This window comes from Variovorax sp. GW821-FHT09B05, assembly GCF_059418265.1.
This window is the reverse complement of record NZ_JBWKPN010000010.1, coordinates 113,831-226,756: the sequence shown is the minus strand read 5'-3', so window position 1 is coordinate 226,756 and position 112,926 is coordinate 113,831. Positions and strand designations below refer to the sequence as shown.

At 65.4% G+C, this 112,926-nt stretch carries 107 protein-coding genes and 2 pseudogenes (2 of these 109 only partly in view); 91 read left to right on the top strand and 18 right to left on the bottom strand.

Annotated features, from left to right (window positions below; translation table 11 throughout):
- The 3 genes in view from AC07RM_RS25445 to arsH are tightly spaced (at most 33 nt apart) and all read left to right on the top strand, a layout consistent with a single transcriptional unit that may run on beyond the window.
- Positions 1 to 937 carry the 3' portion of an arsenic transporter gene (locus tag AC07RM_RS25445; RefSeq protein ID WP_495336336.1) on the top strand. It extends 350 nt beyond the left edge of the window, so the window shows 937 of its 1,287 coding nt (coding positions 351–1,287); its start codon lies beyond the left edge, outside the window; the stop codon is at positions 935 to 937.
- A gap of 33 nt (positions 938 to 970) precedes the next feature.
- Positions 971 to 1,402: an arsenate reductase (glutaredoxin) gene (gene arsC / locus AC07RM_RS25440; RefSeq protein WP_495336335.1), complete on the top strand. Its 432-nt coding sequence runs from the start codon at positions 971 to 973 to the stop codon at positions 1,400 to 1,402.
- Entirely contained in the window at positions 1,371 to 2,105 is a 735-nt protein-coding gene (gene arsH / locus AC07RM_RS25435; RefSeq protein WP_495336334.1) for an arsenical resistance protein ArsH, read from the top strand. Before arsC ends, arsH begins: the two co-directional genes overlap by 32 nt.
- Here the strand turns inward: arsH and AC07RM_RS25430 are convergent.
- On the bottom strand, positions 2,102 to 3,064 hold the full coding sequence (locus AC07RM_RS25430; RefSeq protein WP_495336333.1) for a LysR family transcriptional regulator: 963 nt from the start codon (positions 3,062 to 3,064) through the stop codon (positions 2,102 to 2,104). The two genes, arsH and AC07RM_RS25430, sit on opposite strands and share 4 nt — an antisense overlap.
- A gap of 105 nt (positions 3,065 to 3,169) precedes the next feature.
- Between AC07RM_RS25430 and AC07RM_RS25425 the strand changes: the two genes are divergently transcribed.
- From AC07RM_RS25425 to AC07RM_RS25415, 3 genes are read left to right on the top strand one after another with little or no spacing between them, the layout of a single operon-like run.
- A complete protein-coding gene (locus AC07RM_RS25425; RefSeq protein WP_495336332.1) occupies positions 3,170 to 4,141 on the top strand; it encodes a Bug family tripartite tricarboxylate transporter substrate binding protein in 972 nt (323 codons plus the stop codon).
- Between the two features lie 11 nt (positions 4,142 to 4,152).
- A complete protein-coding gene (locus AC07RM_RS25420) occupies positions 4,153 to 4,539 on the top strand; it encodes a 5-carboxymethyl-2-hydroxymuconate Delta-isomerase (protein ID WP_495336331.1) in 387 nt (128 codons plus the stop codon).
- Positions 4,536 to 5,546, top strand: coding sequence for a polysaccharide deacetylase family protein (locus AC07RM_RS25415; RefSeq protein WP_495336330.1), 1,011 nt, complete (start codon positions 4,536 to 4,538; stop codon positions 5,544 to 5,546). Before AC07RM_RS25420 ends, AC07RM_RS25415 begins: the two co-directional genes overlap by 4 nt.
- A gap of 14 nt (positions 5,547 to 5,560) precedes the next feature.
- Here AC07RM_RS25415 and AC07RM_RS25410 read toward each other — a convergent pair whose 3' ends face one another.
- Positions 5,561 to 6,730 (bottom strand): calcium:cation antiporter, encoded by a 1,170-nt coding sequence (locus tag AC07RM_RS25410; RefSeq protein ID WP_495336329.1) that lies wholly within the window; start codon positions 6,728 to 6,730, stop codon positions 5,561 to 5,563.
- 148 nt (positions 6,731 to 6,878) lie between these two features.
- Positions 6,879 to 7,514, bottom strand: a complete 636-nt coding sequence (locus AC07RM_RS25405) for a TetR/AcrR family transcriptional regulator (RefSeq protein ID WP_495336328.1) — start codon at positions 7,512 to 7,514, stop codon at positions 6,879 to 6,881.
- A 383-nt stretch (positions 7,515 to 7,897) separates the two neighbouring features.
- Here AC07RM_RS25405 and AC07RM_RS25400 point away from each other — a divergent pair, with 383 nt between their 5' ends.
- The 11 genes from AC07RM_RS25400 to AC07RM_RS25350 all read left to right on the top strand — a co-directional run bounded on the left by AC07RM_RS25400 (position 7,898) and on the right by AC07RM_RS25350 (position 21,276).
- Positions 7,898 to 8,524 (top strand): TetR/AcrR family transcriptional regulator, encoded by a 627-nt coding sequence (locus tag AC07RM_RS25400; RefSeq protein ID WP_495336327.1) that lies wholly within the window; start codon positions 7,898 to 7,900, stop codon positions 8,522 to 8,524.
- A complete protein-coding gene (locus AC07RM_RS25395) occupies positions 8,521 to 9,285 on the top strand; it encodes a winged helix-turn-helix transcriptional regulator (RefSeq protein ID WP_398498006.1) in 765 nt (254 codons plus the stop codon). The genes AC07RM_RS25400 and AC07RM_RS25395 overlap by 4 nt, the downstream gene beginning before the upstream one ends.
- A 33-nt stretch (positions 9,286 to 9,318) precedes the next feature.
- Entirely contained in the window at positions 9,319 to 10,209 is an 891-nt protein-coding gene (locus AC07RM_RS25390; RefSeq protein ID WP_495336326.1) for a response regulator transcription factor, read from the top strand.
- Between the two features lie 119 nt (positions 10,210 to 10,328).
- Positions 10,329 to 10,862: a fimbrial protein gene (locus AC07RM_RS25385; RefSeq protein WP_495336324.1), complete on the top strand. Its 534-nt coding sequence runs from the start codon at positions 10,329 to 10,331 to the stop codon at positions 10,860 to 10,862.
- A gap of 171 nt (positions 10,863 to 11,033) precedes the next feature.
- Positions 11,034 to 11,816 (top strand): fimbrial biogenesis chaperone, encoded by a 783-nt coding sequence (locus tag AC07RM_RS25380; RefSeq protein WP_495336323.1) that lies wholly within the window; start codon positions 11,034 to 11,036, stop codon positions 11,814 to 11,816.
- Between the two features lie 10 nt (positions 11,817 to 11,826).
- A complete protein-coding gene (locus AC07RM_RS25375) occupies positions 11,827 to 14,388 on the top strand; it encodes a fimbria/pilus outer membrane usher protein (RefSeq protein ID WP_495336322.1) in 2,562 nt (853 codons plus the stop codon).
- Positions 14,385 to 15,395, top strand: a complete 1,011-nt coding sequence (locus tag AC07RM_RS25370) for a fimbrial protein (RefSeq protein ID WP_495336321.1) — start codon at positions 14,385 to 14,387, stop codon at positions 15,393 to 15,395. Before AC07RM_RS25375 ends, AC07RM_RS25370 begins: the two co-directional genes overlap by 4 nt.
- Before the next feature lie 518 nt (positions 15,396 to 15,913).
- On the top strand, positions 15,914 to 16,477 hold the full coding sequence (locus AC07RM_RS25365; protein WP_495336320.1) for a fimbrial protein: 564 nt from the start codon (positions 15,914 to 15,916) through the stop codon (positions 16,475 to 16,477).
- A gap of 233 nt (positions 16,478 to 16,710) precedes the next feature.
- Positions 16,711 to 17,487 carry a fimbrial biogenesis chaperone gene (locus tag AC07RM_RS25360; RefSeq protein WP_495336400.1) on the top strand — a complete coding sequence of 259 codons (777 nt, stop codon included), beginning with the start codon at positions 16,711 to 16,713 and terminating at the stop codon, positions 17,485 to 17,487.
- Positions 17,488 to 17,491: 4 nt separating this feature from the next.
- On the top strand, positions 17,492 to 20,152 hold the full coding sequence (locus tag AC07RM_RS25355) for a fimbria/pilus outer membrane usher protein (RefSeq protein ID WP_495336319.1): 2,661 nt from the start codon (positions 17,492 to 17,494) through the stop codon (positions 20,150 to 20,152).
- Between the two features lie 56 nt (positions 20,153 to 20,208).
- Positions 20,209 to 21,276 (top strand): fimbrial protein, encoded by a 1,068-nt coding sequence (locus AC07RM_RS25350; RefSeq protein WP_495336318.1) that lies wholly within the window; start codon positions 20,209 to 20,211, stop codon positions 21,274 to 21,276.
- Between the two features lie 9 nt (positions 21,277 to 21,285).
- Here AC07RM_RS25350 and AC07RM_RS25345 read toward each other — a convergent pair whose 3' ends face one another.
- Positions 21,286 to 22,887 carry a phospholipase D family protein gene (locus tag AC07RM_RS25345; protein WP_495336317.1) on the bottom strand — a complete coding sequence of 534 codons (1,602 nt, stop codon included), beginning with the start codon at positions 22,885 to 22,887 and terminating at the stop codon, positions 21,286 to 21,288.
- A 212-nt stretch (positions 22,888 to 23,099) separates the two neighbouring features.
- On the opposite strand from AC07RM_RS25345, the gene AC07RM_RS25340 reads away from it, so the two are divergent.
- The 4 genes from AC07RM_RS25340 (at position 23,100) to AC07RM_RS25325 (ending at position 28,889) form a co-directional block, all read left to right on the top strand.
- Positions 23,100 to 25,211: a TonB-dependent siderophore receptor gene (locus AC07RM_RS25340; RefSeq protein WP_495336316.1), complete on the top strand. Its 2,112-nt coding sequence runs from the start codon at positions 23,100 to 23,102 to the stop codon at positions 25,209 to 25,211.
- A 52-nt stretch (positions 25,212 to 25,263) separates the two neighbouring features.
- Entirely contained in the window at positions 25,264 to 26,454 is a 1,191-nt protein-coding gene (locus AC07RM_RS25335; protein ID WP_495336399.1) for a PepSY-associated TM helix domain-containing protein, read from the top strand.
- A 4-nt stretch (positions 26,455 to 26,458) separates the two neighbouring features.
- Positions 26,459 to 26,665 (top strand): hypothetical protein, encoded by a 207-nt coding sequence (locus AC07RM_RS25330; RefSeq protein WP_495336315.1) that lies wholly within the window; start codon positions 26,459 to 26,461, stop codon positions 26,663 to 26,665.
- A gap of 85 nt (positions 26,666 to 26,750) precedes the next feature.
- Positions 26,751 to 28,889 (top strand): TonB-dependent receptor domain-containing protein, encoded by a 2,139-nt coding sequence (locus AC07RM_RS25325; RefSeq protein ID WP_495336314.1) that lies wholly within the window; start codon positions 26,751 to 26,753, stop codon positions 28,887 to 28,889.
- A 63-nt stretch (positions 28,890 to 28,952) separates the two neighbouring features.
- Here AC07RM_RS25325 and AC07RM_RS25320 read toward each other — a convergent pair whose 3' ends face one another.
- From AC07RM_RS25320 to AC07RM_RS25310, 3 genes are read right to left on the bottom strand one after another with little or no spacing between them, the layout of a single operon-like run.
- Entirely contained in the window at positions 28,953 to 29,831 is an 879-nt protein-coding gene (locus tag AC07RM_RS25320; protein WP_203204593.1) for an ABC transporter permease, read from the bottom strand.
- A 29-nt stretch (positions 29,832 to 29,860) separates the two neighbouring features.
- Positions 29,861 to 30,679, bottom strand: coding sequence for an ABC transporter ATP-binding protein (locus AC07RM_RS25315; protein WP_495336398.1), 819 nt, complete (start codon positions 30,677 to 30,679; stop codon positions 29,861 to 29,863).
- A 2-nt stretch (positions 30,680 to 30,681) separates the two neighbouring features.
- The gene (locus AC07RM_RS25310) at positions 30,682 to 31,692 is read right to left on the bottom strand and encodes an ABC transporter substrate-binding protein (RefSeq protein ID WP_208509930.1); all 1,011 of its coding nucleotides are present in this window, start codon (positions 31,690 to 31,692) and stop codon (positions 30,682 to 30,684) included.
- 161 nt (positions 31,693 to 31,853) lie between these two features.
- On the opposite strand from AC07RM_RS25310, the gene AC07RM_RS25305 reads away from it, so the two are divergent.
- Both AC07RM_RS25305 and AC07RM_RS25300 read left to right on the top strand, forming a co-directional pair.
- Positions 31,854 to 32,528 carry a response regulator transcription factor gene (locus tag AC07RM_RS25305; protein ID WP_057596005.1) on the top strand — a complete coding sequence of 225 codons (675 nt, stop codon included), beginning with the start codon at positions 31,854 to 31,856 and terminating at the stop codon, positions 32,526 to 32,528.
- Complete coding sequence (locus AC07RM_RS25300; RefSeq protein ID WP_495336313.1) at positions 32,525 to 33,961, top strand: sensor histidine kinase; 1,437 nt, start codon at positions 32,525 to 32,527, stop codon at positions 33,959 to 33,961. The genes AC07RM_RS25305 and AC07RM_RS25300 overlap by 4 nt, the downstream gene beginning before the upstream one ends.
- Before the next feature lie 13 nt (positions 33,962 to 33,974).
- On the opposite strand, the gene metK is transcribed toward AC07RM_RS25300, so the two are convergent.
- Complete coding sequence (gene metK, locus AC07RM_RS25295) at positions 33,975 to 35,156, bottom strand: methionine adenosyltransferase (protein WP_093352062.1); 1,182 nt, start codon at positions 35,154 to 35,156, stop codon at positions 33,975 to 33,977.
- A gap of 221 nt (positions 35,157 to 35,377) precedes the next feature.
- On the opposite strand from metK, the gene AC07RM_RS25290 reads away from it, so the two are divergent.
- Positions 35,378 to 36,274 carry a lysophospholipid acyltransferase family protein gene (locus AC07RM_RS25290; protein ID WP_296783094.1) on the top strand — a complete coding sequence of 299 codons (897 nt, stop codon included), beginning with the start codon at positions 35,378 to 35,380 and terminating at the stop codon, positions 36,272 to 36,274.
- Positions 36,271 to 37,155 carry an LpxL/LpxP family acyltransferase gene (locus tag AC07RM_RS25285; RefSeq protein ID WP_431511759.1) on the top strand — a complete coding sequence of 295 codons (885 nt, stop codon included), beginning with the start codon at positions 36,271 to 36,273 and terminating at the stop codon, positions 37,153 to 37,155. Before AC07RM_RS25290 ends, AC07RM_RS25285 begins: the two co-directional genes overlap by 4 nt.
- On the opposite strand, the gene AC07RM_RS25280 is transcribed toward AC07RM_RS25285, so the two are convergent.
- Both AC07RM_RS25280 and yihA read right to left on the bottom strand, forming a co-directional pair.
- On the bottom strand, positions 37,145 to 38,053 hold the full coding sequence (locus tag AC07RM_RS25280) for an alpha/beta fold hydrolase (RefSeq protein WP_495336312.1): 909 nt from the start codon (positions 38,051 to 38,053) through the stop codon (positions 37,145 to 37,147). The two genes, AC07RM_RS25285 and AC07RM_RS25280, sit on opposite strands and share 11 nt — an antisense overlap.
- A 77-nt stretch (positions 38,054 to 38,130) precedes the next feature.
- Complete coding sequence (gene yihA / locus AC07RM_RS25275; RefSeq protein WP_495336311.1) at positions 38,131 to 38,889, bottom strand: ribosome biogenesis GTP-binding protein YihA/YsxC; 759 nt, start codon at positions 38,887 to 38,889, stop codon at positions 38,131 to 38,133.
- A gap of 71 nt (positions 38,890 to 38,960) precedes the next feature.
- On the opposite strand from yihA, the gene AC07RM_RS25270 reads away from it, so the two are divergent.
- From AC07RM_RS25270 to msrQ, 5 genes are all read left to right on the top strand, one after another.
- Positions 38,961 to 39,644 (top strand): c-type cytochrome, encoded by a 684-nt coding sequence (locus AC07RM_RS25270; protein ID WP_093352047.1) that lies wholly within the window; start codon positions 38,961 to 38,963, stop codon positions 39,642 to 39,644.
- Between the two features lie 132 nt (positions 39,645 to 39,776).
- A complete protein-coding gene (locus tag AC07RM_RS25265) occupies positions 39,777 to 41,954 on the top strand; it encodes a cytochrome c biogenesis protein ResB (RefSeq protein ID WP_495336310.1) in 2,178 nt (725 codons plus the stop codon).
- Positions 41,951 to 43,267 (top strand): c-type cytochrome biogenesis protein CcsB, encoded by a 1,317-nt coding sequence (ccsB, locus tag AC07RM_RS25260; RefSeq protein WP_093352042.1) that lies wholly within the window; start codon positions 41,951 to 41,953, stop codon positions 43,265 to 43,267. The genes AC07RM_RS25265 and ccsB overlap by 4 nt, the downstream gene beginning before the upstream one ends.
- A gap of 118 nt (positions 43,268 to 43,385) precedes the next feature.
- The gene (msrP, locus tag AC07RM_RS25255; protein ID WP_093352039.1) at positions 43,386 to 44,399 is read left to right on the top strand and encodes a protein-methionine-sulfoxide reductase catalytic subunit MsrP; all 1,014 of its coding nucleotides are present in this window, start codon (positions 43,386 to 43,388) and stop codon (positions 44,397 to 44,399) included.
- A gap of 46 nt (positions 44,400 to 44,445) precedes the next feature.
- Positions 44,446 to 45,096 carry a protein-methionine-sulfoxide reductase heme-binding subunit MsrQ gene (gene msrQ, locus AC07RM_RS25250; protein ID WP_495336309.1) on the top strand — a complete coding sequence of 217 codons (651 nt, stop codon included), beginning with the start codon at positions 44,446 to 44,448 and terminating at the stop codon, positions 45,094 to 45,096.
- A gap of 12 nt (positions 45,097 to 45,108) precedes the next feature.
- Here the strand turns inward: msrQ and lysA are convergent, their stop codons facing one another.
- Together lysA and lptM are read right to left on the bottom strand one after the other, a co-directional pair.
- The gene (gene lysA, locus AC07RM_RS25245; protein WP_495336308.1) at positions 45,109 to 46,392 is read right to left on the bottom strand and encodes a diaminopimelate decarboxylase; all 1,284 of its coding nucleotides are present in this window, start codon (positions 46,390 to 46,392) and stop codon (positions 45,109 to 45,111) included.
- Positions 46,389 to 46,604 (bottom strand): LPS translocon maturation chaperone LptM, encoded by a 216-nt coding sequence (gene lptM, locus AC07RM_RS25240; RefSeq protein ID WP_371268980.1) that lies wholly within the window; start codon positions 46,602 to 46,604, stop codon positions 46,389 to 46,391. Before lptM ends, lysA begins: the two co-directional genes overlap by 4 nt.
- A 63-nt stretch (positions 46,605 to 46,667) precedes the next feature.
- Here lptM and cyaY point away from each other — a divergent pair, with 63 nt between their 5' ends.
- On the top strand, positions 46,668 to 47,000 hold the full coding sequence (cyaY, locus tag AC07RM_RS25235) for an iron donor protein CyaY (protein WP_495336307.1): 333 nt from the start codon (positions 46,668 to 46,670) through the stop codon (positions 46,998 to 47,000).
- A 25-nt stretch (positions 47,001 to 47,025) separates the two neighbouring features.
- Here cyaY and AC07RM_RS25230 read toward each other — a convergent pair whose 3' ends face one another.
- Positions 47,026 to 49,449, bottom strand: coding sequence for a penicillin-binding protein 1A (locus AC07RM_RS25230; protein ID WP_495336306.1), 2,424 nt, complete (start codon positions 49,447 to 49,449; stop codon positions 47,026 to 47,028).
- 238 nt (positions 49,450 to 49,687) lie between these two features.
- Here AC07RM_RS25230 and AC07RM_RS25225 point away from each other — a divergent pair, with 238 nt between their 5' ends.
- From AC07RM_RS25225 to AC07RM_RS25175, 11 genes and pseudogenes are all read left to right on the top strand, one after another.
- Positions 49,688 to 50,767, top strand: coding sequence for a pilus assembly protein PilM (locus AC07RM_RS25225; protein WP_208509128.1), 1,080 nt, complete (start codon positions 49,688 to 49,690; stop codon positions 50,765 to 50,767).
- The gene (locus tag AC07RM_RS25220; RefSeq protein ID WP_495336305.1) at positions 50,764 to 51,387 is read left to right on the top strand and encodes a PilN domain-containing protein; all 624 of its coding nucleotides are present in this window, start codon (positions 50,764 to 50,766) and stop codon (positions 51,385 to 51,387) included. The genes AC07RM_RS25225 and AC07RM_RS25220 overlap by 4 nt, the downstream gene beginning before the upstream one ends.
- Before the next feature lie 6 nt (positions 51,388 to 51,393).
- On the top strand, positions 51,394 to 52,074 hold the full coding sequence (locus AC07RM_RS25215) for a type IV pilus inner membrane component PilO (RefSeq protein ID WP_495336304.1): 681 nt from the start codon (positions 51,394 to 51,396) through the stop codon (positions 52,072 to 52,074).
- The gene (locus AC07RM_RS25210; protein ID WP_495336303.1) at positions 52,071 to 52,613 is read left to right on the top strand and encodes a pilus assembly protein PilP; all 543 of its coding nucleotides are present in this window, start codon (positions 52,071 to 52,073) and stop codon (positions 52,611 to 52,613) included. Before AC07RM_RS25215 ends, AC07RM_RS25210 begins: the two co-directional genes overlap by 4 nt.
- A complete protein-coding gene (locus AC07RM_RS25205; protein ID WP_495336302.1) occupies positions 52,610 to 54,757 on the top strand; it encodes a type IV pilus secretin PilQ in 2,148 nt (715 codons plus the stop codon). Before AC07RM_RS25210 ends, AC07RM_RS25205 begins: the two co-directional genes overlap by 4 nt.
- Positions 54,758 to 54,780: 23 nt before the next feature.
- Complete coding sequence (locus tag AC07RM_RS25200) at positions 54,781 to 55,344, top strand: shikimate kinase (protein ID WP_208509123.1); 564 nt, start codon at positions 54,781 to 54,783, stop codon at positions 55,342 to 55,344.
- Between the two features lie 95 nt (positions 55,345 to 55,439).
- The gene (aroB, locus tag AC07RM_RS25195; protein ID WP_495336301.1) at positions 55,440 to 56,561 is read left to right on the top strand and encodes a 3-dehydroquinate synthase; all 1,122 of its coding nucleotides are present in this window, start codon (positions 55,440 to 55,442) and stop codon (positions 56,559 to 56,561) included.
- Between the two features lie 37 nt (positions 56,562 to 56,598).
- Entirely contained in the window at positions 56,599 to 57,750 is a 1,152-nt protein-coding gene (locus AC07RM_RS25190) for a deoxyguanosinetriphosphate triphosphohydrolase (protein ID WP_093352005.1), read from the top strand.
- A complete protein-coding gene (locus AC07RM_RS25185) occupies positions 57,747 to 59,012 on the top strand; it encodes an MFS transporter (RefSeq protein ID WP_495336300.1) in 1,266 nt (421 codons plus the stop codon). The genes AC07RM_RS25190 and AC07RM_RS25185 overlap by 4 nt, the downstream gene beginning before the upstream one ends.
- Positions 58,907 to 59,536, top strand: a pseudogene (locus AC07RM_RS25180) (DUF1415 domain-containing protein); the annotation flags it as partial. The gene AC07RM_RS25185 and the pseudogene AC07RM_RS25180, both read left to right, overlap by 106 nt.
- A 111-nt stretch (positions 59,537 to 59,647) precedes the next feature.
- Entirely contained in the window at positions 59,648 to 60,490 is an 843-nt protein-coding gene (locus AC07RM_RS25175) for a class I SAM-dependent methyltransferase (protein WP_495336397.1), read from the top strand.
- 18 nt (positions 60,491 to 60,508) lie between these two features.
- Here AC07RM_RS25175 and AC07RM_RS25170 read toward each other — a convergent pair whose 3' ends face one another.
- The gene (locus tag AC07RM_RS25170) at positions 60,509 to 61,216 is read right to left on the bottom strand and encodes a DUF1266 domain-containing protein (RefSeq protein WP_495336299.1); all 708 of its coding nucleotides are present in this window, start codon (positions 61,214 to 61,216) and stop codon (positions 60,509 to 60,511) included.
- A gap of 84 nt (positions 61,217 to 61,300) precedes the next feature.
- Here AC07RM_RS25170 and AC07RM_RS25165 point away from each other — a divergent pair, with 84 nt between their 5' ends.
- The 22 genes and pseudogenes from AC07RM_RS25165 to AC07RM_RS25060 all read left to right on the top strand — a co-directional run bounded on the left by AC07RM_RS25165 (position 61,301) and on the right by AC07RM_RS25060 (position 83,915).
- On the top strand, positions 61,301 to 61,996 hold the full coding sequence (locus tag AC07RM_RS25165) for a transposase (protein ID WP_296798341.1): 696 nt from the start codon (positions 61,301 to 61,303) through the stop codon (positions 61,994 to 61,996).
- A gap of 183 nt (positions 61,997 to 62,179) precedes the next feature.
- Complete coding sequence (locus tag AC07RM_RS25160) at positions 62,180 to 66,934, top strand: glutamate synthase-related protein (RefSeq protein WP_495336298.1); 4,755 nt, start codon at positions 62,180 to 62,182, stop codon at positions 66,932 to 66,934.
- A 39-nt stretch (positions 66,935 to 66,973) separates the two neighbouring features.
- Positions 66,974 to 68,452 (top strand): glutamate synthase subunit beta, encoded by a 1,479-nt coding sequence (locus AC07RM_RS25155; protein ID WP_208508697.1) that lies wholly within the window; start codon positions 66,974 to 66,976, stop codon positions 68,450 to 68,452.
- 172 nt (positions 68,453 to 68,624) lie between these two features.
- Positions 68,625 to 69,452, top strand: coding sequence for an ABC transporter ATP-binding protein (locus AC07RM_RS25150; RefSeq protein ID WP_281077295.1), 828 nt, complete (start codon positions 68,625 to 68,627; stop codon positions 69,450 to 69,452).
- Positions 69,449 to 70,231, top strand: coding sequence for a lipid asymmetry maintenance ABC transporter permease subunit MlaE (gene mlaE, locus AC07RM_RS25145; RefSeq protein ID WP_208508699.1), 783 nt, complete (start codon positions 69,449 to 69,451; stop codon positions 70,229 to 70,231). The genes AC07RM_RS25150 and mlaE overlap by 4 nt, the downstream gene beginning before the upstream one ends.
- Before the next feature lie 40 nt (positions 70,232 to 70,271).
- A complete protein-coding gene (mlaD, locus tag AC07RM_RS25140) occupies positions 70,272 to 70,760 on the top strand; it encodes an outer membrane lipid asymmetry maintenance protein MlaD (RefSeq protein ID WP_057596777.1) in 489 nt (162 codons plus the stop codon).
- Between the two features lie 26 nt (positions 70,761 to 70,786).
- Positions 70,787 to 71,536 carry an MlaA family lipoprotein gene (locus tag AC07RM_RS25135; protein WP_209544676.1) on the top strand — a complete coding sequence of 250 codons (750 nt, stop codon included), beginning with the start codon at positions 70,787 to 70,789 and terminating at the stop codon, positions 71,534 to 71,536.
- Positions 71,537 to 71,731: 195 nt separating this feature from the next.
- A complete protein-coding gene (locus AC07RM_RS25130) occupies positions 71,732 to 72,394 on the top strand; it encodes an MlaC/ttg2D family ABC transporter substrate-binding protein (RefSeq protein ID WP_093351976.1) in 663 nt (220 codons plus the stop codon).
- A 25-nt stretch (positions 72,395 to 72,419) separates the two neighbouring features.
- Positions 72,420 to 72,704, top strand: a pseudogene (locus tag AC07RM_RS25125) (STAS domain-containing protein); the annotation flags it as partial.
- A gap of 91 nt (positions 72,705 to 72,795) precedes the next feature.
- The gene (locus AC07RM_RS25120; protein WP_093351971.1) at positions 72,796 to 73,743 is read left to right on the top strand and encodes an ABC transporter ATP-binding protein; all 948 of its coding nucleotides are present in this window, start codon (positions 72,796 to 72,798) and stop codon (positions 73,741 to 73,743) included.
- Entirely contained in the window at positions 73,740 to 74,504 is a 765-nt protein-coding gene (locus AC07RM_RS25115; protein ID WP_495336297.1) for an ABC transporter permease, read from the top strand. The genes AC07RM_RS25120 and AC07RM_RS25115 overlap by 4 nt, the downstream gene beginning before the upstream one ends.
- Before the next feature lie 19 nt (positions 74,505 to 74,523).
- Complete coding sequence (locus AC07RM_RS25110) at positions 74,524 to 74,766, top strand: BolA family protein (protein WP_057596770.1); 243 nt, start codon at positions 74,524 to 74,526, stop codon at positions 74,764 to 74,766.
- 46 nt (positions 74,767 to 74,812) lie between these two features.
- Complete coding sequence (gene murA, locus AC07RM_RS25105; RefSeq protein ID WP_495336296.1) at positions 74,813 to 76,096, top strand: UDP-N-acetylglucosamine 1-carboxyvinyltransferase; 1,284 nt, start codon at positions 74,813 to 74,815, stop codon at positions 76,094 to 76,096.
- Positions 76,093 to 76,734, top strand: a complete 642-nt coding sequence (gene hisG / locus AC07RM_RS25100) for an ATP phosphoribosyltransferase (protein WP_057596768.1) — start codon at positions 76,093 to 76,095, stop codon at positions 76,732 to 76,734. Before murA ends, hisG begins: the two co-directional genes overlap by 4 nt.
- A 23-nt stretch (positions 76,735 to 76,757) precedes the next feature.
- A complete protein-coding gene (gene hisD / locus AC07RM_RS25095; RefSeq protein ID WP_495336295.1) occupies positions 76,758 to 78,128 on the top strand; it encodes a histidinol dehydrogenase in 1,371 nt (456 codons plus the stop codon).
- Between the two features lie 68 nt (positions 78,129 to 78,196).
- A complete protein-coding gene (locus AC07RM_RS25090; RefSeq protein ID WP_495336294.1) occupies positions 78,197 to 79,045 on the top strand; it encodes a hypothetical protein in 849 nt (282 codons plus the stop codon).
- An 8-nt stretch (positions 79,046 to 79,053) separates the two neighbouring features.
- Entirely contained in the window at positions 79,054 to 79,410 is a 357-nt protein-coding gene (locus AC07RM_RS25085; RefSeq protein ID WP_495336293.1) for a hypothetical protein, read from the top strand.
- A 41-nt stretch (positions 79,411 to 79,451) separates the two neighbouring features.
- Positions 79,452 to 80,555 (top strand): histidinol-phosphate transaminase, encoded by a 1,104-nt coding sequence (gene hisC, locus AC07RM_RS25080; RefSeq protein WP_495336292.1) that lies wholly within the window; start codon positions 79,452 to 79,454, stop codon positions 80,553 to 80,555.
- Positions 80,552 to 81,187 (top strand): imidazoleglycerol-phosphate dehydratase HisB, encoded by a 636-nt coding sequence (hisB, locus tag AC07RM_RS25075; RefSeq protein ID WP_495336291.1) that lies wholly within the window; start codon positions 80,552 to 80,554, stop codon positions 81,185 to 81,187. The genes hisC and hisB overlap by 4 nt, the downstream gene beginning before the upstream one ends.
- A 51-nt stretch (positions 81,188 to 81,238) precedes the next feature.
- The gene (gene hisH / locus AC07RM_RS25070; RefSeq protein ID WP_093351953.1) at positions 81,239 to 81,904 is read left to right on the top strand and encodes an imidazole glycerol phosphate synthase subunit HisH; all 666 of its coding nucleotides are present in this window, start codon (positions 81,239 to 81,241) and stop codon (positions 81,902 to 81,904) included.
- 66 nt (positions 81,905 to 81,970) lie between these two features.
- A complete protein-coding gene (hisA, locus tag AC07RM_RS25065) occupies positions 81,971 to 82,714 on the top strand; it encodes a 1-(5-phosphoribosyl)-5-[(5-phosphoribosylamino)methylideneamino]imidazole-4-carboxamide isomerase (protein ID WP_208513629.1) in 744 nt (247 codons plus the stop codon).
- Between the two features lie 16 nt (positions 82,715 to 82,730).
- The gene (locus AC07RM_RS25060) at positions 82,731 to 83,915 is read left to right on the top strand and encodes an AAA family ATPase (RefSeq protein WP_495336290.1); all 1,185 of its coding nucleotides are present in this window, start codon (positions 82,731 to 82,733) and stop codon (positions 83,913 to 83,915) included.
- Positions 83,916 to 83,927: 12 nt separating this feature from the next.
- On the opposite strand, the gene AC07RM_RS25055 is transcribed toward AC07RM_RS25060, so the two are convergent.
- Both AC07RM_RS25055 and AC07RM_RS25050 read right to left on the bottom strand, forming a co-directional pair.
- A complete protein-coding gene (locus AC07RM_RS25055; RefSeq protein WP_495336289.1) occupies positions 83,928 to 84,824 on the bottom strand; it encodes an amino acid ABC transporter substrate-binding protein in 897 nt (298 codons plus the stop codon).
- A 13-nt stretch (positions 84,825 to 84,837) separates the two neighbouring features.
- A complete protein-coding gene (locus tag AC07RM_RS25050; protein WP_495336288.1) occupies positions 84,838 to 86,145 on the bottom strand; it encodes a dicarboxylate/amino acid:cation symporter in 1,308 nt (435 codons plus the stop codon).
- Positions 86,146 to 86,325: 180 nt separating this feature from the next.
- On the opposite strand from AC07RM_RS25050, the gene AC07RM_RS25045 reads away from it, so the two are divergent.
- From AC07RM_RS25045 to tatC, 9 genes are all read left to right on the top strand, one after another.
- Positions 86,326 to 87,162, top strand: a complete 837-nt coding sequence (locus AC07RM_RS25045; protein ID WP_495336287.1) for a D-hexose-6-phosphate mutarotase — start codon at positions 86,326 to 86,328, stop codon at positions 87,160 to 87,162.
- A 45-nt stretch (positions 87,163 to 87,207) separates the two neighbouring features.
- Positions 87,208 to 87,987: an imidazole glycerol phosphate synthase subunit HisF gene (gene hisF / locus AC07RM_RS25040; protein ID WP_093351941.1), complete on the top strand. Its 780-nt coding sequence runs from the start codon at positions 87,208 to 87,210 to the stop codon at positions 87,985 to 87,987.
- 40 nt (positions 87,988 to 88,027) lie between these two features.
- Positions 88,028 to 88,426, top strand: a complete 399-nt coding sequence (gene hisI / locus AC07RM_RS25035) for a phosphoribosyl-AMP cyclohydrolase (RefSeq protein WP_208513651.1) — start codon at positions 88,028 to 88,030, stop codon at positions 88,424 to 88,426.
- Positions 88,423 to 88,803: a phosphoribosyl-ATP diphosphatase gene (locus AC07RM_RS25030; protein WP_057595256.1), complete on the top strand. Its 381-nt coding sequence runs from the start codon at positions 88,423 to 88,425 to the stop codon at positions 88,801 to 88,803. Before hisI ends, AC07RM_RS25030 begins: the two co-directional genes overlap by 4 nt.
- A 47-nt stretch (positions 88,804 to 88,850) precedes the next feature.
- Positions 88,851 to 89,240, top strand: a complete 390-nt coding sequence (locus AC07RM_RS25025; RefSeq protein WP_057595255.1) for a DUF4870 family protein — start codon at positions 88,851 to 88,853, stop codon at positions 89,238 to 89,240.
- Positions 89,230 to 89,589 carry a histidine triad nucleotide-binding protein gene (locus AC07RM_RS25020; protein WP_493208126.1) on the top strand — a complete coding sequence of 120 codons (360 nt, stop codon included), beginning with the start codon at positions 89,230 to 89,232 and terminating at the stop codon, positions 89,587 to 89,589. Before AC07RM_RS25025 ends, AC07RM_RS25020 begins: the two co-directional genes overlap by 11 nt.
- A 62-nt stretch (positions 89,590 to 89,651) precedes the next feature.
- Positions 89,652 to 89,897 (top strand): Sec-independent protein translocase subunit TatA, encoded by a 246-nt coding sequence (gene tatA, locus AC07RM_RS25015; RefSeq protein WP_093351928.1) that lies wholly within the window; start codon positions 89,652 to 89,654, stop codon positions 89,895 to 89,897.
- Positions 89,898 to 89,909: 12 nt separating this feature from the next.
- Positions 89,910 to 90,371, top strand: coding sequence for a Sec-independent protein translocase protein TatB (tatB, locus tag AC07RM_RS25010; protein ID WP_093351925.1), 462 nt, complete (start codon positions 89,910 to 89,912; stop codon positions 90,369 to 90,371).
- Positions 90,372 to 90,452: 81 nt separating this feature from the next.
- Positions 90,453 to 91,262, top strand: coding sequence for a twin-arginine translocase subunit TatC (tatC, locus tag AC07RM_RS25005; protein WP_093351923.1), 810 nt, complete (start codon positions 90,453 to 90,455; stop codon positions 91,260 to 91,262).
- Between the two features lie 94 nt (positions 91,263 to 91,356).
- On the opposite strand, the gene AC07RM_RS25000 is transcribed toward tatC, so the two are convergent.
- Positions 91,357 to 92,520, bottom strand: coding sequence for a S1C family serine protease (locus AC07RM_RS25000; protein ID WP_495336286.1), 1,164 nt, complete (start codon positions 92,518 to 92,520; stop codon positions 91,357 to 91,359).
- Between the two features lie 304 nt (positions 92,521 to 92,824).
- On the opposite strand from AC07RM_RS25000, the gene AC07RM_RS24995 reads away from it, so the two are divergent.
- From AC07RM_RS24995 to pdxA, 3 genes are read left to right on the top strand one after another with little or no spacing between them, the layout of a single operon-like run.
- Positions 92,825 to 94,177, top strand: a complete 1,353-nt coding sequence (locus AC07RM_RS24995) for an MFS transporter (RefSeq protein WP_495336285.1) — start codon at positions 92,825 to 92,827, stop codon at positions 94,175 to 94,177.
- Entirely contained in the window at positions 94,174 to 94,947 is a 774-nt protein-coding gene (locus tag AC07RM_RS24990) for a Nif3-like dinuclear metal center hexameric protein (protein WP_495336284.1), read from the top strand. The genes AC07RM_RS24995 and AC07RM_RS24990 overlap by 4 nt, the downstream gene beginning before the upstream one ends.
- Positions 94,944 to 96,008, top strand: a complete 1,065-nt coding sequence (gene pdxA, locus AC07RM_RS24985) for a 4-hydroxythreonine-4-phosphate dehydrogenase PdxA (protein ID WP_495336283.1) — start codon at positions 94,944 to 94,946, stop codon at positions 96,006 to 96,008. The genes AC07RM_RS24990 and pdxA overlap by 4 nt, the downstream gene beginning before the upstream one ends.
- 34 nt (positions 96,009 to 96,042) lie before the next feature.
- Here the strand turns inward: pdxA and mscL are convergent, their stop codons facing one another.
- Complete coding sequence (gene mscL, locus AC07RM_RS24980; RefSeq protein WP_296798539.1) at positions 96,043 to 96,474, bottom strand: large conductance mechanosensitive channel protein MscL; 432 nt, start codon at positions 96,472 to 96,474, stop codon at positions 96,043 to 96,045.
- A gap of 583 nt (positions 96,475 to 97,057) precedes the next feature.
- Here mscL and AC07RM_RS24975 point away from each other — a divergent pair.
- From AC07RM_RS24975 to AC07RM_RS24905, 15 genes are all read left to right on the top strand, one after another.
- Positions 97,058 to 98,455, top strand: a complete 1,398-nt coding sequence (locus tag AC07RM_RS24975; protein WP_495336282.1) for a polysaccharide biosynthesis/export family protein — start codon at positions 97,058 to 97,060, stop codon at positions 98,453 to 98,455.
- Positions 98,456 to 98,584: 129 nt separating this feature from the next.
- Entirely contained in the window at positions 98,585 to 99,886 is a 1,302-nt protein-coding gene (tviB, locus tag AC07RM_RS24970; protein WP_495336281.1) for a Vi polysaccharide biosynthesis UDP-N-acetylglucosamine C-6 dehydrogenase TviB, read from the top strand.
- Between the two features lie 21 nt (positions 99,887 to 99,907).
- Positions 99,908 to 100,855 (top strand): Gfo/Idh/MocA family protein, encoded by a 948-nt coding sequence (locus AC07RM_RS24965; protein WP_495336280.1) that lies wholly within the window; start codon positions 99,908 to 99,910, stop codon positions 100,853 to 100,855.
- A gap of 17 nt (positions 100,856 to 100,872) precedes the next feature.
- Positions 100,873 to 101,463, top strand: coding sequence for an acyltransferase (locus AC07RM_RS24960; RefSeq protein ID WP_495336279.1), 591 nt, complete (start codon positions 100,873 to 100,875; stop codon positions 101,461 to 101,463).
- On the top strand, positions 101,460 to 102,545 hold the full coding sequence (locus AC07RM_RS24955; RefSeq protein WP_495336278.1) for a DegT/DnrJ/EryC1/StrS family aminotransferase: 1,086 nt from the start codon (positions 101,460 to 101,462) through the stop codon (positions 102,543 to 102,545). Before AC07RM_RS24960 ends, AC07RM_RS24955 begins: the two co-directional genes overlap by 4 nt.
- 7 nt (positions 102,546 to 102,552) lie before the next feature.
- Positions 102,553 to 103,938, top strand: coding sequence for a lipopolysaccharide biosynthesis protein (locus AC07RM_RS24950; RefSeq protein WP_495336277.1), 1,386 nt, complete (start codon positions 102,553 to 102,555; stop codon positions 103,936 to 103,938).
- Positions 103,939 to 104,186: 248 nt separating this feature from the next.
- The gene (locus AC07RM_RS24945; RefSeq protein WP_495336276.1) at positions 104,187 to 104,507 is read left to right on the top strand and encodes an acyltransferase; all 321 of its coding nucleotides are present in this window, start codon (positions 104,187 to 104,189) and stop codon (positions 104,505 to 104,507) included.
- A 129-nt stretch (positions 104,508 to 104,636) separates the two neighbouring features.
- On the top strand, positions 104,637 to 105,698 hold the full coding sequence (gene wecB / locus AC07RM_RS24940) for a non-hydrolyzing UDP-N-acetylglucosamine 2-epimerase (protein WP_495336275.1): 1,062 nt from the start codon (positions 104,637 to 104,639) through the stop codon (positions 105,696 to 105,698).
- 129 nt (positions 105,699 to 105,827) lie between these two features.
- On the top strand, positions 105,828 to 106,994 hold the full coding sequence (locus AC07RM_RS24935; protein WP_495336274.1) for an oligosaccharide repeat unit polymerase: 1,167 nt from the start codon (positions 105,828 to 105,830) through the stop codon (positions 106,992 to 106,994).
- A gap of 72 nt (positions 106,995 to 107,066) precedes the next feature.
- Entirely contained in the window at positions 107,067 to 108,179 is a 1,113-nt protein-coding gene (locus tag AC07RM_RS24930; protein WP_495336273.1) for a GumK N-terminal domain-containing glycosyltransferase, read from the top strand.
- Between the two features lie 67 nt (positions 108,180 to 108,246).
- On the top strand, positions 108,247 to 109,314 hold the full coding sequence (locus AC07RM_RS24925) for a glycosyltransferase (protein WP_495336272.1): 1,068 nt from the start codon (positions 108,247 to 108,249) through the stop codon (positions 109,312 to 109,314).
- Positions 109,304 to 110,347 (top strand): polysaccharide biosynthesis protein, encoded by a 1,044-nt coding sequence (locus AC07RM_RS24920; protein ID WP_495336396.1) that lies wholly within the window; start codon positions 109,304 to 109,306, stop codon positions 110,345 to 110,347. Before AC07RM_RS24925 ends, AC07RM_RS24920 begins: the two co-directional genes overlap by 11 nt.
- Positions 110,348 to 110,351: 4 nt before the next feature.
- Complete coding sequence (gene wbjC / locus AC07RM_RS24915; protein ID WP_495336271.1) at positions 110,352 to 111,479, top strand: UDP-2-acetamido-2,6-beta-L-arabino-hexul-4-ose reductase; 1,128 nt, start codon at positions 110,352 to 110,354, stop codon at positions 111,477 to 111,479.
- A gap of 25 nt (positions 111,480 to 111,504) precedes the next feature.
- Positions 111,505 to 112,641 (top strand): non-hydrolyzing UDP-N-acetylglucosamine 2-epimerase, encoded by a 1,137-nt coding sequence (gene wecB, locus AC07RM_RS24910; protein WP_495336270.1) that lies wholly within the window; start codon positions 111,505 to 111,507, stop codon positions 112,639 to 112,641.
- A gap of 3 nt (positions 112,642 to 112,644) precedes the next feature.
- A protein-coding gene (locus AC07RM_RS24905; RefSeq protein ID WP_495336269.1) for a glycosyltransferase family 4 protein crosses the window boundary here: on the top strand, positions 112,645 to 112,926 show its start. Its footprint extends 942 nt past the window's final position; only the first 282 of its 1,224 coding nucleotides appear in the window; the start codon lies at positions 112,645 to 112,647; its stop codon lies off the right edge, out of view.

Below are 112,926 nucleotides of genomic sequence, written 5' to 3'. Positions count from 1 at the left end.
CCTCACGCCGATCGTGATGGCCATGCTGGTGGCGCTGGGCTTCACGCCGGCCACCACACTGGCTTTCGTGATGGCGGCCGGCTTCATCGCCGACACCGCGAGCCTGCCGCTGATCGTCTCGAACCTCGTCAACATCGTCTCGGCCGACTTCTTCGGGATCGGCTTCAACGCCTATGCGGCGGTGATGGTGCCGGTCAACCTTGCGGCGGTGGCAGCCAGCCTGCTGGCCTTGCTCCTTTATTTCCGTCGCGACATTCCCGCGCGCTACGACGCCAGCCGCTTGAAGCGCCCGGCCGATGCCATCCGCGACCCGGCCACCTTTCGCGCGGGCTGGGTCGTGCTGGTGCTGCTGCTCGTCGGCTTCTTCGGCCTCGAGCCATTGGGCGTGCCGGTCAGCGCCGTGGCGGCCGTTGGCGCGCTGCTGCTGCTGGCCGTGGCGGCCCGCGGGGAGGTCATCGCCACGCGCAAGGTGCTGCGCGGCGCGCCCTGGCAGATCGTCGTGTTCTCGCTGGGCATGTACCTGGTGGTCTACGGGCTGCGCAATGCCGGCCTGACCGAGCAGATCTCGACGCTGCTCGACGTGTTCGCGCAAGGCGGCATCTGGGGCGCGGCCCTGGGCACGGGCTTCCTGGCGGCCGCGCTGTCTTCCGTGATGAACAACATGCCGACGGTGCTGATCGGCGCGCTCTCCATCGATGCCTCGGGCGCCACCGGCGTGGTGAAGGAGGCGATGGTCTACGCCAACGTCATCGGCTGCGACCTGGGCCCGAAGATCACGCCGATCGGCAGCCTCGCCACCCTGCTGTGGCTGCACGTGCTCGCGAAGAAGGGCACCACCATCGGCTGGGGCTACTACTTCAAGGTGGGTGTCGTCATGACGGTGCCCGTACTCGCCCTGACCCTCGCCGCACTCGCACTGCGCCTGAGCTTCGGCTGATCTGCTTTCTCACCAGCGACATCCCTCCCTTCCATGAGCGACATCACGATCTATCACAACCCCGACTGCGGCACCTCGCGCAACGTGCTCGCGCTGATCCGCAACAGCGGCGAGGAGCCGACCGTCATCGAGTACCTCAAGCATCCGCCGAGCCGCGCAACGCTCGAGCAACTGGTCGTCGACATGGGCATCGGCGTGCGCGACCTGTTGCGCCAGAAGGGCACGCCCCACGACGAGCTCGGGCTGGCCGATGCGAAGTGGACCGATGCGGAACTGATCGGCTTCATGCTCGCGCATCCGATCCTCATCAACCGCCCGATCGTCGTCACGCCGTTGGGCACGCGCCTGTGCCGGCCATCGGAGGCCGTGCTCGACCTGCTGCCGCACGCCCAGCGCGGCGCGTTCTCGAAGGAAGACGGCGAGCCCGTCATCGATGCGAAAGGCCAGCGTGTCGCCAAGCCCTGACCTGCCGAACCTGGATGCGGAGGCCTTCCGGCTGCCGGACCCACAGCAGCTGTGGCCCGCCGAGCGCTCGACGCATGCGCCGCGCATCCTGCTGCTCTATGGCTCGGTCCGCGAGCGTTCGTACAGCCGCCTGCTGACCGAAGAGGCCGAGCGGCTGCTGCGCGCGCTGGGCGCGCAGACCCGCGTCTTCGATCCGCGCGGCCTGCCGCTGCCCGACAGCGAACCCGAGGATCATCCGAAGGTGCAGGAGCTGCGTGCGCTCGCGCAGTGGTCCGAAGGCATGGTCTGGTGCTCGCCGGAACGCCATGGCGCGATGACCGGCATCATGAAGGCGCAGCTCGACTGGATCCCGCTGTCGGTCGGTTCCGTGCGGCCGACGCAGGGCAAGACGCTGGCCGTGATGGAGGTGTCGGGCGGCTCGCAGTCCTTCAATGCGGTGAACCAGCTGCGCGTGCTCGGACGCTGGATGCGCATGATCACCATCCCGAACCAGTCCTCGGTGGCCAAGGCCTACCTCGAGTTCGACGAAGCCGGGCGCATGAAGCCCTCGCCGTACTACGAACGCGTGGTCGACGTCATGGAGGAGCTGGTCAAGTTCACGCTGCTGACGCGCGACTGTGCCGGCCATCTGGTCGATCGCTACAGCGAGCGGCGCGAGAGTGCCAAGGCCTTGTCGCGGCGCGTGAACCTGCGAAGCATCTAGCGCCGTGCCTTGCCGGGCGCGGTCCAGCCCGACGGCAGGGCCGGCGCGCCCGCGACCAGCGCATCCCAGAGATGGCGCGACGCGTTCGTGTGATGGCGCGTGCGTGAACGCACGAGGCAGGCCGTGCGCTGCAGTTCGACGCAGTCGATCGGCACCGCGTCGTGCACCGCCAGGCTCGATGCGGCCGCGGCGTTGAGGATCGCGACCATGCCGCTCTCGCGCGCGGCCGCCACCAGGTCTTCGAGTGCATCCGATTCGAGCCGGACCTGTGGCTTGAGGCCCTGCGAGGCAAAGGCCGCGTCGAGCTCGCGGCGCATCATGTATTCGCTCGGCAGCAGCGCGAGCCTGCAGGGCGCGAGCTGCGCCAGCGTGAGCCGCCGCGCGCGCCGTGGCAGGGCGCCGACGGCGACGGCCCGCTCGACGAAGCATTGCGCGATCTCGAGGTCGGCATGGGGATGCGGATCGAAGCTCACCGCGAACTCGAAGTCGCCGCGCAGCACGCCTTCCTCGAGCGCGTGCGCGGTGCGCCGCCGCAGCGCGACGGACAGCGCGGGCCAGCGCGCCTGCGCCGCGCGCATCACCGGCACCACCCAGCAGGCGCCGTAGGACTGCACGAGTCCCACGCGCACCAGGCCCGAGATGGTGTCGGCCCGCTCGGGCACCTCGCGCAAGGCCGACTGCAGCTCGAGCAGGCTGCCCGCGATGCGGCGTTCGAGTTCGTGCCCCGACAGCGTGGGGACCGCGCGGCCGCCGGTGCGGTCGAAGAGCGGCACGCCCAGCACCTGCTCGAGCAGCGCGATCTGTTCCGACAACGCGGGTTGCGAGATCGAGCATTCGCGCGCCGCCTCGTTGAAGCTGGGCGCGCGCATGGCGGCGCTGAAGTAGCGCAGCTGCCGCAGCGAAACGAGCTCGAGGGGATCGCGTGCGCGCTGGGCGCGGCTGCTGGGGCGTGCGGTCATGGCGATCGGATTATCCGATGGGGTGTGCCGAAAAATGCGATTTGCCGCGGCCGGCGCATGCTCTGAAACTGCTTCCCAAGACGAGACATCAGGAAGCACCGATTCATGCAGCGACGTAATTTCCTCCAGGCCGGCGCGGCCCTTGCGATCCCCGGCCTTGCCGGCGCATCGCACGCACAGGCCTTTCCCTCCAAGCCGATCCGCATCGTCTGCCCGTATCCCGCCGGCGCCACCACCGACGCGATCTCGCGCCTGATGGCGCATGCGCTGCAGACGGAGAGCGGCGCCACGGTGCTCGTGGACAACCGTGGCGGCGCGGGCGGCAACATCGGCACCGAAGCCGTGGCGCGCGGCGAGGCCGACGGCCACACGCTGCTGCTCGCGGCGCTCGGCCCGATGGCGGCGAATGCCGCGCTCTATCCCAAGCTCAACTACGACCCGGCCAAGGACTTCGCGCCGCTGGCCTGGGCCGCGTCGGTGCCGCTGGTGATGGTGGCGCATCCCTCGTTCCCCGCGCCGAACCTGCGCGCGGCGCTCGAGGTGCTGCGCAAGGCGCCGGGCCGCTACTCCTACGCCTCGGCGGGCAACGGCACGCCGCAGCACCTGGCGGCCGAGCTCTTCAAGCGCGAGGCGCAGGTGTCGATCCTGCATGTGCCGTACCGAGGCTCGGCGCCGGCGCTCAACGATCTGATGGGCGGCACCGTGCAACTGCTGTTCGAGGCCACACCGGCGGTGCTGCAGCACATCGTGTCGGGCCGGCTCAAGGCGCTCGCCGTGACCAGCCCCGCGCGCATTCCCGCGCTGCCCGAGGTCCCGACGCTCAAGGAGAGCGGCGTCGATGCGCAGATCGGCGGCTGGTACGGCTTCGTCGCGCCCGCGGCCACGCCGAGCGAACGCCAGGCCTGGCTGGTCGATCACATGCGCCGCGCGCTGGCGCAGAAGAACACGCGCGACAAGCTCGCGGAACTGGGATCGATCGCCGTCGACAGCTCGCCGCAGGCCTTCGCGCGGATGATGGCCGGCGAGCGCATCCGCTGGCAGCAACTGATCCGCGAGGCCGGCATCAAGCTGGATTGAGGTCGCGCGCCATGCCCCACATCGTTGTCGAGGCATCGCCTCCTCTGCTCGCGGCCATCGATTGGCCGCGGACCCTGCGGACGCTGCACCGCGCGCTCGCGGACAGCGGATCGGCCGCGCTCGGCGATCTCAAGTCGCGCGTGCAACCCATCGTGGCCGAACTCTGCGGCGACGAGCCCGGCGCGCAGCAACTGATCGCCACGCTGGTGCTCACGAATCCGCGTGCGAGCGAGGTGAGTCAGCGGATGGCCGACACCGCGTTCACGGTGCTGTCCCGCGCGGTCGAGGCGCTGTCGCCTGGCCAATGGGTGCAGTGCTGCGTGTTCCTGCGCGAACACCCCAAGGCGAACTACTGGAAGCAGCAGTGGAACCCGCCATCGAACCCCCACCATCCATGAAAGGGATCCTCCAGATGAACGCCAACCCCTCCATCGGCAGCCTCGAGCGCCGCAACATCCTGCGCGGTGGCGCGGGCACGGTGGCGGCCGCCGCGCTGTCCGGCCTCGCGGCCGGCGAAGCGCGGGCCCAGGCGCGGCCGAAGGCCGCAGCCACGGCCGGCACCGGCCGCCACTGGCCGAACGGCGCGCGGCTCGTGATCTCGGTGTCGATGCAGTTCGAGTCGGGCGCGCAGAGCGAGCACGACAACGGCTCGCCGTTTCCGCCGATGGATGCGAAGTACCCGGACCTGCCGGCGCGCACCTGGTTCGAATACGGCGTGCGCGAAGGCATCCCGCGGTTGCTCGACCTGTGGGACCGGCATGGCGTGAAGGTGACTTCGCACATGACCGGCCAGGCCGTGGAGCGCAACCCGCAGCTCGCGCGCGAGATCGTGCAGCGCGGCCACGAAGCCGCCGCGCATGGCCAGACCTGGACCCCGCACTGGGACATCTCGCCCGAGCAGGAGCGCGCCTCCTACCAGGCCAACATCGATGCGCTGGTCAAGGCCACCGGCACCCGTCCCGCGGGCTACAACGCGTTCTGGCTGCGCGGCACGCCACGCACGCTCGGCATCCTGCAGGAGCTGGGCTTCACCTACCACATCGACGACCTCTCGGCCGACGAGCCGATGACCACGCAGGTCAACGGCAAGCCCTTCGCGGTGGTGCCCTACACGCTGCGCATGAACGACATCGCCCGCTTCGGCGCGGAGGGGCCGCTCACGGCCGCGGCCTTCGGCCAGGAGCTCAAGGACGAGTTCGACCAGCTCTACGCCGAGGCGGCCGGCCGTCGGCGGATGATGTCGATCTCCACCCACGACCGCATCGGCGGCACGCCCGCGCGCGTGAAGGCGCTGGGCGAGTTCCTCGCCTATGCGAACAAGCACCCGGGCGTGGCCTTCGAGCGCAAGGACCGGATCGCGCAGTGGGCGCTGTCGCTGTCGGGCGTGCCGAGCCGCACCTATTGAGCGGGAGAACCGGCTCAGGGACTGAAGAGGAGCAGCCCGAAGATCGCGAACAGCGCGAGGTGCATCCAGCCCTGCACGGCCGAAGTCTTCTGGCCGTTGAAGCTCAGCATGCCCAGCGCCACGGTGGCGATGTAGAGCACCGTCTCCATGTTCGAGATGCCCATGATCACCTGCTTGCCGGTCACGAGGCCGATCACGAGCACGGCCGGCACCGTCAGTCCCACGGTGGAGACGAAGGCGCCCAGGCACAGGTTGATGGCGCGCTGCATCTCGTTGTTCATCGCGGCCTTCACGGCCGTGATGGACTCGGGCGTGAACACGATGATGGCGATCAGGACGCCGCCCAGGGCGGTGGGCGCGCCGGCCGCCGCGATGCCGTAGTCGGTGACCACCGCGAGATGGTGGGCGAGCAGCACGATCGGCAGGATCAGCGCGATCAGCAGGGCCGAGCGCAGCACGAGGAACTTCGTGTCCGTCCGCGCGGGCTGGGGCAGCAGGCCGACGGCATGGCGCGCCGGGTCGGCATCGATGCCCGGTGCGGGCTCCATGTAGAGCTTGCGGTGGCTCCGCATCTGCAGGCCGAGGAAGACCGCGTAGACCACGGCCGTGACCGCCGTGATGCCGATGGCCTGGACGGTTGTGAACTCGCCCGCGCCGCTCAGGTACTTCGGCAGCACCAGCGCGATGCTGGCCAGCAGCACCACCATCGACAGGTACGAGGCGGTGCCCTGCGCGTTGTAGCCCTGATGGCCGTTGCGGCCGTAGCCCGCGATCAGGCACAGGCCCATCACGAGGTTCATGATGATCATCATGACGGCGAAGATCGAGTCGCGGCCAATGGTGGGGAAGTCGCCCGGCCCCAGCAGCACGGAGGCGATCAGCACCACCTCGATCAGCACGATCGACAGCGTGAGGATCAGGGTGCCGTAGGGCTCGCCCAGCGCATGCGCGAGATGGTCGGCCTCCTTCACCACGCCGAAGGACGCGGCCAGGATCGTGACGAACAGCGCCGCGAACGCGATGCCCGCCGTGACCGGTGTCATCGAGGGGCCGAGCCAGCCGGCGCCGAAGACGGTGAACGCGCCGACGACGGCCCAGGCGGCGATCAGCAGCAGCCAGGTCGACGGCGGAACGGAGGGTTGGAGGGCAGCGCCCGGAGGCGGCAGTTTGCGAGGAGTGACCATGGTTGAACTTCAGCAGAAGCGCAGGGTCGTCCCCGAACGGTGATCGCGTCTTGGAGTCGTCCCCAAAGGCGAGCGCGGCAGGCGCGCTGGAGGCACTCTATCACAGGCAACACCGGGTGAAAGGCGCACCGTCCGCGGCCCAACGCCATCAAGTTGCGTTGCCGAGCGCAGGGTGCACCAGGGTGGCCATGAGGCCTTCCAGGCTCTTCTCGACGCGTTCCATGTCGAGCTTCGGCTCGCGCACCGCGCGAATCAACAGGCCCTCGACGAAGCATTCGAGCGTGAGAACGCGGATCCCGATCTCCTGCTCGCCCAAGGCCGCGCCGGACTTGCCGAGGAGATCGCTCAGCCAGGCCGCCAGCGATCTCCTGGCTTCTCCGTCCACCTTGGTGATCTGCTGCGCGATCGCTTCGTTGCGCGTGCTCTCGGCACTCATCTCGAGGATCAGCGTGGCGCTCGGCACGTCGGGATCGCCCGCCAGCCAGCGGCGCAGGTATTCGCAGATGCGCGTGGTCACGACCTTCGGCGGCAGGCCCACCAGGTTCACCCCGTTGCCGGTGCTGATCTGCTGATGCATGAGCGCGAGAACGATCTCTTCCTTGCTCGCGAAGTAGCGATAGATCAGCCCCGGGCTCATCTGCGCCGCTTCGCTGATGCGGGCGATGGTGCCCGCATGCAGCCCGTCCTCGATGAAGCACTCCCTGGCGGCCTTCAGGATCCTCTGTCGCTGCGACTCCGCCCGCAGTTCGCTCTTGGGGGACGAGCGCTTGGTCGTGCTATTCACTCGGGAATTCCTTGAGGGTGGTGTTGCATGAGGGGGTGGCGTCGACGTTCATGAAAGTCTTGAAAGTATAAACATTCATTCATGTTGCGAGGGGTGCCGGCCGCTGCCAAGGGGGATTGGCGCCATTCCGAGCACCGGACCGAGCCATCTTTCACGAAGAGGGACGTTGCCGACAGTTTGATGACGCAGAAGCAAAGTACCGAGAACTAGTTCCGGTTTTCGCGTGAATGTTGTTGCTTTCCCCTAGGAATCGGACGGACTGGGCCCTCCAGAAAGAGCCAGTAGGTTAACCTAAGAAAAAATGAATATTCACTCTCTTCAATGCAACAGATTCTGTCTGTTCAGCATGCGTCGAAAGGATTCAAGTGGTACAGGAAACAGGGATGAAGCAAGCAGGCGGTGCGCACGATGAAAGTTCATCGCGCAACCGCATTCTTTCGGTGGCGGCCATGTGCTTCGCGCAGCGTGGCATCCGAGCCGTATCGATGGTCTGCATCTGCGATGCGGCCGAAACGAGTCCTGACGAGATTCGTCGCCACTTCGAGACCAAGGACGACATCGTGCTGGCCTTGCTCGACCGTCTGCAGGGGCTGGGGCTCGGCAGCCTGACGGAGCTCACCCCCGAGGCCGTGGCGGCCTTCGTTTACGACCGGATGCGCTGCTGGCGCGCCACCGGCGCGGCAAACGCGGCATTCATGCTGGAAGCGGTCGCGGAGGGCGCACGCCGGGCGCGCGTGGCCGGCGCCAACGCGCAGGCCGTGATGCACGAACGCCAGGCGCTCGTCGCCCTGTTGCAGGCCCGCTTGCGCCAGGCCAACCGCTCCTTGCCCGAGGCGGAGATTCGCGGCCGGGTGTTTGCGTTGCAATGCTTCGTCGAAGGCGTGGTGCTGCGCGCGTCGCGCGAGCCTGACATGGACCTCGACGTGGTCCGCGAAAGCGTCCGGCGCTTCGTGGCCGAGCTGGTCCCGAGCTCCGAATCGGCGGCGCCGGCGCCTGGAGCGTACGCATGAGCCCGACGACGAACGCCGGGCTCTCGAACACGGGATCCATCTCCTCGCTGGCGCTGGTCTTCGGCGACGACCGCAACCGAGGTGCGTTGCGCGATGCGCTCGATTCGCAGGGGTTCGCCTCGGCGGCCTTCGATTCGGTGCAGACCTTGTGGGACTCGCTGTCCTCGGGCCGCCGCTACGACGCGCTGATCGCCTGTGCCGACAAGGCGTGGAGCCCGCGACGCTGGGTGAATCTGCGCAGCATGGTGAAGCTGCCGATCCTCGTGGTCGTCTCGCGCGATGCCCTGGAGCTCGCGTCCACCTTCGACGACGAATCGATCAACGGCGAACGGATCGAGTTCGCCACGGCGCCGGTGGACGGTGCCGAGCTGGCCATGCGCCTGCGGCTGCTGCACTCGCGCAGGAACGGCACCAACGCGCCGCCGGTCGAGGAAGACCTGATCTGGGGCAGCTTCCACTTCAAGCGGCAGGCGCGCGTGGTGCTGGTCGATGGCGTGGAAGTCCGCCTGCAGCCACGCGAGTTCGAGGTGGCGCTGATCCTGTTCCAGAACCTCGGCAAGGTCATCGGCCGCGCGGAGATCGAAGCGCAGCTCTTCGACCGGCCCGCCAGTCCCGGTTCACGGGTGCTCGACGTGCACGTGACCCGCGTGCGAAGAAAGCTTTCGCTGGGGCCGGAGAAGGGGGTGAGGCTGTTGACGATTTATGGAGTTGGCTACCGCCTGGTGGCCCTGAATCCACCCTCGGAAATCCGGTCGGGGTGACGGTGTTCGTGTTTTGCAGAAGCAGGAGACAGTATGTTTTGGCAGGGTTCCATCTCTCGTGGTTTCCACGGCGGCCATGCGCGCGCGATGTCGCGCAAAGCCGAAGTGCCCCAGAGCGATAAATGGAGTGTTTCGAGGCACCGCATCGAGATGGACTCCGAAGAAGAGCGCTGCGCCGAGCAGCCGTTGCAGATTGCGCTGCTGGGCGACGACCCCGCCCAGGCCGATGCGCTCGCCAGGTTGCTCGTGGACCTCGGCTACTCGATTCGCACCATGGCGCTCGACGTTCATTCCGTCGAGACGGACGATACGGGAAGTGCAGGCCTGTTCGTGCTCGACCTGCACCGCTTCTCCGCCGAGAAGGCCTGCCTGTTGATCGAGCGTATCCGTGCGCGGGTCGGTGTCTTGCCCCCCGTCCTGCTCCTGAGCACGGAACTCCGTGAAGACGTGGTCGCCACCCTGTATGCGGCCGGTGCCGACGATGTTCTGCCGAGGCCTGCGCATCGCTCCGTGTTCGCGGCGCGCATACAGGCCCTGGCCCGGCGCGCCTATCCGCACCTCGAACTCCCCAGCGATGTGCTGCGCGTGGGTGTCTATGCCATCGACCTGCCCGCGCGTCATCTCTGCATGTACGGCCAGCCGGTCAAGTTGTCGCGTCGGGAGTTCGATCTGGCGCTGTATCTGTTTCGCAATGTCGGAAAGCTCGTCACGCGAACCATGCTCGAAAAGGCCATCTGGGGCCGGGAACTCGGTATCGATTCCAAAACGCTCGACACGCATATCTACCGATTGCGCGTCAAGCTGAAATTGCAGCCCGAGAACGGGGCGCAATTGGCCAGCGTCTATGCGCAGGGATTCCGACTGGTGCGTGTCATGACATCGAGTGGCGATCGATCGGAGTCCGAATTGCCAGTCACACCTTAGTTGCAATATTGAACAATTGTCAAAGTTCAATTTTTGACGTGTTTTTCCTGAATAGACTTCGCTCCGCCATCTCGGCACTGGTCTCTTAATTTATCAATCTAATTCCCTAGGAAATACAAATGAATCAATTCACGGTCGCAAAGATCGTCGCTGTCGCCGCGTTGGGTGTCGCCGCCCAGAGCGCTTTCGCGATCGATGGCACTGTCAACTTCAAAGGCAAGATCATCGAGGCGCCTTGCTCCATCGCTGGCGAGAGCAAGAACCAGAACGTGGAACTGGGCACCATTTCCACCGCCTACATGGCCACCGCGGACGGCACCAAGTCCACGCCGGTGCCCTTCGTGATCAAGCTGATGAACTGCGGCGAAACGGCCACCGGCGCCACGGTGACGTTCAGCGGACCGCCCCATCCCGACAACTCCGCGTATCTGGCCGTCGGCCTGGGCGAAACCGACCCGGCGGTCGGCGTCGGCATCGAAGTGCTCGACTCCGCCGGCAGCCAGATCGCGAACAACGCGGCGTCCGCCAACTACAGCCTGGGCAAGGGCGACTTCTCGCTGCAGTTCAAGGCTGGCTACGTGACGACCAAGAAGGACACCGTCAAGAGCGGTTCGGCCAACGCCGTCGCGAACTTCACGATCGCCTACAAGTAAATCCGGAACCCGTCCGGCGGCAGCCGGATGGGATGTTCCAACCGGATACGGCCCGCTCCTTCACGGGCCATTTTTTCTCCCTCTTCTTTTTTCTTCTTCTTGGCGCCGGACCGGCTCGCCGCGCACCCGAGGTGCGTCACGCGCCGCCTGGATTGCGCATCGGGGAACTCCATGCTTTTCAAAAACGCGCTGCGCTCGGCAGGTGTCACGTTGATGGTGGTCGGCTTGCTGGGTGCGCATATCGCGCCGGCCGATGCCGCCGTCATGCTCGGTGGTACCCGCGTCATCCTCCACGAGAAAGACCGCGAAGCATCGATCTCGATGAAGAACGAAAGCGGTTCGCCGTATGTCGTGCAAGCCTGGATCGATGCCGGCGAAGGCAAGAACAAGACACCTTTCCTGGTCACGCCGCCTCTTTCGCGGCTGGACCCCGGCGTGGAAAACATTCTGCGCGTACTGCGCACATCCAAGGATCTTCCCGCCGACCGCGAATCGGCGTTCTGGCTCAACGTGAAGGAGATTCCGGAGAAGGCGCAGGAAGACAACGTGCTGCAGATCGCGGTGCGCACGCGCATCAAGCTGTTCTATCGGCCCACGGCCCTGCGGGATAGCGATCCGGCGGCCGCCCGGAACCGGTTGAAGTGGGCCATCGTGGCGGGGCAGGACGGCAAGGGCGCCGCATTGAAGATCGTCAATCCGACGCCCTATCACGTCACCTTCACCTATCTCCATGTCAATGGAAATCAGCAGGAGATCAATCCCGACATGTTGCCGCCGATGGAGGAGCGCATCTATCCGCTGAACAGCATCACGGAACCGCAAGCTGTTTCCGTGAAGTTCACCACGATCAACGACTTCGGAGGCCAGACCCCCCAGGAAAGCGTCCGCGTTCCCGCGACGAACGAGCCCGTGGAACTCCAGCCCCAAGCCGCGGCAACCGACAAGCGGCCATGACGCCACGGAGATGAACGTCGTGAGTGCTTCCGTCCCCCCTCGAAATGTTCGAAGGCATGCGCTTTCGGCCATCGCGCTCGCGCTCGTGGCACACGCCGGCCATGCGCAGAAGCCGAAGGAAAGCATCTTCAACGAGAAATTCCTGACCATCAACGGCGACCAGGCGAACGCCGATCTTTCGATGTTCTCGTTCGGCAACCAGGTGATGCCCGGCGTCTACATGGTCGAAATCATCCGCAATGGCGCCCCACTGAGCAAGGTGGAGGTCCGCTTCGATGCGGTGGAAGGAAAGCGCGATGCCGTGCCCTGCCTCACGGTGGACCTGCTGCGCAGCTCGGGCGTGAACGTGGAGGTCTTCTCCAGCCTGTCGACGCTGCCGCCCGAAAGCTGCGTCGACCTGAACGCCGCGGTGCCGGAGGCCACGGCCACCTACGACGCGGGCCAGCAGCGGCTGCTGCTGAGCATTCCCCAGGCGGCCCTGAAGCGCTCGGCCCGGGGGGCGGTCGAGCCGTCGAAATGGGACCATGGCATCAGTGCCGCCATGCTGGACTATCAGCTCAGCGTGTCGCGCAACCATGGATCGAACAGCCTCTCCTATCGAGGGCCGACCTCGACCGGCGCCTTCGGCGGCGAGAAGGTCGAGCGCAACACGTTCTACGCCTCGGTGCTGGGAGGGTTCAACCTCGGCGATTGGCGTTTTCGCCACCGCTCCAACTACGACCGCGGCTTCGATGCCAAAGGGCGCTGGCAGGCCGTCCAGACGTACGCGCAGCGCGATCTTCCTTCGATCGGCGGCCAACTGCTGATCGGCGATGGCTTCACATCGGCCGAGCTGTTCGACGGCTTCCAGTTCCGAGGCGTGCAGGTGGCCTCGGACACCGCCATGCTGCCGGACAGCCTGCAAGGCTATGCGCCCACCATCCGGGGCGTGGCGCAGACCAATGCGCGCGTCACGGTGAAGCAGAACGGCTACATCATCTACAACACCTATGTCGCGCCCGGCCCTTTCGCGCTGGACGACCTGTACCCGACTTCATCGGGGGGCGACCTGGAAGTGACGATCACCGAGGCCGATGGCCGCGAGACGCGCTACATCCAGGCCTTCGCCGCCGTGCCCACGCTGCTGCGCGAAGGCACGTGGCGCTACAGCGCCACCGCGGGCCAGTTCCGCAGCGGCGACGAGCGCTACAGAGGCAACGCCGAGCGTCCCTATTTCGTCCAGGGCACGCTGGCGCGAGGCTTGCCCAAGGATTTCTCCGTCTATGGCGGCGCCACGCTGTCGCGCGGCTATCAGGCCGGGATGGTCGGCACGGGCAAGAACATGTATGGCTTCGGCGCGGTGTCACTGGACCTCACGCATGCCCGAACCGAGGGGCAGGGCGACCAGACCCTCAGCGGCCAGTCGCTGCGGGCCCTGTATTCCAAGACGATCGATGACACGGGCACCACCTTCCGCATGGCCGGCTACCGCTATTCGACGAGCGGCTTCCGGACCTTTTCCGAATCGGTCGAGATGCGCTATGCGGCGGAGAACCAGTTGCCCTTCTTCAACCGGCGCAGCGAGGTGCGGCTGGATCTGGCGCAGCCCTTGGGAGAGTGGGGCTCGCTCTACGCGTCAGCGCGCCAGCAGAGCTACTGGGGCAGCGACCGCAAGGACAAGCTCGTGCAGGTCGGCTATTCCGGAAGTTACGGGCGGGTGGGCTACAACATCTTCTACAGCCAGGTTTCCAATCTCCGGGGACCGGCCAATCGCCAGGTCATGCTGACCCTGTCGATCCCGCTCGGATCGAACGTCAATGCGAGCTACGCCGTCTCGCGCAACAACCAGGGCCGTGTCACCCATCAGGCGGGGGTTTCCGGCAGCGCATGGGACGACTATCGCCTGACCTACGGCCTGACGGTGGACCGCTCCAACGAGGACGGATCGAATGGCAGCGCGAACCTGACCTACAAGGGACGCAGCGGCCAGGTGAACCTGAGCCACAGCCAGGGCCAGGGCTATGGCCAGACCAATATCAGCGTGGCGGGCGGCCTGGTGGCGCATGGCGAAGGCCTGACCTTGTCGCAGCCCCTGGGCGAAACCATCGCGCTCGTGCGTGTTCCCAAGGCCTCGGGCGTGGGCATCGAGTCGCAGTCCGGCGTGAGCACCGACGCCACGGGCCATGCCGTCGTCCCCAACCTCACGCCCTACAGAAACAACCGCCTTGCATTGCTGACGCAGGACCTGGACGACAAGGTCGAAGTCAAGCATGCCGCGCGCGAGGTCGTTCCGACGCGCGGCGCCGTGGTGCTGGCGCCGTACGAGACCTCGGTCGGCTATCGGCTGATGTTGACGCTGACCAATCCGCAAGGCCGGCCGCTCCCCTTCGGCGCGCGCATCGACAACGAGGCGGGACAGGAAGTGGGCGTGGTCGGACCCGAGGGCCAGGCCTATGTGACCGGCGCGGGTGAAACGGGCACCTTGAAAGTCATCTGGGGCGACCGTGCCGGCGCGCAATGCCAGGTCAGCTATCGCGTACCCGCTCAGGACGTTGCGGCGCCCATCCACGAAATGAAGGAGATCTGCCGATGAGCGCGCTGCATCGATGCTTTCTGGTGTCGGGAATTCTGGTGGGTGCGAGCATGGCTTCGGGCAGTGCGTTCGCGGACTGTGGCTACAGCAAGAACATGAACATGGGCGCCCGTATTTTCAATGCGCCCAGCACGATCATCGTGCCGCGTACGGCTGGCATCGGTAGTGTCATTGCGAGCAGCGGCAACCTCAGTTTCGGTGGCGGCTCCTTCTGGATCTGTCAGGGCAGCCCGAGCGCCAAAGGCATCTACGCCATCCTCAGTCCCCTGATGGGAGCGCGGGTCGAGGGGATGTCGCCGACGACCTATTCGACCAATATCGATGGCATCGGTTACAGGGTGCGAATCACGCCGGGCAGGGTCAATCAATTGGGCAGTCGCCATGAACAACACAAGGGCGGCACCACCGGTTCCACCTACATCGACTGGCGAGCGGTGGTGATCGACCTGGTCAAGACGGCGCCCGTCGTGGGAAATGGCGCGATCACTCCCGGCGCCTATGCCCGCTTTCACATGGAGGACAACCCTGCCCAGCAGTGGTTCACCGCGGACATCAACTCGGTGCGAATTCTCGCGCCCACCTGTCAGATCACGACGGCGACGAAGAACCAGACGGTCTCGCTGGGCGAAGTGCGCATGAATCGCTTCTCGGGGGTGAGCAGCACGGCGGCGGAAAGAACATTCAACATCGGCGTGACTTGCGATGTGTCGGCGACTCAGCAGGGCAATGCAGTGTCTCTGATCCTCGAGGGAACGGCGGATCCATCGGACAAGCCCGGCGTGCTCCAGCTCTCTTCCGATGCCGACAAGGCCGCCGTCGGCGTGGGTATCCAGATACTCGACGGCAAGACCAACACGCCGGTGAAATTCGGCGAGCCCGTCGCGATCGGCAATTCCGCGGCTGGCACGATCGACATGCCGTTCAAGGCGCGCTACTACCAGACGGCCAAGGACATCATCCCCGGCCAAGCCGACGGCATGGTCACGCTGACGCTTTCCTACAAGTAAGCAGGACGGCCGGCGCACCCCCGTGAGGGCGGTGCGGTCGTGCGGCCGTCGCGCGCTGACCGAGGCGTCGCGCGCATTTCACCGTCCCGCATCAGGGCGTGTCGAGCCGCGACATGTCCATGGCATCGACGGATGCCCGTCGCGCGTGCCATGTCGACCGGAGCGCAGCTTCAGCCGCGTATTTTTAACGGCATCCCCACCTTCACCCTCGCGCATCAGCAGGCCAGTCGCGGCGTGATGCGACCGCACCCTGGCGCTCGCTGTTTCGGCCGCTCGGTCGATCGGAGGCTCAAGCCCTCTTCAAAACCCAATTGTTTATCTATTGTTATCTTATTGAAAATGGATTTTTCAATGTTCAATTAGACACATCGCGTTCGTAAGAAATCTTAAAGATATTTAATCACAATTGCATTGAATATTGAATCGAGAGTAGCGTTTATTTGTTTTTGGTAACTACCATTGCGTTGGTCCGATTGATGTCGGACTTGCAATTCACATTACTTTTACCAAGGAAACCAATGCTTAAGAACGCATTTACCAAGATCGCAGTGATCGCCGCCGTCGGCGCCATGTCGCAAGCTGCCCTGGCCCAGGACGGTCAGGTCAACTTCGTGGGCGAGATCACCGACAGCGTCTGCTCGATCGCCCCCGAAAGCATGAACCTGACGGTGCCGCTCGGCAAAGTGAGCAAGAACGCTTTCCCGACGGTTGGCACGGGCTCCTCGCTGGCCAAGTTCACCCTCAATCTGCGCGATTGCCCCGTGACGGCCAACAAGGCCAAGGTGACCTTCTCGGGCACGGCGGACAAGATCAACGCCGAGCTGCTGGCGATCGAACTCTCGAACGGCACGGGTAACCCGACGGCCAAGGGTGTCGGTATCGAAATCAGCGACTGGGACGCGGTGAAGATTCCGCTGGGCCAAGCTTCGCGCGACTACCTGATCGCACAAGGCTCCAACGACCTGCAATTCCGCGCCCGTTACATCTCCACCCTGCCGCTGACGCCTGCCGCTGCGAACGGTCCGGCGCTCACGCCTGGCTCGGCCAATGGTTCGGCGCAATTCACGGTTGCCTACAACTAATTGAGCAATACGGCGCGAGGTCTTGGCGACCTCGCGCCGTCCGAGGCGGGAATCGGCGGTGCAAGGCCGCGCAATTTTTTCGTGCTCGCCTCCGGTCGATCGATCTTTTTCCTTCGAGGTGCCGCCATCGGCGCATCGAAGTGCGTGCGTGCGCGCGTCGTGGATGCGGCTCGCACCGAGGAATACATATGTGCAGCAACAAAAGAATTCGGTGGATCTTCGGCCTCTTCGTGATGCTCGGACTCCAGTGCCTGGCGAGCGCCAGCGTGATGCTGTCCGGCACGCGCGTGATCCTGAACGAGAAGGACCGCGAGACCTCGCTTCCGATGAAGAACTACGGCACATCGCCCTATGTGGTCCAGGCCTGGGTCGATGCCGGCGAAGGCAAGAACAAGACCCCGCTGATCGTCACGCCGCCGCTGTCGCGGCTCGATCCGGGCAAGGAAAACCTTCTGCGCGTGATGCGCGTCGCCGGCGACCTGCCGGCCGATCGCGAGTCGGTGTTCTGGCTCAACGTCAAGGAGATTCCCCAGCGCCCGGGCGAGGAGAACGTGCTGCAGGTGGCGATACGCAACCGGCTCAAGCTGTTCTACCGGCCCGCGGGCCTGCCGGGCAGTGCCGGGGATTCGCGTGCCCTGCTCAAGTGGTCGGTGAGCGCGGGTCCGCAAGGCCAGGGCGCGGTGCTCAAGGTCGGCAATGCGAGCGCCTTCCACATCACCCTGCTGAAACTCACGGTCAACAAGGGGCAGGGTCCGGACAGGAAGGACCAGGAAGAGCTCGATGCGGGCATGGTTGCGCCATTCGGCGAATTGAGCTTTCCGCTCAAGACCCTCAAGGCCCCGCAGGCCATCCAGATCAATTTCACGACCGTCAGCGACTACGGCAGCGAAACACCCGAGGAATTCGTCAAGGTGCCCGAGGGGGCCGAGCCCGTGGCCTTGAAGGCCGAGCCGGCACCCATTCCCGAAGCTCCTTCCGTTTCCGCCACCAGCAGCGGCGCGCCGCGTTAAGCCGATGCGACGCACCCATCCCCCGCGGGCGCGCGCAGGCGCGCCGTTCCGCCTCAGCCTGTGCGCCGCCGTGCTCGGCGCCCTCGGTGCGCCGGTCGTCGCGCAGCAGTTCGCCGCCTCGAGCTTCAACGAGGGCTTCCTTGGTGTCGGCGGCGACCAGCAGAACGCCGACCTGTCGCTGTTCGCCTTCGGCAATCGCGTGCTGCCCGGTTCGTACACCGTCGACGTGTCGGTCAACACGCGAAGCGCGGGCCAGGCCGTGATCCGCTTCGATGCCAAGGACGGCAAGAGCGACGCCCAGCCTTGCCTCACGCGCGGCATGCTCGACGGGTGGGGTCTCAACGTGGCGGTGTTTCCAACGCTGGCGGCGCTGGCGGACGACGCCTGCGTGGACCTGGCCGCGGCCATTCCCGATGCGTCCTTCAGCTACGACCCCGACAAGCTGCGACTGGCGGTCAGCATCCCGCAGGCGGCGATGAAGCGCTCGGCGCGCGGTGCCGTGGATTCCGACAGGTGGGACAAGGGCATCACGGCCGGCATGCTCGACTACCAGGTCAACTTCGCGCGCCATGGCGGAGACAACGTCCCTCGCGGACCCGACCCCTTCGCGATGCCGCGCAGCGCGTTCGACGGCAACCCGTTCGGCGAGCGCTACCGGGAGCCCCGGCGCGACAGCCTGTTCGCGGGCATCCGTGCCGGCTTCAATCACGGCGATTGGCGCTTTCGCCACTTCTCGACCTACAGCCGCGGCACCGATGGGCAAAGCCGCTGGCAGGCGGTCAACACCTATGCGCAGCGCGACCTGGCCTCGCTCAAGGCCCAGTTGCTGATCGGTGACGGCAACACGCCCGGCAACCTGTTCGACAGCGTGCCGTTCCGCGGCGTGCAGATCGCGACCGACGAGTCGATGCTGCCCGACAGCCAGCAGGGCTATGCGCCCACCATCCGCGGCATTGCCCGGACCAATGCGCGCGTGACCGTGCGGCAGAACGGCTACGTCATCTACAGCACCTTCGTGGCACCCGGTGCCTTCGTGATCGACGATCTGTATCCCACCTCGTCGAGCGGCGACCTGGAAGTGATCGTCACCGAGGCCGACGGACGCGAAACCAAGTTCATCCAGGCGTTCGCGGCCGTGCCGACTTTGTTGCGCGAAGGAACCTGGCGCTATTCGGCCACGATCGGCAAGTACCGTCGCGCGCCCGGCGACGAGTTCATCCAGTCCTCCTACGGCTGGGGGTATGGCGGCCTTCCGCCCTCGGCCTGGCCGCGGCGAGCGCGGGCCGAGCCGGCCTTCGTGCAGGGCACGGTGGCGCATGGCCTGAGCAACGACTACAGCGTCTATGGCGGGCTCATCGCCTCGGGACGCTACCAGTCGGTGATGGCCGGCGTGGGCAAGAACATGCAAGCGCTCGGCGCCATCTCCGCCGACCTCTCGGCCGCGCGCGCCGTGGTGTCGCAACCGCTGCTGGTCGATCGAACCTACAACGGCCAGTCGGTGCGCTTCCTGTACTCGAAGGCCTTCGACGCGGGGACCACCGTGCGCGTGGCCGGCTACCGCTATTCCACCAGCGGCTACCGCACCTTCCAGGAAGCCGCGGACATGCAGGGGCTCGATCCGCGGGACCGCCTCAACAACCGTCGCAACGAATTGCGCCTCGAGCTTTCCCAGTCGCTGGGCGACTGGGGCGCGGTGACCGCGTCGGCGCGCCAGCAGAGCTACTGGGGCACCAGCGCCAAGGACAGCCTGGTGCAGATCGGCTACTCGGGCAGCTACAAGCAGTTCGGCTACGGCATCTACTACAACCGCAGCAGCAACCTCTACAACCGGGCGCCGACCAACCAGATCATGTTCACGCTGAACATTCCGTTGGGCGCCTCCGGCGCCAGCGCCCACTACTCGGTGATGCACGAGCGCAACGGCGGCACCAGCCAGCAGGCCAGCGTGTCGGGCACCGCGCTCGAGGATTCGCGCCTCAGCTACAGCGTGTCGGCCAACCATGCCGGGGATCAGGGCTCCACCGGCGGTGCCAGCGCCAGCTACATGTCGCCCGTGGGGCGTTTCGACTTCAGCCATTCGCAGGGCTCGGGCTACCGGCAGACCAGCGTCGGCATGGCCGGCGGTTTGCTGGCGCACAGCGGCGGCGTGACGCTGTCGCAACCGCTGGGCGACACGATCGCGCTGGTGCAGGTGCCCAAGGCTTCGGGCGTGGGCATCGAAGCGCGGCCCGGCCTGGCCACCGACTGGGCCGGCAATGCCGTGGTCGCCAACGTCAGCCCCTACCGCGAGAACCGCCTGGCCGTGCGCACGCAGGACCTGGGCGACAACGTGGAGGTCAAGAACGCGGTGACCGAGGTCGTGCCCACGCGCGGCGCGGTGGTGGTGGCGAAGTTCGACACGGCCGTGGGCTACCGGCTGATGCTGACCTTGAAGGGCCGCAAGGGCGAGCCGCTGCCCTTCGGTTCCATGGTCGAGAACGAGGCGGGCCAGGAGATGGGCATCGTGGGCCCCGATGGCCAGGCCTTCGTGACCGGCGCGCCACCGAGCGGGCGCTTCACGGTGCGCTGGGGACGGCGCGACGAGGATCGCTGCACCTTTGCCTACAGCCTGTCCGAGGAGGTCGGCGCGCCGCCGATTCGCGAAGCGGCGGCGACTTGTGAATGAAGCAACGGTGAAGGGCGACTCGCTCGCCCTGCGCCGGAAATGATGAAGGATTGAATGTGAACCCCACCCAGATTCCGGACGGCCGACGCGCAAGCCGAACACAACCGTTGCGTGCCGCTCCGCGTGCGGCCCTCCCGCTTTTTCTGGCGGCGACTTTTCTTCTGATGGCGAAAGACGCCGAGGCTGCCTGCCGCCGGAATCCCGATTTCCCGATCAACGACGTGTACCTGAAGGTGGGCCAGACCATCGTGATGCGTGCGAGCGATCCGATCAACAAGGTGTATGTCGATCAAACATTCCCCATGAATATCCCGGGAGGTATTCGGCCGTTTCTTTGCCAATATACGGCGCTGCTGACGGGCACCATCGAGAAGGCAGGAATCACGCCGCTCGGAGACTCCTGGTACACGACGAACATACCTGGCGTCGCGATGCGGCTTTCACGACAGGATAGGGCAGGGGGGACCTTGAGAGATATGCCTTATCCGTATTCCTTGTCCGGGACCGATGCGACTGGCACCAGTCCGATCGTGGGTTTTTTCGATCCCAACATGACGGTGCGCGTTCAGATCAAGAAATTCCAGCCGAGGACGGGCAGCGGTCCGATCGCCCCGGGCCTCTATTCGAGATATTTCGGGGACGACCAGGTATCCCTCATCAATATCTACGTGGAGGCCAATGGGATCACGGTCGTCACACCGAGTTGTACGGTGGACGCCGGATCGCAAAATATCCCCGTGGTTTTCGGCAAGGTGCCCATGAGCAGCTTCAGCGGGCGGGGGACCACGGCCGAGGAGCGCAAGTTCACCATCAAGCTCGATTGCCAGGCTGGTGTGAGCGAGAACAAGATGGTGAGCCTGCGCATGGATGCCACCCGGGATCCGGCCGGCGGCGACGGCGTGCTCAAGATCACCCCGGGCGCCAAGGTCGCCGGTGGCGTGGGCATCCGGCTCAAGAACGAACAGCGGAACGAGCTCGTCAAGTTCGGGGAGAGCATGCAGGTCGGTCCAGCGGTCAGCACCATCTACAACGTGCCCTTCTCCGCGAGCTACATCCAGACCGCCGACAAGGTGACGCCGGGCCAGGCGAACGGCATGGCGACCTTCACGCTCACCTACCAATAGCGCCCGCGCTCACAACTGATCCGTCGGCACGAACCATGAGAACAACAGCAGCTGAAACCGCGTCAGCATGCTCGAATCGGGCTCGCTGTCGAGCACCTCGTTGTTGACGTCGCCGGTGCCGATCCACTGCACGTTCTCGCCATCGGGCTTGAGCACGACGCGGTAGACGCCCTCGATGTCGTCGAGCTGGTAGGCATAGAGCAGGGCCTGGGTCAGATCGAAGCTGCGCACGCGCACGCCGAACTCGGTGTTGAGCAGGGCCGAGCGCGGGTCGAGGTTCATCGAGCCCAGCATCACCCATTCGCGGTCGATCAGCGCGAGCTTGGCATGCAGCCGGCCGCGCGCCTTCTTCAGCAGGTCGCGGAACTGGCCGCTGCGCTTGAGCTGCTGGGTGCTGACCTCGTAGAGCTCCACGCCGAGCTTGAGCATGTCGACGCGGTAGCGGTTGTAGTTGATGTTGACCAGCGGCTCGTCGCTGTCGGCCAGCGAATTGGTGATCACGCTGACCTGCACGCCGCGCCGGCGGCCTTCGCGGATGCGTGCCATGCCTTCGTCGCCCGGGATGAAGTAGGGCGAGATCACGAGCACGCTCGAGCGCGCGGTGGCGGCCAGTTCGTGGAAGCGCTGCGCCACCGATTCGGTGGGGTGTCGCATCACGCCCAGCGCCTTGTTCGGGCTGTCGGCGCTGGCGTGCGCATCGGCGCGCATCCATTGCAGGGTGGGGATGTTCAGCAGTTGCAGGCCCAGCGGCGGATCGCCGAGCACGTCGCTGTCGCCCGGTGGATCGGGCCAGGGCGCGAAGCGCAACGAGGTGGCGGTTTCGAAGTCGGCCTTCAGCACGGCCGGCGTGCGGTGGTTGATGGCCACGGTCTCGATCGGATAGACGACGTCGCTGTTCCAGTAGGTGTCGAAGACCGCGGCCGATTCGGCCACCACCGGGCCGGCCATCAGCAGTTCGAAGTCGATGAAGTTGGCGACTTCGCTGCGCAGGAAGTATTCGTCGGCGAGGTTGCGCCCGCCCGCGATGGCGATGGCGCCGTCGGCCACGAACAGCTTGTTGTGCATGCGGTGGTTGAGCCGCCGGAAGTCGCCGAGGAATTCCATCCAGCGCGTGGCCGAGTGGTCGCGCGCATTCACGAAGGGATTGAACAGCCGCACCGAGGCATTCGACTCGGCCGCCAGGCCGAGCAGCAGCGGGTCCATGCCGGAGGTATAGAAGTCGTCGAGCAGGAGCCGCACGCGCACGCCGCGGCGCGCGGCATCGCGCAGTTCGCGCAGCAGCAGGCGGCCGGTCTTGTCGTTGCCGAGCTGGTAGGTCTGCACGTCGAGCGAGCTCTGGGCGCGGCGGATCAGCTCGAGCCGCGCATCGAGCGCGAACGAGGCCTCGATCAGCGGCCGCACGCTCGACAGCCCGTCGCGCGGCGCATCGAGATGGGCCGCGGCGCGGCCGAGCAGGGTGGCATTGGAGGCCGGAATGGCGAGCACCGGCGTGTCGGCGGCCCGCGGCGGCAGGCCGGCGCAGCCCGCGAGCACAAAGGCGGTCGCCAGCGCGAGCAGCCATGCCGCGGCCCCGCGCAGGGCGAGGAACCGGGAGGCGAGGGTGGTGTGCATGACGGCGGACGCGCGAATGTTGCAGGGGCGGCGGACGAAGCTTGACGGGACTATCCCGCGCCTGGCGCGCGCCGATGCTAGCTGTGTTGCGCCGAAACCACGAGTCGCAAGATCAGGCGGCACCCCTTGGGCCCACCCGGATTTGGCGGAAATGTGAATTATTCCGTTTTAGAATGAGAATGGTTCTTAATATCTAGAGGAGTGGAGTCGGAATGGCGGTCTTGTTGACGCAGCGCAATGCCTTGGCGCTGATGGGGTGTCTGGCGATCTACGCGAACCAGCAGGTGCTGGCGCAAACGGCCGCCACGACGGCACTGCCCGAAATCCGGGTCGAGGCCCCGGCCGAAACGGCGACCACGCCGGTGAATGGCTACCGCGCGAGGAATGCGGCGACCGCCACCAAGACCGACACGCCGCTGGCCGAAACGCCGCAGTCGGTGACGGTCGTGACCCGCGACCAGATCCTGGACCAGGGCGCCACCAACCTGCAGGATGCGCTCACTTACGCGGCCGGCGTGCGCTCCGATGCCTACGGCCTGGACTCGCGCTCCGACAGCTTCCTGGTGCGCGGCAGCGATGCCTCGGTCTACCTCGACGGGCTGCAGCTCTTCTCCGCGGGCTGGTACACGGCGACCGCGCGGCCCGACCCCTACACGCTCGAGCGCCTCGAGGTGCTGCGCGGACCGTCGGGCATGCTGTTCGGCGCCGGCACGGCGGGCGGCGTGATCAACATGGTCAGCAAGCGGCCGCAGACGCAGGCCGCGCGCGAAGTGGGCGTGCAGTTCGGCTCCTGGGGCCGCAAGCAGATCCAGGCCGACCTGACCGGCCCGCTGACGGCCGATGGCGACTGGTCGTACCGCCTGGTGGCGCTGCAGCGCAAGGCCGACACCCAGGTCGACTACGTGCCCGACGACCGCACGCTGGTCATGCCCTCGCTGACCTGGCGCCCCAGCGCCGCCACCTCGCTGACCCTGCAGGGCCTCTACCAGAAGGACAAGACCGGCAGCACCTCGCAGTTCCTGCCGTGGCAGGGCACGATCCTGCCGAACGTCAACGGCAAGCTGCCCGTGAGCCGCTTCATCGGCGAGCCCGGCGACGGCTACGACACCGAGCGCAAGACCTTCGGCTGGCTGTTCGAGCACCAGTTCAACGACCACTGGTCCTTCCGGCAGAACTTCCGGATGTCGCGCACCTACAACGACTCGCACTACCACTATGCGGACTTCTTCTCCATCCCCGGCGGCTGGGGCATGGACCCGATCGGCCAGCGCGTGATCGGCCGCATCAACGACAAGTCGCTGACCTGGACCCGCATGACGGGCATCGACAACCACGTCGAGGGCCACTTCGACACCGGCGCGCTGCGCCACACGCTGCTGGTGGGCGCCGAGTACTCGCGCCAGCGCCAGGACAAGTACGAAGGCTCGGCCTACAGCGCCATCGACGCCTACACCCCGGTCTACGGCCTGGGCTATGTGCCCGTGACCGACCTGAGCTGGAAGCCCCGCACCACGCAGCGCAATGCCGGCGTGTACCTGCAGGACCAGATGAAGCTCGACAACTGGATCTTCGTCGCGGGCCTGCGCTACGACCGCAGCACGGCCGGCACCGAAGGCAGTGCCTCGGAGACCACCACCGCCACCTCGCGCCGGCTCGGCGTGATGTACACGCTGCCCTCGGGCTGGGCGCCCTACCTGAGCTACACCGAGTCGTTCACGCCGCAGGCCGGCACCGATGTCAACGGCCGGCTGTTCAAGCCGCTGCGCGGCGAGCAGGTCGAGGCCGGCGTCAAGTACCAGCCCGCGGGTTCGCCGACCAGCTTCACGGCCTCGGTCTTCTCGCTCAAGGAAAAGAACCGCACCGTCTCCGACAGCACCAACCCGAACTACGGCCGCCAGATCGATTCGAGCAAGAACAAGGGCCTCGAGCTCGAGCTCAAGACCACGCTCGCGCGCGACCTCGACCTGATCGCCAACTACACCTACATCGAGGTCGATCCCAAGCTCACCGACACGCCGCGCAACCAGCTCTCGGTGTGGGGCAAGTACCGCTTCGCCGTCGGCGGCATCACGGGCTTCTCGGCCGGCGCCGGCGTGCGCTACATGAGCGGCTTCCGCGACATCGAAAGCACGGGCGCGGGCCCGCGCGTGCCGTCGGTCGCGCTGCTCGACCTGATGCTGGCCTACGAGTCGGACAAGTGGCGCTATGCGCTCAACATCAACAACGTGACCGACAAGATCTACTTCAGCACCTGTCTGGCCCGCGGCGACTGCTGGTACGGCACGCGCCGCAACGTGGTCGCCACCGCGACTTACAAGTTCTGAGGCTTTTCGAGCCGCCGCCACACCGAGCCTCGGGGACAATTCCGCCATGTCGATGAACAGCCGAAAGATCAAGACCTGGGCCTGGGTGCACAAGTGGAGCAGCCTCGTGTGCACGGTCTTCATGCTGCTGCTGTGCCTGACGGGCTTGCCGCTGATCTTCCACCACGAGATCGGCCACCTGCTGGGCACCGAGGTCGAGGCGCCGAAGATGCCCGCGGGCACACCGCGCGTGAGCCTCGACCGCGTGCTCGAGGTGGCGCGCGCGCAGCACCCCGACCGCGTGGTGCAGTTCGCCTCGCAGCCCGAGGACGACGACGGCCTGTGGTTCGTCACGCTCACGCCCACGCCCGCGCCCACCGACGACTTCAAGTCGGTCGCGGTCGATGCGCGCACCGGCGTCATCCTCGCGCAGCCGAAGTTCGACGAGGGCTTCATGTACGTGATGTTCAAGCTGCACGTCGACCTGTTCGCGGGCCTGCCGGGCAAGCTGTTCCTCGGCTTCATGGGCTTCCTGCTGCTGGTCGCGATCGTCTCGGGCGTGGTGCTGTATTCGCCGTTCATGCGCAAGCTCGACTTCGGCACGGTGCGCCGCGAGAAGCGGCCACGCCTCAAGTGGCTCGACCTGCACAACCTGCTGGGCATCGTCACGCTGGTGTGGCTGTTCGTGGTCGGCGCCACCGGCATGATCAACACCTGGGCCGACCTGGTGATCAAGTACTGGCAGTACGACCAGCTCACCACGCTGCTGGCGCCCTACAAGAACGAGCCGGTGGTCGCCGTGAGCGAGCGCGGCTCGGTGCAGCGCTCCTACGAGGCGGCGATGCAGCAGGCGCCGGGCAACCGGCTGTCGTTCATCGCCTTCCCGGGCACCTCGTTCTCGAGCCCGCACCACACCACCTTCTTCCTGCAGGGCAAGGAGCCCTTCACCTCGAAGCTGCTGCAGCCGGTGCTGGTCGATGCGAAGACCGCGCAGGTCACGGCGGCGCCGAAGCTGCCCTGGTACCTCACGGCGCTGCTGGTGTCGCAGCCGCTGCACTTCGGCGACTACGGCGGCATGCCGATGCAGATCCTCTGGGCGCTGCTCGACATCGCGACCATCATCGTGCTGGGCAGCGGCCTGTACCTGTGGCTCAAGCGCGGCAACACCGTGCCCGCGGCGGCTGCAAAGGCGGCCGCCGAACGTCCGCAGTGCGAGGAGGGCGGCGCACCGCAGGCCGATCCCGCGCCCGCATTGAAAGCCTGAGCCCATGACCGCAAAACATCCGCAGCACCACGGCTTCTGGCGCCTCTGGGGCTGGCCGATCGTCCTGGGCCTGCTCACGAGCTTCGGCCTGATCTCGGCGCTGTTCAGCGACGGCGGGCTCGGCGACGTCCTGGCCTGGATCACGCTCGGCATTCCGGTGGCGGTGGGTGCGTGGTACGGCTGGCGCCGTCCGCGCCCGGCCAGCGAGTAGCGCATCGCATCGATGTGCGCACGGCGCGCGCCACGGTGAGAAACCCCGAGGCCCGGCCGCCGCGCGGCACCGCAGAATCGGCGGCATGAAACCCGTTGCCGCCGCTGCCGTCGCCTGTCTCCTGCTCGATCTCTCCACGGCCTCGCGCGCGCAGTCTGCGACCGAAACCCCGTCGCCGTTCGCGGGCGCCTCGCTGCGCGAGATCACCGTCTCCACGCCGCGCGGCGAGGTCGCGCCCTTCAACGTGCCGGGCTCGGTCGATCGCGTCGACGGCGAGTCCATGCGCGACGGCCGCCTCGGCGTGAACCTGTCCGAGAGCCTGGGCGCGGTGCCCGGGCTGCAGGTGCAGAACCGGCTCAACTACGCACAGGACCTGCAGCTGTCGATCCGCGGCTTCGGCGCGCGCTCGACCTTCGGCGTGCGCGGCGTGCGGCTCTATGTCGACGGCATTCCAGCCACCCTGCCCGACGGCCAGGGCCAGACCTCGAACATCGACATCGGCTCGCTCGACCGCATCGAGATCCTGCGCGGTCCGTTCTCGGCGCTCTATGGCAACTCCTCGGGCGGCGTGCTGCAGGCCTTCACCGCTTCGGGCGAGGGCCGGCCGAAGCTGTCCTACTCGGCGGCGGGAGGCAGCAACGGCACCTGGCGCCAGTCGCTGCAGGCCAGCGGCTCGCAGGGCGCCATCGACTACCTGCTCGGCGCCAGCCGCTTCCAGACCGACGGCTGGCGCGAGCACAGCGCCGCGCGGCGCGACATCGCCAACGGCAAGCTCGGCATCGCGCTCGACAACGGCGACCGGCTCACGCTGGTCGTCAACAGCGTGCGCATCGATGCGCAGGACCCGCTGGGCCTCACGGCCGACCAGTACGCGCTGGCGCCACGGCTCGCGCCGCTGGCCGTGCAGTACGACACCCGCAAGACCGTCGAGCAGACGCAGGCCGGGCTGCTCTACGAGCGCCGCCTCAGCCAGACGCAGCAACTGCGCCTGATGGTCTACGGCGGCGAGCGCAAGACCACGCAGTACCAGTCGATCCCGCCCTCGGCGCAGCAGAACCCGCTGCATGCGGGTGGCGTGATCGACCTCACGCGCCAGTACGGCGGCCTCGACCTGCGCTGGACCGGCGCCTTCACCCTGGCGGATCGTCCGTTCGAACTGGTGGCGGGCCTGGGCTACGACAGCCTGCGCGAATGGCGCCGTGGCTACGAGAACTATCTCGGCAGCGGCGCGGCCCAGATCCTCGGCGTGCAGGGGCGGCTGCGGCGCTACGAGCGCAACGAGGTCTGGAACCTCGATCCCTATGCGCAGGCCAGCTGGCGCTTCGCCGAGCGCTGGACGCTCGAGGCCGGCCTGCGGCGCAGCAGCGTGCACTTCGATTCGGGCGACCGCTACATCGTCGGCAGCAACCGCGACGACAGCGGCAGCGCGCGCTATGCCAAGACCCTGCCCGTGGCCTCGCTGCGCTTCCAGGCCACGCGCGACATCGCGCTCTACGGCTCCATCGGCCGCGGCTTCGAGACGCCGACGCTCAACGAGCTGTCGTACCGCGCGGGCGGCGCGAGCGGGCTCAACTTCGCGCTGCGGCCCTCGGTCAATGACAGCCTCGAGCTCGGCGCCAAGGCGCGGCTCGGCGGCGGGCTGCTGACCGCGGCGCTGTTTCGCACCCGCACGCGCGACGAGATCGTGACCGACACCAACCTCGGCGGCCGCGCCACCTTCCAGAACGCGGGCCGCACGCGGCGCAACGGCTTCGAGCTGGCCTGGCAGCACGAGACCGAGAACCACTGGCGCACCCAGCTCGCCTACACCTGGCTCGATGCCACCTACCGCGATGCCTTCTGCTCGCCCTCGCCGTGCGCGGCCGCCAACACGGTGGCCGCGGGCAACCGCATTCCGGGCATCGCGCGGCAGTCGCTGTTCGCCTCATTGGGCTGGGTACCGCCCGAGGGCTGGCGCGCGGGCGTGGAGATGCGCGCGCTGGGCCGCATCCAGGCCAACGACCTCAACAGCGCGAGCGCGCCCGGCTACGCGGTCGCGGCCGCCTATGCCGGTTACCTCAAGAAGTGGGAGCGCTGGGAGTTCAACGCCTTCGCGCGCTTGGACAACCTGTTCGACCGGCGCTATGCCGGCTCGGTCATCGTCAACGAAGGCAATGCGCGCTATTTCGAGCCTGCGCCGGGCCGAAACTGGACGGTGGGCATGAGCGGTTCGTACCGCTTCTGAGCCTGCGGGCCGCCATGAAAAACGGCGGGCACTGCCCGCCGTCGCGATGGATGGTCGAGTGCCTCAGAAGGCCGCGGGCCGCCACTTCAGCAGCCGCTTCTCGAGCGAGCTCAGCAGGAAGTCGGCCGCCAGCGCGACCACCGCGAGCACGATCATCGCCGCGAACACGCCGCTGGCATTGAAGGCGCCCTGCGCGGTCGAGATCAGCAGGCCGATGCCTTCCTTGGCGCCGAGGAACTCGCCGACCACCGCGCCGACCAGCGCGAAGCCGAAGCTCACGTGCAGGCTCGCGAGGATCCAGGACATCGCCGAGGGGATCACCACCGCCATCGTGAGCTGACGCGGCGAGGCGCCGAGGATCTGCGCGTTCGCGATCATGTACTTGTCGGCTTCGCGCACGCCCTGGAAGGCATTGCCGAAGACCACGAAGAACACCATCACCACCGCGAGCGCCACCTTCGAGGCCATGCCCAGGCCGAGCGCGATCACGAAGATCGAGCCGAGCACCACGCGCGGGATCGAGTTGGCGATCTGGATGTAGAGGCTGAACACGTCCGACAGCAGCTTGTTGCGCCCGAGCACGATGCCGCAGATCACGCCGGCGATGGAGCCGATCAGGAAGCCGATCACCGTCTCCTCGAGCGTCACCGCGACCTGCATCCACAGCGACCCCTGGGCCGTGCCGTCGCGCATCCACTCCACGAGCTGGTCGTAGATCATGGTGGGCATCGAATAGAAGAAGGGGTCGATCCACTTCAGGCGCGCCGCGATCTCCCAGCCGCCGAGCGCGACCACCAGCACGACCAGCCGCAGCGCGATGATCATGCGGCGCCGGCCGCGGATGGCGGCCTGCGCGATCTCGGATTCGCGCGCGAGCGCGGCGTCGCTGAGGGCCGAGGGAAGTTGCGCGGCGGCAGGCGTGGTGGTGGTGGAAGTGCTCATGGCGGCGTGGGAGGGTGTGACAGCGTTGTTCATTGGATGACGACCTCTTCGCGCAGGTCGTTCCAGATGTGCTTGGACAGTTCGATGAACTGCGCGTCGTAGCGCACCTGCGCCATCACGCGCGGTCGCGGCAGGTCGATCTCGTAGACGCGCTTGAGCGTGGCGGGCCGCGCCGAGAGCACGAACACGCGGTCGGCCAGTGCGATCGCCTCCTCGAGGTCGTGCGTCACGAAGACCACGCTGCCGCCGTTGTTCGACCACAGCTGCAGCAGCTCGTCCTGCATCAGCGTGCGGGTCTGCATGTCGAGCGCGGAGAAGGGCTCGTCCATCAGCAGGATCTCGGGGTCGTTGATGAAGGTCTGGGCCAGCGCCACGCGCTTGCGCATGCCGCCCGAGAGCTGGTGCGGGTAGTGCTTGCCGAACTTGGCCAAGCCCACGCGGTGGATCCACTGCTGCGCCAGTTCCAGCGCTTCCTTCTTCGGCTTGCCGCGGAAGATCGGGCCGGCGGCCACGTTGTCCTCCACGCTGCGCCACGGGAACACCGCGTCGGCCTGGAACACGAAACCGATGCGCGGATCGACGCCGGTCACGGGCTGGCCCATCACGCGCACGTTGCCGACGGTGGGCTTGAGCAGCCCGGTGATCATGTTGAGCGTGGTCGACTTGCCGCAGCCCGTGGGCCCGACGATGGCGACGAACTCGCCGCGCGCCACCGACATGCTGAAGTTGCGCAGCGCGACAGTGGCGTTGCCGTCCTGCGAGATGAAGCGCAGCGACACGTCGTCGAAGTCGATCGCGGAGGTGGTCGCGACGTTGCCGCCGCCGGTGGGGGGAGTGCCGTGGCGCATGGTCATTTCGCCGCCGCGAGGTAGGCGTTGCTGTAGGTCTTCGACAGGTCGATGTTCTTGCTCTTCACGAGCGGCTTGTAGGTGGCCAGCACCTTGAGCACGGTCTCGGGGCCGCCCGCGGGCATCTTCGCGTCGGCCGTGAACATCGGCAGCGAGGCCTTGAGCGCCTGCACGTAGAGCGCCTTGTCGTTGCCGTAGTAGTCGCGCGGCACCTTCTCGGCGATCTCCTCGGCGCTGTGCGACTGGATGTACTGCATGGTGCGCGCGAAGGCACGCGCCAGCTTGCCGGCCTCGGCCTTGTGCGACTCGGCCCAGGTGTTCTGCACGTAGAGGCTGGCGGCCGGATAGAGGCCGCCGAGCGCCTTCACCGTGTCGGCCTCGGTGCGCAGGTCGACCAGCACCTGCGCATCGCCGCTCTTGACCATCTGCGACACCGTGGGCTCGGTCGTCATGCCGGCCTGGATGCGGTCCTGCTTCATCGCGGCGATGAAGGTGTTGCCCGCGCCCACGGGCAGCAGCGAGTAGTCCTTCGAGGCCACGCCCGCGCGGTCGGCGAGGTAGCGCGTGAGGAAGTCGGTCGACGAGCCCAGGCCCGTCACACCCAGGGTCTTGCCGCCCTTGGCGTCGGCCATGCTCTTGAAGCCGGCCGCGGCGGCCTTGGTGCTGACCAGCTCGACCTCGCCCGGCACCTTGCAGAAGACGGCGATCGCCTGGATCTCCTTGCCCTTGCTCTGCAGGTCGATGGTGTGGTCGTAGAAGCCGACCACGCCCTGCACGGCGCCGGCGATCAGCTGGTTCTCGGCGTCGACGCCCGCGGGCTGCGACTGCAGCTCGACGTTCAGGCCCTCGTCCTTGAAGTAGCCCAGCGCCTCGGTGAGCTTGGCCGGCAGGTAGATGATCTTGTTGATGCCGCCCACCATGATGGTGATGGGGGCGTCGGCGGCCTGGGCGAAAGGCGTGGCGAAGGCGGCGCAGAGGGCGGCGGCGAGCAGGGTGCGGCGGGTGGCGGACATGGGGTCGGGTGTCTCCGGTCGAGGTTGTTCGGTCGGGCCAGTCTAGGAATCGCCATCCTTCGGCCAGCTTTCAGCGCCGCGCGCGATTCCTCATGGTTATCCCTAGGCCCGTCCCCTGGCCGCCACCCTTCCTAGAATCCACGGCCACTCCCGCCGACCGCATGAAGCTGCTGCTGATCGAAGACAACCCGCAACTCGCGCACTGGCTCTCCAGCCTGCTGCGCGAACAGGACTTCGTGGTCGACCACGTCGCCAACGGCGAAGCCGCGGACCTGCAGCTGGCTCAGGCCGGCTACGACGTGGTGCTGCTCGACCTCAACATCCCGGGCCTGCCGGGCAAGGCCGTGCTGCGCCGGCTGCGCGAGCGCGGCGACACGGTGCCTGTGATCATCCTCACGGCCACCGCCTCGCTCGACCAGAAGGTGCTGTGCCTGGAGATCGGCGCCGACGACTACCTGGTGAAGCCCTTCGAGATCCGCGAGCTGGTGGCGCGCATCAAGGTGCTGGTGCGTCGGCAGATGCCGGGCAAGGCCAACGACATCGCCTGCGGCGACCTGCGCTACGACCTGCGCACGCGCCAGTTCGCGCTGGCCGGCGAGGAACTCGCGCTGCCGCCGCGCGAGCGCACGCTGCTCGAAACGCTGATGCTCAAGGCCGGCAGCACGGTGTCGAAGCAGGCGCTGATCGACGCCATCTTCGGCCTCGACGACGAGCCCAGCGCGGACGCGGTGGACATCTACATCCATCGCCTGCGCAAGAAGCTCGAGGCCAGCCAGGCGACGATCATCACGCTGCGCGGCGTGGGCTACCTGCTGCGCACGCGCCAGGAAGAATGAAGAAGCGCTCCAGCCTGCGCCTGCGCCTCGCGCTGTGGCTGCTGCTGCCGCTGTCGCTGTTCGTCGCGCTGTGCGGCTGGCTCAACTGGCGCAACGCCGCCGGCGTGGCCGACTACGTGCAGGACCACGACCTGCTGTCCTCGGCCAAGGTGCTGTCGGACCGGCTGATCTGGGAGGACGACGACGTGCAGGCCAGCGTGCCGCCGTCGGCGCTGAGCCTGTTCGTCTCGCCCGAGCACGACCGCGTGTTCCTCAGCGTGACGGGCGCCAACGGCGAGGTGCTGGCCGGCTCGGCCGACTTCCCGTTGCCCGCGCGGCGCAAGCCCGAGGGCGTCGACCGCGCCCAGTGGTACGACACGGAATTCGCGGGCCTGCCGCTGCGCGCGGTCGTCACCACGCGCTCGATGTACGAGGTCGGCGGCGCGCGCGACATCACCATCGCCGTCGGCAAGACCGAGCGCAGCCGCGACCACATGCTGCGCACGCTGTGGTGGCCGTCGATGGAGTACCTGCTGATCGCGCTGGCGCTGGCCATCGCGCTCGCCGTGGCGGCGTTGACGCTGGAGCTGCGGCCCATCGTGCGGCTGAGCCAGCAGCTCGCGCAGCGCGACCCGCTGCATCTGGACCTGGTGGTGGATCCCGGCGCGCTGCACTCCGAGCTGCGGCCGGTGGCCGACACCATCAACCGCTTCGTCGCGCAACTGCGCGCGCACTCGGAGGCGCAGCGGCGCTTCATCGCCGACGCGGCGCACCAGCTGCGCACGCCGCTGGCGATGCAGGCCTCGCAGATCGAGTACGCGCGCTACACGCGCCAGCACCGCGGCGAGTGGGACACGCGCCGGGCCGACATGGATGCGATGTGGCTCGCGATGCAGACCAGCAACCGGCGGCTGGTCGACGTCACCAACAAGCTGCTGCTGCTCGCGCAGGCCGAGCACGGCGATGCGCACACGCGGCTCGAGCGGGTCGACCTGGCTGCGGTGGCGCTGCGCTGCGTGGAACAGCTCGCGGCGCTGGCGGACCGGCGCCGCATCGACCTGGGATTGGAGGCGACTGGCACGGCGTTCGTGCGGGCGCAGCCGGCGCTGCTCGATGCGCTGGTCACCAACCTGCTCGACAACGCACTGCGCTACACGCAGGAGGGCGGCCGGGTGACGCTGGGCGTGGGAGTCGACGAGGCCGCGGACGCGGTCCTGCTGAGCGTGGAGGACAACGGCCCCGGCATTCCCGCCGAGGCGCGCGAGCGCGTGTTCGAGCGCTTCTACCGGGTGGCGCAGGACAGCGAGGGAACGGGGCTGGGGCTGGCGATCGTGCGCGAGATCGCGCGGGCCTTCGAAGCCGAGGTGGACCTGGCGGCCAACCCGCGCGAGGCGAGCGGGCTGCTGGTCACGGTGCGGTTTCCGCCAGCGGGGCCGGCGGAGAACGCGGGGTAGGCCGGGGTAGGCCTTAGAGGCCGGCGGCAGCGCGCAGGGCCGCGGCCTGCGTGGTCGCTTCCCAGGTGAACTCGGGCTCCTCGCGGCCGAAGTGGCCGTAGGCGGCGGTCTTCTGGTAGATCGGGCGCAGCAGGTCGAGCATCTGGATGATGCCCTTCGGACGCAGGTCGAAGTGCTCGCGCACGAGCTCGGCGATCTTCTCGTCGGGGATCACGCCGGTGCCTTCGGTGTAGACCGTGATGTTCATCGGCTGGGCCACGCCGATGGCGTAGGCCACCTGGATCTGGCACTGGCGCGCCAGGCCGGCGGCCACGATGTTCTTGGCCACGTAGCGCGCGGCATAGGCGGCCGAGCGGTCGACCTTCGACGGGTCCTTGCCCGAGAACGCGCCGCCGCCGTGCGGGCAGGCGCCGCCGTAGGTGTCGACGATGATCTTGCGGCCGGTGAGGCCGCAGTCGCCCTGCGGGCCGCCGATGACGAAGCGGCCGGTCGGGTTGATCAGGTAGCGCGTGTTCTGCAGCCATTCCTTGGGCAGCACGGGCTTGATGATCTCCTCGATGATGGCTTCGTTGAACGAGGCCTTCATCTTGGTCGGCGTCTCGCTCTGGTCGGGGCTGTGCTGGGTCGAGAGCACCACGGTGTCGATGCTGTGCGGCTTGCCGTCGACGTAGCGCATCGTCACCTGGCTCTTGGCGTCGGGACGCAGGAAGGGCAGGCGGCCGTCCTTGCGCAGTTGCGCCTGGCGCTCGACCAGGCGGTGCGCGTAGTAGATCGGCGCGGGCATCAGCTCGGGCGTTTCGTCGCAGGCGTAGCCGAACATCAGGCCCTGGTCGCCGGCGCCGGTGTTCAGGTGGTCGTCCGATGCGTGGTCGACGCCCTGGGCGATGTCGTTGGACTGCTTGTCGTAGCAGACCATGACCGCGCAGCCCTTGTAGTCGATGCCGTAGTCGGTGTTGTCGTAGCCGATGCGCTTGATGGTGTCGCGCGCGACCTGGATGTAGTCGACGTGCGCGTTGGTCGTGATTTCGCCGGCGAGCACCACGAGGCCGGTGTTGGTCAGGGTCTCGGCGGCCACGCGGCTGCGCGGGTCCTGCTCGAAGATCGCGTCCAGGATGGCGTCCGAGATCTGGTCGGCCACCTTGTCGGGGTGGCCTTCGGAGACGGATTCGGAAGTGAAGAGGAAGTCGTTCGCCATTTGTTCAAAGCTCCTTGAAGTGGTTTGGCGCGTTGCCAACTCTGCGGAGCCCTGGCGAACGCTTTAGCAGATTGCCGATGAGCCATCGGCGGGCACAATCGCCATGCGGCGCCCGTGCTTGTCGCCCTGCAAGTTGTTCCGTAACTCGGCGACAATTTCGATTCTATTCGAGCCGCGCCAAACCGTGCGCGCGCGTCCTTGACCCCATTCCCGACCTGTCCATGATCGCTCTCTTCCGATTGCTTGCCCGCGTACCGATGCCCGTGATGCATTGGTTCGGCGCCGGGCTCGGATGGCTGGTCTGGGCCCTGGCACCCGACTACCGGAGGCGCTTCCGGGCCAATGCCCACAGCGCCGGCTTCGGCCCCGATGCCTACCGCCCGGCCATCGCCGCGGCCGGCAAGATGGCCTCCGAACTGCCCTGGCTCTGGCTGCGCCCCCATGGCGAGACGGTGCTGCCGCGCGTGCTGCGCTGGGAGGGCGTGGAAGCCTTCGAGGCCGCGCTGCAGGCGAAGAAGGGCGTGATCCTGGTCGCGCCCCACCTGGGCAGCTGGGAGATGTGCGGCCAGGCGATCGGCGAGCGTTTCCATGAACGCTATGGCCCGATCACCGCGCTGTTCCGTCCCGCGCGCAAGAAGTGGATGGCCGCGCTGATCGCCGCCGGCTCGCGCGACCGGCCCGGGCTGCAGACCCTGCCGACCAGCATCACCGGCGTGCGCGGCCTGATGCGCACGCTGCGCAACGGCGGCTACACCGGCATCCTGCCCGACCAGGTGCCGCCGCTGGGGCAGGGCGTGTGGGCGCCGTTCCTGGGCCGGCCCGCCTACACCATGAGCCTGCTGCCGCGGCTCGCGCAGCAGACCGGCGCGGCCTGCTTCCTCAGCGTCTGCGAACGGCTGCCGCGCGGCGCGGGCTACGTGATCCGCTTCGAGCCGATCGTGGGCACCGCGCTGACCGATCCCAAGGCCACGCTCGAGGACGCGGCGGCCGCGATGAACGAGGCCATCGGCCGGCTGATCCGCAGCCTGCCGGGCCAGTACGTGTGGGACTACGCGCGCTACAAGGAGCCGCGCGGCGACGCGCCCGTGGTGGCCGAGGCCGGGGGGGCTGCACGATGAGTCTGGGTTCCCGTCTGGGCATCGGTTTCATGCGCGTGATCGCGCCGCTGCCGCTGCCGCTGGTGCGCGGCTTCGGCGCCTTCCTGGGCCGCGTGCTGCACACGATCGCGCTGCCGCGCCGGCGCGTGGTCGACACCAACCTCGCGGTCTGCTTCCCCGAGAAGTCCGAGGCCGAGCGGCGCGCGATTGCGAAGGAGAGCTTCGTCTACGTGGCGCAATCGTGGCTCGACCGCAGCTGGCTCTGGCATGCGCCCGAGAAGGTGGTGGCGAGCCGGCTGAAGATCGTGGGCGCGGCCGCGGAGATCCGCGAGATCGCCGAGGGCAGCGAGCCGATGATCCTGTTCGCGCCGCACTTCTACGGCCTCGACGCCGCGGCCACCGCGCTCACGATGCACACGGCGCGGCCTTCGGCCACCATCTACACGACCCAGCGCGATCCGATGGTCGATGCCTGGATCCGCGAGGGCCGCACGCGCTTCGGCGACGTGGCGGCGCTCAACCGGGTCGACGGCATCAAGCCGGTGCTCTCGGGGCTGCGCAAGGGCGGGCTGCTCTATCTGCTGCCCGACATGGACTTCGGCCGCGACCAGACCATCTTCGTGCCCTTCTACGGCGTGCAGGCGGCCACGGTGCCCTCGCTCTCGCGCTTCGCGCGGCTGGGCAAGGCGAAGGTGGTGCCGATCGTCGCGAAGCTCACGCGCGGGGGCTACGAGATCGAGGTGCTCGAGACCTGGCGCAACTTCCCGACCGACGACGTCGAGGCCGACACCGCGCTGATGAACACGCGGCTGCAGGGCTACATCGATCCGATGCCGGCCCAGTACTACTGGGTGCACCGGCGCTTCAAGACGCGCCCCGAGGGAGATCCTCCTATTTATTGAGGAAGGCCTCGATCTCGCTCGCCACGAGCCGCGGCTGCTCGTGCACGATCCAGTGGGTGGCGTTCGGCACCTTCTTGACCACGAGGTCGGGCACGTACTCGTCGAGCCCTTCGAGCAGGCCCGGCAGCAGCGCGGCGTCGTCGAGCGCCCAGAACACGAAGGTCGGCACGTTGACCACCAGCCGCTCGTGCGGCAGCACCGGGATGCCGTCGATGGTCTGGCCCGGCAGCGGCGGCTTCATCGGCGTCACGCGGTAGAGGTTGCAGGCACCCGTGAGGCCCGCGCTCCAGACCTCGCGGTACTGCTGCTTCACTTCCTCGGTGAGCCAGCCGAAGCCGTCGGGGCCGGCCTTCATCAGCAGGAAGAAGGGCCACATGCGCTTGAAGTCGTCGGCCGCGAGCAGGGCCTCGGCATCGGGCCGCGCGAGGAAGTTCATGTAGGCGCTGGCCTGCTGCTGCGCCGCGCTGTTGCGCAGCTCGCGCGTGAAGGTGCCGGGGTGCGGCGAGTTGATGATCACCAGCTTGCCGACCTGCTGCGGGAACGCGTTGGCATAGCCCCAGCCGAAGGCGCCGCCCCAGTCGTGCGCGACCAGCGCGGCCATCGTGCCGTCCTTGCTCTCGGTGGCCACCAGCTGCTGGATGTCCTGGATCAGCAGCTGCGCCTTGTACTCGGCCACCTCGGTGGGCGCGCTCGACTTCTCGAAGCCGCGCAGGTTGGGCGCCACGCAGCGGTAGCCGCCATGCGCGGGATCGGCGAAGTAGGCGAGCAGTTCGTCCCAGATGAACGCGGCCTCGGGAAAGCCGTGCAGGAACACCATCAGCGGGCGGCCGGGCTCGCCGGCGGCGCGGCAGCTCAGGGTGATGCCGTTGGGCAGGCTGCGTTGGAAGGTCTCGATCATGCGTCTTGTCTCCTCTTGGTTGCTATCTTTTCGATAGTGAGTTCGGCAGATGGGACGGCCGCTGCAGCCGGTCGTGCTCAGGATTCCTCGGGCGGCTCCGCGGCGGGCCCGCCGGTGTCCTCGTCGGGCTGGGCCGAGGCATCGTCCGTGTGGACCCAGCGCGACAGCAGTTCGGCCGCCTCGCCCACGCCCTGTTTCTTCAGTGCCGAGAACAGTTTGACCTCGCCGCCGCCGGCCTGCAGTCGCACGATGGACAGCACCTTCGCGCCCTCGGAGCGCGTGAGCTTGTCGGACTTGGTCAGCAGCACCAGGAACTTGAGGCCCTGCTCGACGCGCGGGCGGATCACCTCGAGCAGGATCTCGTCGAGCTCGGTCAGGCCGTGGCGCGGATCGCACATCAGCACCACGCCGCGCAGGTTCTCGCGCGTCATCAGGTAGTTGCCCATCACGCGCTGCCAGCGCAGCTTGGCCTCGCGCGGCACGGCCGCATAGCCGTAGCCGGGCAGGTCGGCGAGCACCGCGTCGTCGACCTTCTGCCGGCCGATGCCGAACAGGTTGATGTGCTGCGTGCGGCCCGGCGTCTTCGAGGCGAAGGCCAGCCGCGTCTGCTGCGTGAGCGTGTTGATGGCGGTGGACTTGCCGGCGTTGGAGCGGCCGACGAAGGCGATCTCGGGCAGGGCGAAGGGCGGCAGGTGCTCGAGCTGCGGAGCGCTGGTCAGGAAGTGCGCGGTGTGCAGCCAGCCCAGCGCGGCACGTTCGCGTTCGGCGGTCTCGGGGTCTTTGGCGGGGGCCGCGCGGGAAGGAAATGCGGTGCTCTTGCGCGACGGCGTGGTCATCAATGGGCTTTCGGAACGGGGCGCCATTGTAGAATCGCGGGGTTTTGCGCCAATAAATTCGAGCCCCCGATATGAAGTTGTTTGCCAATTTTCTGCTTGCGGCCCTCGTGGGGATCGCTGGTACCGCAGTCAGCACTGGTGCTTTTGCCGAGGAGACGGCAGCCGCACCGACCACACCGGTCAAGGCCAAGCCCGACCCGGCCAAGGGCGACACCATCTTCAATGCCACCCCGGCCAACAGCCAGAGCTGCGCCTCCTGCCACAACGCGGACGGCAACTCGGCGATCCCGGCCAATCCCAAGCTGGCGCAGCAGCACCCCGAATACATCCTCAAGCAGCTCGAGGACTTCAAGTCCGGCAAGCGCAAGAGCGCGATCATGAAGCCGCTGGCCTCGGCGCTGTCCGAGGAAGACATGCGCAACATCGCCTGGTTCGTCGGCTCGAAGAAGGTCAAGCCCGGCTTCTCGAAGGACAAGGACACGATCGCCCTGGGCGAGCGGATCTACCGCGGCGGCATCGCCGACCGCCAGGTCCCGGCCTGCGCCGGCTGCCACAGCCCGAACGGCGCCGGCATGCCCGCGCAGTACCCGCGCCTGGGCGGCCAGCACGCCGACTACACGGCGGCACAGCTCACGGCCTTCCGCGGCGACGGCACCACGGTGCGCGCCAACAACGCCGTGATGACCGGCGTGGCCGCCAAGCTCAACGACCGCGAAATCAAGGCCGTGGCCGACTACATCGCCGGTCTGCGTTGATCCCGCACGCGCGAGCGTGAACTAACCGCCGACAACAACCCCAAAAGAGGGCGGGCCGATCCAGAAGGATGGCCCGCCCTTTTGCGTTTCGCTTCTTCCGGACGCCTTTTCTTCTCTCTTCTCTAGCAATCGATGTCAGTCTCCACTCACGGCCTTCGCGTCCATCGCGGCCCGCAAGCGGTTCGCGCGGCGGTGGAACTGCTGTCGTCGATGCGCTTCGCGATCGCGCTGCTCACGATCATCTGCATCGCCTCGATCATCGGCACGGTGCTCAAGCAGCACGAGCCGATCAACAACTACATCAACCAGTTCGGGCCGTTCTGGGCCGAGGTGTTCCGCGCCGCGCGGCTCGACTCGATCTACAGCGCCTGGTGGTTCCTGCTGATCCTGCTGTTCCTGGTGATCAGCACCACGCTGTGCATCGTGCGCAACACGCCTCGCATCGTGGTCGAGCTGCGCACCTTCAAGGAAGACATCCGCACCCAGAGCCTCAAGGCCTTCGGCCAACGCGCGCAGACGCAGCTCGGCGAAACGCCCGACATGGCGGCCAACCGCATCGGCCAGCTGCTCGTGAGCGGTGGCTGGAAGGTCAAGCTGCAGCAGCGCGAGGCCACCGGCGACGGCAAGACGCCGGCCGGCTGGATGGTCGCCGCGCGTGCCGGCGGCGCGCACAAGCTCGGCTACATCGCGGCGCACAGCGCCATCGTGCTGGTGTGCATCGGCGGCCTGCTCGACGGCGACCTGGTGGTGCGCGCGCAGACCTGGTTCAACGGCAAGAGCGTGTTCACTGGCGGCGGCATGATCGCCGACGTGCCGCCGCAGCACCGGCTGTCGGCCAGCAATCCGACCTTCCGCGGCAACATCCTGGTGCCCGAGGGCGGGCAGGGCAGCGTGGCCATCCTCAACCAGGCCGACGGCGTGCTGCTGCAGGAGCTGCCGTTCTCGATCGAGCTCAAGAAGTTCATCGTCGACTACTACTCGACCGGCATGCCCAAGCTGTTCGCGAGCGAGGTGGTGCTGCACGACCGCGAGACCGGCGCGCAGGTGCCCGCGCGCATCGAGGTCAACCATCCGGCCAGCTACAAGGGCGTGGAGATCTACCAGTCGAGCTTCGACGATGGTGGCTCGACGGTGAAGCTCAAGGCGGTGCCGATGGCGGCCGCGGCCAAGCCCTTCGAGGTCGAGGGCGTGATCGGCGGCCCGAGCAGCGAGATCACCAACGGCAAGGAGAAGCTCACGCTGGAGTTCGCCGCGCTGCGCGTGATCAACGTCGAGAACTTCGCCGACGGCGGCGCCATGGGCAGCGGTGCCGACGTGCGCAAGGTCGACCTGCGCCACGACATCGAGTCGCGCCTGGGCGCGGCCAACAAGACCAACAAGCCCAAGGTGCTGCGCAACATCGGCCCGAGCATCGGCTACAAGCTGCGCGACGCGGCCGGCCAGGCGCGCGAGTACCAGAACTACATGGTGCCGGTCGACACCGGCGACGGCCAGCCGGTGTTCCTGCTGGGCATGCGCGAGAAGCCCGAGGAGCCGTTCCGCTACCTGCGCGTGCCGGCCGACGAGCAGGGCTCGATGGACGGTTTCGTGCGCATGCGCGCCACGCTCGAGGACCCGGCGATGCGCGCGCGGGCCATCGAGCGCTACATCGCCAAGGCCAGCGATCCGCAGCGCCCCGAGATGGCCGACCAGCTGCGAGTGTCGGCCACGCGCGCGCTGGCGCTGTTCGCGGGCAGCGAGCCCGCGCGCGCCGATGCCGCCGCCTCCGCGGGCGGCTGGCAGGCGATCGCCGAATTCATGGAGAGCAACGTGCCCGAGGCCGAACGCGAGCGCGCGGGCGCGGTGCTGGTGCGCATCCTCAACGACGTGCTGTACGAGGTGCTGAACCTCAGCCGCGAAGGCGCGGGCCTCGCGGCCCTGCCCGGCGACGAGAAGTCGCAGGCCTTCCTCACGCAGGCGGTGATCGCGCTGAGCGACGCCCACTTCTATCCGGCCCCGGTCGCGATGATGATGACCGACTTCACCCAGGTGCAGGCCAGCGTGTTCCAGGTGGCGCGCGCCCCTGGCAAGAACGTCGTCTATCTGGGCTGTCTGTTGCTGATCGTCGGGATTTTTGCCATGCTGTACGTGCGCGAGCGTCGGCTCTGGGTGTGGCTGACACCCGCCGGCGCCCCCGGAGACAACACCACCGAGACCGCCGCGACGATGGCGTTCTCGGTCAATCGCAAGACCATCGACAGCGATCGGGAGTTCGAGCATCTGAAGCACAAGCTGCTCGCCCTGAAGAAAGAAGAGCCAGCCTCACCATGAACACCACCACCCTCACGCTCAACGAAAGCTGGCTCTCGCGGCGCAACCTGTTCGACTGGGTGTTCGCGGCGCTGGTGCTCGCGGGCGGCCTGTTCGCCTTCGCGCGCCATGCGGGCTCGATGGACTCCTACGAGAAGCCGATCCTGGTGGGCGCGCTGATCTGCGTGATCGCCATGGGCTGGTTCTGGCGCCCGCTGCGGGTGCTGGCGATCGTGGTCGCGGCAGCCTCGCTGCTGGCCATCGCGTCCTACCAGGGCGACCTGGCGCGCGCCGACACCGTGTTCTGGCTCAAGTACTTCCTCTCGAGCCAGTCGGCCATCCTCTGGATGAGCGTGCTGTTCTTCATGAGCACGCTGTTCTACTGGCTGGGCTTCTTCGGCGGCAAGCAGGGCGATGCGCTCGAGGCGATCGGTTCGCGGCTGGCCTGGGCCGCCATCACCATGGCGCTGATCGGCACCATGGTGCGCTGGTACGAAAGCCACCAGCTCGGCCCCGACATCGGCCACATCCCGGTGAGCAACCTCTACGAGGTGTTCGTGCTGTTCTGCTGGCTCACGGCCGCGTTCTATCTCTATTACGAAGAGCACTACCGCACGCGCGCGCTCGGCGCCTTCGTGATGCTGGTGGTGAGCGCGGCGGTCGGCTTCCTGCTCTGGTACACGCTGGTGCGCCAGGCGCACGAGATCCAGCCGCTGGTGCCCGCGCTGCAGAGCTGGTGGATGAAGCTGCATGTGCCCGCCAACTTCATCGGCTACGGCACCTTCTCGCTCGCGGCCATGGTGGCCTTCGCCTACCTCGTGAAGGAACAGGCGAGCGAGACCCGCTGGTACAAGCTCACGCCGATCTGGCTGCTGGGCATGGCGCTGTGCTTCGTGCCGGTGGCGTTCCGCCAGCGCGTGCAGGAGGCCGGCGGCAGCTACTGGGTGGCCTATGCGGCGATCTCGGCGCTGATCGCGGCCGGCATCCTGCTGGGGCGCAAGCGCATCGCGGCGCGCCTGCCGGCCAACGAGGTCCTCGACGACGTCATGTACAAGTCGATCGCGGTCGGCTTCGCCTTCTTCACCATCGCCACCGTGCTGGGCGCGCTGTGGGCCGCCGATGCCTGGGGCGGCTACTGGAGCTGGGACCCGAAGGAGACCTGGGCGCTGATCGTCTGGCTCAACTACGCGGCCTGGCTGCACATGCGCCTGGTCAAGGGCCTGCGCGGTACCGTGGCGGCCTGGTGGGCACTCGCGGGGCTGGCGGTCACGACCTTCGCCTTCCTCGGCGTCAACATGTTCCTGAGCGGCCTGCACAGCTACGGCACGCTGTAGGCGCGCGCCGGCCGCCTTTCGCGAAGAATTGAAACCGCACGCCCCGCGTGCGCGTAACCGAATCGGGGGTAGCCACGAACTACCTTCCGAGTACAACGATTCCAGCGAAAGGCCCGTCATGTCGTTCCATTCCCGTCCGTCGCGCCGCAGCTCCAGCGGTTTCATCCATCCGCTGTCCAGCGAGATCACGCCGCGCGCCCTCTACGAAGGCCGGCGCGACCTGCTCAAGCTGATGGCCGGCGGTGCCGCCGGTGCCGCGCTGGCCTCCTTCGCGGGGCGCGAGGCGCTGGCCCAGACGGCGCGGCCGAACAAGCTGGAAGCGTTGCCGGGCGCGAAGTCCGCGGTGCCCGGCGCCCAGACGATGGAAAAGCTCACTGACTACAAGGACGCCACGAGCTACAACAACTACTACGAGTTCGGCACCGACAAGGGCGATCCGGTCAAGAACGCCGGCACGCTCAAGACCCGGCCCTGGACCGTCGAGGTCGAGGGGCTGGTGAAGAAGCCCGGCAAGTACGCGATCGAGGACCTGCTCAAGCTCAGCGCGCAGGAAGAGCGCATCTACCGGCTGCGCTGCGTCGAGGGCTGGTCGATGGTGATCCCGTGGGTCGGCTATTCGCTGGCCGAGCTCATCAAGAAGGTCGAGCCGCAGGGCAACGCCAAGTTCATCGAGTTCGTGACCCTGGCCGATCCCAAGACCATGCCCTTCGTCGGCTCGCGCGTGCTCGACTGGCCCTACACCGAGGGCCTGCGCATGGACGAGGCGATGCATCCGCTCACGCTGCTGGCCTTCGGCATGTACGGCGAGGTGCTGCCGAACCAGAACGGCGCGCCCGTGCGGCTCGTGGTGCCATGGAAGTACGGCTTCAAGTCGGCCAAGTCGATCGTGAAGATCCGCTTCGTCGAGAAGGAGCCGAGCACCGCCTGGAACAAGGCGGCGGCGCAGGAGTACGGCTTCTATTCGAACGTGAACCCGAACGTCGACCATCCGCGCTGGAGCCAGGCGACCGAGCGCCGCATCGGCGACGGCGGCGGCCTGTTCGCCAAGCGCAACAAGACGCTGCTGTTCAACGGCTACGAAGCGCAGGTCGGCCAGCTCTATGCGGGCATGGACCTGAAGAAGAACTACTGAGGCGGGCGCGCGCCCCTGCCTCCGACAGGGGCGCGACCCGAACGCCATGAACAAGCTGCTGCTGCATCCCGCCGCCAAGCCCTTCGTCTTCCTGCTGTGCCTGCTGCCGTTCGCGTGGCTGGCCTACGGCGTGGTGGTCGATCAGCTGGGGCCCAATCCCCAGGAGTACCTGATCCGCGCGACCGGCGACTGGACCTTGCGCTTCCTGTGCATCGTGCTGGCGGTCACGCCGCTGCGCGTGACGACGAAGTGGAACGGCCTGGCGCGCTTTCGGCGCATGCTGGGCCTGTATGCCTACTTCTACGTGGTGCTGCACCTGCTGTGCTACGCGTGGTTCGACATGGGGCTCGACTGGGGCGAGATCGCGAAGGACATCGCGAAACGGCCGTTCATCCTGGTCGGCTTCTCGGCCTTCGTGCTGCTGACGCCGCTGGCGCTGACCTCGTTCAACCGCGCGATCAAGGCCATGGGCGCGAAGCGCTGGCAGCTGCTGCACAAGCTGGTCTACCTGATCGCGGGGCTCGGGCTGTTGCACTTCTTCTGGATGCGCGCAGGCAAGAACAACTTCGCCGAGGTGTTCGTCTACGCGGCGATCATCGGCGCGCTGCTGGCGTGGCGGCTCTGGCGATGGATGGGCGCCCGCAAGGCGGGCGTACCGGCGGCCCGGGCCGGCACGCGGGCGCGGCCGTCGAATTAGCCGCGACCCCGTTCAACCCTTGGCGGCCTGCAGCTCGGCCTGCAGCTGGTCCTCGATGGTTTCGCGCCGGCGGATCAGCGTAGCCGCCGCGCCGCTCACGAGCACCTCGGCCGCGCGTGCGCGCGTGTTGTAGTTGCTCGCCATGCTCATGCAGTAGGCACCGGCCGAGAGCACGCCCAACAGGTCGCCGGCCACCACGTTGAGTTCTCGGTCGCGGCCGATCCAGTCGCCGCTCTCGCAGACCGGGCCCACCACGTCGTAGCTGGTGGCCGTGCCGGCGCGCTCGCGCACCGGCACGATGCGATGGAAGGCCTGGTACATCGCAGGACGCGGCAGGTCGTTCATGGCCGCATCGACGATGCAGAAGTTCTTGTCCTCGCCGGGCTTGGTGTAGAGCACCTCGGTCAGGCACACGCCGGCATTGCCGACCAGCGAGCGGCCCGGCTCGATGACCAGCTTGCGCTGGCCGAAGCCGCGCGCGTCGAGCCGCGCGAGCAGCTGCTGCCACAGCGCATCGGCCTGCGGTGGCGTCTCGCCGTTGTAGTCGATGCCCAGGCCGCCGCCGAAGTCCAGGTGATGGATGGGAATGCCCGCGGCCTCGATCGCCACCACGAGGTCGAGCACGCGCTCGAAGGCGTCGAAGTACGGCGAGGCCTCCGTGATCTGCGAGCCGATGTGGCAGTCGATGCCGACCACCTCGAGGCCCGGCAGGCTGGCCGCGTGGCGGTAGGCCTGCACCGCGCGGTCGTGCGCGATGCCGAACTTGTTGCCCTTGAGGCCGGTGGAGATGTAGGGGTGCGTCTTGGGGTCGACGTTGGGATTGATGCGGATGCTGATCGGCGCGCGCGCCTTCTCGGCCAGCGCCACCTCGTTGAGCACGTCGAGCTCGGCCTCGCTCTCGACGTTGAAGCAGGCGATGCCGGCCGCGAGCGCCTGGCGCATCTCGGCGCGGGTCTTGCCGACGCCCGAGAAGATGATCTTCTTCGGATCGGCGCCGACCGCGAGCACGCGCGCCAGTTCGCCGCCCGAGACGATGTCGAAGCCGCAACCGGCCTCGGCGAACACGCGCAGCACGCCGAGCGAGGAGTTGGCCTTCATCGCATAGCAGACCAGTGCATCGCGGCCTTCGAAGCCGCGCTGGTAGGCCGCCAGGGCGTCGAGCATCCACTGCTTCGAGTAGACGAACAGCGGCGTGCCGTGCTCGCGCGCGAGCGCGTCGAGCGACACGCCTTCGACCTGGAGCGCGCCGTCGCGCTGCGCGATATGGGGATGGCCGGGCAGGGGAAGGGTGCTCATCGGGCGGCTCCGCTGCTGGCGGTGGCGGGCTTCGGCGCGGCCTGGCCGGCGCCGGAAGAGGGGGTGGCATCGCTGTTGCCGCCGGGCATGCTGGGCGTCAGCAGATCGGGCAGCGTGGCGCGCTGCGAGGCGGCCGGATCGGTCGGCAGGTAGAGGGCGCCGCGCTGTCCGCAGGCGGCCAGGCCGAGGGTGGCGGCGGCGAGGCAGACCATGAGCGCAGTGCGGCCGCGGGCGCTCACTAGAATTTGGTGGACATTCAACATAACGAAATTGTAATGACGGACTCCGAATACATGGACCGCGCCGAAGCCGCGCTGGCGGCGATCGAGCAAAGCTGCGACCGCCTCAACGACGCCACGGACGCCGACATCGACAACCAGCGCGTGGGCGGCATGATCACGATTTCGTTTCCCAACGGCAGCCAGCTGATCGTGAACCTGCAGAAGCCGCTGCAGGAGATCTGGCTCGCTGCGCGCTCGGGCGGCTACCACTACCGCTTCGACGGCCAGGCCTGGATCGACACCAAGAGCGCGGAAGAGTTCTTCGGCAACCTGTCGCGCGAGGCCACCCTGCAGGCCGGGCAGCCGCTGAGCTTCACCGCGGGCTGAGGCCCGCGACTCGGCCGGCGCGGCATCAGTTGCGGAACAGGTCGAGGATGCGGCTGCGCTCCTCGGGCGGTGCCGGCGGGCTCACCGGCGCGCCGCTCAGCGATTCGGCCGGCGCCGCCGGCGTCGTATCGACACCCAGGCTGGCCACGCCGCGGCCCGGCGCGTAGTCGTCGTAGTACCACTCGCCGCCCACGTTCACCACGCCGGAAGGCGGCGCGGTCGAGAGGTCGGTGACCGGCGCGCCCTTGATGGCGGTTTCCATGAAGTTGATCCAGATCGGCAGGCTCAGGCCGCCGCCGGTCTCGCGGTCGCCGAGGTTGCGCGGCGTGTCGTAGCCGATCCACGAGATCGCGGTCATGGTGGGCTGGAAGCCCGCGAACCAGGCGTCGAGCGAATCGTTGGTGGTGCCGGTCTTGCCGTAGAGGTCGGGCCGCTTGAGCATCGCCTGGGCCTTGGCCGCGGTGCCGGCGCGCGCCACCGACTGCAGCAGGCTGTCCATGATGAAGGCGTTGCGCTGCGGAATGGCGCGCAGCGCCTCGTTGAGCAGCGGCGGCTGCTTGTCGACCAGCAGCTTGTCCTTGTGGTCGGTGATGCGCGTCACGAGGTAGGGGTTGACGCGGTAGCCGCCGTTGGCGAACACCGAGTAGCCCACCGCCATCTGCATCGGCGTGACCGAGCCCGCGCCGAGCGCCATCGGCAGGTAGGCCGGATGCTTCTCGCGCTCGAAGCCGAAGTTGGTGATCCAGTCCTGCGCGTAGCGCGTGCCGATCGACTGCAGGATGCGGATCGAGACCAGGTTCTTCGACTTCATCAGCGCGGTGCGCATCGACATCGGACCGTCGTAGCCGCCGCCGTAGTTCTTGGGCTCCCAGGGCTGGCCGCCGGTGGTGCCGGCATCGAAGAACAGCGGGCCGTCGTTGATCACGGTGGCGGGCGTGAAGCCTTTCTCGAGCGCGGCCGAGTAGATGAAGGGCTTGAAGCTCGAGCCCGGCTGGCGCCAGGCCTGCGTGACGTGGTTGAACTTGTTCTTGCCGAAGTCGAAGCCGCCGACCAGCGCCTTGATCGCGCCGTCGCGCGGGTCCATGGCGACGAAGGCGCCTTCGACCTCGGGCAGCTGGGTGATCTCCCAGGTGTTCTTGGGCGTCCTGACCACGCGGATCACCGCGCCGCGGCGGATCTTGATGTTGGGCGGTGCCTTGTCGGAAAGGCCCGATTGCGCGGGCTTGAGGCCTTCGCCCGTGATCTGCACCGCGTCGCCGTTGCCGCGCACCGCGTCGATCTGCTTGGCCGTGGCCTTGAGCACCACGGCGGCCATCACGTCGCCGTTGTCGGGATGGTCGCTGAGCGCGTCGTCGACGGCTTCGTCGAGATCCTTGGCGTCGTTCGGCAGCTCGACGAACTTCTCGGGGCCGCGGTAGATCTGGCGGCGTTCGTAATCCATGATGCCCTTGCGCAGCGCCTTGTAGGCAGCGGCCTGATCGGCCGCCACCAGCGAGGTGTAGACCTTGAGGCCGCGCGTGTAGGTGCTGTCGCCGTACTGCGCATACATCAGCTGACGCACGGTCTCGGCCACGTACTCAGCATGCAGCCGGTTCGGATCGGCGGCATCGCGCAGGTGCAGTTCTTCCTTCTTGGCGGCCGCGGCCTGCTCGGCGGTGATGAAGCCGGCGTCCTGCATGCGGTCGATCACGTAGAACTGCCGGCCGCGCGCGCGCTGCGGATTGTTCACCGGGTTGTTCGCGCCGGGTGCCTTGGGCAGGCCCGCGAGCATCGCGGCCTGGGCGATCGTGAGCTCGGACAGCGGCTTGCCGAAATAGGCTTCGGAGGCGGCGGCGAAGCCGTAGGCGCGGTTGCCGAGGTAGATCTGGTTCAGGTAGATCTCGAAGATCTGGTCCTTGCTCAGCAGGTGCTCGAGCTTGAAGGTCAGCAGCACCTCGTAGATCTTGCGCGTGAGGGTCTTCTCGGAGCTCAGGTAGACGTTGCGCGCCACCTGCATGGTGATGGTGGACGCCCCCTGGCTCTTCACGCGGTTCATGTTCGCGAGGCCGGCGCGGATCATGCCCTTGTAGTCGACGCCGCCGTGGTCGTAGAAGCGGGTGTCCTCGGCCGCCAGCACGGCGTCCTTCACCACCTTGGGGATGGCGGAGATCGGCGTCAGGTTGCGGCGTTCCTCGCCGAATTCACCGATCAGGATGCCTTCGGCCGAGAACACCCGCAGCGGCAGCTTGGGCCGGTAGTCGGAGAGCTCGGAGATGTCGGGCAGGTTTGGATAGGCGACCGCCAGCGCCACCGCGACCACGCAGATCACCGACAGCACGCCGGCCGCGGCGATGCCCAGGCCCCAGAACACGAAACGCAGCAGCCACTTGAGCCAGGCGGGTCGGGTGGAGGTGGGGGGAGTCTTGGCTGGGCGCTTGGGGTTTGGCGTTGGCCGTGTGTTTTCTTGCATGGAGGGCCCGAGAGTCACCGCGCATTATAAAAAGCCACCCCCTGAGCGGGCCCGGATGTTTCCTCGGGCGCCCAGTCCTAAATCGAAAGTTACAGAACGAGGCTTTAACGTCAGGTTTTGACAACGTTCGACCATTCCGCCCTGATCCCTCGCTTGGATGCCTTGGAGCGTGCTGCTAGCATGCAACCGAACGCATATTTTTCTATTGGTTACAAATGCAGGGGAAGAGGGACAGAACTTGGCTGCTCTTGGAACGTTGTTTCGTCGTCAGAACGCCCCCCTGCTCGGGCTGGATGTCAGTTCATCCAGCGTCAAGCTGGTCGAGCTCGGCCGTGAAGCCAGTGGCAAGCTGATCCTGGAACGCTGCGCCATCGAGCCCCTGGAGCGGGGCTGGATCACCGATGGCAACGTCGAGAAGTTCGACGAAGTCGCCGAGGCCGTGCGCCGCGTGGTGCGCAAGAGCGGCACGCGCACCCGCAATGTCGCGCTGGCGCTGCCGCCGTCGGCGGTGATCACCAAGAAGATCATTCTTCCGGGCGGGATGAGCGAGCAGGAGCTCGAAATCCAGGTCGAATCGGAAGCAAATCAATACATTCCTTTCTCGCTGGACGAAGTGAGCCTCGATTTCTGCGTGACCGGGCCGAGCCTGAGCTCGGCGGGCGACGTCGAAGTGCTGATCGCCGCGTCGCGCAAGGAAAAGGTGCAGGACCGCGAAGGCCTGGCCGAAGCGGCGGGCCTCAAGGCCATGATCCTGGACGTTGAGTCCTACGCCTCGCGCCTCGCCACCGCGCGCCTGATCGAGCAATTGCCGAGCAAGGGCCAGGATGCGATCGTCGCCCTGTTCGAGGTCGGTGCCTTCACCACCAGCATGCAGGTGCTGCGCAACCAGGAAGTGCTGTACGACCGCGACCAGGCCTTCGGCGGTGCCCAGCTGACCCAGATGATCGTGCGCCAGTACGGCTTCTCGGCCGAAGAGGCCGAGGCCAAGAAGCGCAGCGGCGATCTGCCCGACGACTACGGCGCGGGCGTCCTCAAGCCCTTCGTCGAGAGCATCGCCCAGGAAATCGCGCGCGCGCTGCAGTTCTTCTTCACCAGCACGCCGCACAACCGCGTCGACTACGTGATGCTGGCCGGCGGATCGGCTTCGCTGCCGGGCCTGAGCAATGCGGTGACGCGGCAGACCTCCTTCGCGTGCTCGCTCGTGAATCCCTTCGACGGCATGGAGCTGGGTTCGAACATTCGCGAGAAGAAGGTCCGGCGCGAAGCGCCTTCCTACCTGACCTCCTGCGGTCTGGCCATGCGGAGGTTCCTGCAGTGATCCTGATCAATCTGCTCCCTCATCGCGAAGCCGCGCGCAAGCGCCGGCGCGAAGCCTTCTTCGGAACTCTGGCCGCCGCCGCGCTGCTCGGCGGCCTGATCGCCTGCCTGGGCTATCTCTGGTTCGAGGCCCAGATCTCGGCCCAGCAGTCGAAGAACCGCTTCCTGCAGGGCGAGATCAAGAAGCTCGAGGTTGAGATCAAGGAGATCTCGACCCTGCAGGAGGAAATCGCGGCGCTGCGCGCACGCCAGCAGGCCGTCGAAGACCTGCAGGGCGACCGCAACCTGCCGGTGCATCTGCTCAATGAACTGGTGCGGCAACTGCCCGATGGCGTCTACCTGTCGAACATGAAGCAGGACAACCAGACCGTGACGCTGCAGGGCATGGCGCAGTCGAACGAGCGCGTGTCCGAGCTGCTGCGCAACCTTGGCAACAACAGCCCCTGGCTCGTGAAGCCGGAACTGGTCGAAATCACCTCCGCGACCGTGAGTTTGAGTGCCAGCCAGCGCGACCAGCGGCGCGTGGCCAACTTCACCATGCGCATTGGCCTCAAGCGTCCAACGGACGCCCAGAAGGCGGCTGACAAGGCGTTGGCCACCGCAGCGCAGTCCAAGGGCTAGGCGATCATGGCAAGCAAACGCTCTTCCCCCAAAGTTGATGTCGGCGCCGCAATGCACCGCTTCGGCGATCAGTTCCGTGGACTGAACCTCAACGACCCCGCGAACTGGCCGCCAGTGCCGCGCTATGCGCTGTGCCTGGGCCTGTCCGTCGTCGTGGTCGTGGCCCTGTGGTTCGTCTGGCTCACGAATTCGAACGACGAACTCGAATCGGAGCGCAGCAAGGAAATCGTGCTGCGGACCGACTATCAGAAGAAGGTGACGCAGGCCGCCAACCTCGACCTGCTGAAGAAGCAGCGCGAACAGGTGCAGCAGTACGTCACGCTGCTCGAGAAGCAGTTGCCGAGCAAGGCCGAGATGGATGCGCTGCTGTCGGACATCAACCAGGCCGGACTCGGCCGAAGCCTGCAGTTCGAGTTGTTCCGTCCGGGGCAGGTCGTCGTCAAGGACTATTACGCCGAGTTGCCGATCGCGGTACGCGTGACGGGCCGTTATCACGACATGGGCGCTTTCGCGGCCGACATCGCGAGTCTCTCGCGCATCGTCACGTTGAACAACCTGAGCGTGACGCCACAGAAAGACAAGGACATGCTGACGATGGATGCGACCGCGCGTACCTATCGCTATCTAGACGAGGAGGAGCGCCTGGCCCAGAAGCGCGTCGCGGCCCCAAAGGGCAAGAAGAAATGAAGACGGCCATTCATCTGTTGTGGCTGCTGCCCGCCGCGATCAGCCTGAGCGGCTGCGGCAACTCCGAGCAGGAAGATCTTCAGCGCTGGATGGTGGAGCAGCGCGCCCAAGTCAAGCCCAGTATCACGCCGATCGCCGAGCCGAAGCGGTTCACGCCGCAAGCCTACACGGAAGCGTCGTCGTTCGAGCCCTTCAACAAGCTGAAGCTCACGCAGGCGTTGCGCCGCGAATCGAACCAGCAGGGCAGTTCCGATCTGATCGCGCCCGAGTTGGCGCGGCGCAAGGAGGCTCTCGAAGCCTTCCCGCTCGATTCGATGGCGATGGTCGGCACGATGAACCGCAACAGCCAGCCGGTGGCTCTGGTGAAGGTCGACAAGCTGCTCTACAAGGTGCGCGTCGGCGAATACCTGGGCCTCAACTATGGCCGCATCACCCGGATCAACGAAAGCGAAGTCGCCCTGCGGGAAATCGTGCAGGACGCGGCCGGTGAATGGATCGAACGCGCAGCATCGCTGCAGTTGCAAGAGAGTGCGAAATGAACCTACAAAAATCGAAGATGGCGCAGCGGCTGCGAAGCGCCGCGCTCGGACTGCTGGCATGTGGCATGTTTGCCATGGCCCATGCGCAAAACGCCATCGAGGCCGTGACGAGTTCGATGCAGTCCGGTGCGGAGGTGATCCGGATCGACCTAGCGCAACCTTTGGCCACGGTGCCCACGGGTTTTGCGGTCCAGACGCCTGCGCGCATCGCACTTGATTTTCCGGGTGTCACGAATGCCATCGGGCGTTCAGCGATCGAGATGAATCAAGGCAACCTGCGCTCGGTCAATGTGGTGCAGGCTGGTGAACGCAGCCGCGTGGTGCTCAACCTCAAGCAGGCCACGGCATACAAGACCGAGATTCAGGGCAAGTCGTTGCTCGTGATGCTCGAGCCCGTGGCCGGCGTCGCGCTTGCGGCGTCTGCTTCAGGGACCTTCGCCGAGAACCGAAACCGCGACATGCTGCCGTTGCGTGACATCGATTTCCGCATGGGAGCTGACAATACAGGCCGCGTCATCATCGATCTGGCCAACAACCAGGTGGGTGTCGATCTGCGACAGCAAGGCAAAACCCTGGTGGCGGAGTTCACCAAGTCCACGCTGCCCGAGGGACTGCGCCGTCGCCTCGACGTCGCCGACTTCAATACGCCGGTGCAGTCGATCACGGCCCAGCAGGCCGGCGACCGCGTCCGCATGACGATCGAGTCCAAGGGCGATTGGGAGCACAGCGCTTACCAGAGCGAGAACCAGTTCGTGGTGGAGGTCCGTGCGCGCAAGGTCGATCCGACCAAGCTGACGCAGGGCGTGGGCTACACGGGCGAGAAGCTTTCGCTCAACTTCCAGAACATCGAGATCCGTTCGCTGCTGCAGGTGATCGCCGACTTCACGAACTTCAATATCGTGACCTCCGATTCGGTGACCGGTGCGCTGACCCTGCGTCTGAAGGACGTACCCTGGGACCAGGCACTCGACATCATCATGCAGGCCAAGAACCTCGGCATGCGCAAGAACGGTAGCGTGCTGTGGATCGCACCGAAGGACGAGATCAACGCCAAGGAAAAGCTCGAGTTCGAGGCCAAGGCCGCGATCGAGAATCTCGAACCGCTGCGGACGCAGTCGTTCCAGCTGAACTATACGAAGGCGATTGCCATTGCCCAAGGGTTGACGGGAACGGGCTCGTCAGCGGGTGGTGGTAGTGCCGGCACGGCCACGCGCATCTTGAGCCCGCGCGGCAGCGTGATCGCGGAAGCGCGCACCAATCAGTTGTTCGTGTCGGACATCCCCTCTCGTCTGAACCAGGTGGCCGAACTGATCCAGAAACTGGACGTGCCGGTGCGTCAGGTGCTGATCGAGGCCCGCATCGTTGAGGCCACGGATACCTTTGGAAAATCGTTGGGGGCCCGCTTGGGCGGTGGCATCGCCAATGAACGGGTTGCGTCCGCCAATGGCAACCCGGCGTTCGGCACCATCGGTGCGATGCCAGTGATCACCCAGGGCACGAACGGTGGCGCGAATACAGCCAGGACCACTTGGACCAACTCGAACTTCATCAACATGCCGGCATCGGATCCGACCGGCAATGGCGTTGCCGCAGGCACCTTCGCCATCTCGCTCTTCAACTCCAGCTTCTCCCGCATGCTGAACCTCGAGATCTCGGCACTCGAAGCCGACGGCAAGGGCAAGCTGGTGTCCAGCCCCCGCGTCATCACGGCCGACCAGACCAAGGCCCTGATCGAGCAGGGCGAGGAAATCCCCTACCAGCAGGCGACCTCGAGCGGCGCCACCTCGATCTCGTTCCGCAAGGCGGTGCTCAAGCTCGAAGTCACGCCGCAGATCACGCCCGAAGGCAACATCATCCTCACGCTCGACGTGAGCAAGGACGCGCGGGGCATCAACACCACCGCCGGCCCGGCCATCAACACCAAGCACGTCCAGACCGAGGTGCTGGTCGAAAACGGCGGCACGGTCGTCATCGGTGGTATCTTCGAGCTCAACGAATCCAATGACGAGTCGCGCGTGCCGGTGCTGGGTGAAGTGCCCTATCTGGGGGCGCTGTTCCGCACACGCACTCGCATTGCGAACAAGACCGAAATGCTCGTCTTTATCACCCCGAAGATGATTACCGACCGCAACGCCGCGCGCTGACGCGCGGGCGTAGCAGCCACGGCGTGGCCGTCGCACTCGTCGGATTGCCCGGCGCCGGAAAGTCCGCGGTGGGCCGGCGGCTGGGGCTTCGACTGGATCTTCCCTTCGTCGATACCGACCACGAGATCGAGCAGCGCATCGGCTGCTCGATCCGCGATTACTTCGAGCGCGAAGGCGAAGCCGCCTTCCGCGACCTCGAGCAGCAGGTGATCGCCGAGCTGGCGGCGGGCGCGCATGGCGTGCTGGCCACCGGGGGCGGTGCGGTGCTGCGCGAGGCCAACCGCCAGCAGCTGCGCGGCCATTTCCATGTGATCTACCTGCGGTCCTCGCCCGAGGACCTGTTTCGGCGCTTGCGCCATGACGTCAAGCGTCCGCTGCTGCAGGTGGCCGATCCGCTGGGCCGGCTGCGCGAGCTGCACGACGCGCGCGATCCCTTCTATCGCGAGACCGCTCACGACGTGGTCGACACCGGCCGTCCCACGGTCGCGACGCTCGTGAACATCATCGTGATGCAACTCGAGCTGGCCGGCATCGTGCCGCCCGGCGCGCACCCCGAGGGCCCCGAGCCGCCCGCTTCTTCGGGCTAGCCAGGCCCGGTCGGGGCACGGATCGCCCCTCGCGCGCCAAGGCGCTTGGCACCGGCGTTCCGGCCGCTGGGCGCCGCACCGCCTAAACTCCCGCCATGCCATCGCCCGCCGCCTCCGCTTCCTCGCCCCCCCTCGAACGCGTCGACATCCCGCTCGGCGACCGCAGCTATCCCATCCTCATCGGCGCCGGCCTGTTCGGCGATCCCCAGACCTACGGCATCGTGCCGCAGGCGGCCAGCGCGCTGATCGTCAGCAACACCACGGTCGCGCCGCTCTACGCCCAGGCGCTTCGCCAGGCGCTCGCCGGCCGGTTCCGGCAGGTGCATCTGCTCGAGCTGCCCGATGGCGAGGTCTACAAGAACCTCGAGACCCTGAACCTGATCTTCGACGCGCTGCTGGGCCACGGCAGCGACCGCAAGACCGTGCTGTTCGCGCTCGGCGGCGGCGTGGTCGGCGACATGACCGGCTTCGCGGCCGCCAGCTACATGCGCGGCGTGCCCTTCGTCCAGGTGCCGACCACCTTGCTGGCGCAGGTCGATTCCTCGGTTGGCGGCAAGACGGCCATCAACCATCCGCTGGGCAAGAACATGATCGGCGCGTTCTACCAGCCGCAGCTGGTGGTCTGCGACCTCGGCACCCTGCAGACCCTGCCGCCGCGCGAACTCAGTGCCGGCCTGGCCGAGGTCATCAAGTACGGGCCGATCCATGACATGGCTTTCCTCGACTGGATCGAAGCCAACATCGAAGCCCTGGTGGCACGCGATCCCGCCGCGCTCGCGCATGCGGTCAAGCGCAGTTGCGAGATCAAGGCGCTGGTGGTCGGCCAGGACGAGCGCGAGACCGGCTTGCGCGCGATCCTCAATTTCGGCCACACCTTCGGCCATGCGATCGAATCGGGCCTGGGCTATGGCGAGTGGCTGCATGGCGAGGCCGTGGGCTGCGGCATGGTGATGGCGGCGCGGCTGTCGCAGCGCCTCGGCGGCGTGGACGCGGCCTTCGTCGAGCGCCTGACCCGTCTGATCGAGCGCGCCGGCCTGCCCACGGTCGGTCCCGAGCTCGGCGCGGACCGCTACCTCGAGCTGATGCGCGTCGACAAGAAATCCGAGGGCGGCGAGATCCGCTTCGTGGTGATCGACAAGCCCGGCTCCGCCATCATGCGCGGCGCGCCCGACGTGTTGGTGCGCGAGGTGCTCGCGCAGTCCTGCGCGGCCGCCTGAGCCCCCTTCCGATGGCCGGCATCGCCCCTGCGGACTCATGAGCCTCGCACCCTACGCCTCGCATCCCGCGCGTTCGCGCGGCCGCCGCCATCCCGAGCCGCCCGCGCCCACGCGCGACGCCTTCCAGCGCGACCGCGACCGCATCGTGCATTCGACGGCGTTCCGGCGGCTGGTCTACAAGACGCAGGTGTTCCTCAACCACGAGGGCGACCTGTTCCGCACGCGGCTCACGCATTCGCTCGAGGTGGCGCAGCTCGGCCGCTCCATTGCGCGCGCGCTGCGGCTCAACGAGGACCTGGTCGAGGCGGTCGCGCTGGCCCATGACCTGGGCCACACGCCCTTCGGCCATGCGGGGCAGGACGCGCTCAATGCCTGCATGGCCGAGCACGGCGGCTTCGAGCACAACCTGCAGAGCCTGCGCGTGGTCGATGCGCTCGAGCATCGCTATCCGCAGTACGACGGCCTCAATCTCAGCTTCGAGACGCGCGAGGGCATCCTCAAGCACTGCTCGCGCGCCAACGCCGAGAAGCTCGAGGCGGCCGAGCCCGGCGGCGTGGCGCGCCGCTTCATCGACCGCACCCAGCCCGGCCTCGAGGCGCAGCTGTGCAACCTGGCCGATGCGATCGCCTACAACGCCCACGACATCGACGACGGCGTGCGCTCCGGCCTGATCGCCGTCGAGCAACTGGCCGAGGTCGAGCTGTTCGAGCGCTACCGGCGCGAGGCGCTGGCCGAATACCCGGCGCTCAGCGGCCGCCGCGTCCTCTACGAGACCATCCGCCGCATGCTCAGCGCCCAGGTCTACGACGTGATCGACGCCACTCGAGCGACGCTCGAGGCGCTTGCGCCCGGCGATGCCGACGCGGTGCGCCGCGCGCCGCCGGTGGTCGCGTTCAGCGAGGGCATGCGCGCGCAGTCGGAGACGCTGCAGCGCTTCCTGTTCCGCAACCTCTACCGCCACCCGCAGGTGGTGCAGACCACCGATCAGGCGCGCGAGGTGGTGCGCGAACTGTTCGATGCCTACCTCGAGCGCGGCGCCGAGATGCCCGAGTCCTTCGCCGAGCGCGCGGACCGCCCGCGTGCCGTGGCCGACTACATCGCGGGCATGACCGACCGCTTCGCGATGCGTGAGCACGAACGGCTGACCGGCCGGCGCGGCATTGCGCGCGCCGACGGGCCGACGGCATGACATCGGCCGGCGCGCGCCCGCGCATCCCCGCGGCCGCCTTCGCGGTCGTGGTCGCGGGCGTCAGCGCCGCGCTGCACCTGGGCAAGCTGCCGCCCGCGGTGCCGGCGCTGCAGGCCTCGCTGGGCATCGGCCTGGTCGAGGCCGGCTTCCTGCTCTCGCTGGTCCAGGTCGCGAGCATGACGCTGGGCCTGCTCGCGGGCCTGGCGGCCGACACCATCGGCCTGCGCCGCAGCATGCTCGGCGGACTGGCCGTGCTGACCCTGGCCAGCCTCGCGGGCGGCGCGGTCGGCAGCCACCTGCCCGCAGAGCAGGCCGTGCCCTGGCTGCTGGTGCTGCGCGCCATCGAGGGCATCGGCTTCCTGCTGGCGGTGATGCCGGGGCCTGGCCTGATCCGCGCCCTCACGCCCGCGGGCGCCGACAAGGCCGCGCTGGGGCTCTGGGGCGCCTACATGCCGTTCGGCGTGGCGCTGGCCCTCTTGCTCGGCCCGGTGCTGATCGGCTGGAATGGCTGGCCCGGCTGGTGGTGGGCGCTGTCGCTGGTGTCGGCGCTGGCGGCGGCTTGGCTGTTCGTCGCGGTGCCGGCCGACCGGCAACGCGCGCCGATCGCCGCCACCGTGCCCGAGAGCGGCTGGTCGCGCCTGCGCACCACCGTCGGCGCGCGCGGGCCCTGGCTCACGGCGCTGAGCTTTGCCGTCTATTCGGCGCAGTGGATGGCGGTGATCGGCTTCCTGCCCGCGATCTATGCCGGCGCGGGCGTGCCGGCCGGCTGGAACGCAGTGCTCACGGCACTGGCCGCGGCGATGAACATCGTCGGCAACATCATGGGCGGGCGCTGGCTGCAGCGCGGCATCGCGCCCGAGCGGCTGCTGCAATGGGGCTTCCTGATCATGGCGCTGGGCGGCATCGCGGCCTTCGCGGAACTGCGCGGGCCGGGCGCCGATGCCGTCGGGCTGCCCGCCTCGCTGCGCTTCGTGGCCGTCTGCGCCTTCTCGCTTGCGGGCGGCATGGTGCCGGCCACGCTGTTCCTGCTCGGCGTGCGCTTCGCGCCCGGACCGGCCACCGTGTCGACCACCGTCGGGCTGATGCAGCAGGCCTCGTCGCTGGGCCAGTTCCTGGCGCCGCCGACTGTGGCCTGGGTGGCGCACCGCGTCGGTGGATGGCACTGGACCTGGGTCGCGACGCTGGCTTGCTCGCTGACCGGCATCGCGATCGCGCGCCGGCTCGGCCGCGCGCGGCTAGCGCTGGAGGCCGCGACGCCATGAGCGGCGATGCTCTAGTCACGGCCAAGCAGGCCGTCGCCGACATGCGCCGCTGGCTCGAGCGCGCGGTGATCGGCCTCAACCTGTGCCCGTTCGCCAAGGCCGTGCACGTCAAGGGCCAGATCCACTACGCCACCTACCTGTCTGCCGAGCATGACGACCTGCTCGACGCATTGCTCGCCGAAGCCCGGCAACTCGTCGCGCTCGATGCCACCGAGCGCGACACCACCTTGCTGATCGCGCCGAACGCACTTTTGGACTTCCTCGATTTCAACGACTTCACGGCACGCGCCGAGCGCCGGCTCGCCAAGGCCGGCTTCGACGGCGTGCTGCAGCTCGCAAGCTTCCATCCGCAGTTCCAGTTCGGCGGGACCGAGCCCGACGACATCGGCAACGCGACCAACCGCGCGCCTTATCCCACGCTGCACCTGCTGCGCGAAGAGAGCGTGGACCGCGCGGTCGAAGCCTTTCCCGATGCCGAGGAGATCTTCGGCCGCAACATCGACACCCTCGAGGCCCTGGGGCCCGAAGGCTGGGCTGCGCTCGACGTCGGCTCCCGGGAGCACCCCCACATGAATGCCCACGCTTTGAACAAGACCCGCGACGACCATTCCGCCAAGGGCGGCAAGACCGCCAAGATGGCGAAGGCCGATGCCGAGCTCGCCGAGGCCTTGCGCCCGGGCCAATCGGTCGAGCTGCTCAAGGAGCTGCACATCCTCACGCGCGAGGGCCGGCTCAACCAGGACTCGCGTCGCAAGCTCAAGCAGGTCTACCATCTGTTCCAGTTCATCGAGCAGCTGCTGCGCGAGCTGCCCGAGGGCGGCGCCAACGCCACGCTGGCCGACCATGGCGCGGGCAAGTCGTACCTGGGCTTCATCGTCTACGACCTGTTCTTCCGCGCGGGGCAGGGCGGTCACGTCTACGGCATCGAGACGCGCGCCGAGCTGGTCAAGAAGTCGCGCGAACTCGCGCAGCAGCTGGGCTTCGACCGCATGTCCTTTCTGAATCTGACGGTGGCCGAGTCCGCCACCGCGGGCGAGCTGCCATCGCAGATCGACGTGGTGACTGCGCTGCATGCCTGCGACACCGCCACCGACGACGCGATCGCCTTCGGCCTCGCGAAGAAGGCCCGCTGCATGGTGCTGGTGCCGTGCTGCCAGGCGGAGGTGGCGGCCTGCCTGCGCGAGACCAAGGCGCTGGCGCTCTCGCGCACGCCGCTGGCCGAGCTCTGGCGCCATCCGCTGCACACGCGCGAGATCGGCAGCCAGCTCACCAACGTGCTGCGCTGCCTGTACCTCGAGGCCAACGGCTACAGCGTCACCGTGACCGAGCTCGTGGGCTGGGAGCACAGCATGAAGAACGAATTGATCCTCGCGCGCCATACCGGCCAGCGCAAGGCGAGCGCGGCCGCGCGGTTGCGCGAACTGCTGGCGCAGTTCGGGCTCGATGCGTTGGGCGATACGCGCTTTCGGCTCGACTGAACCGCGCGCCGCGTCAGGTCAGCGCGACGCGAGCAGCGCCGGCAGCGCGTCGCGCGCGGGCCAGTCCAGCGTCTTCCACGGGCTGCGCTCGTCTTCCAGCAGCCGTTCGGTCACCAAAGCCAGCACCTTGCGGCCCATGAAGTTGCTGCCCGCGGCGTCGCGCTCGCCCTCGAGGAAGCCGCGGCCGTAGTGCTCCCAGCCGTCGAAGCGCTCGATCGCCAGCGCCACCGCCGGCTCGAGTGCGTCCAGCGCTTCGCGCGCTTCCAGGTAGCCGACCGCCGCCGAGCCGGTCGCGAGGTGCGCGAAGCGGGCGATCCACACCGCCAGTTCGCCATCCGTGCTTCGGCCCATCGCCTCGGCCGCGTCGTGGGTGTCGGCGATGGCTTCGCGTGCCTGTGCCTCGTCGCCCGCGTCGAAGTCGCGCGCCAGCAGCTTCTTCCACGGCGCGACTTCCTCGTCGGGGATCGGCACGCACAGCAGGTGCACCGCGCTGCGGTTCGCTTCCTTGGCGGCCTTGAGCTCGGGAGCGAAGGTCTCGCGGTAGATCGCGGCCAGCGCCACGGCCACGTTCTCGTAGCGCGACGAGGCCGCGAGCCGGGCCTCGAGCGTCGTGCCGTCCTGGTGGGCCTTGGCCTCGCGCTCGGCGGCTTCCTGCGCCAGCTCGGCGCGTCCCTCCGCCATGCCTTCCTTGACCGTATCGAGCATTTCCTTGAAGAACTTGAACATCGAATGGCTCCTCCCCCGCCAGGATGGAATGGTTCGGCGGGCGGCTTAGGATACAAGCCCCGCGCGTCAACCCCTTCCTGGCCCATGGCCCGCCTTCCCCGTCTCACCCTTGCCGGCCTGCCGCACCATGCGATCCAGCGCGGCAACAACCGGCAGCCGATCTTCGTGGACCGCGCCGACCACGAGAAGCTGCTCGCCCTGCTGGCCGACAGCGCCACGCGCTTCGGCGTCGCGGTGCATGCCTACGTGCTGATGGACAACCACTTCCACCTGTTGGCCACGCCCGACAGCGCCACCGGGTTGCCGCAGCTCATGCAGTCGGTCGGGCGCAGCTACGTGCGCTACTTCAACGACCGCCATGGCCGCAGCGGCACGTTGTGGGAAGGGCGCTACAGGTCGACCCTGATCCAGACCGAGCGCTACCTGCTGACCTGCATGGCCTACATCGACCTCAACCCGGTGCGCGCGGGGCTGGTGATCGATCCGCGCGACTTCGCGTGGTCCAGCCATGCGCACTACGCGGGGCTGCGGCACGACCGGCTGCTCACGCCCCATCCGCTGTACTGGGAGCTCGGCAACACCCCGTTCGCGCGCGAGGCGGCGTATGTCGAACTGGTGCGCGCGGGCGTTCGGGCCGCCGACCAGTCGGCGCTGACCGAGGCCACGCTGCGTGGCTGGGCGGCTGGCGACGCCGACTTTCTGGATGCGTTGCAGAAGAACACCGAGCGCCGCGTGCTGCCGGCCAAGGCCGGGCGGCCGCCTTCGGGCACCAAAAGCTGAGCTAACGAGGGCGGAAACCACCGTCCAGTGGCCGTTCTTCGCTATCTAATTTGATGTGTCCCTAATTAAATTCTGACAAGAAAACTCAAGATTTAATTGGAATCTGACCCTCATTAAAGTGTTTGGCATTCTTTGTGCATCGCAATATGCTCCCAATCCCTGCGAAAACTGAAGGAGTGCGCCATGACGACGGCTGCCGAGATTCAACATCTCCAACGACACGGTCTGTATTCCGGTGCCGACGAGCACGATGCCTGCGGCGTCGGCTTCGTGGCCCACATCAAGGGCGAGAAGAGCCACGCCATCGTGCTGCAGGGCTTGAAGATTCTCGAGAACCTCGACCATCGCGGCGCCGTGGGTGCCGACAAGCTGATGGGCGACGGCGCCGGCATCCTGATCCAGCTGCCCGACCACCTGTACCGCGACGAGATGGCCAAGCAGGGCGTCACGCTGCCCCCGCCGGGCGAGTACGGCGTCGGCATGATCTTCCTGCCGAAGGAACACGCCTCGCGCCAGGCCTGCGAGCAGGAAATGGAACGCGCGATCAAGGCCGAAGGCCAGGTGCTGCTGGGCTGGCGCGACGTGCCGGTCAACCGCGACATGCCGATGTCGCCCACCGTGCGCGAAAAGGAACCGCTGCTGCGCCAGGTCTTCATCGGCCGCGGCAACGACGTGATCGTGCAGGACGCGCTCGAACGCAAGCTCTACGTGATCCGCAAGACCGCGAGCGCCAACATCCAGCGCCTGAAGCTCAAGCACAGCAAGGAATACTACGTTCCGAGCATGTCGAGCCGTACCGTGGTCTACAAGGGCCTGCTGCTCGCCGACCAGGTCGGCACCTACTACCTCGACCTGCAGGACAAGCGCTGCGTCTCGGCCCTGGGCCTGGTGCACCAGCGCTTCTCGACCAACACCTTCCCCGAGTGGCCGCTGGCCCACCCGTACCGCTACGTCGCGCACAACGGCGAGATCAACACCGTCAAGGGCAACTACAACTGGATGAAGGCGCGCGAGGGCGTGATGTCCTCGCCCGTGCTCGGCGCCGACCTGCAGAAGCTCTACCCGATCAGCTTCGCGGGCCAGTCCGACACCGCCACCTTCGACAACTGCCTCGAGCTGCTGACGATGGCCGGCTACCCGATCAGCCAGGCCGTGATGATGATGATTCCCGAGCCCTGGGAACAGCACAGCACCATGGATCCGCGCCGCCGCGCGTTCTATGAGTACCACGCCGCCATGCTCGAGCCCTGGGACGGCCCGGCCTCGATCGTGTTCACCGACGGCCGCCAGATCGGCGCCACGCTCGACCGCAACGGCCTGCGTCCCTCGCGCTACTGCGTGACCGACGACGACCTGGTCATCATGGCCTCCGAGTCGGGCGTGCTGCCCGTGCCCGAGCAGAAGATCGTGCGCAAGTGGCGCCTGCAGCCCGGCAAGATGTTCCTGATCGACCTCGAGCAGGGCCGCATGATCGACGACGAGGAGGTCAAGGCCACCCTCGCCAACAGCAAGCCCTACAAGCAGTGGATCGAGAACCTGCGCATCAAGCTCGACAGCGTGCAGGCCGAGCCGGTGACCGCGCCGATCTCGCAGGTCGCGCTGCTCGACCGCCAGCAGGCCTTCGGCTACACCCAGGAAGACATCAAGTTCCTGATGAGCCCGATGGCGCAGGCCGGCGAAGAGGGCATCGGCTCGATGGGCAACGACAGCCCGCTGGCCGTGCTCTCGAGCAAGAACAAGCCGCTGTACAACTACTTCAAGCAGCTGTTCGCCCAGGTCACGAACCCGCCGATCGACCCGATCCGCGAAGCCATCGTGATGTCGCTGGTGTCCTTCATCGGACCCAAGCCCAACCTGCTCGACATCAACCAGGTCAACCCGCCGATGCGGCTCGAGGTGAGCCAGCCGATCCTCGACTTCGCCGACATGGCGAAGCTACGCGACATCGGCAAGTACACGCAGGGCAAGTTCAAGAGCTACGTGCTCGACATCACCTACCCGCTCGCCTGGGGCGACGAAGGCGTCGAAGCCAAGCTGGCCTCGCTGTGCGCCGAAGCCGTCGATGCCATCAAGGGCGGCCACAACATCCTGATCGTCAGCGACCGCGGCGTCGGCCCGACGCAGGTCGCGATCCCCGCCGTGCTGGCGCTGTCGGCCGTGCACCAGTACCTGGTGCGCGAGGGCCTGCGCACCACGGCCGGCCTGGTGGTCGAGACCGGTTCGGCGCGCGAGGTGCACCACTTCGCCGTGCTCGCGGGCTATGGCGCCGAGGCGGTCCATCCCTACCTCGCGATGGACACCCTGGCCGGCATGCATGCCGACCTGCCGGGCGCGCTGAGCGCCGAGAAGGCGATCTACAACTATGTGAAGGCGATCGGCAAGGGTCTGTCGAAGATCATGTCGAAGATGGGTGTCAGCACCTACATGAGCTACTGCGGCGCCCAGCTGTTCGAGGCCATCGGCCTGAACAGCGAGACCGTCAGCAAGTACTTCACCGGCACCGCCAGCCGCGTGGAAGGCATCGGCGTGTTCGAGATCGCCGAGGAAGCCATCCGCATGCACAAGGCCGCCTTCGGCGACGACCCGGTGCTCGCCAGCATGCTCGACGCCGGCGGCGAATACGCCTGGCGCACGCGCGGCGAAGAGCACATGTGGACGCCCGATGCGATCGCCAAGCTGCAGCACAGCACGCGCGCCAACAACTGGAACACGTACAAGGAATACGCCCAGCTCATCAACGACCAGAACCGTCGCCACCTCACGCTGCGCGGCCTGTTCGAGTTCAAGATCGATCCGGCGAAGGCGATCCCGGTCGACGAGGTCGAGTCGGCGGCCGACATCGTCAAGCGCTTCGCCACCGGCGCGATGTCGCTGGGCTCGATCAGCACCGAGGCGCACTCGGTGCTGGCCGTGGCCATGAACCGCATCGGCGGCAAGAGCAACACCGGCGAAGGCGGCGAAGACCCCGCGCGCTACCGCAACGAGCTCAAGGGCATCCCGATCAAGCAGGGCGACACGCTGCGCAGCGTGATCGGCGCCGAGAACGTCGAGGTCGACCTGCCGTTGAAGGACGGCGACTCGCTGCGCTCGCGCATCAAGCAGGTGGCCTCGGGCCGCTTCGGCGTCACGGCCGAGTACCTGCATTCGGCCGACCAGATCCAGATCAAGATGGCCCAGGGCGCGAAGCCGGGCGAGGGCGGCCAGCTGCCGGGCGGCAAGGTCACCGAGTACATCGGCAAGCAGCGCTACGCGGTGCCGGGCGTGGGCCTGATCTCGCCGCCGCCGCACCACGACATCTACTCGATCGAGGACCTGGCCCAGCTGATCCACGACCTGAAGAACACCGCGCCGCACGCCAGCATCAGCGTGAAGCTGGTCAGCGAGATCGGCGTCGGCACCATCGCCGCGGGCGTGGCCAAGTGCAAGAGCGACCACGTCGTGATCGCCGGCCATGACGGCGGCACGGGCGCCTCGCCCTGGTCGTCGATCAAGCATGCGGGCAGCCCGTGGGAGATCGGCCTGGCCGAGACGCAGCAGACGCTGGTGCTCAACCGCCTGCGCAGCCGCATCCGCGTGCAGGCCGACGGCCAGATGAAGACCGGCCGCGACGTCGCGATCGGCGCGCTGCTGGGTGCCGACGAGTTCGGCTTCGCCACCGCGCCGCTGGTGGTCGAGGGCTGCATCATGATGCGCAAGTGCCACCTGAACACCTGCCCGGTGGGCGTGGCCACGCAGGACCCGGTGCTGCGCAAGAAGTTCTCGGGCAAGCCCGAGCACGTCGTCAACTACTTCTTCTTCGTCGCGGAAGAAGTGCGCCAGATCATGGCCCAGCTCGGCATCCGCAAGTTCGACGACATGATCGGCCGCGCCGACCTGCTCGACATGCGCAAGGGCATCGAGCACTGGAAGGCCTCGGGCCTCGACTTCAGCCGCCTGTTCGCGCTGCCGAACGTGCCTGCCGATGTCTCGCGCTTCCACGTCGAGAACCAGGACCATGGCCTCGACAAGGCGCTCGACGTCCGGCTGATCGAGAAGTCGCGTCCCGCCATCGACAAGGGCGAGAAGGTGCAATTCATCGAGGTGGCGCGCAACGTCAACCGTTCGGTGGGCGCGATGCTCTCGGGCGCGCTGACCAAGGTGCATCCGCAGGGCCTGCCCGACGACTCGATCCGCATCCAGCTCGAGGGCACGGGCGGCCAGTCGTTCGGCGCCTTCCTGGCACGCGGCATCACGCTGTACCTGATCGGCGACGCCAACGACTACACCGGCAAGGGCCTGTCGGGCGGCCGCGTGGTGGTGCGCCCCAGCCTCGACTTCCGCGGCGAGGCCGTGCGCAACACCATCGTCGGCAACACCGCGCTGTACGGCGCGACCACCGGCGAGGCTTACCTGTGCGGCGTGGCCGGCGAGCGCTTCGCGGTCCGCCTGTCGGGCGCCACGGCGGTCATCGAAGGCACGGGCGACCACGGCTGCGAATACATGACCGGCGGCACGGTGGCCGTGCTCGGCAAGACCGGACGCAACTTCGCGGCCGGCATGAGCGGCGGCGTGGCCTTCGTCTACGACGAGGACGGCCAGTTCGCCTCGCGCTGCAACATGTCGATGGTCTCGCTCGAGAAGGTGCTGACCTCGGCCGAGCAGACCGCCAGCGTGCACCGCAAGATCTGGCACGGTGGCGAGACCGACGAGGCCCAGCTGAAGAAGCTGCTCGAGGAACACCACCGCTGGACCGGCAGCAAGCGCGCGCGCGAGCTGCTCGACACCTGGGCCGTGTCGCGCACCAAGTTCGTCAAGGTCTTCCCCAACGAGTACAAGCGCGCCCTCGGCGAGCTGCACGACCGCAAGGTCGAGCTCGCCAGCACCGGCAACAACGCGCACGTCGGCCTCGAGCCGCATGCGATCGCCGCCGCGCCCAAGACGGCGCCGGCCGCCGCCTGAAGGCGCCGGTGAACGAAGACACAACGAAGGAACAGCACGATGGGAAAGATCACCGGTTTTCTGGAGCATGAGCGCATCGAGGAGGGCTATCGCCCGGTCGAGGAACGGCTCAAGCACTACAAGGAATTCGTCGTCGGCCTGAACACCGACCAGGCGAAGGTGCAGGGCGCGCGCTGCATGGACTGCGGCACGCCGTTCTGCAACAGCGGCTGCCCGGTCAACAACATCATTCCGGACTTCAACGACCTGGTGTACCGAAACGATTGGCAGAACGCCTTCGCGGTGCTCGACTCGACCAACAACTTCCCGGAGTTCACCGGCCGCATCTGCCCCGCGCCCTGCGAGGCGGCCTGCGTGCTCAACGTGAACGACGACGCGGTTGGCATCAAGTCGCTCGAGCACGCGATCATCGATCGCGCCTGGGACGAGGGCTGGGTCGCGCCGCGCGTGGCCAAGCACAAGACCGGCAAGAAGGTCGCGGTGGTGGGCGCGGGCCCGGCCGGCATGGCCGCCGCGCAGCAGCTCGCGCGCGCCGGCCACGACGTGACGCTGTTCGAGAAGAACGACCGCATCGGCGGCCTGCTGCGCTACGGCATCCCCGACTTCAAGATGGAGAAGTCGCACATCGACCGCCGCGTCGAGCAGATGAAGGCCGAGGGCGTGGTGTTCCGCACCGGCGTGGTCGTCGGCGCCGCCAAGGATCCGCTGGGCAAGGGCTCCAAGGTCACCAACCTGGCCAAGGAGACCGTCACGCCCGAGCAGCTGCAGAAGGACTTCGACGCCGTGCTGCTGACCGGCGGCGCCGAGCAGTCGCGCGACCTGCCGGTGCCCGGCCGCGACCTCGACGGCATTCATTTCGCGATGGAGTTCCTGCCGCAGCAGAACCGCGTCAACGCGGGCGACAAGGTCAAGGGCCAGCTGCGCGCCGACGGCAAGCACGTGATCGTGATCGGCGGTGGCGACACCGGCTCCGACTGCGTGGGCACCAGCAACCGCCATGGCGCCGTGAGCGTCACGCAGTTCGAGTTGATGCCGCAGCCGCCCGAGGAAGAGAACCGCCCGCTGACCTGGCCCTACTGGCCGATCAAGCTGCGCACCAGCTCCAGCCACGACGAAGGCTGCGAGCGCGAGTTCGCGATCTCGACCAAGGAATTCATCGGCGAGAAGGGCAAGATCACCGGCCTGAAGACCGTTCGCGTCGAGTGGAAGGACGGCAAGATGCAGGAAGTGGCCGGCAGCGAGCAGGTGCTCAAGGCCGACCTCGTGCTGCTCGCGATGGGCTTCGTGAGTCCCGTGGCGACCGTGCTCGATGCCTTCGGCGTCGAGAAGGACGCGCGCGGCAATGCGAAGGCCAGCGTCGACTTCATCGGCGGCTATGCCACCAACGTGCCGAAGGTCTTTGCCGCCGGCGACATCCGCCGCGGCCAGTCGCTGGTGGTGTGGGCGATTCGCGAGGGCCGCCAGGCCGCGCGCTCGGTCGACGAGTTCCTGATGGGTTTCAGCGACCTGCCGCGATAAGTCCAGGTGCCGCGCCCGCCCTCCCTCGGGAGGGCGGGCGTCTCCTCCAAACGGAGCAGGCCGGCCCGGCGGAAATTTGTTTCAATTCGGCGGGGCTTCTCGTGGCTCCTTTATCATCCGCGGAAACCGCATGCCGGGATGCCTCCTCAGGGCGCCCGGCTTTTTTATTGAGATGGACCCAGCCGCACAGCCACAGCCCTTCGTAGAGTTTCGCGACGTTCGCTTCGGCTATGGCGCGCGCGCGATTCTCGATGGCGTCTCGTTCTCGCTGCCGCGCGGCAAGGTCACGGCGCTCATGGGCGCGTCGGGCGGCGGCAAGACCACCGTGCTGCGCCTCATCGGCGGCCAGCAGCGCGCCCAGCGCGGCGAGGTGCTGTTCGACGGCCAGGACGTCGGCCGCATGGACTCCGCCGCGCTCTATGCCGCGCGGCGCCGCATGGGCATGCTGTTCCAGTTCGGCGCGTTGTTCACCGACATGAGCGTGCTCGACAACGTGGCCTTTCCGTTGCGCGAACACACCGAACTGCCCGAGGCGCTGGTGCGCGACATCGTGCTGATGAAGCTCGACGCCGTCGGCTTGCGCGGCGCGCGCGACCTGCTGCCCAGCGAAGTCTCGGGCGGCATGGCGCGGCGCGTGGCGCTGGCGCGCGCGATCGCGCTCGACCCCGACTTCGTGATGTACGACGAACCCTTCGCCGGCCTCGACCCGATCTCGCTCGGCACCGCGGCGCGGCTGATCCGCCAGCTCAACGACACGCTGGGACTCACCAGCATCATCGTGTCGCACGACGTGGAGGAGACCTTCCGCATCGCCGACCAGGTGATCGTGCTCGCCAACGGCGGCATCGCCGCCCAGGGCACGCCCGACGAGGTGCGCAACAGCAGCGACCCGCTGGTGCACCAGTTCGTGCATGCGCTGCCCGACGGGCCGGTGCGCTTCCACTATCCGGGCGTCAGCATCGAGGACGACTTCGGTCCGATGAGCGGGAGCGGGTCATGAGCTGGTGGAACCCCGGTGATGTCGGCTTCGCCGTGCGCAGCAAGCTGGCCGACCTCGGCTATGGCGCCAAGCTGTTCATGCGGCTCGCCTTCCAGGGCTCGCGCAGCCTGCGCCGCTTCGCGCTGGTGCGCGACCAGATCCATTTCCTCGGCAACTACTCGCTCGCGATCATCGCGGTGTCGGGTCTGTTCGTGGGCTTCGTGCTCGGCCTGCAGATGTACTACGCGCTGCAGCGCTATGGCTCCTCGGAAGCGCTCGGCCTGCTGGTCACGCTGAGCCTGGTGCGCGAGCTCGGGCCGGTGGTGGCGGCCCTGCTGTTCGCGGGCCGCGCCGGCACCTCGCTCACGGCCGAGATCGGCCTCATGAAGGCCGGCGAGCAGCTCAGTGCCATGGAGATGATGGCGGTCGACCCGGTGCAGCGCATCCTCGCGCCGCGCTTCTGGGCCGGCGTGATCACCATGCCGCTGCTGGCGGCCGTGTTCAGCGCGGTCGGCATCCTCGGCGGCTACGTGGTCGGCGTGCTGATGCTCGGCGTCGACCCCGGCGCGTTCTGGGGCCAGATGCAGGCGGGCGTCGATGTCTGGCGCGACGTCGGCAACGGCGTCATCAAGAGCATCGTGTTCGGCTTCACCGTGACCTTCATCGCGCTGCTGCAGGGCTACGAGGCGCAGCCCACGCCCGAGGGCGTGTCGCGCGCCACCACGCGCACGGTGGTGGCCGCCTCGCTGTCGGTGCTGGGGCTGGATTTCCTGCTCACCGCCATGATGTTCAGTATCTGAAGGGGCTCGCCCCCGATCGTTCTAGATAGAGAGTGCAACCATGCAACGTTCCAACAACGACATCTGGGTCGGCCTGTTCGTGCTGCTCGGTGCGGCCGGGCTGCTGTTCCTCGCGCTGCAGTCGGCCAACCTGCTGAGCCTGAACTTCCAGAAGACCTACACCGTCACCGCGCGCTTCGACAACATCGGCGGCCTCAAGCCGCAGACGGCCGTCAAGAGCGCTGGCGTGGTGATCGGCCGCGTGCAGTCCATCTCGTTCAACGACAAGACATTTCAGGCCGACGTGACGCTGGCATTGCAAAACCGTTACAGTTTTCCCAAGGACAGCTCGCTGAAGATCCTCACCAGTGGCCTGCTCGGCGAGCAGTACATCGGGATCGAGGCGGGCGTCGAAGAGAAGAACCTGCAGGCCGGCGACACGATCACAGCGACCCAATCGGCCGTGGTGCTCGAGAACCTGATCAGCCAGTTCCTCTACAGCAAGGCCGCCGAGGGAAGCTCCACGCCGGCCAACACCAACAAGAAATGAAAAACCGTCACCCCATGTCGAATGCTATGAAGAACATAGCTACCTATGCCCGCTGGATGGGCCTTTCCGCCGTCCTGTCGGTGCTCGCCGCGTGCGCCACCGGCCCGCAGGCCAATCCGCTCGATCCGCTCGAGCCCTTCAACCGGGGCGTGACCCGCTTCAACGACGTCGTCGACGAGAACGTGCTCGTGCCGGTGGCCACCACCTACACCCGCGTGCTGCCCTCGCTGGTGCGCACCGGCGTCGCCAACTTCTTCAACAACGTGGGCGACGTCTGGAACCTCGCCAACAACGTGGCGCAGGCCAAGCTGCAGAACAGCGCGCAGACCTTCATGCGGCTGAACGTCAACACCATCTTCGGTCTGGGCGGCCTGCTCGACATCGCCACCGAGGCGGGCATCGACCGCCACGACGAGGACTTCGGCCAGACGCTGGGCTACTGGGGCGTGGGCTCGGGCCCGTACCTCGTGCTGCCGCTGCTCGGCCCCTCGACCGTGCGCGATGCCGCGGCGCTGCCGGTGGACCGCTGGGGCGATCCGATCTCGCACATGAACGACGTGGCGTGGCGCAATTCGCTCAACGTGCTGAACCTGGTCGACACCCGCGCCAAGTACCTGCGCGCCGGCCGCCTGCTCGACGATGCGGCGCTCGACAAGTACACCTTCACGCGCGACGCCTACCTGCAGCACCGCCGCAGCGACATCTACGACGGCAACCCGCCCGACGAGCGCGAGGACATCGACGGCAAGGACAGCAAGGGCAACGACGGCAAGTAAGCGCCGGCCCGCCGTGCCTGGCGCATGGCGACCCAGGCAACCGGTGGCGGCATTTGCTTGCATCCGGTTGCAGGCTTCATCCGACGTTCAGGAACCCCGCGAGCCGGTACCCTGTCGAAACCGTTCCAGACTTGGCGCGGCTGCTCTCTTTTTCGAAGAGCCGCGCGGCAGATTCAACCAGAGGGACTCACGATCATGACAAAAACCCAGACCTTGATTCAACGACGCAGCCTCGGTCGCCTCGTGCTGGCCGGCGCGCTGCTGATCGGCGCCGGCGTCGCCTTCATGCGTCCCGCGCAGGCCGCGGACGAAGCGCCCGACGCGCTGGTCAAGCGGCTGTCGACCGACGTGCTCGAGACCATCAAGGCCGACACCTCGATCAAGGCCGGCGACGTCAACAAGATCATGCTGCTGGTCGACAGCAAGATCATGCCGAACGTCAACTTCCAGCGCATGACCGCCTCGGCCGTCGGCCCGGCCTGGCGCCAGGCCACGCCCGAGCAGCAGAAGCGCCTGCAGGAAGAGTTCAAGACCCTGCTGGTGCGTACCTATGCCGGCGCGCTCGACCAGGTGAGCGACCAGACCGTCACCGTGCGTCCCTACCGCGGTTCGCCCGACGACAAGGAAGTGCTGGTGCGTACCGAGGTCCGCGGCCGCGGCGACCCGGTCCAGCTCGACTACCGCCTCGAGAAGACGCCCGGCCAGGGCGGCGGCTGGAAGGTCTACAACCTCAACGTGCTCGGCGTGTGGCTGGTCGATACCTACCGCACCCAGTTCTCGCAGGAGATCAACGCCCGCGGCATCGACGGCCTGATCACCGCGCTGGCCGCCCGCAACAAGGGCAGCGGCAAGGGCTGAGCCCGGCCGGCACGCCAAAACAGGAGCCGAGGCCATGCTGGTCCTGCCGACGAAGCTCACGCACGACGAGGCGCCCGCCTGCATGCGCATGCTGCAGAAGGGCCTCGCCGGCCAGGCCGATGCCTCCGCCACCGTGGTCGATGCCAGCGCGCTGGTGCAGTTCGACTCGTCGGCGCTGGCAGTGCTGCTCGAATGCCGCCGCGAGGCCAGCGCGCTCGGGCGCGGCTTCGCGGTGAAGGGCCTGTCGCCGCGGCTGCGCGAGCTGGCGGCGCTCTACGGGATCGCCGGCCTGCTGCCGGCCGCGCCCTGATCCGTTTCCTGCGCTACGGGTGACCCGGATCGGGCCCGCATTCCCTCAGACCAGCGTCGGAGGGGGCGGGCCCTTAAAATCCCGGCCTCCCATGCCCGCGATCTCATTCCAATCGGTCTCCAAGACCTATCCTCCCTCACGACAGCAGCGGGCCCAGGGCAAGGCCGGGCTACGAGCGGTCGACGAGGTCAGCTTCGACATCGAGCCCGGCGAATTCTTCGGCCTGCTCGGCCCCAACGGGGCCGGCAAGACCACGCTGATCAGCATGCTCGCGGGCCTGTCGCGGCCCACGTCCGGGTCGATCCGCGTGCACGGCTTCGATGTGCAGCGCGATTACGCCGAGGCCCGCCGCCAGCTCGGCATCGTGCCCCAGGAGCTGGTGTTCGACCCTTTCTTCAACGTGCGCGAGTCGCTGCGCATCCAGTCGGGCTACTTCGGCATCAGGAACAACGAGGCCTGGATCGACGAGCTGCTGCAGAGCCTGGGCCTGGCCGACAAGGCCACCGCCAACATGCGCCAGCTCTCGGGCGGCATGAAGCGCCGGGTGCTGGTGGCGCAGGCGCTGGTCCACAAGCCGCCGGTGATCGTGCTCGACGAGCCCACCGCGGGCGTCGACGTCGAGCTGCGCCAGACGCTGTGGCAGTTCGTCGCGCGGCTCAACAAGCAGGGCAGCACGGTGCTCTTGACCACCCACTACCTCGAGGAAGCCGAGGCGCTGTGCAACCGCATCGCGATGCTCAAGCTCGGCCGCGTGATCGCGCTCGACCGCACCAGCGAGCTGCTCAAGTCGGCCGCGAGCAACGTGCTGCGCTTCAAGACCGATGCGATGCTGCCCTGGGAAATCGCCCAGCACGCGCGCATCACGGGCCGCATCGTGCAGCTGCCGGCGCAGAACGCGCACGAGGTCGAACAACTGCTGGCCGCCATCCGGCAGGCCGGCGTGGCGGTGGAAGACGTGGAAATGCGCAAGGCCGACCTGGAAGACGTGTTCATCGACCTGATGGCGGGCGAGCAGACGCCGCTGGAGGTTGCACGATGATGGCTGTCACCGGCTGGCGCGCGCTGCTCTACAAGGAAACGCTGCGCTTCTGGAAGGTCGGCTTCCAGACCGTCGGCGCGCCGGTGCTCACCGCGCTGCTGTACCTGATGGTGTTCGGCCATGTGCTCGAGGACCACGTGAAGGTCTACGGCACCGTCGGCTACACCGCCTTCCTGATCCCGGGCCTGGTGATGATGAGCGTGCTGCAGAACGCCTTCGCCAACAGCTCGTCCTCGATCATCCAGAGCAAGATCATGGGCAACCTCGTGTTCGTGCTGCTCACGCCGCTGTCGCACTGGGGCTGGTTCCTGGCCTACGTGGGCTCGTCGGTGATCCGCGGGCTGGCGGTGGGCATGGGCGTATTCCTGGTCACGATCTTCTTCGCGGTGCCCGACTTCGCGGCGCCCGTGTGGATCCTGGTGTTCGCGCTGCTCGGCTCGGCCATGCTCGGCACCCTGGGCCTGATCGCCGGGCTCTGGGCCGAGAAGTTCGACCAGATGGCCGTGTTCCAGAATTTCCTGATCATGCCCATGACCTTCCTGTCGGGCGTGTTCTATTCGATCGGTTCGCTGCCGCCGTTCTGGCAGTCGGTGAGCCACCTGAACCCCTTCTTCTACATGATCGACGGCTTCCGCTACGGCTTCTTCGGCGTCAGCGACGCCTCGCCGTGGCTGAGCTTCGGGATCGTCGGCAGCGCCTGGCTCGTGGTCAGCGCGATCGCGGTCCACCTGCTGAAGATCGGCTACAAAATCCGGGGCTGAACGGCCCCTTTCATACCCCATGACCGCAGACCAACTCAAGGCCATCATCCAGTCCCACCTGCCGTGCGAGCACATCGCGCTCGAGGGGGACGGCCGACATTGGTACGCCACCATCGTCTCGGCCGAATTCGAGGGCAAGCGCTCGATCCAGCGCCATCAGCGGGTCTACGCCACCCTCGGTGCGAAAATGCACACCGATGAGGTGCATGCGCTCTCGATGAAGACCTATACGCCGTCCGAATGGGCGGCGGCTGAAAAATAACTCTCCGGGCCTGCGGGCCCTTTGCGAGCCACTCGCTGGACCTTCGATGGACAAACTCCTGATTCGCGGCGGGCGCCAGCTCCGCGGCGAAGTACTCATTTCCGGCGCCAAGAACGCCGCGCTGCCCGAACTGTGCGCGGCCCTGCTGACCGACCAGCCCGTGGTGCTGCACAACGTGCCGCGGCTGCAGGACGTGTCGACCATGCTCAAGCTGGTGCGCAACATGGGCGTGTCGGCAGAGCGCGACGACAACGGCACGGTACGCCTGAACGCCGGCGACCTGACCCGCCCCGAGGCCCCCTACGAGCTCGTGAAGACCATGCGCGCCTCGGTGCTGGCGCTGGGCCCGCTGCTGGCGCGCTTCGGCCACGCCAAGGTGTCGCTGCCGGGCGGCTGCGCCATCGGCTCGCGGCCGGTCGACCAGCACATCAAGGGCCTGCAGGCCATGGGCGCCGAGATCGTGGTCGAGCACGGCTACATGGTCGCGCGCCTGCCCGCAGGCCGCACGCGCCTGAAGGGCGCGCGCATCCTGACCGACATGGTCACGGTCACCGGCACCGAGAACTTCCTGATGGCCGCCGCGCTGGCCGAGGGCGAGACGCTGCTCGAGAACGCCGCGCAGGAGCCCGAGATCGTCGACCTGGCCGAGATGCTGATCCGCATGGGCGCGAAGATCGAGGGCCACGGCACCAGCCACATCCGCATCCAGGGCGTCGAGACGCTGCACGGCTGCGAGCACGCCGTGGTGGCCGACCGCATCGAGGCCGGCACCTTCCTGTGCGCCGTGGCGGCCGCGGGCGGCGAGGCCTTGCTGCGCCATGCGCGCGGCGACCATCTCGACGCGGTGATCGACAAGCTGCGCGACGCCGGCTGCGAAGTGGCCTGCGAGCAGGACGGCATCCGCATCGCCTCGGAGGGCGCCGAACAGCTCAAGGCCCAGAGCTTCAGCACCACCGAGTACCCGGGCTTCCCGACCGACATGCAGGCGCAGTTCATGGCGCTCAACGTGATCGCGCACGGCGCCTCGATGGTCACCGAGACCATCTTCGAGAACCGCTTCATGCACGTGAACGAGATGGTGCGCCTGGGCGCGCGCATCCACGTCGAGGGCAAGGTGGCGATGGTCGAGGGCGTGCAGCAACTGTCGGGCGCCACCGTGATGGCGACCGACCTGCGCGCCTCGGCCAGCCTGGTCATCGCCGGCCTGGTGGCCGAGGGCGAGACCCTGGTCGACCGCATCTACCACCTGGACCGCGGCTACGACCGCATGGAAGCCAAGCTGCGCGGCCTCGGGGCCGACATCGAACGCGTGACCGGAGCCACCGCATGATCACCCTGGCGCTTTCCAAAGGCCGCATCTTCGAAGAGACCATGCCGCTGCTGGCCGCGGCCGGCATCGAGGTCACGGAAGACCCCGAGAAGTCGCGCAAGCTGATCCTCGGCACCACCCGTCCCGACGTGCGCGTGGTGCTGGTGCGCGCCTCCGACGTGCCGACCTACGTGCAGTACGGTGGCGCCGACCTCGGCGTGACCGGCCTCGACGTGCTGCTCGAGCACGGCAACCAGGGCCTGTACCAGCCGCTCGATCTGCGCATCGCCGCCTGCCGCCTCAGCGTGGCCGTGCGCGCCGACTACGACTACGCCTCGGCCGTGCGCCAGGGCTCGCGGCTCAAGGTCGCGACCAAGTACGTGGGCCTGGCGCGCGACTTCTTCGCCAGCAAGGGCGTGCACGTCGACCTGATCAAGCTCTACGGCAGCATGGAGCTCGCGCCGCTCACCGGCCTGGCCGACGCCATCGTCGACCTGGTCTCGACCGGCAACACGCTCAAGGCCAACCAGCTGGTCGAGGTCGAGCGCATCATGGACATCAGCGCGCGCCTGGTCGTCAACCAGGCCGCGCTCAAACTCAAGCGCGAACCCATCCGCCGCATCATCGACGCCTTCGCGTCGGCCATTCCCTCCGCCTGATCCCTCGAACCGCACTTCGCCAAATGACCCTGCAAGCAGCCCCCGCCCGACTGTCCACGACTTCAGCCAGCTTCGATGCTGAATTCAAGGCGCGGCTGCATTGGTCCGCGGATGCCGATGCCGCGATCGAGAAGACGGTGGCCGACATCCTGGCCGACGTGCGGGCGCGCGGCGACGCGGCGGTGCTCGAGTACACGCGCCGCTTCGACGGCCTGGGTGCCGCTTCGGTGTCCGAACTCGAACTGACCCAGGCCGACTTCAAGCAGGCCTTCGACTCGCTGCCCGCCGTGCAGCGCGAGGCGCTGCAGGCCGCGGCCGACCGCGTGCGCAGCTACCACGAGGCGCAGAAGAAGGCCTCGGGCGAGAGCTGGAGCTACCGCGACGCCGACGGCACGCTGCTGGGCCAGAAGGTCACGCCGCTCGATCGCGTGGGCATCTACGTGCCCGGCGGCAAGGCGGCCTATCCGTCGAGCCTGCTGATGAACGCGATTCCGGCCCACGTGGCCGGCGTGGGCGAGATCATCATGGTGGTGCCCACTCCCGTGAAGGGCAGCGTCGCCACCGGCGGCGCCGGCGGCGAATCGTCGGGCAAGGGCGAGCGCAACGTCCTGGTGCTGGCCGCCGCCTACGTGGCTGGCGTCACGCGCGCCTTCACCATCGGCGGCGCGCAGGCCGTGGCCGCGCTGGCCTATGGCACGGCGACCATTCCCGCGGTCGACAAGATCACCGGTCCCGGCAATGCCTACGTGGCCGCCGCCAAGCGCCGCGTGTTCGGCACCGTGGGCATCGACATGATCGCGGGCCCGAGCGAGATCCTGGTGCTGGCCGACGGCAGCACGCCGCCCGACTGGGTGGCGATGGACCTGTTCAGCCAGGCCGAGCACGACGAGCTCGCGCAGAGCATCCTGCTGTGCCCCGACGCCGCCTACATCGACCGCGTGCAGGCCGAGATCGACCGCCTGCTGCCGACCATGCCGCGCGCGGCGATCATCGCCGCCTCGCTCAACGGCCGCGGCGCGCTGATCCACACGAAGAGCATGGAAGAGGCCTGCGAGATCAGCAACCGCATCGCGCCCGAACACCTGGAGGTCAGCAGCAGCGAGCCGCAGCGCTGGGAGCCGCTGCTGCGCCACGCGGGCGCGATCTTCCTCGGCGCCTTCACCAGCGAGAGCCTCGGCGACTACTGCGCCGGCCCGAACCACGTGCTGCCCACAAGCGGCACCGCGCGCTTCTCGAGCCCGCTGGGCGTGTACGACTTCCAGAAGCGCTCGAGCCTGATCGAGGTCAGCGAGGCCGGGGCCCAGGTGCTCGGGCCGATCGCCGTCACGCTGGCCGAGGGCGAGGGCCTGCAGGGCCACGCCGAGGCCGCGCGCATGCGGCTGCGCAAGGTTTGAGGGCCGCGGCCGCGGGCCCGGTTCCGATGGCATTTCCGTCCACAACCCGCTCGGGAGGAGCAAGCCTGATGATGAATCAACGTCTGCGTCGTTCGCGCCTGTTCAAGTTCGCCCTCGGCCTGCTGGCCGGTACCGCGCTGCTCGTGGCCTGCACCCCGATGCCGCGCACCCAGAGCCAGGCCGAGGCGGTGCCGAGCACGGCCGCCGCCGTTGCCGCGCCCGCCGCGCCGGCGCCGCGCCTGGGCACGCAGTGGGGCGAGGGCCGCGAATCGAACACGCGCAGCGTGCAGGTCCAGCGCTACACGCCCGACCAGCCCGACGAGGTCGCCTCCATCGGCTACAACGACGCCGCCAGCGTGCGCCGCGGCGTTGGTGCCAACCCCGAGCGCCGGCTCAACCTGCAGCTGGCGCAGGGCGACGTCGAATGGTCGGTGATCGACGAATCGGGCCGCGCGATCCCGCTGCAGCGCGCGCGCCGCGGCGGCGGTGGCGACGAGGGCTTCCGCCTCGCGGGCGCCGAGGGCGCGCGCTACACGCTGCGCTTTCGCAACCTCAGCGACCGCAGCTACGAGGTGATCGCCACGGTCGACGGCCTCGACGTGCTCAACGGCAAGCCCGGCAGCCTGCGCAACGGCGGCTACGTGCTGCGTCCGCTGCAGGTGCTCGACATCGAGGGCTTCCGCAAGAGCCAGTCCGAGGTCGCGGCCTTCCGCTTCGCCACGCCGGGCCGCGCCTATGCCGCCAACACCGAGGCCGGCGACGCGCGCAACATCGGCATCCTCGGCGCCGCGCTGTTCGAGATCGCGCAGCCCGACGCCCCGCGCCGTCCGCGCCGCGGCCCCGATGCCGCGCAGCCCAATGCCTTCCCGGCCGACGGCGCGACCGGCTACGCGCCGCCGCCGCGCTACGCGAAGTGAGGGCCGCCATGCATCGCGTGCGTCTCTGTCTGCTGTTCGCGCTGGCCGCGGCCAGCCTGGGTGCGCAGGCCATGAGCATCCGCGAGTTCCACACCCTCGAGGTGAAGGAGAAGAAGGAGGGCAAGGCCTACGCCAGCTACTACCTCGTGGGCGTGCTCGAGGGCCTGCGCGAGGCCGGCGACGCCGCGCGCCGCACGGGCCAGAAGCCGCTGTTCTGCGTCGACGGCCGCCGGCTCGAGCCTTCGATGGCGCGCTCGCTGTTCGAGGCCGAGCTCAAGCGCAACGCCGAACTCTACGAGGCCGACATGCCGGTGCAGATGGTGCTGTCGGCGGCGCTGCAGAACAGCTTCCGCTGCGCGTCCTGACCTTTCTTTCTTCAACGAACGTTCTTTCCTCCGAGTCCCAGATGTCCGACACCTCCGCCCCCGTCCCCGCGCTCCAGCGCATCCGCGCCGACGTGCGCGCCATGCATGCCTATGCCGTGCAGGACGCGCGCGGCCTGGTCAAGCTCGACGCGATGGAGAACCCCTTCGGCCTGCCGCCCGCGCTGCAGGCCGAGCTCGGCGCGCGGCTCGGCGCGCTGGCGCTCAACCGCTACCCGGGCGAGCGCGGCGCCGACCTGCAGCGCGCGCTGGCCGCGCAGGCGCGCCTGCCCGAGGGTTTCTCGCTGGTGCTGGGCAACGGCTCGGACGAGCTGATCTCGCTGCTCGCGATCGCCTGCGACCTGCCGGGTGCCAGCGTGCTGGCACCGCTGCCGGGCTTCGTCATGTACGCCATGAGCGCCCAGCTCCAGGGCCTGCGCTTCGTGGGCGTGCCGCTCACGGCCGACTTCGAGCTCGACGAGGCCGCCATGCTGGCCGCGATCGCGCGCGAGCAGCCGGCCATCGTCTACCTGGCCTATCCGAACAACCCGACCGCCAACCTCTGGGACGACGCGGTGCTCGAGAAGATCGTCGAGGCCCAGGGCGCGCAGGGCGGCCTGGTGGTGATCGACGAGGCCTACCAGCCCTTCGCTGCGCGCAGCTACATCGACCGCCTCGCGAAGCACCGCCACGTGCTGCTGATGCGCACCCTCAGCAAGTTCGGCCTGGCCGGCATCCGGCTGGGCTACCTGATGGGCCCGACCGCGCTGATCGCCGAGATCGACAAGGTACGTCCGCCCTACAACGTCAGCGTGTTGAACTGCGAGTGCGCGCTGTTCGCGCTCGAGCATGCCGAGGTGTTCGAGGCCCAGGCCAGTCAGATCCGCGAGGAGCGCGAGCGGCTGATGATGGGGCTCGGCCGGCTGCCGGGCGTCAAGGTCTGGCCCAGCGACGCGAACATGATCCTGCTGCGCGTACTGGGAGAGGGAGATCGGGCCGCCCGCACCTTCGACGGCATGAAGGCGCGCGGGGTGCTGGTGAAGAACGTTTCTAAAATGCACGAACTGCTCGCGAACTGCCTGCGCCTGACCGTCGGAACGGCCGACGAGAATGCCAGGATGCTCGCGGCGCTCGAAGCCTCACTATGACCACCCCCCAAGCCGCTCCCGCGGCCACCCCCGACGCCATCGCCGCGCGCACCGCAACGGTCGCGCGCAACACCGCCGAGACGAAGATCACCGTCAGCGTCAACCTCGACGGCACCGGCCGCGCCAAGCTGGCCACCGGCATCGGCTTCTTCGACCACATGCTCGACCAGATCGCCCGCCACGGGCTGATCGACCTCGAGATCGACTGCCAGGGCGACCTGCACATCGACGGCCATCACACGGTGGAAGACGTGGGCATCACGCTGGGCCAGGCCGTGGCCAAGGCCGTGGGCGACAAGAAGGGCATCCGCCGCTACGGCCATGCCTACGTGCCGCTCGACGAGGCGCTCAGCCGCGTGGTCATCGACTTCTCGGGCCGGCCCGGCCTCGAGATGCACGTGCCCTTCACGAGCGGGATGATCGGCGCCTTCGACAGCCAGCTCACCTACGAGTTCTTCCAGGGTTTCGTGAACCACGCCTTCGTCACGCTGCACATCGACAACCTCAAGGGCGTCAACGCGCACCACCAGTGCGAGACCGTGTTCAAGGCTTTCGCCCGCGCCCTGCGCGCCGCGCTCGAACTCGATCCGCGCTCGGCCGGTGTCATTCCCTCGACCAAGGGCTCGCTCTGATCCTGCAAGCGGAACAGCGTGCCATTGCACGCTCCGCCTGTCATTGAAGCTATGAAAACTGTAGCAAACAACGCCAACACCGTCGCCGTGGTGGACTACGGCATGGGCAATCTGCACTCCGTCGCGCAGGCGGTGCGCCATGCCGCCGACCAGGTCGGCGTGGAGGTGTTCGTGACCTCCGATCCCGAGGTGGTGCGCAAGGCCACGCGCGTGGTGCTGCCGGGGCAGGGCGCCATGCCCGACTGCATGCGCGAGCTGCGCGATTCGGGCCTGCTCGAATCGGTGCTCGAGGCCGCGGCGAGCAAGCCGCTGTTCGGCGTCTGCGTGGGCATGCAGATGCTGCTGTCGCGCAGCGACGAGGGACCGACCGACGGGCTCGGCCTGATCCCGGGCGAGGTGGTCCGCTTCGAGCTCGAGGGCCGCCTGCAGCCCGACGGCAGCCGCTTCAAGGTGCCGCAGATGGGCTGGAACCAGGTGCGCCAGGCGCAGCCGCACGCCGTGTGGGCCGGGGTGCCCGACGGCAGCTACTTCTATTTCGTGCACAGCTTCTATGCGCGGCCGGTCGATGCGCGGCACAGCGTGGGCGAAGCCGAATACGGGGCATGCTTTACCGCCGCCATCGCACGCGATAACATTTTTGCCACCCAGTTCCACCCGGAGAAGAGTGCGGACCACGGGTTGCAGCTCTACCGAAACTTCCTCCACTGGAATCCCTGAACACTTCGTTCCCCTGACCGGGCGCCGCCGGCCGGCGCCCTTTCGTTGCACTCTCGCGTCACTTTCATGCTCCTCATCCCAGCGATCGACCTCAAAGACGGCCATTGCGTACGCCTGAAACAAGGCGACATGGAACAGTCCACCATCTTCAGCGAAGACCCTGCCGCCATGGCGCGCAAATGGGTCGAGGCCGGTGCCCGGCGCCTGCACCTGGTCGACCTGAACGGGGCCTTCGCGGGCAAGCCGCAGAACCACGCGGCGATCAAGGCGATCCTGAAGGAGGTCGGCGACGACATCCCGGTGCAGCTCGGCGGCGGCATCCGCGACCTCGACACCATCGAGCGCTACATCGACGACGGCCTGCGCTACGTGATCATCGGCACCGCCGCGGTCAAGAACCCGGGCTTCCTCAAGGACGCCTGCAGCGCCTTCGGCGGCCACATCATCGTCGGCCTCGACGCCAAGGACGGCAAGGTCGCCACCGACGGCTGGAGCAAGCTCACGGGCCACGAGGTGGCCGACCTGGGCAAGAAGTTCGAGGACTACGGCGTCGAATCGATCATCTACACCGATATCGGCCGCGATGGCATGTTGTCGGGCATCAACATCGAGGCCACGGTCAAGCTCGCGCGCGTGCTGTCCATTCCGGTGATCGCCTCGGGCGGCCTGTCGAACATGGCCGACATCGACCAGCTCTGCGCAGTCGAATCCGAGGGCGTCGAAGGCGTGATCTGCGGCCGCGCCATCTACTCGGGCGACCTCGACTTCGGACAGGCGCAGGCGCGCGCCGACGAACTGGCCGGCGCCTGAGGGGGCCTGGCGGCGCGTGCTGTCCGCGCTCGCCATCGCCAACTACCGCTCGCTGCGCCAGCTCACGGTGCCGCTCGCGCGGCTCACCGTGGTCACCGGGCCCAACGGCAGCGGCAAGTCGAGCGTCTACCGCGCGATGCGCCTGCTGGCCGAGATCGCCAACGGCGGCGCGATCCGTTCGCTGGTGCGCGAGGGCGGCCTGTCTTCCACGCTGTGGGCCGGGCCCGAGCGCTTCTCGGCCGCCATGCTGCGCGGCGAGATGCCGGTGCAGGGCACCACGCGCAGCGAACCGGTCGCGCTGAAGCTGGGCTTCGCAGGCGCCAGCACCGAAGACTTCGGCTACGCGATCGACATCGGCCTGCCGCCGCCGATTCCCTCGACCGCCTTCTCGCGCGATCCCGAGATCAAGCACGAGGCCATCTGGAGCGGCCCGCTGCTGCGGCCGTCCACACAGCTGGTCGACCGCAAGGGTGCCTCGCTGCGGTTGCGCGACGGCCGCGGCTGGCAGCCGGTGGGCCGGCCGATCCCGCCCTTCGCGAGCATGATGACCGAGCATGCCGATCCGCGCGACGCGCCCGAGATGCTCACCCTGCGCGAGCAGATGCGCTCCTGGCGCTTCTACGACCACTTCCGCTCGGACGCCGAGGCGCCGGCGCGCCAGCCGCAGCTCGGCACCCGCACGCCGGTGCTGGCCAACGATGGCGCCGACCTCGCCGCCGCGCTGCAGACCATCCGCGAGATCGGCGACGGCGAGGCGCTCGATCGCGCCGTGGACGATGCTTTTCCGGGCGCGCGCGTCGAGATCGACGCCCGGGGCGATCGCTTCCAGACCCTGATGCACCAGCACGGCCTGCTGCGCGCACTGACCGCCGCCGAGCTGTCCGACGGCACCCTGCGCTACTTGCTGTGGATCGCGGCGCTGCTGACGCCGCGCCCGCCCGCGTTGCTGGTGCTCAACGAGCCCGAGACCAGCCTGCATCCCGACCTGCTGCCCGCGCTCGGCCGGCTGATCGCGCATGCGGCGCGCGAGTCGCAGGTGATCGTGGTGTCGCACGCCTCGCGGCTGATCGCCGCGCTCGAGGAGGCGGCCGCGGGCGGGGTCGAACTGCAGTCGGTGGTGCTCGAGAAGCGCCTGGGCGAGACCCGCATCGCGAACCTCGACATGAGCGAGATCCCGCGCTGGGAGTGGCCGGCGCGCTGAAAGCGGCCCCGGCTACTCGGCCTTCACCGACATCGTCTTGATGATCGTCTCGAGCTGCGCGCTCATCGGCAGGTCGAGGCTGGCGCCTGTGGGCAGCTTGCGCAGGAACCAGCGCTTGTACTGGCGCTCGATCTCGCCGTCCTCGGCCAGGACCTGGAAGCTGTCGTTGATCACCTTCGCGAGCTGCGGGTCGCCCTTGCGGTACATGATCCCGTAGGGGTCGTAGGAGAGGAAGTCGCCGACCACGCGGTAGTCGGCCTTGGCGTTCTCCTGCGCGATCAGGCCGTAGAGCAGCACGTCGTCGGTCGCGAAGGCATCGGCCTGGCCGCTCCTCACGAGAGCGAAGGACTCGGCATGGTCGCGCGCCACCTGCAGCTGGATGCCGAGCTTGAACTTCTCGGAGAGATCGCGCAGCGTCTTCTCGTTGGTGGTGCCGGCCGTCACCGCCACCTTGCGGCCTGCGAGGTCGCGGAACGAAGCGATCGGCGTGCCCTTCTTCACCAGCACCTTGGTGCCCGAGACGAAGATCGTCGGCGAGAAGCTCACGCGCTTCTGGCGCTCGAGGTTGCTGGTGGTCGAGCCGCATTCGAGGTCGACCTTGCCGCTCGTGACCGCGTCGAAGCGCGAGTCGGAGGTGACCGGCTCCCACTGGATCGCGAGCGTGCGGTCGACCGCGTTGCCGATCGCCGTGACCAGCTCGCGGCACAACTCGATCGAATAGCCGACCGGTTCCTTGCGCGTGTTGAGGAAGGAGAAGGGCACCGAGGATTCCCGGTAGCCGATGGTGATGGCGCCGCTGGCGCGCGCCTTGGCGAGCGTGCCGGTGAGCAGTTCCTGCGCCTGCACCGCGCCAGCCGCGAGCAACAGGGCCGCGCAGGCCAGACCGGCCCTGCCAAGCATCGTCGTCATGCTGCGCATCGCCTCAGCCATGCGCCGGATGCGCGATCGTCGCGGCCGCTTCTTCGTCGAGCTTGGCCGCGTTGAGCTCGGCCTCGCTCTCCGGCAGCAGCTCGCCTTCCCACTTGGCGACCACCGCGGTGGCGATCGAGTTGCCCACCGCGTTGGTGGCCGAGCGGCCCATGTCGAGGAAGGTGTCCACGCCCAGGATCAGCAGCAGGCCGGCCTCGGGAATGTCGAAGTGGTTGAGCGTGGCGGCGATCACCACCAGCGAGGCGCGCGGCACGCCGGCCATGCCCTTGGAGGTGAGCATCAGGATCAGCAGCATCGTGATCTGCGTGCTGATCGGCATGTGGATGTTGTAGGCCTGCGCGATGAACAGCACGGCGAAGGTGCAGTACATCATCGAGCCGTCGAGGTTGAACGAGTAGCCCATCGGCATCACGAAGCTCGAGATCTTGCGCTTGACGCCGAAGCGGTCGAGCGCCTGCAGGATCTTCGGGTACGCGGCCTCGGAACTGGCGGTGGCGAACGAGAGCAGGAAGGCTTCTTTGATCAGCACCAGCAGCTTGAACACGCGCGGCCCGAGGAAGGTGAAGCCCGCGAGGATCAGCACGCCCCACAGCACGAACAGGCCGAGGTAGAAGTCGCGCATGAACACCGCGAACTTGATCAGGATGCCCAGCCCGTTGACCGCCACCGTGGCGGCCATGGCGGCCAGCACCGCGAGCGGCGCGAGCTTCATCACGTAGCCCGTGATCTTCAGCATCGCGTGCGAGAGTTCCTCGGTGGCGGCGACCAGCGTCTTCGCTTTGTCGCCGAGCGAGGCCAGTGCCACGCCGAAGAACATCGAGAACACCACGATCTGCAGGATCTCGTTGTTGGCCATGGCCTCGATGAAGGACTTCGGCACCGTGTGGCTCACGAAGTCCTTGAAGGTGAACTTGGAGGTCGCGAGGTTCGCCGAGGCGCCGATGTCGGGCAGCGGCAGTCCCAGGTTGGCGCCGGGTTCGAGCAGGTTGGCCATCACCAGGCCGATCACCAGCGAGATCAGCGAGGCCGTGAGGAACCAGCCGATGGCCTTGCCGAACACCCGGCCCACCGACTTGGCGTCGCCCATGTGCGCGATGCCGACCACGAGCGTGGAGAACACCAGCGGCCCGATCAGCATCTTGATCAGGCGCAGGAACACGTCCGAGACGATCGAGACGTAGCCCGCGATCTCCTTGGCGGTTCCCTTGTCCGGGAAGCTCGCGAAGATCATGTAGCCGAGGATGATGCCGAGCACCATGGCAATCAGTATCCACGCCGCCATCGGCAACTTCTTCTTCATTCGATTCCCCTTGTGCTTGGTTGTGTGAGCGATTTTTTTGCAGGCACAGGGTATCCAAGAAGGCCCCCGGCTTGCAATCGGGGCCTGACCATGCAGTCTTTAGGCCCCATGGCCGTGCCGCGCGAGGCGCCGATGTTGCGCGAAGACGGTGCGATCGGAGCGCTGCCTACAATTCCTCACATGCACATCAGCTCGATCGAGTTCCGCGGCCAGCCCGCGCTGCGCGCCACCGGTGCCGACGGCAGCACCCTCACCGTGGCCCTGCACGGGGCGCATCTGCTCTCGTGGACCACGGCCGACGGCAGGGAAAGGCTCTACCTGAGCCCGCGCGCCGTGTTCGACGGCAAGACCGCGATCCGCGGCGGCGTGCCCATCTGCTGTCCGCAGTTCAACCAGCGCGGCATGCTCCCCAAACATGGTTTCATGCGCAATCTGCCTTGGGAAAATCAGGGTGTGGATGCCGAATCGGGCGCGCTGACCCTGCGGCTGCGCGACGACGACGCCACCCGGGCCCTGTGGCCGCATGCCTTCGAGGCGCGGGTCGCGTTCACGCTCGAGGCCGGGCAGCTGCGCACCGCGCTGAGCCTGCGCAACCTCGGCGGCGGGCCCTTCGGCTTCACGGCCGCGCTGCACACCTACCTGGCCGTGGACGACATCGCCGAGGCCCGGCTCGAAGGCCTGCAAGGCGCCAACCGCTGGGATGCGGTGCGCGACGACCGCCACGTGGAAACCGCGCCGGCCCTGCGCTTCGAATCCGAGTTCGACAGCGTCTATGCCGCGCCCGCCGAGCCGCTGCGGCTGGTGCAGCCGGGCGGCACGCTCGAGATCGCCCAGGGCGCCACCTGCACCGAAACCGTGGTCTGGAACCCGGGTGCCGCGCTCGGTGCGAAACTCGCCGACATGCCCGAGGACGGCTTTCGCCACATGCTCTGCGTCGAGGCCGCGCGCATCGACGAGCCCGTGCAGCTCGCGCCCGGCGCCGAGTGGCAGGGCTGGCAGCAGCTGCGCGTCCTCTGATTCCTGCTTCTTCCCGCGACCCCAAGTTACCCCAGCTACCCCACCATGCTCGCCAAACGCATCATTCCCTGCCTCGACGTCACCGGCGGCCGCGTCGTCAAGGGCGTCAACTTCCTCGAACTGCGCGACGCGGGCGACCCGGTCGAGATCGCCGCGCGCTACAACGCGCAGGGCGCCGACGAGCTGACCTTCCTCGACATCACCGCCACCAGCGACGGCCGCGACCTGATCCTGCCGATCATCGAGTCGGTCGCCTCGCAGGTCTTCATTCCGCTGACCGTGGGCGGCGGCGTGCGCACCGTCGAGGACGTGCGCCGGCTGCTCAATGCCGGCGCCGACAAGACCAGCTTCAATTCGGCCGCCATCGCCAATCCGCAGGTGATCAGCGACGCCTCGGCCAAGTACGGCGCCCAGTGCATCGTGGTCGCCATCGACGCCAAGCGCCGCACGCCCGAGGAAGCAGCCAGCCGCGGCCCGGGCTGGGACGTCTACAGCCACGGCGGGCGCAAGAACACCGGCCTCGACGCCGTCGAATGGGCCACCGAGATGGCGCGCCGCGGCGCCGGCGAGATCCTGCTGACCAGCATGGACCGCGACGGCACCAAGAGCGGCTTCGACCTGGCGCTGACCCGCGCCGTCAGCGACGCCGTCAACGTGCCGGTGATCGCCTCGGGCGGCGTGGGCAACCTCGACGACCTGGCCGACGGCATCCAGAAGGGCGGCGCGGACGCCGTGCTGGCGGCGAGCATCTTCCACTACGGGGAGCACACGGTCGGCGAGGCCAAGGCGCGGATGGCCGAGCGCGGCATCCCGGTGCGGATTTAATGACCCTTCGGCGTCGGTCGCGGCCGGCCGATCGCCGACAATCCCGCCCATGATCTGGCTCGATGAAGTGAAATGGGACGCCAACGGCCTCGTGCCGGTGATCGCCCAGGAACAAGGCACCAACGACGTGCTCATGTTCGCGTGGATGAACCGTGAGGCGCTCGAGAAGACCGCCGAACTCGGCCGCGCGGTGTATTTCAGCCGCTCGCGCGGCAAGCTCTGGTTCAAGGGCGAGGAATCGGGCCACGTGCAGACCGTGCACGAGATCCGCCTCGACTGCGACAACGACGTGGTGCTGCTCAAGGTGACCCAGCTCGGCCACGAGCCCGGCATCGCCTGCCACACCGGCCGCCACAGCTGCTTCTTCAACAAGTACGAGAACGGCCAATGGACCGTGACCGAGCCGGTCTTGAAAGACCCGGAATCGATCTACAAATGAGCGGCACCGTGAACACCAACGACGCCCTCGCACGCCTGGCCGCGGTCATTGAAAGCCGCCTGCCCGCCAATGGCGGCGATCCCGAGAAGAGCTACGTCGCGCGGCTGCTGCACAAGGGCCCCGACGCCTTCCTCAAGAAGATCGGCGAGGAAGCCACCGAAGTGGTGATGGCGGCCAAGGACGCCGACCATGGCGGCGACCGCACGAAGGTGGTCTACGAGGTGGCCGACCTCTGGTTCCACACCATGGTGGCGCTCGCGCACTACGGCCTGTCGCCCGCCGAGGTGGTGGCCGAGCTCGAGCGGCGCGAAGGCACCAGCGGCATCGAGGAAAAGGCGCTGCGCAAGGTGCAGGCCCGCGAAGCCGCCAGCGAGTGACCGCCTGATTGCCGAGGGATGACTCTGACGACCGAAAGGACATCGCCATGCCCAACGACATCGTGAACGTTCAGCCCGACGACTCGCTCAAGACTTGGGGCTGGGTCAGCTACATCCTGCACCTGATCGTCGCCATCGGCGCCGTGGTGCCGGGCGCCCAGGCCTCGGTGCTGCTGCTGCTGGTGGCGCTGGTGATCGACTTCGTGAAGCGCGACGACGCGGCCGGCACCTGGCAGGCCTCGCACTTCAGCTGGCGCATCCGCTCGGTGCTCTGGGCCGGGCTGCTCTACATCGTCACCTCGTGGCTCTGGCTGCTGCTCTTCGTCCCGGGCTGGATCGCCTGGAGCCTGATTTCGCTGTGGTTCCTCTACCGGATCGTGAAAGGCATGATCCGGATGAACGACGGCCGTCCCATGGAACCCAACGATGTCATCTGATCCGAACTGCATCTTCTGCAAAATCGTCGAGGGCAAGATCCCGTCGCGCAAGGTCTACGAGGACGAGGATGTCTTCGCCTTCCACGACATCGCGCCCTGGGCGCCGGTGCATTTCATGCTGGTGCCCAAGAAGCACATCGCCTCGATGGCCCAGCTGACGCCCGACGACGCGGCGCTGATGGGCAAGATCATGACCCTGGCGCCCAAGCTGGCGCTCGAGCAGGGCTGCAATCCGTACCCCGAAGGCGGCTACCGGGTGGTGGTCAACACGGGTACCGAAGGGGGGCAGGAGGTGCATCATCTCCATGTCCACGTCATGGGCGGTCCGCGCCCCTGGCTTCGCGGCTGAGCCGTTAAGTAAATTTGTCACATTCGCCGCGACTAAAATCGGCACATTCTTAGGAGTCTTCCATGGGTTCTTTTTCCATCTGGCACTGGCTGATCGTGCTGCTCGTCGTCGTCATGATCTTCGGTACCAAGAAGCTTCGGAACATGGGTTCCGACCTCGGCGGTGCCGTCAAGGGCTTCAAGGACGGCATGAAGGACGGTTCCGCGACCGACGCGCCGACCGCCACCGGCCCGGCCGCCCAGGTCACGAGCCAGTCGGCCGCCACCGACAAGCCGACGATCGACGTCGAAGCACGCCACAAGTCCTGATCCGGGCGACACGTGCTGGACCTCGGCATTGAGAAGATGGCGCTGATCGGCGTCGTGGCGCTGATCGTCATCGGACCCGAAAAGCTGCCGCGCGTGGCGCGCACCGTCGGCACGCTGCTCGGCAAGGCGCAACGCTACGTCAATGACGTCAAGGCAGAGGTCAATCGCTCGATGGAGCTCGACGAGCTCCGCAAGATGAAGACCACCGTCGAGGACGCGGCGCGCGACGTGGAGCAGAACATCCATTCGGGCGTGAGCGACCTCGAGAAGCAGTTCTCCACCCCCGCGGGCGAAACCCTCTCGGCGCTGGCCGAACCGGAACCGGTGGTGCCGGTCTACAAGCATCCGCGCAAGAACTGGCGCCTCAAGCAGGGCGCCACGCCGCAGTGGTACAAGTCCCGCAACGGCGTGCGCACCAAGGCACTGTCGGGCGCGGCGCGCGTCGCGCGCTACCGGCCGCACAAGGTCAGCTAGCAGCGGCGCGGCGCGTTTCCCCCTCCACCCAGCGTTCCCACGCGCGCCGCCCGTCGGCAGCCCACGCTTTCCATCTCCTCAATGGCTGATTCCGACTCCAAGAACAAAGAAGACGAGCTCGCCGGCACCGAGCAGCCTTTCGTCGCGCACCTGATCGAGCTGCGCGACCGGCTGCTCTATTGCGTCTACGGCATGGCGATCGCCGGCATCCTGCTGGCGGTCTGGCCCGGTCCGGGCGGCTTGATCGACATCATCGCGATGCCGATCCGCGCCCACATGCCGCCCGACGCCAAGCTGATCGCCGTGGGCGTGTTCTCGCCCTTCTTCGTGCCGCTCAAGGTGCTGATGATGGCCGCCGTGCTGCTCGCGCTGCCGTGGCTCATGTACCAGGCCTGGATGTTCGTGGCGCCGGGCCTCTACACCCACGAGAAGCGCTTCGCGCTGCCGCTGATCATCTTCGGCAGCCTGCTGGCCTACGCGGGCATCGCCTTCGTGCAGCTGTTCGTGCTCGACAAGATGTTCGGCTTCATCCAGAAGTTCACGCCGGCCGCGGTGGCGGCCACGCCCGACATCTCTTCGTACGTCGAGGCCATCCTGTCGCTCTATCTCGCCTTCGGCGTTGCCTTCCAGGTGCCGATCGTCGTGATGCTGCTGGTGCGCTTCGAGATGGTGACCATCGAGAAGCTGCGCTCGTTCCGCGGCTACTTCATCGTCGTGGCCTTCATCGTGGCCGCCGTGCTGACGCCGCCCGACGTGGTGTCGCAGCTGGCGCTGGCGATCCCGATGTGCGTGCTGTACGAGGTCGGGATCATCGGGGCCAAGTACTTCTCGCGCGTCTCGAAGTCGCCGGAGGACGAGGAAGCGGATTCCTCGTCGACCACGCCGCCCTGAGCGGCAAGGATCTTCCGGATCCGGCAAGGAAAAAGCGGCCCGTCGGCCGCTTTTTTCATGGCTGCGCGGACCCGGGCCCGCGCGTCTCGTTCGTTCACTCGTTCTGGTTCGGCACCTGCCGCACCGGGCTCTTCGGCCGCAGCCCCGGCATCACGTCCAGTTCCATCTTGTCGCTGCCGCGTTGCAGCGCGAAGCGCGCGGTGCTGCCGGGCTTGAGGCCGGCCACGGCGGTCAGCAGCGCCTGCACGCTGTCGGTCTTCTTGTCGCCCACCGCGGTGATCACGTCGCCGGGGCGGATGCCGGCCTTGGCGGCCGGGCCGTTCTGCAGCACGCCGGTGATGATCACGCCCGCGTCGGCCTTCACGCCGAAGGTCTCGGCCAGCTCCGGCGAGAGGTCGCTCGGCTCGACGCCGATCCAGCCGCGGCGCACCTGGCCTTCCTTCACGATGCCCTCGAGCACGATCTTGGCCATCGACACGGGAATGGCGAAGCCGATGCCCATGCTGCCGCCCGAGCGCGAGTAGATCGCGGTGTTGATGCCCAGCAGGTTGCCGTTGACGTCGATCAGCGCGCCGCCCGAATTGCCGGGGTTGATGGCCGCGTCGGTCTGGATGAAGTTCTCGAAGTTGTTGATGCCGAGCTGGTTGCGGCCCAGCGCCGAGACGATGCCGCTGGTCACGGTCTGGCCGACGCCGAAGGGATTGCCGATGGCCAGCACCTGGTCGCCCACCTGCAGCTCATCGGAGCTGCCCAGCACGATCACCGGCAGCTTGTCGAGCTCGATCTTGAGCACGGCCAGGTCGGTGTCGGGGTCGGTGCCGATCACCTTGCCTCGCGCATGGCGGCTGTCGTTGAGCGTGACCTCGATCTCGTCCGCGCCCTCGACCACGTGGTTGTTGGTGAGGATGTAGCCGTCGGTGCTCACGATCACGCCGCTGCCCAGGCCGACCTGGGGCTGGTCGTCCTGGTCGCCGAAGAAGAAGCGGAACCAGGGGTCGTTGCTGCGCGGATGGCGCTGCGCCGCCTTGCTGGTGTTGATGCTCACCACCGCTGGCGAGGCCTTCTTGGCCGCGGCGCTGAGGCTGCCGGGCGCGGGCACGCCGGGCGTCGAGCTGGCGGGCGCCTCGATGATCGAGACCACGCCGCCCAGCGAGGTCGTGCGCCGGTTGATCCATTCGGGCTTGAGCGTGGCGACCACGAAATAGGCCGCCAGCAGGACGGTCACGGCTTGGGCGAAGAGCAGCCAGATGCGTTTCATGAAAACTTGGTGAAAAGGCGCGAAAGGGCGAGGGCGCTGAGGGGGAAAGGCCGCGGAGCGCGGCGCTGCGGGAGATTGTCTCTCAACGGCAGGGAGCGAAGACCGCGCCGGCCGGTCGAGATTCCTGGAGGCTCGAGGCGCCTATAAGGGATAACCCTTAGCATCGGGACCCTGCCGACCCGGCTCTCCTTCGCCGCCGCCCCGCCCACCCGGTGGACTCGGTCCGGCACTTTCGTCGGCGTACCGCTTTCGCTTCCCATCCGGCCCTGCGGCCCCGGTGCGCAGCCATGACTCTCCGCCCGCCATGACTTCACACGCCACCATCCCGGACGGCACCACGCCGGCCCCGGCACGCGCGCTCAACGCCCGCGACTACAAGACGCTCGCCCTGTCCGCCCTCGGCGGCACGCTCGAGTTCTACGACTTCGTCATCTACGTCTTCTTCGCCACCGTGCTGGGCGCGCTGTTCTTCCCGGCCGACATGCCCGACTGGCTGCGCCAGCTGCAGACCTTCGGCATCTTCGCGGCCGGCTACCTGGCCCGGCCGGTCGGCGGCATCGTGATCGCGCACTTCGGCGACCTGCTCGGCCGCAAGCGCATGTTCACGCTGTCGATCTTCCTGATGGCCGCGCCCACGCTGGTCATCGGCCTGCTGCCCACCTACGCCAGCATCGGCGTGGCGGCGCCCCTGCTGCTGCTGGCCATGCGCGTGCTGCAGGGTGCGGCCATCGGCGGCGAGATGCCCGGTGCCTGGGTGTTCGTCGGCGAGCACGTGCCCGCGCAGCGCTATGGCTTCGGCGTCGGCACGCTGACCTCGGGCATCACCGGCGGCATCCTGCTGGGTTCGCTGGTGGCCGTGGTCATCAACCGGCACTACGCGCCCGAGCAGGTCAGCGACTTCGCCTGGCGCATCCCCTTCATCCTCGGCGGCGTGTTCGGGCTGGTGTCGGTGTACCTGCGCCGCTTCCTGCACGAGACCCCGGTGTTCCGCGAACTCGCCGACCGCCGCAGCGTGGCGCGCGAGCTGCCGCTGCGCACCGTGCTGCGCGAGCACCGCGGCGCCAGCGTGTTCGTCGCGCTGCAGACCTGGGTGCTGTCGGCCGCGATCGTGGTGATCGTGCTCTACACGCCCACTTACCTGCAGAAGGTGCACCACATCCCGGCCGCGCTCGCGCTCGAGGCCAATGCACTCGCCACCCTCACGCTGACCATCGGCTGCGTGATCGCCGGCTGGGCCAGCGACCGCATCGGTACGCGCGCCGTGATGCTGATCGGCTGGGGTGGCCTGTTCGCGACCGCCTACCTGTTCTACACCGGCCTGCCCGGCACGCCGGCCACGCTGTTTTGGCACTACGGGCTGACGGGTCTGTTCGTGGGCACCATCGCCACCGTGCCGATCGCCGGCGTGCGCGCCTTCCCCGCGCCGGTGCGCTTCTCGGGGCTTTCGTTCGCCTACAACATGTCGTATGCCGTCTTCGGCGGGCTCACGCCGGTGGTCCTCACGCTCTGGCTGCAGCACGACCCCATGGCGCCCGCGCACTACGTGGCGGTGCTGGCCGCGCTGGGCTTCGTGCTCGCGTTCTGCCCCCTGGCGGCCCGCGGCCACCCCATGCGGGCTGGCGTGGCGCCGGCCGGCGGCGCGACAATGTCGCGATGAGCACCACCCGCCACGAGCTGCTTCACGCATTCGACCTGCTGCTCGCTCCCGAGCGCTTCAAGGACTACGGACCGAACGGCCTGCAGGTCGAGGGCCGCACCACGGTGCGCAAGATCGTCTCGGGCGTGACCGCGAGCCGCGCGCTGATCGAGGCCGCGATCCGCGCCGAGGCCGATGCCATCTTCGTCCACCACGGCCTGTTCTGGCGCGGCCAGGACGGCCGCGTCACCGGCTGGATGAAGCAGCGGCTGGCGCTGCTGCTGAATCGCGACGTCAACCTCTTCGCCTACCACCTGCCGCTCGACGCGCATCCCGAGCTCGGCAACAACGCGCAACTCGGCCTGCAGCTCGGCCTGCTGGCGCATCCGGGATCGGCCGGGCGCTTCGGCGAGCAGGAGCTGGGCTTTCTCGGCGGCCTGGAGGACGGCGAGACCCTGGCCAACGCGAAGGCGCTCGCCGTCCACGTCGAGAAGGTGCTCAAGCGGCCCGTGACGCTGGTCGACACCGCCCATCGTCCGATCAAGACCATCGCCTGGTGCACCGGCGGCGCGCAGGGCTACTTCGAGGCCGCCATCGCGGCCGGTGCCGACGCCTTCATCACCGGCGAGATCTCGGAGCCGCAGGCCCACTACGCGCGCGAGATGGGCGTGGCCTTCCTGGCGTGCGGGCACCATGCCTCCGAGCGCTATGGCGCGCCTGCCGTGGCCGAACACGTGGCTGCGCAGCTCGGGCTCCAGCACGAGTTCATCGACATCGACAACCCGGCATGACGAGTGCTGCATCCTTGGGTGGCAGGCCCGTCGCCATCACGCTCGGTGATCCGGCTGGCATCGGGCCGGAGATCATCGGCAAGGCGTTTCGCGATGCGCCCGAGGCCACGCGTGGCGCCTTCGTGGCGGGCGATGTGGGGACGATGCGGGAGGCGTTGCAGGCCCTGTCGGCGCCCGGGCATCCGGCGTGGCCCGTGGTCGAGATTGCTTCATCGGCCGAGGCGCTGGGGGTTCCGCCCGGTTGTGTGCCTGTGCTGCAGGTGATCGCGTCGCCGCAGGGAGTGGTCCATGGCCGTATCAGCGCCGAAGCTGGGCGCGCGGCGGGCGATGCGGTGGTCTGGGCAGCGCGGGCCGCGTTGCGGGGCGAGATCGCCGCCATCGTCACCGCGCCCTTGCACAAGGAAGCGTTGTCGGCGGCAGGATTTCCCTTTCCGGGCCATACCGAACTGCTGCAGGCCGAGGCCGCCGCGCATCTGGGGCGCAGCGTGGCCGAGGTGCCCGTGCGCATGATGCTGGCCAACGACGAGCTGCGCACCGTGCTCGTCAGCATCCACATGTCGCTGCGTCAGGCGATCGAGGCCGTCACTTTCGATGGCGTGCTCGAGACCTTGCGCATCACTCACCATGCGCTCTCGCGCACCCTGGGCCGCGCGCCGCGCATCGGTGTCGCAGGGCTCAATCCGCATGCCGGGGAGGGCGGACTCTTCGGGTTGGAGGAGCAGGAGATCATCGTGCCCGCCATCGCCGCGGCGTGTGCCGAAGGCATCGCCGCCGATGGGCCGCATGCGCCCGATACCGTCTTCATGCGTGCCCGCGCGAAGCGGCCCGGCGTGGCCGATAGCGGCGAGTTCGACGTGGTGGTGGCGATGTACCACGACCAGGGACTGATCCCGGTGAAGTACCTGGGCGTGGAGAAGGGCGTGAACGTGACGCTCGGGCTGCCGCTGGTGCGGACCAGTCCCGATCACGGGACGGCGTTCGATATCGCGGGCACCGGCCGCGCGGATGCATCGAGTCTGGTCGAGGCGCTGCACATGGCGCGCGCGCTGGCCGGTATCTGAGTGGGGCGCGCGGCCTTCAGGGCCGCGCTGCGCTTCAGGAGCGCTTGAGGCTGTCGCGGATCTCGCGCAGCAGCACGATGTCCTCGGGCGGTGCGGCGGGGGCAGCCGGAGCGGCTTCTTCCGTGCGGCGCAGGCGATTGATCTGCTTGACCATCATGAAGATGATGAAGGCGAGGATCACGAAGTTGACCACGATGGTGATGAAGTTGCCGTACGCCAGCACCGGCACGCCGGCCTTCTTGAGCTCCGCCAGGTTGTTGGCGATTCCCGCGGGCACCGTGCCCAGGACCACATAGAGGTTCGAGAAGTCCAGCTTGCCGAACACCAGCCCGACGATGGGCATGATGATGTCGGCCACCAGCGAATCGACGATCTTGCCGAAGGCCGCGCCGATGATCACGCCGACCGCCAGGTCGACGACATTGCCCTTGACGGCAAACTCCTTGAATTCGCTGAGGATGGTCATGGTTGGGAGGGTGCGGGAGCACTGGGGTTGAGAGAGGCGCCAGTATGCACGGGAGGCTGGGGTGTTCCGCGTGGCGCGGTGCCTGAGCCTCATGAAGTCCTTCACAAAGCTGAATCGAATCTGGATTTCTGCCGGCGCGACAGATCGCTCGGTGACCCGACAGAGTCCAACATGTTGCTAGTTGTTTCCAGTTCTGCTCGGACTGAGGCAAGCCTTCGCCTCTTGGCACTCCCTCAAGCGGGGGATGCGCGAACTTTTTCGCAACTTTACATTCACGCGGGCGGCCTTCTCGGCGAGGTTTTTCGTGGGTGTCGAACAACGTTTCCCCACGGAAAACGGTAACGACGTAGGGATCGCTAACACTTTGGCAATGCTACGAAGGTTATAAAAAAGTCTTCTTCATCGAGTAGATTGGTTTGCTGGGCAGGGGGTGTTGAAACGAGAGAGACCAAAGGACTCGCCTATGATCGACCTGTCGAGCAAGGGTTGGACACAATCTTTTGCAACTCACAAGCCGGGATAGCAGTCGTCACGTGCAGCGACAATGCCGGGTTGGCCTGGGGAGGGAAATCCCGCGGGTCTCTTGACCAACAGCCAAACAGGGAGGCTGTCTGACCACTGCGTCAGAGGCCAAGCGCAGATGCGCTTGGGGGGTCTGGGTTGTTCAACAATCAATCAGTCGTGCGATGAGGATCGTTTTGAGAAGACGCTATGTGCACCCCATTGGGCCAGCCAATCATTTGGTTCGGGTTTTGTTGAGGTAGGGCTTGTCCCGAATTCGAAATTGACGATGGCGAAAATTGATTTTCCGTGGGGGTTGAAATTGAAAAGAGTAGCGAATTTTCTGAAGTGGGGTCTGCTGGCATCTGTGATGGTGTTGCAGGCATGCGCAATTGCACCAGGCATGGGGAACGTCGAACCCTATGACGCTGCCGGTCCGTTGCCCAACGACTTCCGCTATCTGCCGGACGGGGCGCCCGAGGGCGAGATCACTCCTATTTCCCTTGCGCTGGTTCGTACCTTGGCCGAGGCCGCACCTCAGGGCGTGCCGTCGGAAGTGCGTGCGCTGTTTGGCAAGGGCGCGCGCTACACCATTGGATCGGGCGATGTGGTGGGTGTCATCGTGTATGACCACCCTGAACTTTTGCCGAATGCAGGGGCTGTCATCTCGCAGTCGGTGGATCCGACGGGCGTGCAGGTCGCTCCGGGGTTCATCGTCGATGCCGACGGCGAGATTGCATTTCCCTATATCGGTCGTGTGCGCGTTGCAGGTTTGAGCGAAGGCGATGCTTCGGATCTGCTGATCAAGTTGCTGAGACCGCACATTCGCGATCCCCAGGTCACGGTGCGAATCCAATCCTTCAGAAGTCGCCGTGCGTACGTGGAAGGCGAAGTTCGCACTCCTGGCTCGCAGATCTTCACGGACGTGCCGATGACGCTGAATGAAGCCATCAACCGAGCTGGTGGCATCACGGCGGCGGGGAATCGGTCCTCGGTCACGCTGATTCGGAATGGCCAGTCCATCCTCATTGATTTGGTCAAGCTGCGCGAGGCCGGTTATGACGGCAACAGCATTCCTCTGAAAAGCGAGGACACCATCCGCGTGGCGAATAGGGAGGACTCCAAGGTCTTTCTCATGGGCGAGGTCCTCGCACCTTTGGCATTGCCCATGCGCAGCAATGGTCGTCTCAGCTTGAGTGAAGCCTTGGGCGAAGCCGGAGGGCCAATGAATGCCACGGCCAGTGCCGGTCAGATTTATGTCATTCGGCAAGGTGCAACAGGTGCTCCTGCGATCTTTAATCTCAATGCCAAGAACCCCGCTGCACTTGCGATTGCGAGCCAGTTTCGGCTGCAGTCTCAAGATGTGATTTACATCGATCCCGTTCCTTTGGTCAAGTGGAACCGCGTGGTCAATTTGATTCTGCCTTCGGCGTCGGTGGCGAATACTGCGAGCGAAATTTACGTCAGACACAACAACTGACGCACAGAGCCCCACACGTTGCCTGAACGGCGAATGCCTTGATTGGGGCTGTCAAGAAACGTTCAGGCGCAAAGGCGAAGTCTTCCATCGAAGACACGTCGACAAGTCTTTGGCTTCGATCCTCTTAGTATGCAAATCCTTTCTACCAAACAACCCATTGCGATCATCGGTCTAGGCTATGTCGGGCTGCCTCTTGCTGTGGAGTTCGGCAAAAAGCGTCAGGTTGTTGGCTTTGACATCAATGCCAAGCGCATTGCCGAGTTGCAAGGTGGTCAAGACCACACGCTCGAAACCACTCCTGAAGAACTAGCGGCTGCAACACAACTTGCCTTTACGTCGCACGTCGATGACTTGCGTGATTGCTCCGTCTTTATCGTGACCGTTCCGACGCCGATCGACAATGCCAACCGACCTGATCTGACACCTCTGATCAAGGCCAGTGAAACCATTGGCAAGGTCATGAAGGCTGGTGCGATCGTGATCTTCGAATCGACGGTGTATCCAGGGGCCACTGAAGAAGTTTGTGTGCCTGTCTTGGAGAAGTTCAGTGGCAAGAAGTTCAACGTCGAATTTTTCTGCGGATATAGCCCGGAGCGAATCAATCCTGGGGACAAAGTCAACACGCTGACCAAGATTAAGAAAATCACCAGCGGAAGCACTTCGGAGGTGGCAGACCTGGTAGACGCGCTCTATAACGAGATTATTACCGCGGGTACGCACAAAGCGGCCAGCCTCAAGGTGGCGGAGGCTGCCAAGGTAATTGAGAACACGCAGCGTGACCTGAATATAGCCCTTGTCAACGAACTCTCCGTGATCTTTGAGCGCCTGGGTATAGACACCCTCGATGTGCTTGAGGCTGCGGGAAGTAAGTGGAACTTCCTACCGTTCCGTCCCGGCCTCGTAGGTGGGCACTGCATTGGCGTGGACCCCTATTACCTTACACACAAGGCCGAACAGGTTGGCTACCACCCACAGGTGATATTGGCCGGGCGTCGCATCAACGACAATATGGCGCGCTACGTGGCTCGCAACACCATCAAGCTGATGCTGAAGAATGGCATGGATGTGCCGCGTTGCCGTATCGGTGTGCTGGGCATCACCTTCAAGGAAAACTGCCCCGACATTCGCAACAGCAAGATCGTCGATATGGTGCGAGAGTTCGAGGCATGGGGCGCTTCCGTCGAGGTAGTGGATCCGTGGGCCGATGCAGAAGAGGTGGCTCATGAATATGGCCTTCAACTCGGCCGGGTCGATGTGGATCATCCGGTCGATGCGCTTGTGGTTGCGGTAGGTCACAACGAATACCGCCATGCGAGCACGGCTGAACTGCGCTCGCTCTGTCGGGGCGAGCAGCCTGTGCTGGTTGATGTCAAAAGCCTATTCAACGTGCAGGACGCACGCAACAGCGGCTTTTCGGTGTTCCGTCTCTAAGCCATTTTCCGTTTCTTCGACATGAAAAACTTTGCTCTCATCGGCGCCGCCGGCTATATCGCTCCACGTCATATGCGTGCTATCAAAGACACGGGCAACCATCTCTCGGTTGCCTACGATGTCAACGATTCGGTCGGCATCATCGACAGCATTTCGCCGCAAAGCGAATTCTTTACCGAGTTCGAGAGGTTTTCCGAGTACGCACAGCAACTCAAGCGCAACCCTGCGACTGCGTTGGACTACGTTGCGATCTGCAGTCCCAATTATTTGCATCATCCGCACATTGCCGCGGGCCTGCGCTTGGGTTGCGATGTCATCTGCGAGAAGCCGCTAGTGCCCACTCCAGACCTAGTTGAGGAACTGGAGCGAGTCGAAAAGGAAACGGGCAAGCGCGTCTTCAACATCCTTCAGTTGCGTCACCACGATGCAATCCTGAAGCTTCGTGACAAAGTGGCCGCTGCGCCGGTAGATACAAAGTTCGATGTCGAACTGACCTACATTACTTCGCGCGGCAAGTGGTATATGGAAAGCTGGAAGGGCGACAACCGCAAGTCGTTCGGTGTAGCAACCAATATCGGCGTGCATTTCTATGACATGCTGCACTTCATTTTCGGCAAGCTGCAACGCAACGTGGTGCATTACAGCGGCACAGCAAAGGCAGCCGGTTACCTTGAATACGAACGTGCGCGCGTGCGTTGGTTCTTGTCCATTGACGCAAATGATCTGCCGGCTGATGTGAAGGGAAAGAAGACTACTTTCCGCAACATCGATATTAGTGGCGAAAAGCTTGAATTCTCGGAGGGCTTCACGGATTTGCACACCGTGAGCTACAAGGAAATCCTGGCTGATCGTGGCTATGGCTTAGAGGACGCACGCCACTGCATAGAGACCGTTGACGTGATCCGCCGCGCGACGCCGGTTCGTGGTGAGCAGGGCGAAGTGCACCCGTTTGTGCGCCAATTGGCCTGACGCCGAGCGAGGCCGCCATGGCATACAAAGCCCACCCCACCGCCATCATCGATGAAGGAGCCCGAATAGGCGACGGTACTCGAATCTGGCATTGGGTGCATGTTAGCGCGCAGGCGTCGATCGGCGACGGCTGCTCTCTTGGCCAGAACGTCTATGTAGGCAATGACGTGACCATTGGCCATAACGTAAAGATTCAGAACAACGTGAGCGTCTATGACGCAGTCACATTGGAAGACGACGTGTTCTGCGGACCGAGCATGGTCTTCACCAATGTCTACAACCCGCGTTCGGCCGTCACTCGCAAGGACGAGTATCGCCGCACTCTCGTGAAGCGCGGCGCGACGCTGGGCGCCAACTGCACCATCGTGTGTGGGAACACGGTCGGTGAATACGCATTTGTGGGCGCCGGTGCTGTGATCAATCGGAATGTGCCGGCTTACGCGCTCATGGTTGGAGTCCCAGCCCGGCGGATCGGCTGGATGAGCGAATTTGGCGAGCAACTTGTATTGCCCCTCGAAGGCGTGGCGGAGGCCGTTTGTGCGCATACCGGCGCGCGCTATGTACTCAACGGCAACGCCGTGACTAAGTTGGATACCAAGAAGCCATGATCGAATTCATCGACCTCAAGACCCAGCAAGCCCGCATCAAGGATCAGCTCAACGTAGCCATCCAGCGCGTACTCGCTCATGGGCAGTACATTCTTGGCCCCGAAGTTGCCGAACTGGAAGAGAAACTGGCGGCCTACACGGGCGCCAAGCATTGCATTACCGTGGCCAACGGGACCGACGCTTTGCAGATTGCCCAAATGGCGCTTGGAATTGGCCCGGGTGATGAAGTTATCACGCCGGGCTTTACCTATATTGCAACTGCTGAAACTGTGGCCTTGCTGGGCGCCAAACCGGTATACGTGGACATTGACCCTCGCACCTACAACCTGGATTCGGCGCTGCTGGAAGCTGCGATCACTTCGCGGACCAAAGCAATCGTTCCAGTAAGCCTGTACGGGCAATGTGCCGACTTCGATGCGATCAATGCCATTGCCGCCAAGCACCGCATTCCGGTGATCGAGGATGCCGCACAGAGCTTTGGTGCGACCTACAAAGGGCGAACGAGCTGCAACCTCAGCACGATTGCCTGTGCCAGTTTCTTTCCGAGCAAGCCGCTGGGGTGCTATGGCGACGGTGGCGCTATTTTTACCAGTGACGATGAATTGGCAAAGGTGATGCGGCAGATTGCGCGGCATGGGCAAGACCGACGGTATCACCACATTCGTGTGGGAGTGAACAGTCGGCTCGATACGTTGCAGGCGGCTGTGCTGCTGTCGAAACTGGATGTCTTTGATGACGAACTCGCCGCTCGCCAGCGAGTGGCAGCGGAATACGGGCGTTTGCTAGGAGAGAGCAGTATCGTGGCCAGTCCTCAAGTTGAGCTGCATAACCAAAGTGCATGGGCTCAATATACGCTGAGGGTGCCAAATCGAGATCATCTGCAGGCTCGCATGAAACAAGAAGGCGTGCCCACGGTGGTGCATTATCCCATCCCATTGAATCTGCAACCTGCCGTATCAGATGATAAGGTGAATTTGCCTGTTGGGGACGCAATCGCACAGGAGGTTCTAAGTCTACCAATGCATCCTTACCTGTCGCCTCCAGATCAGGCGCGAATTTGCTCCGTGCTACTGCACCAATAAGGTTTCGATGTCGGTCCAGAGTGCCATCGCGGCATTGCGCGACAAGCTTCGAGCGCTGAGCCAAATCAGCTTTTTGCGCTCGGTAGGAGTGCTTGTTGGTGGAACGGCCTTTGCGCAAGCTCTTACCGTTCTTGCCCTGCCGCTCGTTACGCGGTTGTACACACCCTCTGATTTCAGCGCGCTTGCCGTTTTCGTTTCGATTACAACAATCATTTCTGTCGTCGCATGTTTGCGCCTAGAGATCGCGATCCCGATGCCGGAAAGCGACGATGATGCCGCTAATCTATTGGCCTTGGCACTTCTTATTTGCTCCATGGTGGCAATGTTTTTGGGGTTGACTATTTTTTTTGCGCCGACTGATTTCATCGGTTTGGCTGCGAAAAATCCGTTGCGACCCTATTTATGGTTACTACCATTGGCGGTATGGTTGGCCGGCGGATATTCTGCCGTTCAATTTTGGTCCACGCGTAAGAAAAAGTTTGGGACCATTGCCAAAACAAGAATGACTCAAGCTTTAGGTGGGGCAGGTACTCAGATCGGCTTGGGTTGGATGGGAGTGGCTCCTCTCGGCTTACTATTAGGGCAAACAATTGGTAGCGGCGCTGGCTTTTTAAATTTACTCCTATCCGCGCTTCGAGAAAATAAAAAATCTTTCCAAAACGTCAGTTGGTCAGGTATGTTGCAGGTTTTGCGGAAATATGATCGTTTCCCAAAATATTCGACATTTGAGGCATTTGCAAATAGCGCTGGGTTTCAGTTGCCGATCATTTTCATCGCATCCAGTGCTATAGGGCCGGAGGCTGGGTATTTGATGCTTGCAACACGAGCCATGGCCGTGCCAATGGGGTTGGTGGGAGGAGCTATTGCTCAAGTTTATCTTTCTAAAGCGCCAGAAGAACTGCGTGATGGGCGGCTTGGAGCATTCAGTACAGAAATACTTGCCAGTCTGTTCAAAACCGGTGTAGGGCCTTTGCTATTTATTGGCATTGTTGCTCCTCCTCTCTTTTCTATCGTATTCGGTGCAGCGTGGGGGCGTTCAGGAGAAATTGTCACATGGATGATTCCATGGTTTATTTTTCAATTCATGTCGTCACCGATTTCCATGGTGATGCATGTGGTTGGCAAACAGCGATCCATGCTTGCCCTCACCATTTTTGGACTGCTTCTGCGCCTTGGATCCGTTGTGATTGTCGGGCACTATGCGGTGGGTTATCTTTCGGAAATGTATGCAATCTCCGGTGGAGTATTTTATTTTGCTTGCTGCTGGTTATTTGGACGGGCGGCGGGAGTCACTGGAAGTGCAATTGAACAAATAGTGACAGGCAATCTTTTCCAGGTAATTTGGTGGGTGGCGGCGGCAGTTTTGCTTCGTGTTATTTTTTATATCTTATGAGTACAAAGCGCCTACTTAAGATGGTCGCATCTCGATCTCGGCCTCTCCTCAATTTTTTTCTTTCTATTTTTTTTGAAGAAAAATATCTAAAAGGTCGGCATTTCGAGTCCGGATACACCGGGTATTTCTGGGCGTTCAGGTCGATTTGGTTGAAGAACATACTTCGAATATCTACACCCCACCCATGGCCTACGGGCCTCTCCTGTACGTTATCTAATCCGAGAAACATCGAATTCCATTGCGATGATTTGAATAACTTTCAATCGCCTGGGACTTATTTTCAAAATTTCAAAGGCCGAATAGTTATCGGCCGCGGAAGCTACATTGGGCCGAATGTCGGTCTTATCACATCGAATCACAATATAGATGATCTTGAAAAACATGAAGATAGCCAGGATATATTCATTGGCGAGCAATGCTGGCTCGGTATGAATGTCGTGGTGCTGCCTGGCGTGACGCTAGGGGCTAAGACGATAGTCGCTGCAGGTTCTGTCGTGACAAAAAGCTTTCCCGAGGGTAATGTGGTTCTCGCTGGAATTCCTGCGAAATTCTTAAAAAAATTAACTTGATTTGGGTGTTGAGCGAGGAATTGAAATTAGGCATCAAAAACGGTACAACTGTTTTGAGGCTTTATCAAGGGGTTTTAAATTCCAGGCTGCGTGGTTTGCTGCATTACTGGATGACAGGAGCATGTTGAGATGAAAATACTAACGGTCATTGGTGCGCGCCCTCAGTTTGTCAAAGCTGCGGTTATTTCGCGCGCGTTTGAAGATTTTCGAAATGATGTTGAAGAAGTTATTGTCCACACTGGCCAGCATTACGACTCGAATATGTCGGATGTATTCTTTGAAGAGTTGAGCATTCCAACTCCGCTGCACAACCTGGGAGTTGGTGGAGGCACCCATGGCGAGAACACTGGTCGGATGCTAGAAAAATTGGAAGCTCTACTATTGGTCGAGAAGCCGAATTGGGTGCTAGTTTACGGCGACACCGACAGCACCTTAGCGGCGGCGCTGGCAGCAAGCAAATTACATATTCCGGTCGCGCACGTTGAGGCCGGCCTGCGCTCCTTCAATCGCCGTATGCCAGAGGAAATCAATCGCGTGTTAACGGACCATGTGGCGACGCTGTTGTTTGCGCCCACTGAAAAAGCGCGGATTAATCTCTTAAAGGAGGGAATCCATGCTGAAAAAATTCATGTCTTGGGCGATGTAATGCATGACGCAGCTCTTTTCTATAAAGAACGAGCCAAGAAACCTGAATGGTTTGATGGCTTTTTAATTAATCCGGGTGAATTCATACTTTGCACCGTCCATCGAGCAGAGAATACAAATACTCGAGAGCGAATGGAAGGGATTCTTAAAGGATTGGAAGCCTCGGGGCTGCCAGTTGTGTTGCCTTTGCATCCACGGACGCGCGGAAAATTAAACCAGATGGACCTCGCATTACCCGGAAACGTAATTGTAGTTGATCCGGTTGGATATCTGGAGATGGCGTGGCTCGAGGCAAATTGCCAGTTGATCGCAACCGACTCGGGCGGCGTGCAAAAAGAGGCTTACTTTCATGGAAAGCCCTGCGTCACTTTGCGCGATGAAACTGAATGGGTGGAACTGGTCGAATGCGGTGTCAATACTGTCGCTGGCACCGACGGTGAAAGTGTTGAGAAATCAATTCGACAGGCAAGTATGCCAGCTCATTTTGACACCATGCTTTATGGTGATGGAGCATCGGGAGTGAAAATCGCAACTGCTATTCGCTGAAGATTTTTTTCAAAGGAACCGTTTTTGCCGTATCAGGCGAGGCCTCGAAGCGAGGCAGGAGTTTTGCTCGAGGCTTCTTAGTTGCGAAATTTGATTGACTAGATGGCAAAAAGAATTAATTCTGTATGGATGCTCGCGCCACAAAACACAATTGGATTGCTGTTTTTTGGGCAGCTGGTTCTTTGGCTTTTATTTTTTCCTGAGGTTAGCTCTGTTGAAAATGGCGAGCCTAAAGTCTGGAACATTCTTTCCATATTGTTCTTCTGCGCTGTCACTCTAATTATCGTTGCTGGTGCTCTGATCGGTCAGATATCGGTCAAGGCAAATTCATCTCCTTCCCAGCTAAAACCCAAGACTTACTATCGTTTCGCAATCGGATGTTTGCTACTGTCAACCGCCGCAACGCTCTATAAATTTCAGCCGATCCTGAATGATCCATCGATGCTGTTGCTTTTCCTACAGCCGAGCGGCGCCAATATGGTTTACGTCGCGGTTTCGGAAAGTGATTTTGGTGTTGCCTCGTTGCAAACTCTTTGGATAATTCCTGCCGCTATTCTTTCCTTCTTTTTGTATTCTGGTGCGTATAGGAAGTTAAAATTATTCAAGCTGTGCTATGTGCTGCTTGTGTTGGACGTTCTTTCGGTTGCTGCAATAAATTCCAATCGAATTGCAGTTATTAATTTCATGTTAGTTTCGGCTGTAACCTATGTGTACTTGAAGAAGCCACGGTTAAGGGTAAGTCGCGTTGCACTTGCTGTTTTGATGGTGTTAGTGGTTTATTGGATAGGGTCGTTGATGAGAGACGGTTTGGTGTTCGCGGACGAGAACAATCTGAGCCTATTCGATTCGGAAGTTTTTCTCTATATTTTCAAGGTGTTTCTTGAAAAATACAGCGTGGGTGAACTGAACAATGCATTCGTGATAATGGAATATGTATCGGACGCGAAAAATTTCGCATATGCAACCATGTTCCAGCGGTATTTTCCCGCTGATGCACCGCTAAGAAATATCAACACACTCAATGTCATTGGAATTTGGTATTGGCAATTTGGTTTTCTGCTGGTACTTCCGTTTGCGTTGGGATTTGGGCTGGTTGTCGGTGCTCTCTATAAAAAGTCCATGCATTCGACAAACGGTTCGAACATCAGCGCGCTAAAAATCATTTACGTTCTTTGTTTCGTCGGATTTTTCAATATACTGCGCGTCAACTACTATTTTTTGCAAATGTTTTTAGTGCCATTTTCGTTGGCCTGTTTCTTTTTTGCTTTAAGCGCTTTACTGAACTTGAGACGCTAGCCGTTATATCTGGAGGCATTGAATTTTTTGCCGGGATGCAGTGAAAGTGAACGCCCAATAATCTGATCTCTCATGAAAAAGACCGTTATATTTACTACGCACGTACACAATTCCAAGCGGAAAGCGGGCTTCCATTGGATTGCGGATGCTTTTTATAGACGAGGGTGGGAGGTCACTTTTGTCACTTGCATATCCTATGTTGATACTTCACGGGGCGATTATCGCATCGAATATCTCGATAGGTCTAAATATAATAAATTGGAAAGGGTGCGGGACAGATTTAAGTCATACGTCATGTTCAATTTCGTGCGCCCTTTTGCAATTAATCCTTTGATAGATAAAATCACTCGATATCCGTTTGCCTTATATGGCAAAACGGGCTTTGGCGAATTGACGCACGAAATTGCCGCGGCAGACATAATCGTCCTGGAATCAATTTACGAGATAATGTATTTTGAGGAAATCAAGAAAGTCAATCCGGCTGCAAAAATAATTTACAGAGTTTCGGATGACATGAATGTAGTGAACGTTCATCAAGTGTGTCGCGACTACGAACGTAGAATTGCTCCTGCGTTCGACTTGGTCAGCTGCCCTACGGAAATGATTTTTGAAAAGTTCAAGGGACTTGAGAATTCTGTCATTCACAAGCACGGCGTGCCTGTGCATCTGTATGACGAGCCGTCCGACAGCCCTTATGTTAGGGGGTCAGTCAATTCAGTCTTCGTTGGCACTTCTGCGTTTGATTTTGAATTTCTTGAAGTTGCGTGCAAGAAATTTCCGCAAATTAATTTCCATATAATCGGGCCAATTGAAAAGCGCATCGAAGCCCCGAACGTGCTGTTCTATGGAGAAATGGCGTATATAGATACCATCCCATACGTAAAGCACGCGGATATTGGGCTGAGCCCTAGAACCTTGGTCGGGTTGGGGGATAGCAATAAGATTCAGCAATACGAATATTGTGGATTGCCGATAGTTATGTCTTCAATTAGTGACTCGACTAACAAAAGGGTGATTTTTTATAAAATCGGCTCCGAGGCGAGTATTGTAGAAGCAATCAACTCGGCCTTGGCGTGGACACCTGCTGGTTCAATCCGACCCGTCGTTCGATCTTGGGACGATCTTCTGAATGATTTTTTCTCTTCTATAGACGTCGCACTGCCGGTGGTCGAGTTGCATCGCTAGATGACAATCAAATGATTTTTTGCAAGAAATGGCGTAAGAATCGGGTGATGATTAGTTGGAGGGTCAGATGAAAAAGTTGATTGAAAAGAAAAAGAAAATAGGTTTCGACCTCACTCCATTTGTTTATGGGCGCGCTGCAGGGTATAACGAGTATGTGCTATCCCTTATGGAGGGATTGGTGTCCTGTCAGAGCGAAGAATATTTAATTACTTTGTTTGTGAGGAAGGACCAATGTCAGCATTTTTCGTTTCTTCCGTCAGATTTCAAAATCATTGAAGTTGATGTCACCAGCGTAATCAGACGAGTTCTTTGGCAGAATTTATGGTTGCCCTTTGTCAAGGGAATTGATTTTTTTGTTTTCACGGGAAATTTTGCTCCAATCCATTTGGGGACGCCCTATCTGCTCGTTACGCATGATTTGAATTATAAAAGATATGCGAATAACTTCAGTGTTTTGGGCTTGGCTTATAGGAAATTCATTTCTAAACGATCCGTCTTGAAAGCGGCGATTTCCGTCACTGGAAGCGAAGTTGTGCGGGAGGAGACTTTGCGAGAATTCGGAGCGTCAACGTTTGTTGTCTATAATCCGGTGCGGGTTTCGGTGAAGAATGTGGAAAGTGAAAAAAAGATCGTAGTTTGTCCGACTTCTTTAGCCCTTCACAAAAATGCTTCGTCTGCCTATGAGGCATGCATTCGACTCGTCGAGAAATTTTCGGATGTGAAGGTATATTTCATCGGGAATTGGATTGTCGAAGATTTTCCTGCAAATCGTCGTCATTCGAATGTAGAATTGCTTGGGTATGTCGATGAGATAAAAAAAGCCGAAGTTTTCGGAAGCGCTTGCTGTATTTTGACTGCAAGCGTTTATGAGGGGTTTGGCATGCCATATGCTGAAGCCATGCTGATGAATAAATCTTTGGTGTGCAGCAACATACCTGTTGCGAACGAAGTTGCGCTCAATTATCCTTTTTATATTCAGGCGCCCTTTGATTCCGAAGCAATTTATGATGCGCTCTGTAATGCGTATTCTTCAGGATTTACGCCTGGATTGGTTGATCCATCGATCATTGATCGTTTTCGTCCTGTGAATGCGGTTAAATCCTATCTCGAGCTCATAAATGAAAATCTTCAGTGATAAGATACTTTGCATTACCGGCGGTACTGGTTCGTTTGGAAATGCTGTTCTGAAGCGCTTCTTGCACAGCGATTTGGCTGAAATTCGTATTTTTAGCCGAGACGAAAAAAAGCAAGATGATTTGCGTAGGCGCTATAGCGATCCAAAGCTTAAATTCTATATTGGTGATGTGCGTGACATGCGGAGCGTGAGTGCCGCCATGCGCGGTGTCGACTATGTATTTCATGCTGCTGCGCTCAAGCAAGTGCCTTCTTGCGAATTTCACCCGCTGCAGGCAGTTCGTACCAATGTGCTTGGAACGGAGAACGTCTTGGAGGCAGCAATTGCCGCAGGCGTGCAGCGCGTTGTGTGCCTCAGTACAGACAAAGCGGTCTACCCTATCAACGCGATGGGCATCAGCAAGGCCATGATGGAAAAGGTGATGGTCGCCGCTAGCCGAAATCTCGAGAGCACCAACACTGTCATCTGCGGCACCCGCTATGGCAACGTCATGGCCTCCCGTGGTTCGGTCATTCCGCTGTTCGTGGAGCAGGTGCTCGCTGGCAAGCCCATTACGGTGACCGACCCATCCATGACCCGCTTCATGATGACGCTGGAAGACGCCGTTGAATTGGTGCTGCATGCCTTCGAGCACGGCAACAACGGCGATATCTTTGTGCAGAAGGCACCCGCAGCGACTGTGCAGGTGCTGACGCAGGCCATCCTGGAACTTATGCGCAAGCCGGATCACGAAGTCCGCGAGATTGGCACGCGTCATGGCGAAAAACTCTACGAAGCGCTTTTGAGCCGTGAGGAGATGGCCTGTGCCGAAGATCAAGGCGACTATTACCGCGTGCCGCCAGATGGCCGCGATTTGAACTACGCCAAGTATGTGGAGCAAGGCGAGCAGCGCATCACCCACAGCACGCACGGCGAGGATTACAACTCGCACAACACCACCCGCCTCGATGTGGAAGGCATGAAGACGCTGCTGCTCAAGCTCGACTTCATGCAACGGGTCGCGCGCGGCGAGCACGCCGAAGCAGAGGGCTGACAGGATGAAGGTGTTGATTACCGGCGCCGACGGGTTCGTAGGAAAGAACCTGCAGCTTCATTTGGCCGAGCGTAAGGATGTGCAGATTGCTCGCTTCACCCGCGACAACTGTGTGGCAGAGCTGCCTGCGCTTCTGGAGGACGTCGACTTCGTATTTCATCTGGCAGGGGTCAATCGCCCGCAAGATCCGCAGGAATTCGCCACCGGTAACGTCGACCTCACGCAAGGTCTTTGTCGCGCCGTCGGCGCGCTGGCGGAAGCAACTGGCAAGAAGGTGCCCATTCTCTATACGTCTTCCACGCAGGCGGAGCGTGACAACCTTTACGGAAACAGCAAGCGCGGTGCGGAAGAAGCACTGCAAGTAGTAGCGCGTGACCTCGGCATTCCGGTGCATGTCTTCCGTTTGCCCAATGTCTTCGGCAAGTGGTGTCGGCCGAACTACAACTCCGCCGTAGCTACCTTCTGCCACAACACTGCACGCGACATCCCGATCCAGGTCAACGACCCTGCAGCCTCCGTCACGCTGGTGTATGTTGACGACGTCATCGAGCGTTTCCTTCAACTCATGAATGGCGCTGACGCCATGGTGAACGCGGATGGTTTCGCGACCGTCATGCCGCAATACACTATCACGGTTGGCGAGTTGGCGCGGCAGATCCAGTCGTTCAAGGACAGCCGGAATACCCTTATGACCGACCGCGTGGGGACGGGCTTGGTGCGTGCGCTCTACTCAACTTATGTGAGCTACTTGCCGCCCGAATCGTTTGCCTACACCGTGCCTCAACACGGGGACGCGCGCGGTGTGTTCGTCGAAATGCTAAAAACGCCGGACGCGGGCCAGTTCTCGTTCTTCACCGCGCACGCGGGTATCACGCGGGGCGGCCACTATCACCACAGTAAAACCGAGAAGTTCCTGGTCATCCGGGGGCAGGCGTGCTTCAAGTTTCGGCACATGCAGACCGGCGAAACTCATGAACTCGTAACTACGGGGGACAAGGCTGAAATCGTCGAGACCGTTCCCGGCTGGACGCACGACATCACCAACATCGGCACCGAGGAGATGGTCGTCATGCTCTGGGCCAACGAGGTGTTTGATCGCGCGCGGCCAGACACGTTCGCCTGCCCGCTCTAGCCCTCGGGACTTCGGATTTCTTGCAATGAAAAAACTCAAAGTCATGACCGTGGTCGGTACCCGGCCCGAGATCATTCGCCTTTCACGTGTGCTGGCCCGTTTAGACGAGCATTGCGATCATGTGCTGGTGCATACCGGCCAGAACTACGACTACGAGCTCAACCAGGTCTTCTTCGACGATCTGAGCGTGCGCAAACCCGACCATTTCCTGAACAGCGCGACCAACGCCACCGGCGCAGCACACACCATCGGCAACCTCATCATCGCGGTGGACCAGGTACTGGGTGAAGTACAGCCCGAAGCCATGCTGGTGCTAGGCGACACCAATAGCTGTCTCTCGGTGATTCCAGCCAAGCGTCGCAAAATTCCGATCTTTCACATGGAGGCTGGCAACCGCTGCTTCGACCAGCGGGTGCCCGAAGAAACGAACCGCCGTATCGTGGATCACACCGCCGATGTCAACCTGACCTACAGCACTATCGCGCGCGATTACCTCCTGCGCGAAGGATTGCCGCCTGACCTGGTCATCAAGACCGGCAGCCCGATGTTCGAGGTGCTGACGCACTACCGGTCGCACATCAATGCGTCCGACGTGCTTGAGCGCTTGGGGTTGAAGGCTGGACACTATTTCGTGGTGAGTGCTCATCGTGAAGAGAACATCGAGTCGCCGCAGTCCTTCGCCAAATTGGTGGCGATCTTGAATGCGGTTGCTGAGGACCACGACTCGCCAGTCATTGTCTCGACGCATCCGCGGACTCAAAAACGCATCGACGCTACGGGCGCGCAGTTTCATAAGCACGTACGCTTGTTGAAGCCGCTGGGGTTCCATGACTACGTCAAGCTGCAGCTGTCGGCGCGCGTCACGCTCTCCGATAGTGGAACCATCAACGAGGAATCGTCGATCCTTAACTTTCCGGCGCTCAATCTGCGCGAGGCGCACGAGCGGCCCGAGGGGATGGAAGAAGCTGCCGTCATGATGGTGGGTCTCGAAGTGGACCGCGTGCGCCAGGGTCTGGCAATTATGGAAAGCCAGCCGAGGGGAGCGGAGCGCGGCCTGCGCCAGGTGGCCGACTACAGCATGCCCAATGTGTCGGACAAGGTGCTGCGCATCGTCCACAGCTACACCGACTACGTGAACCGCGTGGTCTGGAAGAAGTACTGACGCATGACAGTCCGCGTGTTGTTGCTGACGCAATGGTTCGACCCCGAACCTACGTTCAAGGGCATCGTGTTCGCCCGTGAATTGGTGCGCCAGGGCTTCGAGGTCGAGGTGTTGACGGGTTTTCCCAATTACCCGGGCGGTAAGGTGTACCCGGGCTATCACATCAAGCTGTTGCAACGCGAAGTGATCGATGGCGTGCAGGTGACTCGTGTCCCTCTTTACCCCAATCATGACCAGTCGGCCATCAAGCGTGTGTTGAACTACGCGAGCTTCGCCGCTTCATCT

Coding starts and splice junctions, on each gene's coding strand:
- arsC (WP_495336335.1), top strand. CDS start 971: ATGAGCGACATCACGATCTATCACAACCCCGACTGCGGCACCTCGCGC.
- arsH (WP_495336334.1), top strand. CDS start 1,371: ATGCGAAAGGCCAGCGTGTCGCCAAGCCCTGACCTGCCGAACCTGGAT.
- AC07RM_RS25430 (WP_495336333.1), bottom strand. CDS start 3,064: ATGACCGCACGCCCCAGCAGCCGCGCCCAGCGCGCACGCGATCCCCTC.
- AC07RM_RS25425 (WP_495336332.1), top strand. CDS start 3,170: ATGCAGCGACGTAATTTCCTCCAGGCCGGCGCGGCCCTTGCGATCCCC.
- AC07RM_RS25420 (WP_495336331.1), top strand. CDS start 4,153: ATGCCCCACATCGTTGTCGAGGCATCGCCTCCTCTGCTCGCGGCCATC.
- AC07RM_RS25415 (WP_495336330.1), top strand. CDS start 4,536: ATGAAAGGGATCCTCCAGATGAACGCCAACCCCTCCATCGGCAGCCTC.
- AC07RM_RS25410 (WP_495336329.1), bottom strand. CDS start 6,730: ATGGTCACTCCTCGCAAACTGCCGCCTCCGGGCGCTGCCCTCCAACCC.
- AC07RM_RS25400 (WP_495336327.1), top strand. CDS start 7,898: ATGAAGCAAGCAGGCGGTGCGCACGATGAAAGTTCATCGCGCAACCGC.
- AC07RM_RS25395 (WP_398498006.1), top strand. CDS start 8,521: ATGAGCCCGACGACGAACGCCGGGCTCTCGAACACGGGATCCATCTCC.
- AC07RM_RS25390 (WP_495336326.1), top strand. CDS start 9,319: ATGTTTTGGCAGGGTTCCATCTCTCGTGGTTTCCACGGCGGCCATGCG.
- AC07RM_RS25385 (WP_495336324.1), top strand. CDS start 10,329: ATGAATCAATTCACGGTCGCAAAGATCGTCGCTGTCGCCGCGTTGGGT.
- AC07RM_RS25380 (WP_495336323.1), top strand. CDS start 11,034: ATGCTTTTCAAAAACGCGCTGCGCTCGGCAGGTGTCACGTTGATGGTG.
- AC07RM_RS25375 (WP_495336322.1), top strand. CDS start 11,827: ATGAACGTCGTGAGTGCTTCCGTCCCCCCTCGAAATGTTCGAAGGCAT.
- AC07RM_RS25370 (WP_495336321.1), top strand. CDS start 14,385: ATGAGCGCGCTGCATCGATGCTTTCTGGTGTCGGGAATTCTGGTGGGT.
- AC07RM_RS25365 (WP_495336320.1), top strand. CDS start 15,914: ATGCTTAAGAACGCATTTACCAAGATCGCAGTGATCGCCGCCGTCGGC.
- AC07RM_RS25360 (WP_495336400.1), top strand. CDS start 16,711: ATGCTCGGACTCCAGTGCCTGGCGAGCGCCAGCGTGATGCTGTCCGGC.
- AC07RM_RS25355 (WP_495336319.1), top strand. CDS start 17,492: ATGCGACGCACCCATCCCCCGCGGGCGCGCGCAGGCGCGCCGTTCCGC.
- AC07RM_RS25345 (WP_495336317.1), bottom strand. CDS start 22,887: ATGCACACCACCCTCGCCTCCCGGTTCCTCGCCCTGCGCGGGGCCGCG.
- AC07RM_RS25340 (WP_495336316.1), top strand. CDS start 23,100: ATGGCGGTCTTGTTGACGCAGCGCAATGCCTTGGCGCTGATGGGGTGT.
- AC07RM_RS25335 (WP_495336399.1), top strand. CDS start 25,264: ATGAACAGCCGAAAGATCAAGACCTGGGCCTGGGTGCACAAGTGGAGC.
- AC07RM_RS25330 (WP_495336315.1), top strand. CDS start 26,459: ATGACCGCAAAACATCCGCAGCACCACGGCTTCTGGCGCCTCTGGGGC.
- AC07RM_RS25325 (WP_495336314.1), top strand. CDS start 26,751: ATGAAACCCGTTGCCGCCGCTGCCGTCGCCTGTCTCCTGCTCGATCTC.
- AC07RM_RS25320 (WP_203204593.1), bottom strand. CDS start 29,831: ATGAGCACTTCCACCACCACCACGCCTGCCGCCGCGCAACTTCCCTCG.
- AC07RM_RS25315 (WP_495336398.1), bottom strand. CDS start 30,679: ATGCGCCACGGCACTCCCCCCACCGGCGGCGGCAACGTCGCGACCACC.
- AC07RM_RS25310 (WP_208509930.1), bottom strand. CDS start 31,692: ATGTCCGCCACCCGCCGCACCCTGCTCGCCGCCGCCCTCTGCGCCGCC.
- AC07RM_RS25305 (WP_057596005.1), top strand. CDS start 31,854: ATGAAGCTGCTGCTGATCGAAGACAACCCGCAACTCGCGCACTGGCTC.
- AC07RM_RS25300 (WP_495336313.1), top strand. CDS start 32,525: ATGAAGAAGCGCTCCAGCCTGCGCCTGCGCCTCGCGCTGTGGCTGCTG.
- metK (WP_093352062.1), bottom strand. CDS start 35,156: ATGGCGAACGACTTCCTCTTCACTTCCGAATCCGTCTCCGAAGGCCAC.
- AC07RM_RS25290 (WP_296783094.1), top strand. CDS start 35,378: ATGATCGCTCTCTTCCGATTGCTTGCCCGCGTACCGATGCCCGTGATG.
- AC07RM_RS25285 (WP_431511759.1), top strand. CDS start 36,271: ATGAGTCTGGGTTCCCGTCTGGGCATCGGTTTCATGCGCGTGATCGCG.
- AC07RM_RS25280 (WP_495336312.1), bottom strand. CDS start 38,053: ATGATCGAGACCTTCCAACGCAGCCTGCCCAACGGCATCACCCTGAGC.
- yihA (WP_495336311.1), bottom strand. CDS start 38,889: ATGACCACGCCGTCGCGCAAGAGCACCGCATTTCCTTCCCGCGCGGCC.
- AC07RM_RS25270 (WP_093352047.1), top strand. CDS start 38,961: ATGAAGTTGTTTGCCAATTTTCTGCTTGCGGCCCTCGTGGGGATCGCT.
- AC07RM_RS25265 (WP_495336310.1), top strand. CDS start 39,777: ATGTCAGTCTCCACTCACGGCCTTCGCGTCCATCGCGGCCCGCAAGCG.
- ccsB (WP_093352042.1), top strand. CDS start 41,951: ATGAACACCACCACCCTCACGCTCAACGAAAGCTGGCTCTCGCGGCGC.
- msrP (WP_093352039.1), top strand. CDS start 43,386: ATGTCGTTCCATTCCCGTCCGTCGCGCCGCAGCTCCAGCGGTTTCATC.
- msrQ (WP_495336309.1), top strand. CDS start 44,446: ATGAACAAGCTGCTGCTGCATCCCGCCGCCAAGCCCTTCGTCTTCCTG.
- lysA (WP_495336308.1), bottom strand. CDS start 46,392: ATGAGCACCCTTCCCCTGCCCGGCCATCCCCATATCGCGCAGCGCGAC.
- lptM (WP_371268980.1), bottom strand. CDS start 46,604: ATGGTCTGCCTCGCCGCCGCCACCCTCGGCCTGGCCGCCTGCGGACAG.
- cyaY (WP_495336307.1), top strand. CDS start 46,668: ATGACGGACTCCGAATACATGGACCGCGCCGAAGCCGCGCTGGCGGCG.
- AC07RM_RS25230 (WP_495336306.1), bottom strand. CDS start 49,449: ATGCAAGAAAACACACGGCCAACGCCAAACCCCAAGCGCCCAGCCAAG.
- AC07RM_RS25215 (WP_495336304.1), top strand. CDS start 51,394: ATGGCAAGCAAACGCTCTTCCCCCAAAGTTGATGTCGGCGCCGCAATG.
- AC07RM_RS25210 (WP_495336303.1), top strand. CDS start 52,071: ATGAAGACGGCCATTCATCTGTTGTGGCTGCTGCCCGCCGCGATCAGC.
- AC07RM_RS25205 (WP_495336302.1), top strand. CDS start 52,610: ATGAACCTACAAAAATCGAAGATGGCGCAGCGGCTGCGAAGCGCCGCG.
- aroB (WP_495336301.1), top strand. CDS start 55,440: ATGCCATCGCCCGCCGCCTCCGCTTCCTCGCCCCCCCTCGAACGCGTC.
- AC07RM_RS25190 (WP_093352005.1), top strand. CDS start 56,599: ATGAGCCTCGCACCCTACGCCTCGCATCCCGCGCGTTCGCGCGGCCGC.
- AC07RM_RS25185 (WP_495336300.1), top strand. CDS start 57,747: ATGACATCGGCCGGCGCGCGCCCGCGCATCCCCGCGGCCGCCTTCGCG.
- AC07RM_RS25175 (WP_495336397.1), top strand. CDS start 59,648: ATGGCGAAGGCCGATGCCGAGCTCGCCGAGGCCTTGCGCCCGGGCCAA.
- AC07RM_RS25170 (WP_495336299.1), bottom strand. CDS start 61,216: ATGTTCAAGTTCTTCAAGGAAATGCTCGATACGGTCAAGGAAGGCATG.
- AC07RM_RS25165 (WP_296798341.1), top strand. CDS start 61,301: ATGGCCCGCCTTCCCCGTCTCACCCTTGCCGGCCTGCCGCACCATGCG.
- AC07RM_RS25160 (WP_495336298.1), top strand. CDS start 62,180: ATGACGACGGCTGCCGAGATTCAACATCTCCAACGACACGGTCTGTAT.
- AC07RM_RS25155 (WP_208508697.1), top strand. CDS start 66,974: ATGGGAAAGATCACCGGTTTTCTGGAGCATGAGCGCATCGAGGAGGGC.
- AC07RM_RS25150 (WP_281077295.1), top strand. CDS start 68,625: ATGGACCCAGCCGCACAGCCACAGCCCTTCGTAGAGTTTCGCGACGTT.
- mlaE (WP_208508699.1), top strand. CDS start 69,449: ATGAGCTGGTGGAACCCCGGTGATGTCGGCTTCGCCGTGCGCAGCAAG.
- mlaD (WP_057596777.1), top strand. CDS start 70,272: ATGCAACGTTCCAACAACGACATCTGGGTCGGCCTGTTCGTGCTGCTC.
- AC07RM_RS25135 (WP_209544676.1), top strand. CDS start 70,787: ATGAAGAACATAGCTACCTATGCCCGCTGGATGGGCCTTTCCGCCGTC.
- AC07RM_RS25130 (WP_093351976.1), top strand. CDS start 71,732: ATGACAAAAACCCAGACCTTGATTCAACGACGCAGCCTCGGTCGCCTC.
- AC07RM_RS25120 (WP_093351971.1), top strand. CDS start 72,796: ATGCCCGCGATCTCATTCCAATCGGTCTCCAAGACCTATCCTCCCTCA.
- AC07RM_RS25115 (WP_495336297.1), top strand. CDS start 73,740: ATGATGGCTGTCACCGGCTGGCGCGCGCTGCTCTACAAGGAAACGCTG.
- AC07RM_RS25110 (WP_057596770.1), top strand. CDS start 74,524: ATGACCGCAGACCAACTCAAGGCCATCATCCAGTCCCACCTGCCGTGC.
- murA (WP_495336296.1), top strand. CDS start 74,813: ATGGACAAACTCCTGATTCGCGGCGGGCGCCAGCTCCGCGGCGAAGTA.
- hisG (WP_057596768.1), top strand. CDS start 76,093: ATGATCACCCTGGCGCTTTCCAAAGGCCGCATCTTCGAAGAGACCATG.
- hisD (WP_495336295.1), top strand. CDS start 76,758: ATGACCCTGCAAGCAGCCCCCGCCCGACTGTCCACGACTTCAGCCAGC.
- AC07RM_RS25090 (WP_495336294.1), top strand. CDS start 78,197: ATGATGAATCAACGTCTGCGTCGTTCGCGCCTGTTCAAGTTCGCCCTC.
- AC07RM_RS25085 (WP_495336293.1), top strand. CDS start 79,054: ATGCATCGCGTGCGTCTCTGTCTGCTGTTCGCGCTGGCCGCGGCCAGC.
- hisC (WP_495336292.1), top strand. CDS start 79,452: ATGTCCGACACCTCCGCCCCCGTCCCCGCGCTCCAGCGCATCCGCGCC.
- hisB (WP_495336291.1), top strand. CDS start 80,552: ATGACCACCCCCCAAGCCGCTCCCGCGGCCACCCCCGACGCCATCGCC.
- hisH (WP_093351953.1), top strand. CDS start 81,239: ATGAAAACTGTAGCAAACAACGCCAACACCGTCGCCGTGGTGGACTAC.
- hisA (WP_208513629.1), top strand. CDS start 81,971: ATGCTCCTCATCCCAGCGATCGACCTCAAAGACGGCCATTGCGTACGC.
- AC07RM_RS25055 (WP_495336289.1), bottom strand. CDS start 84,824: ATGACGACGATGCTTGGCAGGGCCGGTCTGGCCTGCGCGGCCCTGTTG.
- AC07RM_RS25050 (WP_495336288.1), bottom strand. CDS start 86,145: ATGAAGAAGAAGTTGCCGATGGCGGCGTGGATACTGATTGCCATGGTG.
- AC07RM_RS25045 (WP_495336287.1), top strand. CDS start 86,326: ATGCACATCAGCTCGATCGAGTTCCGCGGCCAGCCCGCGCTGCGCGCC.
- hisF (WP_093351941.1), top strand. CDS start 87,208: ATGCTCGCCAAACGCATCATTCCCTGCCTCGACGTCACCGGCGGCCGC.
- AC07RM_RS25030 (WP_057595256.1), top strand. CDS start 88,423: ATGAGCGGCACCGTGAACACCAACGACGCCCTCGCACGCCTGGCCGCG.
- AC07RM_RS25025 (WP_057595255.1), top strand. CDS start 88,851: ATGCCCAACGACATCGTGAACGTTCAGCCCGACGACTCGCTCAAGACT.
- AC07RM_RS25020 (WP_493208126.1), top strand. CDS start 89,230: ATGTCATCTGATCCGAACTGCATCTTCTGCAAAATCGTCGAGGGCAAG.
- tatA (WP_093351928.1), top strand. CDS start 89,652: ATGGGTTCTTTTTCCATCTGGCACTGGCTGATCGTGCTGCTCGTCGTC.
- tatC (WP_093351923.1), top strand. CDS start 90,453: ATGGCTGATTCCGACTCCAAGAACAAAGAAGACGAGCTCGCCGGCACC.
- AC07RM_RS25000 (WP_495336286.1), bottom strand. CDS start 92,520: ATGAAACGCATCTGGCTGCTCTTCGCCCAAGCCGTGACCGTCCTGCTG.
- AC07RM_RS24995 (WP_495336285.1), top strand. CDS start 92,825: ATGACTTCACACGCCACCATCCCGGACGGCACCACGCCGGCCCCGGCA.
- AC07RM_RS24990 (WP_495336284.1), top strand. CDS start 94,174: ATGAGCACCACCCGCCACGAGCTGCTTCACGCATTCGACCTGCTGCTC.
- pdxA (WP_495336283.1), top strand. CDS start 94,944: ATGACGAGTGCTGCATCCTTGGGTGGCAGGCCCGTCGCCATCACGCTC.
- mscL (WP_296798539.1), bottom strand. CDS start 96,474: ATGACCATCCTCAGCGAATTCAAGGAGTTTGCCGTCAAGGGCAATGTC.
- tviB (WP_495336281.1), top strand. CDS start 98,585: ATGCAAATCCTTTCTACCAAACAACCCATTGCGATCATCGGTCTAGGC.
- AC07RM_RS24965 (WP_495336280.1), top strand. CDS start 99,908: ATGAAAAACTTTGCTCTCATCGGCGCCGCCGGCTATATCGCTCCACGT.
- AC07RM_RS24960 (WP_495336279.1), top strand. CDS start 100,873: ATGGCATACAAAGCCCACCCCACCGCCATCATCGATGAAGGAGCCCGA.
- AC07RM_RS24955 (WP_495336278.1), top strand. CDS start 101,460: ATGATCGAATTCATCGACCTCAAGACCCAGCAAGCCCGCATCAAGGAT.
- AC07RM_RS24950 (WP_495336277.1), top strand. CDS start 102,553: ATGTCGGTCCAGAGTGCCATCGCGGCATTGCGCGACAAGCTTCGAGCG.
- wecB (WP_495336275.1), top strand. CDS start 104,637: ATGAAAATACTAACGGTCATTGGTGCGCGCCCTCAGTTTGTCAAAGCT.
- AC07RM_RS24935 (WP_495336274.1), top strand. CDS start 105,828: ATGCTCGCGCCACAAAACACAATTGGATTGCTGTTTTTTGGGCAGCTG.
- AC07RM_RS24930 (WP_495336273.1), top strand. CDS start 107,067: ATGAAAAAGACCGTTATATTTACTACGCACGTACACAATTCCAAGCGG.
- AC07RM_RS24925 (WP_495336272.1), top strand. CDS start 108,247: ATGAAAAAGTTGATTGAAAAGAAAAAGAAAATAGGTTTCGACCTCACT.
- wbjC (WP_495336271.1), top strand. CDS start 110,352: ATGAAGGTGTTGATTACCGGCGCCGACGGGTTCGTAGGAAAGAACCTG.
- wecB (WP_495336270.1), top strand. CDS start 111,505: ATGAAAAAACTCAAAGTCATGACCGTGGTCGGTACCCGGCCCGAGATC.